A 113716-nucleotide genomic window follows, 5' to 3' on the forward strand; every position below is an offset into this window, starting at 1 on the left:
GCGCTACGTCGCGGACTGCGTCGAACAGCCGGCGGTGCTCCTGCGCACCCTGTGAGGAGGGCCTGCGCGTCCTGTGAGCACGAGCCCGCGCACCCTGTGACCACGAACGGCCCGCCCCGCCCACCCCGATGTGACGTAAATCCTCGCGGGTGCGGGCCGTTTCCGGGGGTGGCAATGATCCTTCGTGCGCCCATACTCGGGGGATGAACGCTGCTCCCGTGCCGAGCCGCCCCGCCCACGACGCCGTCGTGCTCGCCGGCGGCGCCGCCAGACGGCTCGGCGGCGCGGACAAGCCCGCGGTCCGCGTCGGAGCCAGGCCGCTGCTCGACCGGGTACTGGCCGCCTGCGCCACAGCCGGCACCACGGTCGTCGTCGCCGAACCCCGACCCACCGCGCACCCCGTGCGCTGGACCCGCGAGGACCCGCCGGGCGGCGGACCGCTGGCCGCACTCGACGCCGGCCTGCGCGCCACCACGGGCGACCAGGTCCTCGTCCTCTCCGCCGACCTGCCCTTCCTGAGCGAGCAGACGGTACGGGGCCTCCTCGACGCCCTCTACGCGGGAACGGCGGACGGGGTCATGCTCACCGACGCCGACGGCCGGGACCAGCCGCTCGTCGCGGCCTACCGCAGCGCACCCCTGCGCCACCACCTCGCCGAACTCGCGGCCGCGCACGACGACGGCCTCTGGGGGCTCCCCCTGCGGATGCTCGTCGGCCGACTCGAACTCACCCGCATCACCGACCCCGTCGCGTCCTTCGACTGCGACACCTGGGACGACATCGCCGCCGCCCGGTCACGTATCAGGGAGCATGGGCACGTGTTGGATGAATGGATCTCCGCAGCCAAGGAAGAACTGGGCATCGAGCTCGACGTCGACACCGGCGTCCTGCTCGACCTCGCCCGCGACGCCGCGCACGGTGTGGCCAGGCCGGCCGCTCCCCTGACGACATTCCTCGTCGGGTACGCGGCCGCGAACGCCGGAGGAGGCCGCGAGGCCGTCGCCGAGGCCTGTGCGAAGGCCGCCGCGCTCGCTGACCGCTGGGCGAAGGAGGCCGCGGACGAGGAAAAGCCGGCGCCCGGGACGACGGGTGCCGGCCCGGCTGCCTCGTCCGACAGCCCCGCATCCGACAGCCCCGCATCCGACAGCCCCGCATCCGGCGGCGACTCACCCGGTGGCTCTGCGGGCGCGCGGCCGGACGCGTGATGAGCGGTCAGAGCGCGGAGTCGCTCGCCGCGCAGGCGCGCGCGGCCGAGGACGGCGCCGTCGACGAGGCGCTCGCCCTGGTCAACGAGGCCCGGGCGGCGGACGGCCGCGGCGCGGGCGGTGCGGGACGCTCCGGCGGGGCAGGTTCCGGTACGGGACGCCAAGGACGCGCTTCGGCAGAGGGCGCCCGGCGCACCGGACCCGCCACCCCCACCGACCACCCGGACCGCAAGGACCCCGCGCGCAACAGCACTTCCTCCAGCCACCGAACCGACTCCCGGCACCAGGCCGCCCCCTGGTCCGCTGCGCGGGCCGTCGCCGGGCGGGCCGGACGAGCGGCTGCCGCGCTCCGGGGAGGTGCGGCGGAGCGCCGCGTGCCGCTCGATCGGGCCCTGGGCCTGACGCTGGCCGAGCCCCTCGCCGCGCTCTCCGACCTCCCGTCCTTCGACACGTCCGCCATGGACGGCTGGGTCGTTGCCGGGCCGGGCCCCTGGGACGTACGGGCCGAGGGGATCCTCGCCGGGCAGGACCGGCCCGAGCCGCTGTCCGACGGTGAGGCCGTCCAGATCGCGACCGGAGCCCGGATCCCGAGCGACGCGACCGCCGTCATCCGCAGCGAACACGGCCGCACCGACGACAAGGGACGGCTGTTCGCCCTGCGCGACGTCGGCCACGGCCAGGACATCCGCCCCCGCGGCCAGGAGTGCCGCTCGGGCGACCAACTCCTGCCCACCGGAGCCCTCGTGACGCCCGCCGTGCTCGGGCTGGCCGCGGCCGCCGGATACGACGAACTGCTGACGGTGGCGCGGCCGAAGGCCGACGTGTTCATCCTGGGCGACGAGTTGCTGTCCGAGGGCCTCCCCCGCGAGGGCCTCATCCGGGACGCGCTCGGCCCCATGCTGCCGCCGTGGCTGAGGGCGCTCGGCGCGGAGGTCACCTCCGTACGGCGTCTCGGCGACGATCCGAAGTCGCTGCTCAAGGCCGTACGAGCGTCGAACGCCGACCTCATCGTGACGACCGGCGGCACCGCCTCGGGCCCGGTCGACCAAGTGCACCCGACGCTGAGCCGGGTCGATGCCGAGCTGCTCGTCGACGGTGTCGCGGTGCGGCCGGGGCACCCGATGCTGCTCGCCCGCACCAAGGAACGACAGCACCTCGTCGGCCTGCCGGGCAACCCTCTCGCGGCCGTCTCCGGGCTCCTCACGCTCGCCGAGCCCCTGTTGGGGATCCTCGCGGGACGGCCGGAGCAGGAGCCGTACACCGTGCCGCTCCAGGGGGCTGTGCACGGGCATCCACATGACACGCGGCTCGTCCCTGTCGTCGTGCGGGGGGATGTGGCCGTGCCGCTGCGCTACAACGGTCCCGCCATGCTGCGCGGGATCGCGGCGGCCGACGGGCTCGCCGTCGTCCCGCCCGGCGGCGCGAAGGCCGGGCGGGAAGTGGAGATCCTCGACCTGCCGTGGTCGTGGAGCCCGACAGGTGGCGACGGAGGCTACGGCGCTGCGGAGAGGTGTTCCACGTGAAACTTCCCGGCCATGAGGCGATGGCCCGCCTTGACGACGAGAAGGTCGTCGCCCGCCAGGTGAAGCTGCCCAAGCGGGTTGTCGAGCGGCCCCTGCGGCAGGTCGCCCGGCGACTGATCATGGCGCTCGCCGTGCTGGTCGCGACGGCGTTCATCGTCTGGATCGACCGCTCCGGCTACAGCGACAACTCCGACAGCAGCGTCGACCTGCTGGACGCGTTCTACTACGCGACCGTCACCCTCTCCACGACCGGGTACGGGGACATCACACCCGTCAGTGACGGTGCCCGGATCGTCAACATCCTCGTCATCACGCCGCTGCGTGTGCTGTTCCTGATCATCCTGGTCGGCACCACTCTCGAAGTGCTCACCGAGCGCACGCGGGAGGAGTGGCGACTGAACCGCTGGAGTCAATGCTTTGCCGGATGTACCACTGCTACCGATGGGTGTTTTGCCTGATCAGCGGATAGGGGCTGCCCGAATGACCGTAATTACGCGGTCTGTGAGCTGGAGATTTGCGGCCTGCGGGTCGGCGTAGTCCAACACCTTCTTCCCGCGCAAGACGGCCACGACAAGGTCGGAGCACTCGCGCGGGGACTGGCCCACCTCGTCCTTGGTCACCAGACGCTCGACGAGATCCAAGCCGCTGCCGTAAGTCATCAGGTCTTCGAGAGTGTCCGCGACATGAGGGCTCGCCGTGGATACGCCGAGCAGGCGACCGGCGGAACTGGAACTGGTGACCACAGTGTCCGCGCCGCTCTGTTTGAGCAGTGGCACGTTCTCGTCCTCTCGAACTGCGGCGACGATGGTCGCGCGCTTGTTGAGCTGGCGTGCTGTGAGGGTGACCAGCGTCGCGGTGTCGTCCCGCTGCGGCGCGATGATGACGTGCGCTGCCCGCGGCAACTCGGCCTTGAGGAGCGTCTCAGAGCGGGTGGCGTCTCCGAGGACTGACACCAGCCCGTCACCGTTAGCGACGTCCAACACCTTGCGTTGTGGATCGACGACCACGATCTCGTCTTTGGTGATGCCCTGGCCAAGAAGCGTTTGGATGGCGTGTCGCCCCTTGGTGCCGTAGCCGACAACGACCACGTGGTTCCGCATGCGTGAGCGCCAACGGTGGACGCGCACCTGTTGGCGTGTGCGCTCGGTGAGCACTTCGAGAGTCGTCCCGACCAGGATGATCAGGAAGAGCACGCGCAGAGGCGTGATGACGAGGATGTTGATGAGCCGGGCGGTGTCGCTGACCGGCGTGATGTCGCCGTACCCGGTCGTGGAGAGGGTGACGGTCGCGTAGTAGGCGGCGTCCAGGAAGTCGACGCTGCCGTCAGAGTTGTCGTTGTAGCCGGCGCGGTCGAGGTAGACGATCAGCGTGGTCACGATCAGTACCAACAGAGCCATGGCTAGACGTCGTAGAACCTGCTGGAGGGGCGGCACGGCCCCTTGTGCCGGCATGGTGATGGAGCGTCCGGCCTCCGCGTCGTCCAGCGCTTCGGTGCGGGAGCGGTACCAGAGGGACCGGTAGATCGAGAACCGCTCCGTCTTGGACGGTGGTTGCTTCTCGGCCCTCATCCTTTGCCCCCTACGGCGGTGATCCTGACAGTCAGCACGGTGACCATGTTCCCGGACGCAGTCGCACAGGTGTTGAAGCCGCAGAGTCCGGCACGCCGCCGTGTGAGCGCCACGGGGATGTGCTGGGGCAGGTTCTGCTCGATGAAGATTAGCCAATCCATCACAAGGCAGTTCGGTGGTACAGCGGCTGCGGGGGCGTCGGCCGAAGAGGTCGCTGAGGGGATGCTCCAGAAGTCGAAGGAGTTCGCGGCGAGCGGGAACCGGGTGTACCTGCCGATGGCGGACTGGTGCGGATGCAGGCGCTGTCCCGGTGGGGGCAGTGCTGTGCACTCGCTGTCTGGATCCGTGCCGACGCACTCACTTTGAGAGCATGCGGATGATCAGGAGCGGGCCGTAGACAGCCACGAGGGCGCAGAGGAGTCTTCTCCACTCGAAGGTCACGTCGAGCCGAACCGGGCCGTTGCCCTTGCCGCGGCGTGCCCGGAGCGCGGCGCGGTGGGCCTCCCTCAGAAGCCGAAAGGCTCTTTGGTGGGTTCGGTACCCCGTGTAGGTGCCCAGCAGAGAACTACCGAAGGCGATCGAGCCGATCGTGCGCCCGTCTCGCAAAGTGACGATCAGGCCATCCTCGACCGTCACCTGCGCGACATCTATCCAGGCGACGGTCGAGGTCACAAGGAAGTTGGTCATGGTCACGTGGTCGTCAGTGCTGCGGATCGCGGAGTCCCACCCAAGTGCCCAGAAGAAGATCGCCACCCCACCGAGGAGGAACGCTGCTTGCGGCTCCACATCCAGTGGCCCTATGAGCAGGGCGGCAAAGGCGTAGGTCACGATCGCGCCAGTCACCGGTAGCCACACATACACGGGCCGTCTGAGCACCCTCATCCGCATCTCGGATCACCCCCAAGTAAGGATGCTCTACACGTGACAAAGGCCGGTCAAGATCACGCAGGTGCAAGAGGGGGCCATCGGGACTCGGGACAACACCTGGGCAGCGTGGGGAGTGCACGTGGCCATCTGGGGTGTTGTTGTTCGGTGGTACGGCGGCTGCGGGGGCGTCGGCCGAGGAGGTCGCTGAGGGGATGCTCCAGAAGTCGAAGGAGCTCGCGGCGAGCGGGAACCGGGTGTACCCGCCGATGGCGGACCGAGCCGCTCGCTCAGGCGCGGTTCGAGGCCTCAAGTTATGGGGATCTCGGGCCGCGCCCGCTTCCCGGGTGGACAAGCCCCGCGTCGCGATCGGTACCGTCGTGTTCGTGTCCGGCGGCGTCGGGTTGGTCACCCGCAGACGTGCGCCGGTTGATCGCGTGCGACTAGGGGAGCTGGTTCGGGCATGGCGGTTGACGCTGCTCGGGGTTCGGGACAGGGGTTCACGTCGGCGAGTGCCACGCAGGTGATGGTTACCGCGTGCCGGGCTGCGGGGCTCGATGACAGAGGCGCAGAGTTGATCCGCCTTGGGGAGAACGCGTTGTTCCGGCTGGCTTCGACGCCGGTGATCATACGTGTGGCTCGTGGCGAAGAGTGGTTGCCGAAAGCGTGCGTCGAAGTGGCTGTCTCGCGCTGGCTGACAGATGAGGGGTTCCCTGCTGTTCGTGCCGTGGAGGACCTGGAGCAGCCGCTATTGATCGATGGTCACCCTGTGACCTTCTGGCATCTGATCGTTGAAGGGGACCGTAAGGCGACGTACAGCGAGCTCGGGGGTGTCCTGCGGGATCTGCACACCCTGTCGGTGCCGGAAGGACTCCAACTGCCCTCCTTCGAGCCCTTTGACAAGCAGGAGTTGCGGCTCAAGCGGGCCGTGATCCCGGAGGATGACAAGGTCTTCCTTCGGAAGCGGTGGCGGGAACTACGGGAGAAGTACACAGAGTTGAGGTTCGAGACCCAGAAGGGGCCCGTGCACGGCGATGCTCACGTGCAGAACCTCATGGTGGACGATCAAGGACAAGTGATCCTGATCGACTTCGAAGCCTTCTGCTTCGATCACCCGGAGTGGGACCTGATGGTCACCGCTGTCGAGCATCACAGCCTCGGGTGGCAGACCGACGAGCAGTACGCCGACTTCGTCGGCGCGTATGGGCGGGACCTGTACGACTGGGAGGGGTACGAGACGCTGCGTGGCCTTCAAGAGTTCGGCATGACGACGTGGCTCATGCAGAACGTGCAGGAGGACAAGAAGACCGCGGCCGAGTACCGCCGGCGCATCGCCGGGTTGCGGAACGAACACGGGCCGCGGGACTGGCGTCCCTGGTAATGGCCGTGGGCCGTGTTCTTTGTCGGCGAAGTCTGAATGCGTGTCATCCAGGGTGAGTAGCTGTACTCAAGACCGGTAGGGCCCCTCGCTGCACAATGAGTTCATGCACTCGTGGGTCATTGACGCTTTCGTGGCGGTCTGGATCACAACGCTCGATTTGCTCTTACTTGTTGGGTACTCGATCTATGAGGGCGTCAGGAAGTGGCCGTCCCAAAGGCATGCTCGTGCTCTGATGACCCGCCTGTGCCTGGTCCTGACGATCGGAGCTGCTGGCTTCGCCGTGGTTGGCTTCGGGTTCTACCAGGTGGATCTGGTAGGGGCAGCCGTTTCTCAACTGGTGCTGGCCGCGATGGTCCTCGTTTTTCTGCTGCTGGGGTTCGGCATTGAGTGCGCTCGCTGGGTCGGCCGACGCTCCAATCGTCATCGTCTTGTGCGTGAACGGCGCCTGATGCGGGTTGCTGAGACTGCTGCCACGCATCTCAGTTCCTGATGAGAGGTCCGTAGGGGTAACCCTCCGGCGTGAAGATGAGGACGAAGGTCTCTCCCACTCCGACGGCCACCTCCCCCAAGCGGACCAGGACATCTGCCTGGTCCGGAAGGTCGAGGCCAAGGGCTGCGGCGGCACGGTCTCGTCGCGCCACGAAGTCGGGCATGTCTTCCAGGTACTCAGCCGCGAGCTCGCTGCTCTCCTCGCCGGTGAACGCTTGGCAGTCGCGCCACCATGGGGCGACCAGCAGCAGCCGCAGGAGCTCGGGCAGGCCGATCGCAACCAGCGCCGCACCTCCTTCGGAGTCGGCGTAGAGGATTGGACGTTCTTCTCCGCCTTCACCGCAGAAGAAGTACGTGCCCCCGGCGCCATCGCCGGCGAAACCCTCGAGCACGGCGCCCGAGGCAAGGTGGACTTCTTCGACATGGTCGCCTCGGTCCAGGTCGAGGTCACCCGGCCAAGCGAGGAAACGGGCGGCTTCGTCCTGTTCGCGTATGGCAGCGATCAACGATTCCATGGGCCGCACCTAATGGCTCACCGCTTGACAAGGACGATGGGGAATCGGTCACACCCAGTGTGACTGAGCACCCCAGTTGGCACCGTTCGCCATGTGAAGTGCTCAGAGTGGGTGAGATGGACGTGCCCGTGACGGTACGCGACAGACCGGTCTTAACGCGGCCTTGACGCGTTCGGCCCAGCTATCCGTGGGCCCGGGGATCACTCTCTGCATACGCTGGCCCTGCCGTGTCCTCGATGGCCGGAAACTTTCGAAGAGCCGTACGTCAGGAGCACGCCGATGGCCGCCACGGACCACGACGCCCGCACGAGTCGCCTGCGTGGGTGGATGCTGGAAGGTCTGTCCGACATGGCCAAACAGGGGCAGCGGGCCGTCGAGCCGGAGCCCGTACACAAGGGGCAGCGCTGGTGGCGGGTAATGTGCCTGACCGGCGTCGACTACTTCTCCACTCTCGGCTACCAGCCAGGCATCGCGGCCCTCGCGGCCGGGCTGCTGTCCCCCGTGGCCACGATCGTGCTCGTCATAGTCACCCTGGCGGGCGCACTGCCCGTCTACCGGCGAGTTGCCGAGGAGAGCCCGCACGGCGAGGGCTCCATCGCGATGCTGGAGCGGCTGCTGTCCTTCTGGAAGGGCAAGCTGTTCGTCCTCACCCTGCTCGGCTTCGCCGCCACCGATTTCCTGATCACCATCACTCTGTCGGCGGCGGATGCCTCCACCCACCTCGTGGAGAACCCCCATCTGACCGCCACGCTTCACGACAAGCAGATGCTGATCACGCTGATCCTGGTCGCGCTGCTGGGCGCGGTGTTCCTCAAGGGGTTCCTGGAGGCGATCGGCGTCGCCGTCGTCCTGGTGGCGGTCTATCTCGGACTCAACACCGTGGTCGTGATCACGGGGTTGTGGCACGTGATGTCCGCAGGACATGTGGTCACCGACTGGTCCAACGCCCTGACCGCCGAGCACGGAAACATCTTCGCGATGATCGGTGTGTCCCTATTGGTCTTCCCCAAGCTGGCCCTCGGCCTCTCCGGCTTCGAGACCGGCGTGGCGGTCATGCCGCACGTCGAGGGCGATGCCACCGACACCGAGGAGAAGCCGACGGGCCGTATCCGCGGCACGAAGAAGCTGCTGACCACGGCCGCCGTGATCATGAGCGTGTTCCTCGTCTGCACCAGCTTCATCACCACACTGCTCATCCCGGAGAAGGAGTTCAAGCCCGGCGGCCAGGCCAACGGCCGCGCCCTCGCCTATCTGGCCCACGAGTACCTGGGCAGCGCCTTCGGCACGGTCTACGACATCTCCACCATCGCGATCCTGTGGTTCGCGGGTGCCTCCGCCATGGCCGGCCTCCTCAACCTGATGCCCCGCTACCTGCCGCGGTACGGCATGGCCCCGCACTGGGCCCGCGCCGTACGCCCCATGGTCATCGTCTTCACCCTGGTGGCGTTCCTGGTTACCTGGATCTTCGACGCCGACGTCGACGCCCAGGGCGGCGCCTACGCCACCGGTGTCCTGGTCCTGATGTCCTCCGCGGCGATCGCGGTGACCATCGCCGCGCGCAAGGCCCGCCAGCGCAACTGGACGATCGGCTTCGCCGTCGTCTCGGCGGTCCTCCTCTACGTCACCGTCGTGAACGTCATCGAGCGCCCCGACGGCGTGAAGATCGGCGCCTGCTTCATCGCCGGCATCATCCTCGTCTCGTTCCTCTCACGGCTCGCCCGCGCCTTCGAGCTGCGCGTCACCAGCGTGACCCTGGACGACATGGCGCAGCGGTTCGTACGCGACATCGCCAGCCGCCGGATCCGGTTCATCGCCAACGAGCCCGACAACCGCGACAAGGCCGAGTACCGCGACAAGATCGAGCAGATCCGCCACGACAACGACGTCCCGTCCCCGGAGGACTTCGTCTTCGTCGAAGTCACCGTCCTCGACGCCTCGGAGTTCGAGTCGGGCCTGACCGTCCGCGGCGAAGTCCTCCACAACCGATACCGGGTCCTGACTCTGGAGAGCTCCTCCATCCCCAACGCCCTGGCCGCCCTCCTCCTGCACGTCCGCGACACCACCGGCTGCACCCCGCACATCTACTTCGAGTGGACCGAGGGCAACCCCTTCACCAACTTCCTCCGCTTCTTCCTCTTCGGCCAGGGCGAGGTCGCGCCCGTCACCCGCGAGGTCCTGCGCGAGGCCGAACCCGACAGGGCCCGCCGCCCCCGGATCCACGTCGGCTGAGCCGACGAGGGCATCAAGGACGCGTCAGGAACGGGCGACACGGCATCAGAGTGCCATCAGCGCCGGATCCGCCGAGGCCAGAGCCGCCTAGCGTCTGTCATATGAAGCGAAGCGGCCCCCGGGACACAGCCGACGACCGCCACTGGCGCGGCAACGCCCGGTTCGCGCTCGGCTGCGCCCTCGCGGTCTGCGGCATGGCCACGCTGGTCGACTGGGACGGTGGCACCCTCACCACGCTCCGCGCGGCTATCTGGTTCACCCTGGCCGCCGCGGTGTTCACCGTGCTGCTCCCGCCACGTGTCACGGCAGGCGACGGCTGGCTGGCGGTACACGGGCTTGTCCGCCTGCGTCGGGTACGCACCGACGCGCTGGTGAGCGTACGTCAGTACGGCGGTGTCACCGCGCACCTCGTCCTGAGGGACGCGTACGGCCAGTGGCTGGAGCTTGACCCCCGCGTACTCGTCGCCAATCCGCTGCTCTGGCATGAACTGGACACCGGCGCCCACCGCTCCCGCGAGCGGGGCACGCTGCGCCACGGAACCGACGTGCTGCGCCAGCTGGGCGAACTGATCGACGACCGAACGGCACGAGAGGTCCTCTCCGCCTCTGGCCTGAAGCCCTGACTGACGCCACGAAGGCCCTTCTGTGCCTTGTGAGACAGGGCCATTCTTCGAACACTCCCATGCGCCGAACCTTGAGCGCGTGCCATCGAAGTTTGAGTGGTGCAGGAGGGGGCCGGGTGATCAGGCCCGGGGCGTGGCGGTGCGCTTTATGACGATCATGGCGGCGTCGTCGTTCAGGTGTCCGCCGACGTGGTGCATCAGGTCACGCCGCAAGCGGCCGAGGAAGGCGGCGGGGTCGTTCTCGGTCCAGCCGGTGATGCGCTCGGCGAGCGGGTAGAAGGTGCCGGTGGAGTCGCGGGCCTCGGTGACGCCGTCGGTGTACAGCAGCAGAAGGTCTCCCGCCTCGAACTGGAAGCTGTCGACGTGGTAGCGCGGATGCGCCAGTTCGCCCAGGCCCAGCGGGGGTGCGGGATGAAGAGTGTCCATCGTCGTCGGTCGGCCGTTGCGTTGGACGACCGGCGGCGGGTGTCCGCAGGCGACCAGCTGGACCCGGCCGCCGTGGTCGGGGATGTCCAGGATGGTGGCGGTGATGAACGTTTCTCCGTAGCGGCCCGTCTCGCCCGGCTCCATCAGGTCCCAGCACACGCTTTGGTCGAGGTAGGTCACCAGCTCGCCCAGGCTCGCCTGGCGGTGGGCAGCGATGCGGAACGCTCCGAGCAGCAGGGCGGCGTCGTTGACCGCGGTCATCCCCTTGCCTTGCACATCGCCGACGATCAGCCGGGTGCCGGAGGTGGTGCGCGTCGCCGCGTACAGATCCCCGCCGATCTGGGCCTCGGCCTCTGCTGCAAGGTAGAGGGAGGCGACGCGCAGCGGCCCGATCTTCTTGGGCAGCGGCGGCAGTACCACGCGCTGGGCGGCCTCGGACACGTACCGTACTTGCGCCATCACTTTTGCGCGGCGCTCCCGCACTACACAGAAGATCACCAGGCTCGTGCCGACCAGCACCAGGGCGATGATCTGTGCCTGGTGGTTGGACGAGAGCATCTCGTCAGGATCGCGCACCAGTCCGATGATCGTCTGCGCGATCACCGCCAGTGCAGAGACCAGGCCCACCGACCAGGGCCCTGCGAACAACGGCGTGATCGCCGGGGCCGCGACGAGCAGCGGACCCAGATGAATGTTGGGCGGGGCAAGAAGGTCGATCACGGACACCGCAACAATCCACGCGATCGGGATGGCGAGCAACGCCCGACCCTCTCGCACCGGCCGTCGAAGTCCTTCGCGGCGCTGCGGCATGACTCCTGTCTACACCGCCCTTGCTCGGCTCGCACCGGCGGAATCGGGCTGTGCGGTCGGCTGCCCCCGGCCCTGACGACCAGGAACTCTTGCCACTCAAACTTCAATGGCACGATTCCGACGACCGTCAAACTTCGGTGGCAAGGATCAATGTTCGGTGGCACAGGACACCCAGGACGTTTTCCGGCGTGTCTCGACGTGCGCAGAAAATCGAACACATGATCTACTGGACTCATGGTGCACAACGAACATCCCCCCGATATCGTGCAGGCCCAGCGCGACTGGAACCGCACCTACAGCGCCCTCGCAGAGGCCCCTGCTGGCAGCAACACGCGGCTGCGGCGGCGTCTGATTGATCTGTCCCGCCGTCTCGTCCAAGACGTCCCCCGGGAGCGGCTGGCCGACCTGCGTCAGAGGGCCGGGGAGGAATCGTGACTCGCGACCGGCGGTCTTGGGACGTGACTGAGAGGCAGCGGTCGGTGCTCGCCGTGATATGCGCCCACATCGCCGCTCACGGTGAGGCCCCCACCGTCCGGGAGATCGCTGCGGCCGTTGGCCTGGCTAGCCCTTCGTCGGCGTTGTATCAGCTGCGTCGCCTGGAGCAGGCAGGTGTCATACGGCGCGCTCGCGGTGCTGGCTCGCGGGACTATCGACTCAGGTGACGCCTGACGTGATGCGGGACGGCGCGCCTACTCGTCCTCCAGCCGGGCGAGCGCGTCATGCACCTGGTCGTTGAAGGCGGCCACGGTCGGGTTCGCCGAGCGGGTACTGACCTCGGTCTGGAAGTCGTTGACGTAGCGCTGGAAGCGGGCGGACTGGAGTGTTTCTCCGCCGTCCACAGCCAGACTCGCCGTCGTGACGGCGGCTTCCAACTCGCCGTTCAGTAGCTGGCTTTGGGCGAGCACCATGCGGCAGAAGCCGAGCTGCGGGCGTACTGGGGGTCGGTGCTGTCGACGGCCCGTTGTGCGTGCTCGACGGCCTCGCGGCGCTGCTTGAGGTCGCGGAAGCAGTGGCAGAACTCGCCCATCTGCTCGGCGGAGTCGAAGTAGCCCAGCCATTCGGGATCTTCGGCTGTATCGGCGCGTTCGAAGTGGCGCTCCGCCTCGTTCATCGCCCGGCCGGCGCCGATGGGGTCTCCCGCGTTGGAGAGGGCGCGGGCCTCCATCGCTGAGAACAACGACATGGCGCGGGGCGTGGCCCGGCCGTGGGCGCCTTCGACTCCTGCGCGCGCGAGCTGGATGGCCTGCGCGTGGTTGCCGAGGTAGTTCGCTTGGTGGCTGAGGTTCGAGAGGATGCGGGCGCCGAACATGCGGTCGTCGATGACCTTCGTCAGGCGGAGCGTGGACGTCAGGTAGCGGTGGGAGAGCCGGTGATTGCCACTGTCGTACGCCGTCCACGCGAGGAGCTGCGAGATCTCCGCGGCGGCGCCGAAGAGGGACGTGCCTACCTTTTCGCTGTAGCTGGCGCTGAGGAGTGGCAGAACCTCGTGGCGGAAGTAGTGCCGCAATGCCTTGTGGCCATGGCCGCCGCCGTACAGGAAGTCGAGGCGCATGAACATGTCGGCGGCGGTTCGTACGGCTCGTACGTCACGCATGCCGACCCGCTGGGAGGCCGGCCTGTCTGCCTGGATGCAGTCGGGGCGGCTCACCATCCATGAGAGGACGGTGACGCTGAGGTCTCCGTCGGCAATGATCAAGCTGCTGTTGCTCGTTGCCTCGGCTCGCTCCTGGGCCAGGGTGTCGAGCATCGACAGGGCGCCGGATAAGAGATCATCTCAATTGGTGAGTCTGCGGTAGCAGATGAGGGTGCAGGCGATGCTGGTGAAGGCCAGGAAGTGGATGGCCTGACGCTCGTAGCGACGGTGGAGACGTCGGCAGCCGGCGAGCCAGGCCATGGTGCGTTCGATGGTCCACCGGTGGCGCCCCAGCTTCTGTGACGTCTCAACTCCCTTGCGGGCGATGCGCGGTGTTATGTGGCGTAGGCGGAGCCATTGCCGCAGGTGACGGTTGTCGTAGGCTTTGTCGGCGTGAAGCTTGGCGGGGCGCCGACGGCGTGGACCGCGCCGGGATCTGATCGGTGGGATGCCGCGCACGAGCGGTTCGAGGGCCTGGCTGTCATGAAGGTTGGCGCCGGAGATGCCGACGGAAAGCGGCAGTCCGGTCCGCTCGGTGATCAAGTGGATCTTCGAGCCGTACTTGCCCCGATCTACAGGATTCGGACCCGTCAGGTCCCCTTTTTCAGGGCCCGCATGTTCACCGAGTCGATTGCGCATCGTGACCAGTCCAGCTCGCCTCGAGCCCCCAGCTCGTCCAGGACCAGACGATGCAGTTTCGCCCAGACCCGTTGTCGGCTCCACTCCATGAACCGGCGGTGAGCCGTGGCCCCCGATGGCCCGAACACGGGCGGGACCTGCGACCACGTGCACCCGGTCGTGGCCACGAAGACAATCGCCGCCAACACCTCACGGTCCCCATGACGGCGCCGGCCACCACCCTGCGGCCGAGTCGGCGCCTCCGGCACCACCCGCTGGAACAACTCCCACAGCCCATCTGGAACCAGACGCTCAGTCAGCAACACAGCACCAGACTACCGGCATCACCAATTGAGATGATCTCTAAGTACGTCACCAAGGGGGCGAGCGAGACAGGCGCCGGTGTCGACCACAGGCTCTCGGCCTGCGAGGACATCGACGCGTTCCCGTTAACCGAGCACGTCCGGACGCTGATGCTCACGTGCTGGCGCCTGGGTGGCCTGCCCGAATACGAGCCGCTGCGCTTGCGTGCCTGGGCTCACACCCTCGGGTACCGCGGGCACATCCTGACCAAATCCCGCGCCTACTCGACGACGTACGCGGCCCTGCGCGCCGACCGGGCCGAACACCACAGGAACGAAGACGTGCCCGGCGCAGTCTCAGACGCGCAGTGGCGCTACGTCGGCTCTGGGCATACCCCTGGTGCGGCGCTCATCGCGGCAGGCATCGCGGACGACCTAGTCCGTAATCGGGAGCACCTCCACGAGGAGCTGTCAGCGGTTGAGGGGCGACGGGCTTGAGGCTTCCCCTGGAGGGCGACGACGACTGGGCATGGGCGCGGGAACAGGCCCGAATGGCTCCCGCGTGGTCCGAAAGCGACTGGCGACGGGCCAACACGCTGCTGGGCCTGCCCGTCGCCTCTCCGCTGCCGGAGGTCACGCTTCGCCCGAAGAGTTACCTTGTCGATGGCCATGCAACCACTCGGGTGCGGCTCTTCCAGAGTGACCAAGGCGATCAAGTGTATCCGTCCAGCCCGCACGCATCGGCCTGACTTGTGACGGGCGCGGCCAAGTCGATCGACTGGTCTCGCAGCACGATCAAGACGTGCGCGGCCCCCCGGTCCTCACCGGCTGGATCGTCCTTGGCCATCCATTGGAGTGGCCTGGGCCACTCACCCCGCCAGCTCCGCCAGCCACGGATGTCCGGGGTGCACGAGCTCAAGCCAGTCACTAAGGGCATCCCGTCGCGCCCTGTCCAGCAGCGGCAGCACCCCGTCGAAGTCCGCCTGATCCTTGGGCCGTGCCGCCTTCGCTTTAAACAGCAGCACCAACTCCGGCATCAGGTAAGGGACCCCGTCCGCCGTTCGCTCAATGATCGCGTGGTACGGCAGCCGCAGCCTCTCGTTCCGCCGGCAGATCCAAGTCCCGCCTTCGTGCGGTTCACGGAAGACGTCAAACAGGAACTGACCGCACACCGGATCCCGCAGCCAGGTCTGGTGCGTGGCCGCCAGAGCCTCAGCTCCCGCCTCCGTCCAGACCCGCCCTGAACCCACCGCGTCAAACACGCACTCGGGGAAGCGGTGCCGAATCTCAGGGAACCCCGCTGCGGGCACAGCGATCTCCAGATCGCCGTGCGGTCGCGACTGTTCCCCGCGGAACAGATCCAGCGCCCACCCCGCAGCGATGCACCAGGGCGAACTGACGCCATCCAACCGCTCCGCGACTTGTTCCGGACGCCAGGCGTCAGCCCAGCGGGCCTCCAGTTCGTCCGCATCGAGCACAGCGCCGCCTGGCGGTAGGGATTCGGTCATCGGTACAAATTACTGCCCCAATCCGACCCGGGTACGGCTGCTTGCTCCGAAGCCGGATCGCCCTTCGGTCGCCACACCGGAGCCAAGCGATCCCGGACCGGCCTCCCGCGTCCGACTGCGGGCGAGACGAGTACGGCAATCAGCAGGTCCTCGACGTAGGCGCGCTGCTCGGTGAGCGTCAGGTCGTCCCACTCCTGCGCAAGGTCAATGGGCGCGCGCTTGGCTGCTGCCCGGTGACGCAGGACCTTGTTTCGCTCTGCCGTGAGCCGACGCTTCTCCGCCTCGTAGCCGGCAAGTTCGGTGAAGTACGTCTCTGCCGTGATGGTCCGGGACCTGCGCGCGCTCTTCAGGTCGTCGATGTCCTCAAGGACCCGGGTCAATTCCTCTTCCTTGTCCCAGGCGACCGGCTCCGGGGTCTCCTTGCGCTTGGCGGCCTCCTCCTGGTGCTTTGCGATCACCATCATGGAGACGGCCTTGTCGGTCTCCGGTCCGCCGATTTTCGAGCCTCCGCACCCGGCCGGAACGCTGCCGCTGCTCGGGCACACGTAGTAGAAGTACCCCTCCGGCTTGTTCCGGCTCTTCTCCGCCTTCATGACCCGGAGCGGTGCACTGCATCCATCGCGGTCGCATCGCAGAGTCCCGCGCAATAGGTACTTGCGGGCGTTGTGGCCTGGCCCGGGAGCGGGGTTGGAGCCCAGTAGTTCAGTGACGGCTTCCCACTTCTCCACGGAGATCATGCGAGTCCACTGACCCTTGACGGGCTTGCCTTCCTCGTCGAGGACGATCTCAAGCCGCGTGTTCTGCATGCCGGTGACTGGGTCGACGTCGATGACCTGGCGCGAGCGGTAGCCGCACATACGAGGGTTACGCATCACGACCTTGATCGCTTCGCGCGTCCACTCGTGCCCTGAAGCGGTACGGACTTCGCTGCGCTTCAGATCATTGATGATCGCCGAGATCGGGCGCCCGGCGAGCAGCCAATCAACCATCTTCCGGAGCCACTTGGACTCGTATGCGTCGAGGGTGCGCTTGTCGTCCTGCCAGCCGAAGGGGCGCCTACCGCCCGTCGGGATCCCGGCCTGCTGCAACGCGCGGTGCTTGCGGGCGACCCGGCGTGCGGTGTCGGCCGACTGCTTGTTGTTGGTCGCTGTCACGATGCGCGCGACGGTGCGGCCGTTGTCGGTGAGTAGATCCAGCGTGCCCGTGATGTCAATGATCGGGCGCCCGAAGTTCTGGACTACCTCGATCGCGTCTTCAAGGTGCCGGTTGTCGCGGGTGAGGCGGTCGATGTCGTAGACGATCAAGCCGTCGATGTGCTCGCCGTTCGGGGCGGTGCCTCGCTTCAGGTCCTCAAGCGCGCCTTCGAAAACGGGACGGATGACCCGGTATCCGATCTCCCCGTTGGGTAACCGCACCCGCTTGCGCTTCCACGCGCTCGTGTCCGGCTCCTCGTACGTGAAGACGTAGCGTCCTCCGCGCGACTCGACGAACGACCGGTTGTCCTTCTCCTGCTCGTCGCGGCTTCTGATGTCCCGCCCGGTCATGGGCCGGAACGCGGGCTTGGCCTCGGTGTTGCCGGTAGCGTCGTTCCCAGTGGTAGCGGGACCCTCGTCGACCTCGAAGGACAGTCGGACCAGACCGGCCCAGTTCTGGCCTTTGAGATCTCCCCAACGAGCGTGCTGCACAAGGTCGTTGTCCATGAACCTAGGTTACTTTCGCAAAAGCGCTGGAGGTCCAACTTGCGTGACCACACCGTAGTCGTCGGATTCGGCACGAAGGGCCGGTCGGCGATCCAGACCGTCTGCGCGACGGGCCTGAAGGCGGATCAGGTCGTGGTCGTCGACCCCAGTAGCAAGGTCATCGAGGCGGCCACGGCGCACGGGTTCGCCGGGGTCGTCGGCGATGCCACCCGCAGTGATGTGCTGTTGCGGGCCGAGGTGCAGCGGGCGCGGCAGATCATCATCGCCACCCAGCGGGACGACACCGCGGTCCTGGTGACCCTCACCGCCCGCCAGCTCAACCGCGCGGCGAAGATCGTGGCGGCTGTCCGCGAGGAGGAGAACGCCCCGCTGCTGCGGCAGTCGGGCGCCGACGCCGTCATCACCAGCGCCAGCGCGGCGGGCCGGCTGCTCGGACTCTCCGTGCTCAGCCCGAGCGCGGGCATGGTCATGGAGGACCTCATCCAGCAGGGCAGCGGCCTCGACATCGTGGAACGGCCGGTCATAAAGGCCGAGGTGGGGCTGAAGGTCCGCGAGACCGAGGACCTGGTGGTGAGCGTGGTGCGCGGGCACCGGGTGCTGGGTTACGACGACCGGGCCATCGGCACGCTCCAGTTGACGGACCGCCTGATCACGATCGTCCGTGCCACCCCCGGCACCCAGGCCGTCCCGGACACGCGACGGCTGCCGCGGGACTGACAGTTGGGGCTCGCGGGGACGGCCGGTTGGGGGCCCGGGAGGATGGGCAGTTGGGGCACGCGCCGACCCGTCTCCTCGATTGCTCCGAGGAGTAGCCTCGCCGGCATGTATGCGATCACGATTCCGCAACCCGGTGGACCTGAGGCGCTCGTCTGGGCGGAGGTCCCCGATCCCGTACCCGGTGACGGCGAAGTGCTGGTCGAGGTGGCGGCCGGGGCCGTCAACCGCGCCGATCTGCTTCAGCGTCAGGGCTTCTACAACCCGCCGCCCGGCGCGAGCGACATCCCCGGTCTGGAGTGCTCGGGACGCATCGTCGCCCTCGGCGCCGGCGTGTCCGGCTGGTCCGTCGGCGACGAGGTGTGCGCGCTTCTCTCGGGCGGCGGTTACGCCCAGAAGGTCGCCGTCCCGGCCGGCCAGCTCCTGCCGGTACCCGAGAACACCGACCTCGTCACGGCGGCCGCGCTGCCCGAGGTGACCTCGACCGTCTGGTCGAACGTCTTCATGATCGCCCACCTGCGCCCCGGCGAGACCTTCCTGGTCCACGGCGGCTCCAGCGGCATCGGCACGATGGCCATCCAGCTGGCCAAGGCCATCGGGGCAAAGGTGGCGGTGACGGCGGGCAGCAAGGAGAAGCTCGACTACTGCGCCGAGCTCGGCGCCGACATCCTGATCAACTACCGCGAGCAGGACTTCGTGGAGGAGATCAAGCGGGCCACCGACGGCGCGGGCGCGGACGTCATCCTCGACAACATGGGCGCCAAGTACCTGGACCGCAACGTCCACGCGCTGGCCACCAACGGCCGCCTCGCGATCATCGGCATGCAGGGCGGCATCCAGGGCGAGCTGAACATCGCCGTGCTCCTCAACAAGCGCGGCGCCATCACCGCGACCTCGCTGCGCGCGCGCCCGCTGGCCGAGAAGGCCGCGATCGTCGCTGCGGTACGGGAACACATCTGGCCGCTGATCGACTCGGGCCGTGTCCGGCCGATCGTCGACCGGAAGCTGCCGATGAGCGACGCGGCGCAGGCGCACCGGGTCCTGGAGGAGAGCGGGCACATCGGGAAGGTGCTGCTCACCGTCGAGTAGATCCATCGGCGGGCGGGGGCGTGGCCCAGGCGAGTTGATGGCCCCCCAGGCCCCCAGGCCCCCAGGCGGCCGGGCGGCGTGGCCGGAGTGAGTGGAGTGACACCAAGGTGCCGGAATTGTTGCGTCATGTGACGCTGATTCCGGGATTCCTCCGATCTTGGTGACTCGATTCCGGGAGGGGCGCGCGGAATGACTCCACGCCTCCGCACCACCGGCCGCCCGCTGCCGCTGCCGCTGCCGCTGCCGCTGCCGCCGCTGCTGCGGCCCCTGCTGTTCCTGGCCCTCCTCCTGGGACCGGCCACCTCAGGCACTTACGCGTACGCCGCCGAACCCGCGCCCACGCGCGCCCCCACCTCTGCCCCCGCCCCCGCCTCCACCTCTGCCTCCACCTCTGCCTCGGACGGCGAGGCACAGGACGGCAGCCACCCCAGCAAGGGCCGTACGCCGCCGGGGCGGGCCGAGTCCGAGCCGTCGGCCCACGACCGCCCCGAACAGAAGCCGCCCAAGGGCCGGCCCAGCGACGGGCACTCCGCGGCCAAACCCTCCGCGCCCGACACCGAGAAGCCCTCGGCGAGTGCCTCCCCCAGAAGGCCCAGCGCTTCCCACGCCAATCCGAAGGCCTCCCCCGCGAAGTCCTCCCCCGCGGACCCTTCCCGCAAGGGCCACTCCGCCGGAAAGAGCCACTCCGCCTCGGCGTCCGCCGCCGCGTCGCCGAAACGGTCAAGCCCTCCGCCGCCGGACCCGCCCCGCACCCGCCCGGCCCACGCCTCCATACCCGTGCACCCGGAAGAGCCGCAGGCCCGCGAGGACGGCTCCGACGAGCGGCAGGTCCAGCCGTCGGCCCGGCCCACCGGCGTCCCCGTGGACACCGCCGGCCGCACCCCGCGGCCGACGGTCGCCGAACCCGTGATCCCCGGCGTGGGCGTCCTGCCGCTGGGCTCCGGCCTGGTGCTCGTAGGCCTCGGCGTCGGATTCCTGGCACTGCGCCTGCGCCGCACGTGAGATCTGCGCCGCACGTGAAATCTGCCCCGCACGTGAGAGCTGCCCAGCACGTCACGTGAATTCTGCCCCGCACGTGAAATCGCCGCCGCACCTGAAATCCCGCCGCCCATGAAATCTGCCCCGAACGAGAAATGTCCGCCGCCCATGACATACGCCCCGCCCATGGCCCACGCGCTCCCCATGCCCCAGCCGCGACCACGCGCGCGACCCACGGCCTACGCACCCCCCACGCCCGACACCTCCCGCTCCGCCCAGTCCCGAGACCTCCCGTCCCGACCGGCCCGTGGCCCCCGTTCGACGCCCCGCCCGCCCCGCAAGCCGCCGCCCGCGTCGCGCAGACCCGTACGCGTCGGGAACACCGTCGCTCACGGTGGGAGCACGCCCGAACACGGTGGATCACCCTCGTATGGGGGCACTACCCAGGTGTGATGGTGCGGTGCGAGAGAATGGCGGCATGGAGATGCCGAGGAACGAAAGCTCGCCGCAGAGCCCCCAGGTCCTGGTCGTGGGCCAGGACGGAATGGCGCTCGGCGGCGGTGGAGACGACGACTCCCGCGAGGTTCCGGTGACGGAGATGGTGGAACAGCCCGCCAAGGTGATGCGCATCGGCAGCATGATCAAGCAGCTGCTCGAGGAGGTGCGGGCAGCTCCTCTGGACGAGGCGAGCCGGGTGCGGCTCAAGGAGATCCACGCCAGCTCCGTGAAGGAGCTCGAGGACGGTCTCGCGCCGGAGCTCGTCGAGGAGCTGGAGCGCCTCTCCCTGCCGTTCACCGACGAGGTGACCCCGAGCGACGCCGAACTGCGGATCGCTCAGGCCCAGTTGGTGGGCTGGCTGGAGGGGCTCTTCCACGGGATCCAGACGACGCTGTTCGCCCAGCAGATGGCCGCGCGGGCCCAGTTGGAGCAGATGCGCCGCGCGCTGCCGCCCGGCGTGGGCGGCGGTGAGGAGGGCGACGACCCGCGGATCGCCGGCCGTTCCGGAGGCCCGTACCTGTAAAGACACAGGCGCCCCCACCCGGTACCTGTCGCAATCCGAATCGAACCCAGAACGCGAAGGCGCCCGGCCGGTCACCATGACCGGCCGGGCGCCTTCGTATGTCGTCTGCCGGGAGGGCGGCAGCTCAGGCCCCGCCGTCGGTGCCGCCCGGGTCGTTCCCGCCCGGGTCCCCGGCGGTGCCACCCGTGGGCGGCTCCTCCGTGGGCAGGCTGGGGTCGCCCGTGGGCGGCTCCTCGGAGGTCGGCTGGGTCTTGGACGGTGTCGGGTCCGACGGCTCACCGGTCGGCTCTGACGCGCTGCCGGACGGCGTGACGTCACCCGTGCTGGGCTCCTGCGACGGCGTGTAGTCGGTCTCCCCGCCGGTCCCGGCGCCCGGGTCCGTCGTGTCGTCCTCGGTGGCGGTGTCGTCGGAGCTCTCGGTGGGCTCCTTCTCCTTCTGGGAGTGCGACTGCGTGGGCGACTGGGTGGTGCCGGGGCCGCCCTCGTGATCGCCGCCCTTGGTCATCGCCCAGGCCGCGCCGCCCGCGATGGCGATCACGGCGAGGACCGCGAGGAGCCACATCTTGCCGCGGCCGCTGCCGCGGCCTCCGCGGTGTCCGCCGTCGAAGCCGCCGTCGTCGCTGCCCGGGGGCCGCAGCATCGGCTGGGCCGCGGTACCGCCGTCGGACGGGTGCGGCAGCGCCGTCGTGCCCGCGACGCCCATGGCCGGGGTGTTGCCGCCGCTGTGCATGTCGGCGGCGACCGGACCGGTGTTCCACGTGTTGGTGTGGCCGCCCTGGTCGTACAGCATCTGCAGCCCGTACTGGACGAGGCCGCGCATCTCCTCGGCGGTCTGGAACCGGTCGTCCGGGTCCTTGGCCAGCGAGCGCATGACGAGCCCGTCGAGCTCCGGCGGCACCACGTCCGAGACCTCGGAGGGCGGCACCGGGGTGTCCTGGACATGCTGGTAGACGACGGACAGCGGGGTCTCGCCGGTGAACGGGGGCCGCAGCGCGAGGAGTTCGTAGAGCAGGCAGCCGGTCGCGTACAGGTCGGAGCGGTGGTCGACGGCCTTGCCGAGGGCCTGCTCGGGCGACAGGTACTGGGGCGTGCCCATGACCATGCCGGTCTGCGTCATGGTCGACTGCGCGCCGTGCAGGGCGCGCGCGATGCCGAAGTCCATCACCTTGACCGCACCGGTGTTGGTGATGATCACGTTCGCCGGCTTGATGTCGCGGTGCACGATGCCGTGCTGGTGCGAGTAGGCGAGGGCCTCCAGGACACCGGAGACGATGATCAGTGCCTGCTCGGGTCCGGGCGCCTCGGCGTTCAGGAGGAGGTCGCGGATCGTGTGGCCCTCGACGATCTCCATCACGATGTAGGGGACGACCGAGCGGCCGACGGTGTCCTCGCCGGAGTCGTACACGGCGACGACCGCGTGGTGGTTGAGGCCCGCGACCGACTGGGCCTCGCGCGTGAAGCGGGCCTTGGAGACCGGGTCCTCGGCGAGGTCGGAGCGCAGGAGCTTGACCGCGACGGTGCGTCCGAGCCGGACGTCCTCCGCGGCGAAAACCTCCGCCATGCCGCCCCGGCCGAGTCTGTGGGTCAGCCGGTACCGGCCGTCGCCGACCAGCCCGCCGTTCCCCCACAACTCCGGCGCATCTGACATACCGCCGCCAGCCGCCTCGGGGTCGGACGGGCCCTGAGCGCGCTGCGTCTGTGCCATCAGTCCTCGCCGTCGTTTCTGTCCGCGTTCGTGTCCGCACTGTCGGATGTACGCGCGGTGGTCGTTACGGTCTCCGTCGGGCCACGCTACAGGCTTCGCCCGGCGCGCCGTCCCGAGATGGACCGGCCATCAAACCTTCTGCGGGCAATGCGATGCAAATCGTCTGGGCGGTTCCTGTAACGCTTCCGCGACGCTTCTTGCCCGTACGGTCACGGAACGGGCACCGAGCTTGACGTGTCAGTGCCACGGGGCAGACTTGGCCGGGAATAGTGGCAATCGATCACCGGTCGCGCCGATGGGGGACGTAGAAAACATGAGCCAGGACGGCGCACAGGGCCGGTACGCAGGGCGTGCTGTCGCCGGCGGTCGCTACCAGCTGCGTGATCTGCTCGGCGAGGGCGGCATGGCCTCGGTCCACCTCGCGTACGACTCGGTGCTCGACCGCCAGGTGGCGATCAAGACGCTGCACACCGAGCTCGGGCGCGAGCAGGCGTTCCGTGAGCGCTTCCGCCGCGAGGCCCAGTCCGTGGCGAAGCTCACGCACACGAACATCGTCTCGGTCTTCGACACCGGCGAGGACGACCTCGACGGGATGACCACTCCGTACATCGTCATGGAGTACGTGGAGGGCCAGCCGCTGGGCTCCGTGCTCGACGCGGATGTCGCGCACTATGGCGCGATGCCGACCGACAAGGCCCTGAAGATCACGGCCGATGTGCTCGCGGCGCTCGAGATCAGCCACGAGATGGGTCTGGTCCACCGCGACATCAAGCCGGGCAACGTCATGATGACGAAGCGGAACGTCGTCAAGGTCATGGACTTCGGCATCGCCCGCGCCATGCAGTCCGGTGTCACGTCGATGACGCAGACCGGCATGGTCGTCGGCACCCCGCAGTACCTCTCGCCCGAGCAGGCCCTCGGCCGTGGCGTGGACGCCCGCTCCGACCTGTACTCGGTCGGCATCATGCTGTTCCAACTGGTCACCGGGCGGCTGCCGTTCGAGGCGGACTCGCCGCTGGCCATAGCGTATGCGCACGTCCAGGAGGAGCCGGTGGCTCCTTCGTCGATCAACCGGTCGGTGCCCCCGGCCGTGGACGCGCTGGTCGCCCGCGCGCTGAAGAAGAACCCGAACGAGCGCTTCCCGAGCGCCGAGGCGATGCGGGACGAGTGCCTGCGGGTCGCCCAGTCCTTGCAGGCCGCGGCGCCCAGCATCGTGCCGGGCGCGCAGACGTCCAGCGGTGCGGGTGTCGGTTCCGCGGTGTTCCCGCCGGTCGACCAGTCGACGCCGGCGCCGACCGGACCGGTGCAGACGCCGTACCAGCCGGGCCCCTACGGGACGCCGGCGCCGGCCACTCCGGGCTACGGATATCCGCAGCAGGGCTATCAGACCCCGCCGCCCACCTCTCCGTACGCGCCTCAGCAGCACCAGCAGCACCAGCCGCTGCACCAGCAGACGCCTCCGCCGTACACCATCTCGCCCCAGACGACGCCGAGTTCGGCGGTCTCCGGTGGCGGTGGCGGCAAGCGGAACACCGGGGTGATCGTCGGTTCGATCGTCGTCGCGCTGATCGCGGTCGGCGGTCTGATCACGGCCCTGACGCTGAACGGCAATGACGAGAAGGGCGGCGGCGACGCGAAGAAGTCGCCGTCGGTCGTCGCCGGTCACAAGGGTCCTGATCTGACGAAGACGATGGAAGAGGACGAGTGCACGGAGCCTGACACGGGTTACAACGACCCGGACAAGGTCATGCTCCCGGACTTCACGTACAAGAACATCAAGTCGGTCAAGGCCTGTATGCAGGCCGCCGGCTGGAAGTTCGATGTCCGGGACGTCGATGAGAACACCTTCGGTGAGGGCACGGTCATCGTGCAGTACCCCAAGGCGCGCACGGAGATCGACCCGAAGAACCCCGAGTCGATCCAGCTCCAGGTCTCCACGGGCGACCCGGCGACGGGCTGACCCGGCCGGTCCGGCTCACTGACGGCCGCTCACTGGGCGAACGCGTCGCGCACCGCCCCGTACTCGTTCGTCCACCACACGGCGAGCGCCGACGCCGCGGGGAACTGGGGATCGGCGCGGGTGTCGCCGCGTTCGTAGCGCCAGCGCAGTATCCAGAAGTCGTTGAGCCGCTCCCACCACACACGGTGGACGGCGGCCGCGAGTTCGTCCGCGCCGGCGCCCGAGGCGCGGCGGTACGCGCGCGCGTAGGCCCGCACCTTCGGCAGGTCCAGGGTGCCGACGGGACGCACGAAGAAGATCACGGCGGCGCGTACGGCCTCTTCGGCGCGCGGCTGCACCCCGAGCCGGTCCCAGTCGACGATCGCGGCCGGTACGCCGCCTTGGTAGAGCAGGTTGAACGGGTGGAAGTCCCCGTGCACCCAGCCGGTCGCCGAGGCCTGCTCAGGCCGCCGCCCCGCGCAGGACTCCAGGAGTGCGCGGCGCTCCACGAGCCGGTGCCGCGCGAGCTCGTCGAACGCGTCGTGCGGGCGACGGCGGCGCACCCGCTCCAGCAGGGTGTCGATGAGCGCGAGGGTGTCCGCGGGATCGGCACTGGCCCGCCCACGCGCGGGCGCGGCCCCCATGACCTTCTCCAGACAGGCGTGTACGAGTCCCAGGAGCGCCCCGAGCGTGCGGCACTGGGCCGCCGTGAGCTGAGCGCCGCCCCGGTGGCGGCCCTCGACCCAGGGGTGCAGGGCGTAGCTGGCGCCGCCGATGACGGTGACGGTGCGGCCGTCGGCGGCGGGCAGGGGCGGGGCGACGGGGACGCCGAGTGCGGCCAGGCGTTCGGTGGCGTGGTGCTGGCGGGCGATGGCGGCCGGGTCGGCGGTCTCGGGGTCGAAGTGGTGCTTGAGGAAGTAGCGGCCGCGCGTGGTGGCGAGCCGGTAGCCGCGGTTGAGCAGGCCCTGGTCGACGGGTTCGCAGGCCAGCGGTGAGCCGGCGTCGTACTGCCGCAGCAGGGCGCGGAGCGGTGGGGCGGAGTGAGCAGATGAGCGCGGCACGCGCCAGATGTTAGGGCACCCTGGGTAGCTGGTGGCTACAGAACGTGGCGAAAGACCCGCTTCGGATGACGGGCGCCGCCCGTCAGCTCGTGCACGGTGACGAACTGGGGCTCGATCCGCAGATAGACGGGGTCGAACGGCTCCCCGTCGGCGAAGCGGGGAGCGGGGCCGAAGAGGCCGAGTTCGCCGGGGGTCGGTTCGACGGCCACGCAGGTGCCGACGAACTGGACTGACCACTGGCCGTCGGCGGGGTCGCCGTTGTTCAGGTTGTCGGCGCCGTATGCGACGACGCTGCCGGCGCAGGCCTGGTGGTAGCCGTAGCCCTTGTGCATACGCAGGATGACCCGGCCGTCCACCACGATGTGGCGGGCCGAGGCGAGGAAGGGGAGCGCGCGCATGCTGGTCGCCACCCGGCCGTAGTCCACGCTGCCGATGAGCTCGATGGCGCGCTGTTCCCGGGCGCGGTCTTCCTGGAGTTCGGAGGGCATGTTTCCACAGTGCGCCACCGGAAGCGGGCAGCAAAAGGGGCCGCGGCCCCCTGCGAAAGGGACGTAGGTCCCGAATTCAGTGGCGCTTCTCGGCCTGCAGCCGCGCGACATATGCGGCGGCCTGCGAGCGGCGTTCCATGCCCAGTTTCGACAGCAGGCCGGACACGTAATTCTTGATCGTTTTCTCGGCGAGATGCAGGCGTTCCCCGATGACGCGGTTGGTCAGGCCTTCGCCGATCAGGTCGAGGATCTTGCGCTCCTGCTCGGTCAGGTTCGCGAGCCGGTCGTCCTGCGCTCCGCCGCCGCGGAGTCTTTCGAGGACGCGGGCGGTGGCGACGGGGTCGAGCAGGGACTTCCCGGCGGCGACGTCACGGACCGCGTTCAGGAGCTCGTTGCCTCTGATGGCCTTCAGTACGTAGCCGGAGGCGCCCGCCATGATCGCGTCGAAGAGTGCCTCGTCGTCGGCGAACGAGGTCAGCATCAGGCACTTGACCGAGTCGTCCTGGGAGCGGATCTCGCGGCACACCTCGACGCCGCTGCCGTCCGGGAGCCGCACGTCCAGGACCGCGACATCGGGGCGCGTGGCGGGGATGCGGACGACGGCGTCGGCAGCCGTACCCGCCTCGCCGACGACTTCGATGTCCTCTTCCACGGAGAGCATCTCGTGCACTCCGCGGCGTACGACTTCATGGTCGTCGAGTAGAAATACACGAATTTTTCCGTCTTCGGGCACACGGTCAGTCTCACATACTGGCTCTTCCCGTGCCTGAGGTGACCGGGATAACGTGCCGGTGTTCCGGCTGCCTGCCAGGCTTGTGACCGGTGCTCCGAATGGTGCTTTGACCGCGTCTGACCAGCGAGTGTTCCGCAGTTGCTCGATTTACTTGGATATCCAAGCAAAATCGCAGGTCAGAGGGGTTTCGCAGATATGTGGGGCACTGGGTAACGTGCATCGTGCAGGGCGCTCGCCGGGGCACCTGTCACGCCTGTACCCGGCCGAGTCGCACCCACCCCGTGCGCGGGACGGACCAGGCGAGCCTCCCCAAGGCCCTTTATCAAAAGGGCTGGGGGGACCCCCAGGCCTCCCGGCGAACCCGGGGGCCGGACCGACGGAGGAGCACACGTGACCGTGGACAGCACTGCCGCCGCGCGTACGCCGCGCAAGCGCACCGCTGCGAAAAAGTCTGGGAAGAAGTCCCCGGGAGTGGGAGCGCCCGACCTCGTCCAGCTGCTGAGCCCCGAGGGCCGGCGCGTGGAGGACCCCGCGCACGCCGAGTACGCCGCGTTCGTCGAGGACATCACGGCCGACGAGCTGCGCGGCCTGTACCGCGACATGGTCCTCACCCGCCGCTTCGACGCGGAGGCGACGTCGCTGCAGCGCCAGGGCGAGCTGGGCCTGTGGGCCTCGCTGCTCGGCCAGGAGGCCGCGCAGATCGGCTCGGGCCGCGCCACCCGCGACGACGACTACGTCTTCCCCACCTACCGCGAGCACGGCGTCGCCTGGTGCAGGGGCGTCGACCCGACGAACCTGCTCGGCATGTTCCGCGGCGTGAACAACGGTGGCTGGGACCCGAACAGCAACAACTTCCACCTCTACACGATCGTCATCGGCTCGCAGACGCTGCACGCCACCGGCTACGCCATGGGCATCGCCAAGGACGGCGCGGACAGCGCCGTGATCGCGTACTTCGGTGACGGCGCCTCCAGCCAGGGAGATGTCGCCGAGTCGTTCACGTTCTCCGCGGTCTACAACGCGCCCGTCGTGTTCTTCTGCCAGAACAACCAGTGGGCGATCTCGGAGCCGACCGAGAGGCAGACCCGCGTGCCGCTCTACCAGCGCGCGCAGGGCTACGGCTTCCCCGGCGTCCGCGTCGACGGCAACGACGTGCTCGCCTGCCTGGCCGTCACCAAGTGGGCCCTCGAGCGGGCGCGCAGGGGCGAGGGGCCGACGCTGGTCGAGGCGTTCACGTACCGCATGGGCGCGCACACCACCTCCGACGACCCGTCGAAGTACCGGGCCGACGAGGAGCGTGAGGCGTGGGAGGCGAAGGACCCGATCCTGCGCCTGCGCACCTATCTCGAGTCCGAAACTGACACGGACGAGGGATTTTTCGCGGAACTCGAGGCCGAGAGCGAAGCGTTGGGTCTTCGAGTACGCGAGGTCGTGCGGGCCATGCCGGACCCGGACCGGATGGCCATCTTCGAGAACGCGTACGCGGACGGGCACTCGCTCGTCGACGAGGAGCGTGCCCAGTTCGCCGCCTACCAGGCGTCGTTCTCCGATGCCGAGGGAGGCAACTGATCATGGCGGTACAGAAGCTTCCGCTCGCGAAAGCGATCAACGAGTCGCTGCGCGTGGCGCTCGACACCGACCCCAAGGTCCTGATCATGGGCGAGGACGTCGGCAAGCTCGGCGGCGTCTTCCGCGTCACGGACGGGCTGCAGAAGGACTTCGGCGAGGACCGGGTCATCGACACCCCGCTCGCCGAGTCCGGCATCGTCGGCACGGCCATCGGCCTCGCGCTGCGCGGGTACCGGCCGGTCGTCGAGATCCAGTTCGACGGTTTCGTCTTCCCCGCGTACGACCAGATCGTCACGCAGCTCGCGAAGATGCACGCCCGCGCGCTCGGCAAGATCAAGCTGCCGGTCGTCGTGCGGATCCCCTACGGGGGCGGCATCGGTGCGGTCGAGCACCACTCGGAGTCGCCGGAGGCGCTGTTCGCGCACGTGGCGGGCCTGAAGGTGGTCTCCCCGTCGAACTCGTCGGACGCGTACTGGATGATGCAGCAGGCCATTCAGAGCGACGACCCGGTGATCTTCTTCGAGCCGAAGCGGCGCTACTGGGACAAGGGCGAGCTCGACACCGAGGCGATCCCCGGACCGCTGCACGGCGCGCGCACGGTGCGCGAGGGCACGGATCTGACGCTCGTCGCGTACGGGCCGATGGTGAAGGTCTGCCTGGAGGTGGCCGCGGCCGCCCAGGAGGAGGGCAAGTCCCTGGAGGTCCTCGACCTGCGCTCCATGTCGCCGATCGACTTCGACGCGGTGCAGAAGTCCGTCGAGAAGACCCGCCGGCTCGTCGTGGTGCACGAGGCCCCGGTCTTCCTCGGTACGGGCGCGGAGATCGCCGCGCGGATCAGCGAGCGCTGCTTCTACCATCTGGAGGCGCCCGTGCTGCGGGTCGGCGGCTATCACGTGCCGTACCCGCCGGCGCGCCTCGAGGATGAGTATCTGCCGGGCCTCGACCGGGTGCTCGATGCCGTCGACCGCTCGCTGGCGTACTGAGGAGAGGGCCGTGACGACGATGACAGACGCTGCGCTGGCCGAGTTCAAGATGCCCGACGTGGGCGAGGGGCTCACCGAGGCCGAGATCCTCAAGTGGTACGTCCAGCCGGGTGACGCGGTCACCGACGGGCAGGTCGTGTGCGAGGTGGAGACGGCGAAGGCGGCTGTCGAGCTGCCCATCCCGTTCAACGGGGTGGTGCGCGAGCTGCGCTTCCCCGAGGGGACGACGGTGGATGTGGGGCAGGTGATCATCGCGGTGGACATCGCGGGCGGATCCGGCGCTACGGCCACTGCTCCCGGGTCCGTGTCCGTGCCGGAGCCCGCGTCGCCCGAACCCGAGGCCGAGCCTCAGGGGCGGCAGCCGGTTCTCGTGGGGTACGGGGTGTCCGAGGCGTCGACCAAGCGCAGGCCGCGCAAGGGAGACGTGGCGGCGGCCCCCGCGGCGGTCACGCAGCCGGCGCCCGCTCCCGCTCCCGCTACCGCGCCGGAAGCTCCGGCGAAGGAGAACGGACGGCCGCTGGCCAAGCCCCCCGTGCGCAAGCTGGCCAAGGATCTGGGTGTCGACCTCGCGCAGGTCTCCCCCTCCGGTCCTGACGGCATCATCACCCGCGAGGACGTGCACGCGGCCGTCGCCCCGGCTCCCGAGCCGGTCGTGACGCAGGCGCAGGTACTGGCACAGCCGCAGGAGCCGGTCGCCGCCGCGCCGGCCGTAGTCCCGGACGGCGTCCGCGAGACCCGTATCCCCGTCAAGGGCGTACGCAAGGCGACCGCGGCCGCGATGGTCGGCTCCGCGTTCACCGCGCCGCACGTCACGGAGTTCGTGACGGTCGACGTGACGCGGACGATGAAGCTCGTCGAGGAGCTGAAGGCCGACAAGGAGATGCAGGGGCTGCGGGTCAATCCGCTGCTGCTCATCGCCAAGGCGCTGCTCGTCGCGATCAAGCGGAACCCCGAGATCAGCGCGTCCTGGGACGAGGCCGCCCAGGAGATCGTCCGCAAGCACTACGTGAATCTGGGCATCGCCGCCGCCACGCCGCGCGGTCTGATCGTGCCGAACATCAAGGACGCGCACGCCAAGACCCTGCCCGAACTGGCGGCGGCACTGGGCGAGTTGGTGTCGACGGCCCGCGAGGGCAAGACGTCGCCGGGCGCCATGCAGGGCGGCACGGTGACGATCACGAACGTCGGCGTCTTCGGCGTCGACACGGGCACCCCGATCCTGAACCCGGGCGAGCCCGCGATCCTCGCCGTGGGCGCGATCAAGCTCCAGCCCTGGGTCCACAAGGGCAAGGTGAAGCCCCGCCAGGTCACCACCCTGGCCCTCTCCTTCGACCACCGCCTGGTGGACGGAGAGCTGGGCTCGAAGGTACTGGCCGACGTGGCGGCGATTCTTGAACAGCCGAAGCGCCTGATCACCTGGGCGTGAGCGAACGACACGGGGCCGTCCCTGAGGGGCGGCCCCGTGTGGCGTACGTGTCACAGGGGATGACTTCGGTGATGGCTCCCGCTTCGGTTGTGAAGACGGCTTCAGCGTCCCCGAGGCCCGCGCAGGTGACGGCCAGCCGGTAGTGCTGCCCATGGTCCGCGGTCGGTCGCGAGTGCACCCCGTCCGCGATGCTCTCGATGCCGCCTTTCAGTAAGCTCCGGCAGGGCCGTCGCCGAGCGTTCCCAGTTGTCGATCCTGTCGCCGGCGGGGGCGCGCTCCGCGACGGAGGCCGGCGGGAAAGAAGGGCCCGTCGCAGCACGCGGCAGGCCCCTCCCATGCGGTGCGGGTTACTTCTTGAACCCGTAGTCCATAAGCTTCTTCGCGTCCGCCGTGCGGTTGGTCACGGAGGACGAGGCGAGGACGGTGCCGATGACCGTTTTGCCGTTGCGGGTCGCGGCGAAGACCAGGCAGTACTTGGCCTCGGGGCCTGAGCCGGTCTTCACGCCGATGGTGCCGGAGTAGCTGCCGAGCAGGTTGTTCGTGTTGGACCACGACATGTAGCGGTAGCCGCCGCTCTTCGTGGTGACCTTCTGCTTCGTCGACGTCGTCTTCACGACCGCGCGGAACGTGGAGTTCTTCATCGCGGACGAGGCGATCTTCGTCAGGTCGCGCGGCGTCGAGTAGTTCGCCCCGCTGCCGATGCCGTCGAACGAGTCGAAGTGCGTGTTCTTCAGGCCCAGGTCCGTGGCGGCCTTGTTCATCTTGCCGATGAAGGACTTCACGCGGGCGGCGCGCGTGCTGCCGGAGCCGAACTTGTCGGCCAGGGCGTACGCGGCGTCGCAGCCCGACGGGAGCATGAGCCCGTACAGGAGCTGGCGGACGGTGACCTTGTCGCCGACGATCAGACGGGCCGACGACGCGTTCTTCGCGACGATGTAGTCGCTGTACGCCTTCTGGATCGTGACCTTGGAGTCCAGGTTCAGGTTCGACTGAGCCAGGACGACCTTCGCGGTCATGATCTTGGTGGTGGAGCCGGTGGAACGGCGGGTGTCGGCGGCCTTGGTGAACAGGCTCGTACCGGTCCCGTTGTTCATCACGTAGCCGCCCTTGGCGACGATCGTGGGGGTGGGCAGCGTGGCCGCCTGCGCGGAGGTGGCGAAGACCCCGCTGGTCAGGACCGCAGCGGCGGTCACGGTGGCAGCGGCGGTTACGCGGCGAATGCCCTTAATGCGGGTTTTCAAGTTGAACGCTCCAAAAGCCCCTGGAATGCGGCCACATGAGGTGCCGCTCGCTGAAGAGACTCATGAGCACGGCGGATGGATGTGCCGGATTGCGGAGTATTTATGGCGAGGGGGCGGCCCCAGCCGTTCAGGGGTGCCGCGTCCGCATCCTGGACGGCCGCCGACGATGCGTACGTGTTGTATCTATGATGTGCGCATGCCTCCCGCGCCCCCGCCCCCCGCTGCCGTCAAGCGACCGCCGGCGGCCGACCGCGTCTACGACCACGTCAAGCGCAGCGTCCTCGAACGCCGTTACGAGGGCGGGACGTTGCTCACCGAGGGCGAGCTCGCCGAGGCCGTCGGAGTCTCCCGCACCCCGGTGCGCGAGGCGCTGCTCAAGCTGGAGGTCGAGGGGCTGATCAAGCTCTACCCGAAGAAGGGTGCCCTGGTCCTCGCCGTCTCCGCACAGGAGATCGCGGACGTCGTCGAGACCCGCCTCCTCGTCGAGGAGCACTCCGTACGCAAGGCGGTCCCCGCGCCCGCGAGCCTGATCGCCCGCCTGGAGGAACTGCTCTCGCTCCAGCGGACCCAGGCCGCCGCGGGCGAGTTCACCGACGCGGCCAGCACCGACCGCTGCTTCCACGCCGAGATCGTCCGCAGCGGAGGCAACGCGATCCTCTCCCGCCTCTACGACCAGCTGCGCGACCGCCAGCTGAGAATGGGCGTCGCCGTGATGCACTCGCACCCGGACCGGATCGCCAAGACACTCACCGAGCACGCGGAGATCCTCGACGCGCTGCGCGCCGGCGACGCCGAGGCAGCCGTCACCGTCGTCCGCCGCCACGTCGGCTGGTTCTCGAACCTGGCGCGGGGCGAGGTCCGATGAGCTCCGCAGGCACCGCGACGCTGCCCGGAGACCCGCCCGGCGGCCGCAAAGCCATCGCCGTCTGGTCCATAGGCGTCGCCGTCTACTTCGTCGCCGTCATCTTCCGCACCTCACTGGGCGTCGCGGGCCTCGACGCCGTCGAACGCTTCCACATCAACGCCTCGGCGCTGTCCACCTTCTCGATCCTCCAGCTGCTCGTGTACGCGGGCATGCAGATACCCGTCGGCCTGATGGTCGACCGGCTCGGCACCAAGCGCGTCCTGACGATCGGCGTCGTCCTCTTCACCATCGGCCAGCTCGGCTTCGCGTTCTCGCCCTCGTACGGGACGGCCCTCGTCTCGCGCGCGCTGCTCGGCTGCGGCGACGCGATGACGTTCATCAGCGTGCTGCGGCTCGGCACCCGCTGGTTCCCCGCCCGGCGCGGGCCGCTGGTCGCGCAGCTCGCCGGCCTCGTCGGCATGGCCGGCAACCTGGTGTCGACCCTCGTGATCGCACGGCTGCTGCACGGCGTCGGCTGGGAGGCCGCGTTCGCCGGCAGCGCGCTCGCCGGAGTCGTCGTCCTCGTCCTGATGCTGCTCTTCCTCAAGGACCATCCGGAAGGCTTCGAACCGGAGCCCGTGCGGCACACCGGCGGGGCCTTCGTCCGCGGACAGATCCTCGCGTCCTGGCGCGAGCCGGGGACACGGCTCGGCCTGTGGGTGCACTTCACGACGCAGTTCCCGGCGATGGTGTTCCTGCTGCTGTGGGGCCTGCCGTTCCTGGTCGAGGCGCAGGGCCTCTCGCGCGGGACCGCCGGTGAACTGCTCACCCTCGTCGTGCTGTCCAACATGCTGATCGGGCTCGTCTACGGGCAGATCGTGGCCCGGCACCACATGGCCAGGCTGCCGCTCGCCCTCGGCACGGTCGCCGGTACGGCCGTGATGTGGGCCGTGACGATCGCCTACCCGGGGGACCACGCGCCGATGTGGCTGCTGGTGGTGCTGTGCGTCGTGCTCGGAGCGTGCGGTCCCGCGTCCATGCTCGGATTCGACTTCGCGCGCCCGGCGAACCCGCCGGAGCGGCAGGGAACCGCGTCCGGGATCGTCAACATGGGCGGGTTCGTCGCGTCGATGACGACGCTGTTCGCGATCGGGGTCCTGCTGGACGCGACCGGCGACAACTACCGGATCGCGTTCTGCGCGGTGTTCGTGCTCGAGGCGCTCGGGGTGAGCCAGATCCTGCGACTGCGCCGACGCGCGGACCGGCGCGAGCGGGAGCGCCTTGTGGCCAGCCGGGTGGAGACGGTGCACGTACCGGCGTAGGCGGTCCTGGCGTTAGGCATACGCGGCTGAGGCGGTCCCGGCATGAGGCATACGCGGCTGAGGCGTACCCGTGCAATACATCCCCGCCCAAGATCTCCTCGCGTAAGACCTCCCCGCGTAAGCGACGGGCCCCGGTTGCCGTTTCCGGCACCGGGGCCTTGCCCGTCGCTCCGCCGCCCTGGCCCCCGTAAGGGCTACGGCGTCGTGGACAGCGAGTTCAGGATCGCCTGGGCGAGGTCCAGGTCGCCCTCCGTCTTGACCCGGTCGGACACCGCGTCGGGCGTCACACGGCCGCAGGCCAGCTTGACGAAGGTCTCCCAGTCGAGGGAGAGCGTGGCGGCCGGGCCCAGCGACGGGGCGCCGTCGACCGTGCCGCGCCCGTCCGCGTCGACGCGGACCGTGCGCAGGAACTCGACCGGCCCGTGCACATCGAAGACCACCGCCGAGTTCGCGGGCGCCGACGCGTCCTTCGCGACGACCTTCGGCAGGACGGCGAGCAGCATGTCGCGCGTGACGTACGCGCCCGGCGAGTCGAGGTTGCCGGGCCGGCCGATGGCCGCGCGCAGGTCCTGCTCGTGCACCCACACGTCGAACGCCCGCTTGCGCATGGCGAATTCGAGGGTCTCTTCCGTGCCGAGCGGCCCGCGCACCAGCGCGCCCGGCTCGCGCGACTCGTTGCGCAGCTGCCGGGAGCGCCGGATGATCGTGTACTCCAGCTCGGAGGTCATCTCGGGCGCCGTGTGGTGGCGCCGCACGTCGACCTGCATTTCCATGTACCGCTGGTGCTCGTTCTGCACGTGGTACAGGTCGCGCGGCAGCGTGTGGATGGGCCGCGGGTCACCGAGCATCTCGCAGTCGAGGCCGATGACGTGGGACACGATGTCCCGCACCGACCAGCCGGGGCATGGCGTGGCCCGGCTCCATTCGCCCTCCACCAGGGGCGTCACCAGCTCGGATATCGCTTCGATGGAATGCGTCCAGGCATCGGCGTAGGACTGAAGACTGGGGTGGAGACTCACGGAACGGGACCCCTCGGGCGGTTGTGGCGCGGGCAGTGGGTGTCTTGGAACGCGTCTGCGGGGGTCCGGGGGGAACCCCCGGAAATGCACAGTACGCTGCTGGCAGGCACCCCGGCAGTGCTTTCGTGTGACGATCGTAGGCCCGTGTAGACGGCTCGAATGCCAGGACGGTGGTAGTGTGCGCGCCTCGCTCATCCAGATCCGCGTAGATGATGACGAATCGCCCAATTCTCGTCGGCTGCGCGCCGCTTCGATGGTGCGGGATCAAGCCGGGTCCGCCGACCTCGTCGTCCTCCCCGAACTGTGGACCACCGGCGCCTTCGCCTACGAGGCCTTCGCGGCCGAGGCGGAGCCCCTGGAAGGCCCGACGTACGAGGTGATGGCGAAGGCCGCGAGCGACGCCGGTGTCTGGCTCCACGCGGGCACGATCCCTGAGCGCACCGTGTCCGACAGCGGCTCCGCCGCGGGCGACGGGCCGCTCTACAACACCGCGCTCGTCTTCTCCCCGGACGGCGAACTCGCTGCCGCCTACCGCAAGATCCACCGCTTCGGCTTCGACAAGGGCGAGGCCGTGCTGATGGGCGCGGGCGAAGAACTCGTCACCGTACGCCTGCCGGAGACCGTCCTCGGCGTCACCACGTGCTACGACCTGCGCTTCCCCGAGCTGTACCGGGGCCTCGTCGACCGGGGCGCGGAAACGCTTCTCATCTCCGCCGGCTGGCCCGAGCGGCGCCGCGCGCACTGGACGCTGCTCGCCCAGGCCCGCGCCGTCGAGAACCAGGCGTACGTACTGGCCTGCGGCACCGCCGGTACGCACGCGGGGGTGCCGCAGGCCGGGCACAGCGTCGTCGTGGACCCCTGGGGCCAGATCATCGGGGAGGCGGGCGCCGGCGAGGAGATCCTCACGGTCGAGTTCGACGGGGCCGCCGTCGCCGGGACCCGCGAGCGCTTCCCGGCCCTCAAGGACCGGCGGCTGGGGCTTGAGGCGCCGCGGCTGTGAGGAGGGCGGAGCCGTCAGCCCTCCCCCCGCTCCTTCTCCGCCAGGTGAATCACGCACACCGCGACGGCGATGATCAGCGCCGGGTCCGCGTCCTCGCGGATGACGTCGACGCCGTAGGTGTCGCGGACCCGTAGCCAGCGGCGGGAGATGTGGGCGAGCATCTCGCCGTCGTACTCTACGACGAACTCGCGGTCCAGGATCTTTCCGCTGACGTCGAGTTCGGTGCCGTCGATCAGTTCGACCCGGTAGTGGTTCCGTAGCAGCGACAGGCGCTTGCGCCTGATCTTGGCGAGGGCTTCGCCGCCGCGCGCGATGACCATCGTGTCGCGCAGGGCGAACATCTTCTCGTGGATGTCGATGAGCACCCGCCCGTCGGACCCCTTCAGCTCGAAGGTGTCCCGCAGACGCATCGCCTTGCCGTCGACGAGGAAGGCCTTGCGGCCCTGCTCGTCCTCGATCCAGTAGTCCTCGCCCACCGCGAAGAGCCGCTCTCGAACTTCGTATCTCATACGTCGAAGGGTGCCCGGCCCGCGCGAGAGGACTCTCCCCGCTCACCCGGGCGGCGGTGTTCCGAGGCGGCGGGCGAGGGGCCGTTCATGGGCGAGGACGTATCCGGTGGCGATCCCCACGCAGACGACCGTGAACAGCACGATGAGCCACGACAGCACGGTGAACACCATGCCGAGGGGGCCGAAGGCGGCCAGGGAACGGTTCAGCGTGCGCGGCATGTAGAAGCGCGACGCCCAGGCCAGGACGACCGCGCCGATGCCGGTCAGGACGGCGCCCGGCAGCAGGGGGAGCCACGCCACCCGGCTGCCGAGCAGCAGATGCTGCGTCCACCACCACAGCAGAATGCTCGACGCGCACGACAGGGGCAGGCCGAGCCAGGCACCCGCTCCGAACCCGTCGCGCACCAGCCCCTGGACCACGAGGGCGGCCAGCCACACCAGGAGCCACACCACCCACCGCCACGCGATGAGGCGCAGGCCCGCCGGGGGTAGGTGCCAGGAGCGCTCGCACACGCGTTGCAGGGCGCGGCTGCACGCGGTCGCCGACACCAGCGTGACGAGGACGCCGATGGTCCCGGAGGTCTCGCGAGTGGGGTCGTCGGTCGTCCCGAACGCCAGCTGGACCTGGTCGAGGGACGCCCCGGAGAGCCCGAGCGCGTAGGTGGCCGAGTCGATGAGCTGGTCGCGTACGGACGGCGGGGCGAACGCGGCGACGGCGATGAACACCGGGATCGCCGTCAGAAAGGCCTGTGCGGCGAGCCGGGTCGAGGAGTCCAGGAGGCTCACGTCGACCATCTGCCGGGTCAGGCTGGTGATGAACGGCAGCCGTTCGCGCAGTTCGGCCGCCCGCCCGGCGCCCCACCGCACGACCCTGGTCAGCTTGCCGGTGGGGCCGCCTCGTGAACTGTCGTCCGTCATAGCTGCCAAGCGTCGGCCACGCGCCACCCGCTCCGCCCGCAGACGCGCCGCCGGGGCCCGTGGCGCCTACAGGGATGCGGTCCCGGGGTGCGGCAGCGCGGGCTCCGCGGGCCCCCGGCCGAACCGCCTCCGGTACGACGACGGGCTCAGGCCCGTTTCCCGGCGGAGGCGGGCGCGCAGGTTTGCGGCGGTGCCCAGGCCGCTGCGCGCGGCGACCACGTCGAGGCGTTCCTCGCCGCGTTCGATGAGTCGGCAGGCGAGGGCGACCCGTTCGCCGGTGAGCCAGGCCAGTGGGGTGGTGCCGAGTTCGGCGCGGAAGCGGCGGTGCAGGGTGGCGGGGCTGACGGCGGCGTGTGCGGCGAGGTCCGCCACGCTCAGCGGTTCACCGATGCGTTCCTGTGCCCATGCGAGCAGCGGCGCGAGAGACTCGTCCGGTACCGCGGGCACGGGCCGTTCCACGAACTGCCGCTGACCGCCGTCCCGGTGGGCGGCGAACACGAGCCGCCGCGACACCGCGTTGGCGATCTCGGCGCCGTGGTCACGCCGTACGACGTGCAGCCCGAGGTCGAGCGCGGACGCGCTGCCGGACGCGGTGAGGATGTCGCCGTCGTCGACGAACAGCACGTCGGGTTCGAGGCGCACCGCGGGGAAGCGGGCGCGGAAGGAGTCCGCCCACATCCAGTGGCAGGCGGCCCGCCGCCCGTCGAGGAGCCCGGCCTCGGCGATGGTGAACGCGCCGGAGCAGAACCCGATGAGCCGTGCGCCCCGCGCGTGCGCCCGGCGCACGGCGTCGAGGACGGCGGGCCGCCGCGGCACGTCGGTGTCGGGCCGGTTGGGCACGATCAGCGTGTCCGCGGACTCGGCCGCGTCCAGGCCGGCCACGTCGGTCAGCGTGAAGAACCCGTCCCGCATCACCGTCCGCGTCTGCGGCGAGCACAGCCGGAAGTCGTACAGCTCACGGCCGAGTTCGGGCCGGCGCAGGCCGAAGACCTCGATGGCGCAGGACAGCTCGAAGGGGTTGGAGTTCTCGTCGACGATCACCACGACTCGGTGCGGCGGGCGGTGCGGCGCGTCCTGCGACGAGGGGCGCTGCGAGGATTCTTTCGCCATATGCGATTTCTAGCACTCGCCGCGGATCGGCGCCGGGCGCAGGATCGGCGTATGACCACTCGCGAGAACACGCCGATCGCCCTCGACGAGGCCCTGGCCTCCTTCGACGCCCTGTGGAGCCCCCGCATCGTCACCCGCGTCAATGACTACGACGTCCGCGTCGCGAAGGTCGAGGGGGACCACGTCTGGCACGTGCACGACGACACGGACGAGTTCTTCCTGGTCGTGGACGGTGAGCTGATCATCGCCCTGCGTGAGCCGGAGGGTGAGCGCGATGTCGTTCTGCCCCGGGGCTCGGTCTTCACGGTCCCGCGCGGTACGTGGCACAAGCCGCGCTCCCCGAAGGGCGCCTCGATCCTTCTCCTGGAGCCCACCGGCACCCCCACGGTCGGGGACCACCACGACGAGGTCCCCGATCACGTGGATGCCACTACGGGGCATGCGCTCGCTTAGTGGCACCCTTGACCCATGAACGATGTCGACCCCGCACCCCGTCGCGCCCGTGTCCGTGCCCCCGAACTCATCGGCAAGGGCGGCTGGCTCAATACAGGCGGCAAGCAATACACCCTGGCCGATTTGCGGGGACGCATCGTCATTCTGGATTTCTGGACATTTTGCTGCGTGAATTGTCTGCATGTCCTCGACGAGCTGCGTGAGCTCGAGGAGAAGCACCGGGACACCGTCGTGATCGTCGGGGTGCACTCCCCGAAGTTCGTGCACGAGGCCGAGCACTCCGCCGTGGTCGACGCCGTCGAGCGGTACAACGTCGAGCACCCCGTCCTCGACGACCCCGAGCTGGCGACCTGGAAGCAGTACGCCGTGCGGGCCTGGCCCACGCTCGCGGTGATCGACCCCGAGGGGTACGTCGTCGCGCAGCACGCCGGTGAGGGGCACGCCCACGCCATCGAGAAGCTGGTCGAGCAGCTGGAGGCGGAACACGGCGCGAAGGGGACGCTGCGCCGCGGCGACGGTCCGTACGTCGCGCCCGAGCCGGTCGCGACGGATCTGCGGTTCCCCGGCAAGGCGCTCGTGCTGCCGTCCGGGAACTTCCTGGTCTCCGACACGACCCGGCACCAGCTCGTCGAGCTGGCCGCGGACGGCGAGAGCGTCGTACGGCGGATCGGCTCGCCCGGCGAGTTCAACGAGCCGCAGGGCCTCGCGCTGCTCGACGACGCGACCGTCGTCGTGGCCGACACGGTGCATCACTCGCTGAAGGCCGTGGACCTCGCGAGCGGGGACGTCACGACGCTCGCGGGCACCGGCCGGCAGTGGTGGCAGGGCGCGCCGACCAGCGGTCCGGCCCTGGAGGTGTCGCTCTCCTCGCCGTGGGACGTCGCCGTCTTCGGCGGCAAGGTGTGGATCGCCATGGCGGGCGTGCACCAGCTGTGGACGTACGACCCGGAGACGAAGAGTGTCGCCGTGGCGGCGGGTACGACCAATGAGGGGCTCGTCGACGGGCCGGGCGCCGAGGCGTGGTTCGCGCAGCCGTCCGGGCTCGCGGCGACCGGGGAGCGGCTGTGGGTGGCCGACTCGGAGACCTCCGCGCTGCGGTACGTCGACCTGGACGGCGCCGTGCACACGGCGGTCGGTACGGGCCTCTTCGACTTCGGGCACCGGGACGGCGCCGCCGAACAGGCGCTGTTCCAGCACCCGTTGGGTGTGACCGCCCTGCCGGACGGTTCGGTCGCCGTCTCGGACACGTACAACCACGCCCTGCGCCGCTACGACCCGGCGAGCGGTGAGGTCACCACGCTGGCGACGGATCTGCGGGAGCCCAGCGACGCGGTACTCGTGGGTGGGGACTCCCCGGATATCGTCGTCGTCGAGTCGGCGCGGCACCGGCTGACGCGGCTGCGGCTTCCCGAGGAGGCCGTGCGGGTCGAGTCGGTCGCGCACCGGACGCAGCGCGCGGCGACCGAAGTCGCGGCGGGGAAGCTCCAGTTGGACGTGATCTTCCAGGCGCCGGCGGGTCAGAAGCTCGACACGCGGTACGGGCCCTCGACCCGGCTCCTGGTCTCCTCCACCCCGCCCGAGCTGCTGGTCGCGGGCGACGGTGCGGACGCGGATCTGGCGCGCGAGCTGGTGCTGAACCCGGAGGTCGCGCAGGGCGTCCTGCATGTTTCGGCGATGGCCGCCTCGTGCGACGACGACCCGGCCAACGAGTACCCGGCCTGCCACGTCCACCAGCAGGACTGGGGCGTGCCGGTCCGGCTCACCGAGGGTGGCGCGGACCGGCTGCCGCTGGTGCTCGCGGGCATGGACGACCGGGGCTGATCCGGGGCTGATCCGGGGCCGGCCGGTCGGGACAGGGGCGGCCGGTCAGCCGGCGTACGGGCGCCTGGTGTTCCAGGAGAGCACCTCGATGCCGTCGGCGCGCTTGCCGGCGTACTCCGCCTCGCCCGGCGTGGCCAGCCTGACGGACTCGGCCGAGTCGTCGGAGTTGTTCCTGACCAGGGACAGGCGGATCGGCTTGAAGTAGTCGCCCTCGGCTTCGCCCGGTGTCCTCCCTTGGCCCCCCGCACGGCAAAGGTCGAGTTTACCGCCGGGGGTCCCCGGGCGCCGCGGTACCGCCATGTGGGGAGGTCAGCCCTCCAGGAATGCGACGAGCGCGTTGGCGAGGAGGAACGGGTCGTCGGCGGCGCACAGTTCGCGGACGCTGTGCATGGAGAGGATGGCCACGCCGATGTCGACGGTCTTGATGCCGTGGCGGGCCGCCGTGATCGGGCCGATCGTGGTGCCGCAGGGCATGGCGTTGTTGGAGACGAACGACTGGAAGGGCACGCCGGCCTTCTCGCACGCGGCGGCGAACACAGCGCGGCCCGAACCGTCGGTGGCGTAGCGGTTGTTGACGTTGACCTTGAGGATGGGGCCGCCGCCGGCGCGCGGGTGGTGGGTGGGGTCGTGGCGTTCGGCGTAGTTGGGGTGCACGGCGTGCCCGGTGTCGGACGACAGGCACACCGTCCCGGCGAAGGCGCGGGCCTTGTCCTCGTACGATCCTCCGCGCGCGAACACCGAACGCTCCAGGACGCCGCCGAGCAGCGGGCCGTCGGCGCCGGTGTCGGACTGCGACCCGTTCTCCTCGTGGTCGAACGCGGCGAGGACCGGGATGCAGGGGAGGTCGTCCGAGGCCGATGCGGCGGCGAGTGCGGCCGTTCCGGCGTGCACGGACAGGAGGTTGTCCATGCGGGGTCCGGCGACGAGCTCCTTGTCGCGGCCGAGGTAGGAGGGCGCCTCGATGGGGTGCGTCATCAGGTCCCAGCCGGTGACGTCGCCCTCGGCGATCCCGTGCTCCTCCTCCAGGAACCGGATCAGGTCGCCCTCGTGGACGTCGTTGCCGAGGCCCCAGATGGGCTGCATGTGCTTCTGCTTGTCGAGCTTGAGGCCGTCGGTGTGGACGGAGCGGTCCATGTGGATGGCGAGCTGCGGCACGCGCAGCAGCGCGCGGTCGATGTTCACGAGCCGCGTCGAGCCGTCGCGCAGGGTGAGCCTGCCCGCGAGTCCCAGGTCCCGGTCGAGCCAGGAGTTGAGGAGCGGTCCGCCGTAGATCTCGACGGCGACCTGCCGCCAGCCCTGCGAGCCCATGTCGGGCAGCGGCTTGACGCGCAGGTTCGGCGAGTCGGTGTGCGCGCCGACGATGCGGAAGGGGGTGTGCGGCGCGGCGCCCTCGGGCACGTACCAGGCCACGATCGCGCCGCCGCGCGTGACGTACTTGCCGCCCGTCGTCCCGTCCCACGCGTCGGTCTCCGAGACCTTGCGGAATCCGGCCTTCTCCAGGCGCGCGGCGGCGTTCGCGACGGCGTGGTACGGCGAGGGGCTGGCCGCGAGGAAGGACATGAGGTCGTCGGTGTGACCGCGGTCGAAGCGGGAGGGGTTGCTCATGCGGGCCAGCCTAACGAGCCCCCGTCCCGGCGCGCGGGGAGTCCGCACGGGTGCGGTGGGGCGCCAGGCCGATCTCGATACGACAGCGCCGCCACCCGAAAGTGTCCGGGTGGCGGCGCCGATGACTACTGGCAGGCCGGAGGCTAGAACGCCGCCTCGTCCAGCTCCATCAGGTCCAGGTCGACCTTCTCGGCCAGGCGGCGCTCCAGGCCGACACCCGGCAGGACGTTCGCGGCGAAGAACTTCGCGGCGGCGATCTTGCCCTGGTAGAAGGCATGGTCCTTGGCGGAGGCGGTCTCCAGCTTCTCGGCGGCGACGGCCGCGCCGCGCAGCAGCAGGAAGCCGACGACCACGTCGCCGGAGGCGAGCAGCAGGCGGGTGGTGTTGAGGCCCACCTTGTAGATGTTCTTGGTGTCCTGCTCGGTGGCCGCGAGGTCGGTCAGCATGACGCCGACGATGGCCTCCAGCTCGACGGCCGCCTTGGCGAGCGCCTCGCGGGCCGCAGCGAGCTCCTCGCCGCCCGTGCCGACCGCGAGGAACTTCTTGATCTCCTCGGCGAGGCCGTTGAGCGCGGCGCCCTGGTTGCGGACGATCTTCCGGAAGAAGAAGTCCTGGCCCTGGATCGCGGTGGTGCCCTCGTAGAGAGTGTCGATCTTGGCATCGCGGATGTACTGCTCTATCGGGTACTCCTGGAGGTAACCCGAGCCGCCGAACGTCTGGAGCGACTGCGCCAGCTGCTCGTAGGCCTTCTCCGAGCCGTAGCCCTTCACGATCGGCAGGAGGAGGTCGTTGAGGGCGTTCAGCTGCGACGCGTCCTCGCCCGCTGCCTCCTTGACCGCGATGTCGTCCTGGACGGCGGCGGTGTGCAGCACGAGCGCGCGCATGCCCTCCGCGTACGCCTTCTGCGTCATGAGCGAGCGGCGCACGTCCGGGTGGTGCGTGATGGTGACCTTGGGGGCCGTCTTGTCCATGAACTGGGCCAGGTCGGGGCCCTGGACGCGCTCCTTGGCGTACTCGAGCGCGTTCAGGTAGCCCGTCGACAGCGTGGAGATCGCCTTCGTGCCGACCATCATGCGGGCGAACTCGATGATGCGGAACATCTGGCGGATGCCGTCGTGCTTGTCGCCGATGAGCCAGCCCTTGGCGGGGTGCTGGTCGCCGAACGTCATCTCGCACGTGTTGGACGCCTTGAGGCCCATCTTGTGCTCGACGTTCGTCGCGTAGACGCCGTTGCGCTCGCCCAGCTCGCCGGTCTCCCAGTCGAAGTGGAACTTCGGGACCAGGAAGAGGGACAGGCCCTTGGTGCCGGGGCCGTGGCCCTCGGGGCGCGCGAGCACGTAGTGGAGGATGTTCTCCGACATGTCGTGCTCGCCGGACGTGATGAAGCGCTTCACGCCCTCGATGTGCCAGGAGCCGTCCTCCTGCTGGACGGCCTTGGTGCGGCCGGCGCCCACGTCCGAACCGGCGTCCGGCTCGGTCAGGACCATCGTCGAGCCCCACTGCTTCTCGACGGCGATCTCGGCGACCTTCTTCTGCGCCTCGTTGCCCTCCTCGAAGAGGATGCCGGCGAACGCCGGGCCGGAGGAGTACATCCAGATCGCGGGGTTGGAGCCGAGCAGCAGCTCCGCGTAGGCCCAGATCAGGGAGCGCGGCGAGGTGGTGCCGCCGATCTCCTCGGGCAGGCCGAGGCGCCAGTACTCGGAGTCCATGAAGGCCTGGTACGACTTCTTGAAGCTCGCCGGTACCGGAGCGGTGTTGGTCTCCGGGTCGAAGACCGGCGGGTTGCGGTCGGCGTCCGTGAAGGACTCGGCCAGCTCGTTCTCGGCGAGGCGGGAGACCTCGTCGAGGATGCTCTTGGCGGTGTCGACGTCCATCTCCGCGAACGGGCCGCTGCCGTACAGCTTGTCGCGCCCGAGCACCTCGAAGAGGTTGAACTCGATGTCGCGGAGATTCGACTTGTAGTGCCCCATGGCGACGGCTCCGTTTGGCTGGTAAGCGGGATCTTCGTAAACACGCACTACTCGCAAGTAGTAAGTGCCTAAGATGATGCTACCCGTCGGTAATAAGACGCAACCCCTGATCCGCCAATGTGAGCAGGGTCTAACGGCGCCCGCGCTCCGGCCCCGCCTCGGTAGTCTGGCCCCCATGTACGGCTACGACCAGACCGCGGGACCCGGGCAGCAGTACGCGCCGCCGCAGCAGGGCATGCAGGGCGGGTACGGCCAGCAGGCGCCGCCGCTGTATCCGGAGCCGTCACCTCCGTCGTTGGCGGACGCGGTCCGCGCCTTCACCACGGGCTCGATGTCCGCCGAGGACTTCCAGCAGATCTTCGCGACGTCGAAGGTCTACTGCCCGCGCGGCGACAACCCCGGCTTCCTCGCGCTGCACAACACCCAGCAGCCGGTCATCCCGATGTTCACCTCCCTCAAGGAGCTGCGCAGGTACGCGGGCAAGGAGTCCAAGTACTTCGTGATCACCGGCGCCGAGGTGATCGACCTGCTCCCGACCGGGTACGGCTTCGTCCTCGACATGGAGGGCGAACACCGGATGGTCTTCGACGCCAAGGCGGTCGAGCAGATGGTCGACTTCGCGATGCGCCGTATGTACGGCTAGACGCCGCCACAAGCAGGCACCCGGGACGCCCGGAGGGAATTCCCTCCGGGCGTTTTGTTGTTCCAGGTGGCAGAAAGTTCTACGTTCAACTAAACTCGGAGCACAAGGAGGTCCCGACATGCCTGCAGTGACCGTCGAAAACCCGCTGACCCTGCCCCGTGTGGCCGCGCCCGCCGACGCCGTGGCCCGCCCCGTGGTGGCCGTGACGACCGCGCCCACCGGATTCGAGGGCGAGGGGTTCCCGGTGCGCCGAGCGTTCGCCGGGATCAACTACAAGTACCTCGACCCGTTCATCATGATGGACCAGATGGGTGAGGTGGAGTACGCGCCAGGAGAGCCCAAGGGCACGCCCTGGCACCCGCACCGCGGCTTCGAGACCGTCACCTACATCATCGACGGCACCTTCGTTCACCAGGACTCCAACGGCGGTGGCGGCACCATCACCAATGGCGACACCCAGTGGATGACGGCCGGCTCGGGCCTCCTGCACATCGAGGCGCCGCCGGAGGCGCTCGTCATGTCCGGCGGGCTCTTCCACGGCCTCCAGCTGTGGGTGAACCTCCCGGCCGCCGACAAGATGAAGGACCCCCGCTACCAGGACATCCGCGGTGGCCAGGTCAAGCTCCTCACCACCGCCGACGGCGGCGCCCTGCTGCGCGTCATCGCGGGTGAGCTCGACGGTCACGACGGCCCCGGCGTCACACACACGCCGATCACGATGGTCCACGCGACCGTCCGCCCCGGCGCCGAGCTGACGCTGCCGTGGCGCGAGGAGTTCAACGGCCTCGCGTACGTCCTCGCCGGCCGCGGCACCGTCGGCGCCGACCGCAGGCCGGTCCACATGGGCCAGACCGCCGTCTTCGGCGCGGGTTCCTCGCTGACCGTCCGCGCGGACGAGACGCAGGACTCCCACACCCCGGACCTCGAGGTCGTCCTCCTGGGCGGCCGCCCGATCCGGGAGCCGATGGCGCACTACGGTCCGTTCGTCATGAACACCCGCGACGAACTCCAGCAGGCGTTCGAGGACTTCCAGGCGGGCCGGCTCGGGGTCATCCCGGGAGAGCGGATCCCGCACACGTAAGCGGTATCTGATAGTCCGTCACTCGCGTGGCCCCGCCCGGAAGGTCGGGGCCACGCGCGCGTGATGCCCTGTGAGGGTGCACACAGGTACAGGTAAGCCGCTTCTTCCCGAACCAGCCCGCCGCACCGCCGCCTGGTGCGTTCTCGCCCTGCTCGTCACCGGGGTCGCGGCCGTTGGCATCTGGCTGTGCATCGTCTTCAAGACGGCCGTCACACCCCTGCTGCTCGCCCTGCTCGGCACGGCCCTGCTCGGGCCGGTGCACGGCTGGCTGATGCGCAGGAGGGTCAACCGGGCGCTCGCCGCCGCCCTCACCTGCGTCGCCCTCGTCGCCGTCGTCGGCGGCGCCGGCTACATCGTCGTCAAGACCCTCATCGACACCGGCGACCAGATCGTCGACTCGGTGCGGGAGGCCGGCGACTGGATCAAGAGCCACTTCGGGATCACCGCGGCCGACGACCTCGGATCCGCAGCCGGCAGCCTCAAGAACCTGCTGTCCAAGTGGGGCGCCAGCGCCGCGAGCGGGGTGATCGCCGGGCTCACCGTCCTCGGCTCGCTCCTCACGACCAGTGTTCTCGCCCTCCTGCTCACGTTCTTCTTCCTCAAGGACTCCGACCGGGCCGCGGGCCTCGCGCACAGCCTCGCGCCCGGCCGTGCCGGGGAAACCCTGGAGGCCATGGGGCGGCGTGCCTTCCAGGCAGTCGAGGGCTTCATGCGCGGGACCACGCTGATCGCGCTCATCGACTCGATCTGCATCACCGTCGGCCTGCTCATCCTGCGGGTGCCCGGCGCGGTCGGGCTCGGCTCCCTGGTCTTCGTCACCTCGTACATCCCTTACCTCGGGGCGACGATCTCCGGTGCGGTGGCCGTCCTGGTGGCACTCGCCGACCGGGGCTGGGTGACCGCTCTGTGGGCGCTCGGCGTCATCCTGGCCGTGCAGCAGCTGGAGGGCCACATCCTTCAGCCGATGATCCAGTCCCGCACCGTGCAGATGCATCCCGCGATGGTGATGCTGGCGATCACGGCGGGCGCCTCCGTCGCGGGCATTCTCGGGATGCTGCTCGCGGTGCCGGTGACGGCGGCCGCGTTCGGGGTGATCGGGGAGCTGCGCGAGCGCTACTCCGCAGGCGAGGGGTCGTCGGCGCCGTCGGGGGGTTCACGTGAAACCCCGGACGCGGGCTCGTAGAGCTCGAACCAGATGCTCTTGCCCTCGCCCTTCGGGTCCACGCCCCAGCGGTCGGCGAGCAGCTCCATCAGGACGAGGCCGCGCCCGGACGAGGCGAGCTCGCCGGGGTGGCGCTTGTGCGGCAGGTCGTCGCTGGCGTCGGCGACCTCGGCGCGCAGCCGCCGCGCGGGCCGGCCGTTGACCTCGGCGACCAGCAGCGCGTCGCCGTCCGTGTGGACGAGGACGTTGGTGAGCATCTCCGAGATCATCAGGACCGCCGAGTCGACCTGGTCCTCGTCGCTCCAGTCGTGCAGCAGCTCACGCAGTTGCTGGCGGGCGGCGGCGACCCGCTCCGGCTCGGCCTGGGCGACGGTCATCGCGGTGCGGCGCGCGGGCATGGGCGCCTCGGGCAGGCCCGTCCTGGCGAGGAGCAGCACCGCTATGTCGTCCTCGCGCCGGTCGGCGAGCGGGCCCCTCGTGTAGTGCGAGGAGGGGCCGTGCACGGCCCGTACGAGCGCGTCGGCAAGGTCCTCCAGGCGGTCGGGGTCGCTGGGCTGCTCCCCGTGCTCCCCGTGCTCCTCGAGGATGCCGCGGATGCGCGCCCAGCCGGTGTCGAGGTCGTGGCCGCCCGTTTCGATGAGGCCGTCGGTGCAGATCAGCAGGGTGTCGCCGGGTTCGAGGGTGAGCCGGGTCGTGGGGTAGTCGGCGTCGGGGTCGACGCCGAGGGGCAGCCCGCCCGCGGTGGGCCGCACCAGGACCGTCCCGTCGGTCATGCGTATCGCGGGGTCGGGATGGCCCGCGCGGGCGATCTCCAGGATTCCCGTTTTCGGGTCGGCCTCCACGTACAGACAGGTCGCGAAGCGCGGGTCGCCCGCCTCCGGGCCCTTCTCGATGTCCTTGCCGGGGCCGCCCGTGGAGCCGTTCGTGATGGAGTCGGTGACCCCGTACAGGAAGCGCGAGGCGCGGGAGAGGACGGCGTCCGGGCGGTGCCCCTCGGACGCGTACGCCCGCAGCGCGATCCGCAGCTGTCCCATCAGGCCCGCGGCCCGCACGTCGTGCCCCTGCACATCGCCGATGACGAGCGCGATGCGCCCGGTCGGCAGCGGGATCATGTCGTACCAGTCGCCGCCGACCTGGAGGCCGCCGCCGGTCGGGACATAGCGGGCGGCGACGCTCATCCCCGGGATGTCGGGGCCGAGCGCCGGCAGCATCGAGCGCTGGAGCCCGTCCGTCAGCTCCCGCTCCGACTCGGTGGTCCCGGCGCGCGACAGGGCCTGTGCCAGCATCCGCGCCACCGTCGTCAGGACGGAGCGCTCGTCGGGCGTGAAGGACACCGGGTAGGTGAACGCCGCCATCCAGGTGCCGATGGTGCGGCCGGCGACGATGAGCGGCAGGAACGCCCAGGACTGCCGCTGGAAGCGCTGGGCCAGCGGCCAGGCGGCCCGGTAGCGCAGGCGGTACTGCTCGGGCGACGACAGATAGACGGCGCGGCCGGTGCGCACCACCTCGGCGGCCGGATAGTCGGTGTCCAGGGGCATGTCCGTGAAGGGCGCCTCCTCGCCCGGCTCCTGCCCGTGGTGCCCGATGACCGTGAGCCGGTCGCCGCCGCCGCCGACGCCGACGCCGAAGACGGCGAGGCCGTCCGGCGAGAACCCCGGCATGGAGAGCCCGGCCGCGACCCGCAGGACCTCCTCGGTGGACCCCGCCTCGGCGAGCGCCCGCCCGGCGTCCAGCAGGAACGCCTCACGGGAGCGCCGCCAGTCGCCGGTCACGGGGGTGCGCGCGGCGGACCCGGGCGTGGGCTCGCTGACCTCCTGGAGCGTGCCGATCAGCTCGTACGCGTGCGAGTCGCCGTGCATGATCGGCTTGGAACGGCTGCGTACGGTCCGGATGACCCTGCCCTGATCGTCCATGATCCTCAGCCGGGCCTCGGCGAGGGTGCCCTCGGCGACGGCGAGCTGGACGACGCCGTCGATCTCGTTCCAGTCGACGGGGTGGAAGCGGGACCGTACGGCGGCCTCCGTCAGCGTCACCGGGCATTCGGGCAGGCCGAGCAGCCGGGCCGCCTCCGCGTCGAAGGTGACCAGCCCGGCCCGGTTGTCCCACCGCCACACACCGGTGTCGAGGGCGGCGAGAACGTCCCCCACGGGCGGCAGGGGGTCACCAGTGCGCATGGCCCCACTCTAAGAAGAGGTGATCGTGGACGGCCACCGAGACTATTCGCAGAGCGATCACGGGGCGGCCGGTACCCTGGGGCTTCGGGCATGCCCGGCCAATCCCCAATCGCAAAGACTGGATGAACGACGATGCATCGGTACAGGTCCCACACCTGCGGCGAGCTCCGCGCCTCTGACGTCGGATCCGACGTCCGGCTGAGCGGCTGGCTGCACAATCGGCGCGACCTGGGCGGCATCCTCTTCATCGATCTGCGCGACCACTACGGGATCACGCAGCTCGTCGCCCGCCCCGGCACCGCCGCCGCCGAGGTCCTCGACAAGCTGACCAAGGAGACGGTCGTCCGCGTCGACGGCAAGGTCGTCTCGCGCGGCGCCGACAACGTCAACTCCGAGCTGCCCACGGGCGAGATCGAGATCGAGGCCGCCGAGGTCGAGGTGCTCGGCGCGGCCCAGCAGATCCCGTTCACGATCAACGCGGACGACGGGGTGAACGAGGAGCGGCGCCTGGAGTACCGCTTCCTCGACCTGCGCCGTGAGCGCATGCACCGCAACATCATGCTGCGCTCGTCCGTCATCGCCTCCATCCGCTCCAAGATGGTGGCCCTCGGCTTCAACGAGATGGCGACGCCGATCCTCAGCGCCACCTCCCCGGAGGGCGCCCGCGACTTCGTCGTCCCCTCGCGCCTGAACCCGGGCAAGTTCTACGCGCTGCCGCAGGCCCCGCAGCAGTTCAAGCAGCTGCTGATGATCTCGGGCTTCGACCGCTACTTCCAGATCGCGCCCTGCTTCCGCGACGAGGACGCCCGCGCGGACCGTTCGCCGGGCGAGTTCTACCAGCTCGACGTGGAGATGTCCTTCGTCGAGCAGGAGGACGTCTTCCAGCCGATCGAGAAGCTCATGACCGAGCTCTTCGAGGAGTTCGGCGGCGGCCGCCACGTCACGTCCCCGTTCCCGCGGATCCCGTTCCGCGAGTCGATGCTCAAGTACGGCTCGGACAAGCCGGACCTGCGCGCCCAGCTCGAACTGGTCGACATCTCGGACGTGTTCGAGGGCTCCGAGTTCAAGGCGTTCGCCGGGAAGCACGTGCGCGCGCTGCCCGTCCCGGACACCGCGTCGCAGTCCCGCAAGTTCTTCGACGGCCTCGGTGACTACGCGGTCGAGCAGGGCGCGAAGGGCCTCGCCTGGGTCCGCGTCGCCGAGGACGGATCCCTCACGGGCCCGATCGCGAAGTTCCTCACGGACGAGAACGTCAAGGTCCTCACCGAGCGCCTCGGCCTGAAGGCCGGCCACGCCGTCTTCTTCGGCGCGGGCGAGTTCGACGAGGTCTCCAAGATCATGGGCGCCGTCCGTGTCGAGGCCGCCAAGCGCGCCGGGCACTTCGAGGAGGGTGTCTTCCGCTTCTGCTGGATCGTCGACTTCCCGATGTACGAGAAGGACGAGGACACCGGGAAGATCGACTTCTCGCACAACCCGTTCTCCATGCCGCAGGGCGGCCTCGAGGCCCTGGAGACCAAGGACCCGCTGGACATCCTGGGCTGGCAGTACGACATCGTCTGCAACGGCGTGGAGCTGTCCTCCGGCGCGATCCGGAACCACGAGCCCGAGATCATGCTCAAGGCCTTCGAGATCGCGGGCTACGACCGTGACACCGTCGAGGAGCAGTTCGCGGGCATGCTCCGCGCGTTCCGCTTCGGCGCCCCGCCGCACGGCGGGATCGCCCCCGGCGTCGACCGCATCGTCATGCTCCTCGCCGACGAGCCGAACATCCGCGAGACCATCGCGTTCCCGCTCAACGGCAACGCGCAGGACCTGATGATGGGCGCGCCCACGGAGCTCGACGAGACGCGCCTGCGCGAGCTGAACATCCAGCTCCGCAAGCCGGTGGCCGACAAGAAGTAGCGTCCGCCAGTCGTCCGAAGGGGCCGGAACCGTTGATCGGTTCCGGCCCCTTTGCTGTGCCGCTCGTTACGTTGCGTATCCGCCGGGCAACGCCAACCCGGGACCCGTACCGTGGTGAACGTGACCCGACCTTGTGAGGAGGCCGTCGTGAGCGTCGTAGAGGAGCAGTCCGCTGTGGTGCTGTCCCAGGAGGACTTCGAGGAGCTGGCCCGCCACGCCATACGGACGAACGAGGCGCTGCGGCTGGAGTTCGTCAAGGGGAATCTGGGGGTCAAGGCAGTGCCGGACGGCAATCACGGGCGGATCATTCAGTGGCTGAGCCGCTTGTGCATGCAGGCGGACGCCGGGTGGTGGCTGCACTCGGAGCAGGGTCTGCGGGTCGAGACGTACCGGAGGGGCAACGCCCGTCCCGACGGGTGCCTCGCACCGAGTGAGACCTTCGTCGGGCAGGGTGAGTGGGCCAGCGCCGACGGCGTCCTGATGGTCGTGGAGGTCACGTCCCGGGACCGGGGCACCAATCAGCGGGACCGGATCGACAAACCGCGTGCGTACGCGGAAACCGATATCCCGGTGTATCTGCTGATCGACCGGGACACCTGTGAGGTGAGGGTTCACTCGCGGCCCGACGGGACGCGGTATGAGCGGGTGGAGACCATTCCGTTCGGGAAGAGGGTGGAGCTGCCTGCTCCGGTAGGCATCGACCTGGACACCGAGCCGCTCAAGGACTGGGTGGGCTGACGGCGGGGCGATGGCCTCGCGTGTGCAGGGGCCCGGACCCGGTGATCGGTTGCGGGCCCTCTCGCAAGTCCGGACGCATACGCGTACGCCTACGTGTCGTAACGCCCGTCCCACGGTTCGCCGAAGCCGAGGCGGTCCGGGTAGAGCTCGGCCCAGCCGCCCTCGTCGTCGTCCTCGGCGATCAGGGCGAACAGGACGCGGTCCACGGCGAGCCGGAACGGGCGGACGGCGATGTCGCCGTAGGTGCGGCCGGGCAGGGCTGCCAGGAGTTTGTCCAGGTGGGCGTGGGCCTGGGCGAGTTCGGCCCCCTCGGCCCAGGTTCCCGCGCACCAGATCTCCGAGTCGCGGTACCCGCCCGAGGCGTCGAACGTGTGGAGCACCGCGTAGAGCCGCTTGTGCTCTTCCCAGCCGTCGTCGGGGCGGTAGCCCTCGGGGAAGGCGTAGGTCACCGTGGCCAGGAACTGGCCGTCCGCGTACCGGCCGATGGTGGCGGTGCGGTGGTCCGGCTCGTGGGCGATCGGGATGGTTGCGGGAACTGGCATGGCGAAACCCTAATCGCGGTCGTGAACATGCCAGTAACGGGGTACGGCAAAGGGGTGCGAGGGCCGGCCCTCGCACCCCTTTCCCGCGGAATGTCTTACTCCGGAGCGCCGCCGAAGCGCTCGCGGTAGGACTCCAGGTCCTCCTCGGTGATCTTCGCGAAGAGCACCGGCGGGACCGTGAAGGCCGTGCCCGCGGGGACGGTGTCCAGGGCCGCGGCCTGCTCGGCGGTGACCCACGTGGCCGTGTCGTCGGCCAGCGCGAACGCGCCGCGCATCGCCTTCGACGAGGCCGGGATGAAGGGCTCGGACACGACCGCGTACAGGTGAATGAGGTTCATCGCCGTACGCAGCGTGAGGGCCGCGGCCTCCGGGTCGGTCTTGATCTCCAGCCAGGGGGCCTTCTCCTCCAGGTAGGAGTTGCCCGCGGACCACAGGGCGCGCAGCGCGGACGCAGCCTTGCGGAACTGGAGAGCCTCCATCTGGGCCTCGTACTCGGCGAGCAGCGCGGCGATCTCCGTGCCGAGCTTCGCCTCTGCCTCGCCAGCCGCCTTGCCTGCGGGCACGTCGTCACCGAAGCGCTTGCGGGAGAAGGACAGGACGCGGTTCACGAAGTTGCCGAGGGTGTCGGCGAGATCCTTGTTCACCGTGGCCGTGAAGTGCTCCCACGTGAAGGAGGAGTCGTCGGACTCCGGCGCGTTGGCGATGAGGAAGTAGCGCCAGTAGTCGGCCGGCAGGATCTCCAGGGCGGCGTCCGTGAAGATGCCGCGCTTCTGCGACGTCGAGAACTTGCCGCCGTAGTACGTCAGCCAGTTGAAGGACTTGAGGTAGTCGACCTTCTTCCACGGCTCGCGCACGCCCATCTCCGTGGCGGGGAACATGACGCTGTGGAACGGGACGTTGTCCTTGGCCATGAACTGCGTGTACCGGACGTCGTCGGCCTCGTACCACCACGACTTCCAGTCGCGCTCCGCCGGGTTCTGGTCCGCCCACTCCTTCGTCGACCCGATGTACTCGATCGGGGCGTCGAACCAGACGTAGAAGACCTTGCCCTCTGCGGCCAGCTCCGGCCACGTGTCGGCCGGGACGGGGACGCCCCAGTCCAGGTCACGGGTGATCGCGCGGTCGTGCAGGCCCTCGGTCAGCCACTTGCGGGCGATGGAGGAGGCCAGCTGCGGCCACTCAGCCGCAGTCTGCGCGATCCACTCCTCGACCTCGACCTGCAGCTTCGACTGGAGAAGGAAGAGGTGCTTCGTCTCGCGGACCTCCAGCTCCGTGGAGCCGGAGATCGCCGAGCGCGGGTTGATCAGGTCGGTCGGGTCGAGGACGCGCGTGCAGTTCTCGCACTGGTCGCCGCGCGCCTTGTCGTAGCCGCAGTGCGGACACGTGCCCTCGACGTAGCGGTCCGGCAGGAAGCGGCCGTCGGCAGGCGAGTACACCTGGCGGATCGCGCGCTCCTCGATGAACCCGTTCTCGTTCAGCTTGCGCGCGAAGTGCTGCGTGAGCTCCGCGTTCTCCGGGGACGAGCTGCGGCCGAAGTGGTCGAAGGCCAGCTCGAAGCCCTCGTACACGGCCTTCTGCGCGTCGTGCGCCTGTCCGCAGAACTCGGCGACCGGCAGGCCCTGCTCCTTCGCGGCCAGCTCGGCGGGCGTGCCGTGCTCGTCGGTGGCGCAGATGTACAGGACGTCGTGGCCGCGCTGGCGGAGGTACCGGGAGTACACGTCCGCCGGGAGCATGGACCCCACCATGTTGCCCAGGTGCTTGATTCCGTTGATGTACGGAAGGGCGCTGGTGATGAGGTGTCGAGCCATCGGGGGCTGCTCCCAAGTCGCTGCGTGCGGTGAGGTGACGGTGTACGTCAGTCGAATCAAAGAATCCTAGCCGACACGGCGGGGCCGCCCCTCCCGGTATTTACGGGGTGGACGGCCCTGGGAGTGCGGCGCGTGTGCGAGCGCGGCGCGTGTGCGAGCGCGGCGCGTGTGCGGTGTCTAGCGGAAGTCGAAGACCAGCCGGGCCGTGACCCGGCCCGCCAGGATGTCCTCGATCGCCTCGTTGACCTCCTTGAGCCTGCGCTGCTCGCGGATGACACGGGTACGGCCGAGGCGGTGCAGCTGGAAGACCTCGGCGAGGTCCTGCCGGGTGCCGACGATCGAACCGATCACGCTCTTGCCGTCGAGCACGTGCTCGAAGACGGGCAGCTCCAGCTTGCCGCCGGCCGGCAGCGCGACCAGGACGAGCGTGCCGTGCCTGCGCAGCGAGCCGTACGCCGCCCGGAGCGACGAGTTCGAGACGGCGAGCCCGATCGCGACGTCGGCGCCGCCCAGCTGGCGCACCGCCTCGGCGACGTCCTGGCTGCGGGCGTCGATGACATGGTCGGCGCCCAGCTCGTGCGCGAGGCGCAGCTTGTCGTCAGTGACGTCCACGGCGACGGTCTCCGCGCCCGCGATCCGCGCGTACTGGAGCGCGAGGTGGCCGAGGCCGCCGATCCCGGAGATCAGCACGCGCTTGCCGGGCCCCGCGCCCGACACCTTCACGGCCTTGTACGTCGTCACCCCCGCGCAGGTCAGCGGGGCGGCGTCCAGGGGGTCGAGGCCGTCGGGGACCTTCACGACGTAGTCGCCGTGCGCGACCGCGTACTCCGAGAAGGAGCCGTCGACCGAGTAGCCGCTGTTGCGCTGCTTCAGGCAGAGCGTCTCCCAGCCGGACACGCAGTGGTCGCAGTAGCCGCACGCCTCGCCCAGCCAGGCGATGGCGACCCGGTCGCCGACGTTGATGTGGCCGACCCGCTCGCCCAGGTCCTCCACGATCCCGATGCCCTCGTGGCCCGGGACGAACGGCGGGTTCGGCTTGACCGGCCAGTCACCGGCGGCGGCGTGGATGTCCGTGTGGCACAGCCCGCTCGCCTCCATACGGACGAGGACCTGGTGCGCCGCCGGCCGCGGAATCACGCGGTGCTGGATCTCCAGGGGCCGGGTGAAGCCGGTGACTACGGCGGCCTTCATGGTGCGCGGTCCTTCCCTAGGTGCCGGAATTCAACCAGCTTCTCCCGATTCTGGGCGGACGGCGCGTGGGAACGACCGCGCCCCCTGTCCCGCCGGGGCGGTTCAGGGGGCGCGGTGTGGTGCGGGTCAGGCCTGCTGCGACTCCAGCCACCGCGGCAGGTCCGCGAGCAGCCCCTCGTACAGCTCGGTGTCCGTGAGCTCGCGGGGGGTGGGGCCCGCGTGGAAGAACGCGGCGTTGGGGGCCTTCAGCTTGCGCAGGTAGTCGAAGCCCTTGGCGTCGTGCTCGCCGAACGCGACGAACGAGAAGAACAGCGGGTGCCGGGCCGCGTCCGCGAGGGCCTGGTTGGCCGGGCCCTTCGCGTCCGGAGCGCCGTCCGTCTGGAAGACGACCAGGGCGGGCGTCTGCGACTGCGACTTCGCGTGGTGCGCCACGACCTCTTCGATCGCGCGGTGGTAACTGGTACGGCCCATGTGGCCGAGCGACGCGTGCAGCTCGTCCACGCGGCCCTCGTGCGCGTCGAGGGTGAGCTCGCCGGTGCCGTCGATGTCGGTGGAGAAGAAGACGACGTGCACGGTCGCCTCGGGGTCGGTGTGCGCGGCCAGCGCGAGCACCTGTTCGCCGAGTGCCTGCGCGGAGCCGTCCTTGTAGTACGACCGCATCGACCCGGACCGGTCGAGCACGAGATAGACGGTGGCTCGGACCCCCGCGAGGTCCTGCTTCTTGAGTGCACTCCCGGCGGCCTTGTAGGCAGTGGCGAGCCCGGGGGCCCGCGACTTGACCCGGGTGAGGGGGAGGGCGGGGGCCTCCGGCTCGGGGTCGGCGACGGTCTCCGGCGCGGCTGCGGCGACCGGCTCGACGACGGCCTCGGCCTCGGCCTGCGGCTCCGGCTCGGCGACAGCCTCCGGCTCGGCCTCGGCCTCGGCCTCGGCCTCGGCTTCCGGCTTGGTCTCGGCGACGGCCTCGGGGGCCGCGTCGGCCTTGGCCCTCGCCTTCGGTTCGGCGGCAGGCTCTGCGACAGACTTCGCCGCTGCCTCGACCACGGGCTCCGCGTCGGCCTCGATCTCGGTGACGGTCTCGGCTTCCGGCTCCGCCTGGGCGGCGGCCCCGGCTTCCGGCTTGGTCTCGGCGACGGGCTCGGGGGCCGCGTCGGCCTCGGCCCTCGCCTTCGGTTCGGCGGCAGGCTCTGCGACAGACTTCGCCGCTGCCTCTGCGACGGGCTCCGAGACAGCCTCGGCCTCCGCCTCGACCACGGGCTCCGCGCTCTCGGCGGCCGGTTCCGCCTCGGTCTCGACGACGGCCTCGGGCTCCGTCTCGGCGGCGGGCTCGGCGACAGCCTCCGGCGCGGCCTCGGCTTCCGGCTCCGTCTCGGCGACGGCCTCGGGGGCCGCGTCCGCCTCAGCCTTCACCTCTGTCTCGGCGACGGGCTCCGCGGCAGCCTCCGCTTCCGGCTCCGCCTCGGCGGCGGGCGCAGCGGAAGGCTCCGTCTCCGCCGCCGGCTCTGCGCGCACCGCGACCGGATCCGCTTCCGCCTCCACCTTCGCAACATCCTCCGGAGCCGCCTCGGCGACAGCCTCCGCCTCCGCGACACCCTCCGGAGCCGCCTCGGCGACAGCCTCCGCCTCCGCGACACCCTCCGGAGCCGCCTCGGCGGCAGCCTCCGCTTCCGTCTCAGTGACCGGCTCGGCGGCAGCCGAAGCTTCCTCCTCGTCCACCGGCGAAGACGGCTTGGGGACCTTTACGTTGTCGAAGGCCGCCGCCACCAGGTCGTCCGCCTCGCGCGCCGAGGGCGCGGTCGTCGGCTCGGTCGACTGTGCGGGCACTTTCGCCTTTGCCTCGGCGGGCGGCGCGGTCTCGCCGGCCGGTGCCGGGACCGTCGCCTCGGGTGCGGCGGTCGCCGCCTCGTCACCCCGCGAGGACTTCCGCGGCCTTCCGAACGCGTTCCGCAGGAGATTCCGAATGCCCATGTGCGCAACCCTTCGCATGAGTTGGTTTCCGTAACCCCTGGCCAGGGCGGACACGTAAGGTTAGCCGCCACGTTCCGTGATCTTGGGCAGGGTCGCCCACCCGGGCGAAGGGCGACCAACTGCCGCACGCCCGGCACAGGTTCACGCCTCGTTCACCCACCGTCCCCCTTCTCGCTCGACCACGCCCCCAGCGTCACGCCGGAGTGACCGTAAAGGGGAGGAAAAGAGTGCGTAAAACGCTGCCGCTTCTCGGCTCACACAACGGGGGCCGTGCCGCGCTGACCTGCCGGTTCCGTTGTGGGGACGCCTGATTTCAGGAGGTGCCCAACACAAGTTCCAACGAGTACGCCGGTGACGTCATCGCCGGTGCGCTGAGCCGCCGTTCCATGGTGCGCACGGCCGCGGTCGTGACCGTGGCCGCCGCGACGGCCGGCACGGTCGTGGGATCGGGCGCCCCGTAGCCGCCGCCGCCACGCCGTCGGGGGCGGCAACAGGCGTAGCGCACAAGGGTGAGACGGGGGCGCGTGGACTGCGGTTCACGCCGGTCGCGCCGAACACGGCGGACCGGGTCTCCGTCCCCGAGGGTCACGCCCAGAACGTCGTCATCAGCTGGAGCCAGCACATCCTGCGCGGAGGGCCCGCCTTCGATCCGGACAAGCAGTCCGCAAAGTCCCAGGCAGGACAGTTCGGTTACAACAATGACTTTCTGAGCCTCCTCCCCTTGCGCGGTGAGCACGGCCGTCAGGTCCTGGTCGCGAACCACGAGTACACGGACGAGATCCTGATGTTCAAGGGGTACGACCCCGAGAACCCGACGCGCGAACAGGTGGAGACCGCCTGGGCGGCGCACGGCCTGACGGTCGTCGTCGTGGAGGAGTCCCGGCGCAGCGGCGGGCGAGGACGGCTGCGACATCGGCGTCCGAACCGGCTCAGGCTGCTTCAGGTCGCCTCAGGCCGTCGCCGCGTCCGGCAGGCGCTCGCGATAGGCGGGTGCCTGCCGGGCCGCTTCCCAGTAAGCGTCCGCCAAGTCCCCGTAGACCGCGTCGAGTTCGGCCTCCGTGCGGGCGGCGAGGACGAGGCGTACGCCGATCGGGTCGCCGTCGAGGGGTCTTACGGCCATGTCGGGGCGGGCCCGTGAGGTCGGCTGGCACAGGGTGACGACCTCGCCCGTGGCGACCAGGGACGCCGCCGTGAGGTAGTCGCCGTGCAGGATCGGGGGGTTGAGCCCGGCGGCACGAAGCACCCGCAGGAGCCCGTGCCATTCGCCGTCCACGGTGGGGTCGACCATCCACCGGTCGTTCGCGAGGTCGGCGAGGCGCACGACGGGGCGGCGCGCGGCCGGGTGGTCGGCGGCCAGGGACACGTACTGCGGCTCGCGTTCGACCAGGACGCGGCAGCGCAGACCCGGCGGGACGCGCAGCGGGCTGCCCTCGACCTCGTGCACGAACGCCACGTCGAGCCGGCCGTCACTGACGAGCCGGAGCAGGGTGTTCGCCGAGACGTCCATACGGAGCGCGGGCTCGCCGCCGGAGGGGTGCTCGCGCTGCCGCAGCCGCCGCAGCCAGCCCGGTATGGCCCGGCTCGCCGTGGAGCCGATCCGCAGATGGGGGCCGCCGGCGGCGAGCGCGCCGGCCGCCCTGGTCTCCGTGACGAGAGCGCGCATGCCGTCGACGAGGGGCCGGGCGCGGTTCAGGACGACGCGGCCCAGGGGGGTCGCGCGGCACCCGGTGCGCTCCCGGGCGAAGAGCGCGCCGCCGAGCGTGTCCTCGATGCGCCTGAGCTGGGTGGACAGCGACGGCTGGGTCATGCCGAGCAGACGGGCCGCCTTGTGCAGGCTCCCGGTGTCGTCGATGGCACACAGCGCGCGCAGGTGCCTCACCTCGAGCTCCATGAACATCGAGCGTAAGGCGGTCACAGACGTCGCACCAGACGTCCAAATGCGAACCGAAACGGGCGAGTTGGGCGGGTGATAGCTCCGTCCTATCGCCAGTTGCCATCATCCCCAGGGGTCCCGGGCGCCTCCACACTCTCCCTCGTACCGAACCGTTCACGTAACCCCCACTCACGGAACGAGGAGGAGCCCCCCACATGAAGCTCTCCCTGCGCTACGCCTCGGTGGCGGCCGGCATGGCCCTGGCCGCCGGCGCGCTCGCCACCGCGGCCCCCGCGTCCGCCGCCCCGGCCCCGGTCGGCGCCGGCTACACCCACTACGCGGGTTCGGCCGAGGAGGCCGCCGCCAACAAGGCGTTCTTCCAGGCCGTCCTGAAGTCGGTCGCGCAAAAGCGCGCCGCGCACCCGGGCGCCGCGTCGGTCACCGTCACGTACGACGCGTCGGGCGCCCCGACCTTCGCGCAGCAGATAGCCAACAGCACGTCGATATGGAACTCCTCCGTGTCGAACGTGAAGCTCCAGGCGTCCTCGGGCGGCGGCGACTTCTCCTACCGCGAGGGCAACGACCCGCGCGGCTCGTACGCGTCGACGGACGGGCACGGCAGCGGCTACGTCTTCCTGGACTACGCGCAGAACCAGGAGTACGACTCCACCCGTGTCACCGCGCACGAGACCGGTCACGTCCTCGGGCTCCCCGACCACTACGAGGGGCCGTGCAGCGAGCTGATGTCGGGCGGCGGCCCGGGCCCGTCCTGCACGAACCCGAACCCGGACGCGAACGAGAGGTCCCGCGTCGACCAGCTGTGGGCCAACGGCTTCGCCAAGGCCATGAAGTCGCTGAAGCAGTCCGCCAAGACCGGCTGACCCTCACTGACTGACCGTCACTGACGTACTGGAGCCACCGGAACCACCCCCCACACCGATGCGGGCCGTCCCCTCCCCGGGGCGGCCCGCATCCGCGTCTCGTACCGGCGTCAGTGCGGTGAGGCGATGGCGCGGGCGGCCGCGACCTCCTGGCGTACGGGTTCCAGCACCCCGTCGCGGTCCGCCTCGCTGAAGTCGGCGCGCACCCCCTCAAGGACGTCGGAAGCGCGCAGCCCCTGTGCCAGCTCCCGCAGTTGCCCCGCGGCCTGCGCCACCTCGGCGGCCCCCGGCACCGGTGCCCCCTGCTTGACCCGGATCCGCGCCGCGGTCGTGGCATCCACGATGCGTTCCACGGCGACGACGAGCGGCCACCAGGCGGCGGCGCGGCGGCCGGTGGGCGGCGGTTCGGTCAGGGCGCGCTGGAACTCGCAGCGGATGACGGACAGGTCGCGGTAGAGCCGGCGGCGCATCCGCGCGCGGGCGGCCGGGACGTCCGGGTCCGCGGACGCCCCGAACGCGTGCTCCACGTACGTCGCGGTGTCCGCGACGGCGTCGGCGAGCCGGTCGCCGACGCGGGTGTGCCAGCTCTCGGGCCACAGCAGATATCCGGCGACCAGCGCGATGGCGCAGCCCATGAGGCTGTCCAGGAGCCGCGGCAGGACGAGCCCGATGCCCTGGTGGTTGAGGGTGTCGGACAGCAGCAGGATGGCCGGCGTGATGGCGGCGGTCTGATAGCCGTAGCCGCGCGGGGTGAGCGCCGGAATGAAGGCGGCGAGGGCCATCAGCACGGGCACGTCCCACCATCCGCGGGGCACCACGCCGAGGACCACCGTGGCGAGTACGAGACCGACCACCGTGCCGAGCGCGCGCAGGACGGCCCGCGAGAACACCGAGCCGAAGTCGGGCTTGAGGACGAACGTGATGGTCAGCGCCACCCAGTAGGAGCGCGGGACCGGCACCGTCGAGACGAGGACCTGGGCGATGCCGATGCACACGGCCAGGCGCAGCCCGTAGCGCCAGGAGGCGCCGGACAGCACGACGCTGCGCGCGGCGCGGACGGCGCGCACGCGCAGGGTGGCGGGACGGCCGAGGCGGTCGGCGTCGAGGGCGCGGTGGGGATCCGTGTTCTTGCTGGTGACGAGGTCGGCGGCGTGCCGCACCGCGTGGTCGACGGCGCGGGCGGCGGGTCCTTCGGGTGCGGGCAGGTCGAGGGGCCCCGCGTCGGTGCTGCCGGTGTCGACCGCGTCGGCGAGGCGTCGTACGGCGTCGGGGACGGCGGCGGGCAGCGGCACCCCGTGCTGGTGGGCGGCGGGCGCGGACTCGGCGATCGGGGTGAGCGCGTTCAACAGGGCGAGCAGGCGCACCAGTTCGGGGTTGCGGCCGTGGGCGAGGGCGCGCCGGGCGAGGACGAGGTCGTAGGCCTGGTTGAGGGACTGGGTGACGGCGTAGCGGGTCTCGACGTAGTTCTCGGGGTCGGCCGCCGATGCGAGCAGGTTCGCGACGGAGCGGTACGTGGCGGCGACGGCCGCGCGTTCCGGCACCCCGGACCGCAGCGGCCAGGCGAGCAGCGCGAGCGCGAGGACGAGGAGTCCGCCGCCCGTCATCAGGAGCGGCGCGAGCCACCACTGGCCCGGCAGGGGCAGCCCGGCGCCGATCACGCAGTTGAGCAGGAGCAGCAGCCCGGACACCGAAGCGACCGCGCCGATCGTCGAGATCATCCCGGAGACCAGCGCCACGCCCGTGACGGTGGCGACGGCAATCCAGCCGTGCCCGTACACGAGCGCACCGACCGTCACGCCGACCGCGCCGAAGAGCTGCGGCACGGCGATGTTGAGGATCCGCATCCGGTAGGCGTCGGCGGTGTCGCCGATGACGCCGGACAGGGCGCCCATGGAGGCGAGCGCCCCGTACGCGGGCTGCCCGGCGGCGAGCCCGATCGCGAGCGGCAGCGACAGCGCGAGGCCGGCGCGCGCGACGGCCGCCCAGGGGATCGGCGCGGGGTGCGGACGCAGGGTCCTGACCAGCCAGTCGGGCGGTGCGAGATGGCGGTCCGGGGACTCTGGGCGCATGCCGTCCATTGAACGCTACGGGCCCCGGTGCTCAGGACGTTGCCGGTCGGTGCATCGTCAGGTCGACCAGGAGGGCGCGGTGGTCGGTGTCGGCCAGCTCGACGAAGCGGGCGGAGTGCGCGGAGAAGTCCTCGCTCACGAGGACGTGGTCGATCTGGGTGCCGAGCGGCGGGCGGACGCGCGACGGCCAGCTCGGGGCGCGGGACTTCCCGGCGAGGCGGGCGCTGTCGTGCAGGCCCGCGTCGAGGATGTGCCGGAACGCGGCGTGGTCCTGCGTGGCGTTGAAGTCCCCGGCCAGGATGGTCGGCTGCGAGCGGCCCGCGGCGGCGAAGTCGCGCAGCTCGCCCAGCTCGGAGCGCCACAGGCCGACCTGCCGGGGCAACGGCGGCATCGGGTGCGCGAGCTGGAGCCGCACGTCGTGGCCCTTCACATCGGCGACGGCGCCTGGCATGCCCATGGTCCCCGGGATGCCCGCGGCGGCCTTGAGCGGATACCGGCTCAGAATGACCGACCCCTGTGAGCCTGACGCCTCCACGGCCTGCCGGTACGGGAAGTCGGCGCGCGGCAGCTCACGGCGCAGGCTGTCCTGGCACCCGTTATCGCACTCCTCGACGAACACCAGGCCGGGCCGCTCGCGGCGCACCGCGCCCACCAGCGACTCGGTGCCGCGCCCGAACTGGACGTTCGAGGAGAGGACCCGCACATCGGCGACCGGAGGCCCGCTCGCGTCGACGTCCTTGCCGTACGGCTCGATGTACCAGGCGAGGGCGCCGAGCGCCGCGACGCCCCACACCATGCCGATACGCCAGCGCGCGAGCGCCGTGAGCAGCAGCGCGGCGCCCGTCGGCGCGAGGAGCCAGGGCAGGAACGCCAGGAGCTGCGGGACGGGGGTGACCCCGTCCACGTCCGCGATCCGGCAGCCCACGACCGCGCTGACGCCGGCGAGGAGCAGGCCCGCGGTCCAGGCGGCCAGAGTGCGGCCCGGCCTGCGGTCCCGGTCGTCGTGGGGGAGGACCGGCGGTGGGCCGGGCTCTTGCGTCACTTGCTCCAAGGCCCGGGCCCGCCTTCCGCTCGCTCCGACACCCTCCGGCGCCGGATGCCGGAATCCTCCCTCAAATCCTCCCCCTCAAAGAAGGGGAGGCGCGGGGAACGGTTGCCCGCTTCAGGCGTGGGCGGAGCGCCTCGGCTCCTCGGAGGCCAGCGCCCAGATGACGAAGACGCCGATGGCGATCGCGATGAGCGACCAGAGGGGTTCGTAGGGCAGGAACATGAAGTACGCGATGACGTACAGCGAGGCGATGGCGATGCCGACGCCGCGCGCCCAGCCTTGGTCCTTGAGGATGCCGAAGCCGGTGACCGCGACGATGACGCCGATGATCAGGTGGATCCAGCCCCACGTGGTGAGGTTGAAGGCGTACGTGTAGGTGCCGAGGTGGGCGTACACGTCGTCCTTGGCGATGCCCGCGATGCCGTTCAGGATGCCCAGGATGCCGCTGACGATCATCAGGACACCGGCGAACACCGCGCCGCTCGTCGCCCAGCCGCTGCCCGCGCCGTCACCCCTGGTGGGGTCGGGCTCGGGGGAGCGGTGCTTGTCCGACCAGAGGCCGTGGCCGGCGTCGGGTCCGGGGGGCGGTGTCGGGGTGGTGGGGGTCTCGCTCATTCAGTCCTCCTCGGTGTCACTGGCATGCTCACCCCGGAAGCGGCAGGCCGCATTTCGGGAGGAACCGCAGGGGCCGCAGGGCGCGGCGGTGTCCTGCGGCGCAGGCGCTCCGACAGCCAGGCGCAGACGGTCACCGCGAGGGCCACGCTCGCGGTCCACCAGGACGCGGTGCGCAACGACGAGCCGAGGGCGTCGTAGGCCGCGCCCGCCGCGGAGCGGTCCACGTCCGAGGACAGGTTGTCGAGGGTGAGGGAGCGGCCCGTCGCGAGCGCGACGAGGAGCGCCCCCGCGGCCACCGCGACACCGAGCGCGGTCGCGGTCAGGGCCCGGCGCCGGCTCCGGGCGAGCGCGAGGCCCGCGGCGGCGAAGGCGACCGCGGCGAACGGGAGCCACAGGCCCGCCCGTTGGAGCAGGTGCAGCGACTGGCGCAGCCGGTCGAGGTCGCGCGCACTGATCACGGTGATGATGGTGTGCGTGACGGGGATGCGGTCGGCGAAGGGCACGCCGTCGTCGCTGAGCTGCTGCTTGACCTGCCCCGTGACGGGCGCGAGGTCGAGGGTGACCGGGCCGTCGGTGCCGTCGTCGATGGCCTGCTGCACGGCGTCGTGCGCGGCCCGGTTCGCCGTGTTCCACGCCTTCTGGAAGGCGTCGGTGCCGGTGAAGGACTCCACGGCGTCATGCACGAACGCGTCCACGGCCGACTGGATCGGCCCGGCGTCGAGTTGCGTCACGATGACGTTCGTGACGGCGCCGGCGACCGCGCCCCGCACGGCCGGTTCCGAGGCGAGCGGAGCCATCGTCGCGACGTACCGGTCACTGTCCCCGACCTCGTACTTCGCCCAGACGGAGAGCGTGCCGAGCGGCACGAGGAGGCAGGCCAGGGCCAGCAGGACGACGGACAGGGCTCTTCGCATCCTCCCAGGCAACGGGCGGACGGCGCAGGGCGCCAGCGGGGGCGGGGCAGATGGCGGCTTCTGCGGTGGAGGGCTCGGCCGAACGGGTGTTTACTGGCCGGTCAGTTCTCGCGGGTGTAGTAGCGGTAGAACATGGTCGCGAACACACCGGCGGCGACCGTCAGGGCCATGATCGTGGACCGCAGGACCGAGGCGTCGGTCAGGCTGTAGAGATAGCCGAACGCGATACCGGCCCACGCGGCCCAGGCGACGGCGCGCAGTTCGCGCGGCAGCCGGAACGAGGCCCGGTGCATCCCGAAGGTGACCACGGCGACGATGACACCCGTGAGGAGGCCGAACAGGACGTTGCCCGTGGTGATCGGGCTCGGACCGGCGTCGCGGCGGATGCCCGAGGCCCAGATGCCGTAGACGATGCCGAGCAGGAGAGAGAGCCTCATCGAGAGCCTGGAGCCGGCCGCCATGGAGCGCAGGCCGGAGGTTCCTGAGGCGGGTGCCGCGTGAGCCATGACGGCTCCTTTCTGCCTTTCCCCCCGCCTTCCATTGACCTCCGTCGCCTTCCGATCCGCAACATTGCGGCCGGTTCTGTGCCGCTCTGCGCCGCTCTATGCCGCTCTATGCCGCGGGGATACGGGCGAACCGCCCGGCGACGTGCAGATCGGCCTCGATGCGCGAGGCCGTGGCGAGCAGCGCGGGCAGGACCTCGTCCGTGACCTGGGCCAGGTCACGGCGGCTGCTGTGCGTGGCGACGTTCACCGCGGCGACGACCTGCCCGGCGAGGTCGCGCACCGGTACGGCGACGGAGCGCAGCCCTTCCTCCAGCTCCCCGTCCACGAGCGCGTGACCCCGTCGCTGTACGTCGTCCAGGAGCGCGCCGAGCCGGTCGGCGCCGGTGACGGTGCGCGGGGTGAGGGGAGTCAGGTCGGCGCGGGCGAGGAACGCGGCCCGCGCGTCCGGGGCCAGACCCGCGAGCAGGACCCGGCCCATGGACGTGGCGAAGGCGGGGAAGCGGGTCCCGACCGAGATGTTCACGCTCATCACCCGGCTCGTCGCGACGCGCGCCGTGTACCGGATGTCGTCGCCGTCGAGCACGGTCAGGGACACCGAGTCGTGCAGCTCGGCGGAGAGCGCCCGCATGTGGGGCGTGGCGATCTCGGCCAGCGTGAGGTGGGACAGGGGCGGGAAGCCGAGGGCGAGGACGCGGGGCGTGAGCCGAAAGCCCCGGCCGCGCGAGGCCACGTATCCGAGGTGCTCCAGCGTGATCAGGGCGCGGCGTGCGGTGGCCCGCGCCAGGCCCGTCGCCGCGGCGATCTCGGTGAGGTTCAGCTCGGCCCGCCCGGCCCCGAAGACGGTCAGCACGGCGAGCCCGCGCGCCAGCGACTCGACGAAGTCCCGCCCGAGCCGCTGTTTGACCTCGGCGGCCCAGGCGGCGTCCGGTCCCTTCGCCCGCGCTCCCGCCGGCGCGGGAGCGTCCGGCCCCGGACCGGGCGCAGGGCCGTCCGGCGCCGGTTCGCGCAGCGCCTCCTCCATCTCCGTGACAGCGGCCCGCAGCCGCCCCAGCATCGCCTCGCGCAGTGACGCGGCGGTGTGGCGGCTGGTGTGGCTGACGACGCTGACCACGCACGCGACGGCGCCCCCGGGACCCCGTACGGGCACGGCGAGCGCGACGAGGCCGGGCTCGATGAGCTGGTCGTCAAGGGCCCAGCCGGCGGCCCCGGCGCGCGCCACGCGCTCCTCGAACCGCTCCTTCTCCGGCGCCTGACGGGGCGGCACCGCGGGGAAGGCGCGGTCCTCGGGATCCGCGGCCCGCCGGGCCCGCCACCGCGCCCACATCTCCTCGTCCCACGCGCCCGCGAACAGCGGTCCCGGCGCGGTGCGTTCGGCGGGCAGCAGGTCGCCGATGCGGAAGCTCAGCGACATGGCGCGACGCCGCGTCGCCTGGTGGATGAAGCGGATCCCGTCCCCGTCCGGAACCGCCAGGGACACCGACTCGTCCAGCTCGTCCGCGAGCCGCTCGGCGCGCGGCCCGAGCAGCGCGGGCACCCGCAGAGCGCCCAGATAGGCGTTGCCCACGGCCATCAGCGGCGGCGCCAGCGTGGCGGCACGCCGGTCGAGGCGCAGGCAGCCCATGTGCGCGAGGGTCGCGCAGATCCGGTCGACCGTGGACCGGGCGAGGCCGGTCGCCCGCGCGAGCTCGCTGAGGCTCAGCGTGCCGCCGGCGTCGGTGAGCCGCCGCAGCACGTCGATGCCGCGCATCAGCGGCGCGACGGCCTCCGCGGGCGCCGCGACGCCGGGGTCGAGGGTGGGAACCGGTCCAGTGGACATGTGCGATGACTGCTCTCCGTGACGCATGCTCCGGCAACGGTAGAGGAATCCCCCGCCGGCCGGTTCCCCGCCCAGGCGCGAGCGCCCGTCGCGGGTGCGCTCAGCGGGCGAGGAGTTCCAGGATCCGGTCGAGCGCCGCGGGGGCGAGATGGCGGCGGAGGGACTCGACGACGTCTTCCGGGGTGCCTCGGCTGTCGATTTTGATTACGCCGTAATCGCGCCGGGCCTTCGGGACGGTCGGCGGGGGTGCGCCGGTGTCGCCGGGGAGCGCCTGCTCCTCCTGGGGGAGGCGGGCGATGCGGCGGGCGTCCTCGACCGAGACGCGTCCGTCGGCCAGCGCCTCCTGGAGGTCCTCGCGCAGCTTCATCAGGGACAGGCGCTGCGAGACGAAGCCCTGCGTCTTGCCGATGCGGGCGGCTACCTGGCGCTGCGAGTAGCCGTAGCTCTTGATGAGGCCCTGGATGGCCTGGGCCTGCTCCAGCTCGGTGAGGTCGTCGCGCTGGACGTTCTCGATCAGGGCGTCCTCGTCGGTGCGGGACGCGTCCTCACGCACCAGTACGGGCACCTCGTCCAGGCCCGCCATCCGGGCCGCGGCGAGCCGCCGGTGGCCGTGCAGGACGACGTACGGGGCCCGGCCCACGGCCGCCTCGTGGTGCGGGTGCGCCGCGACGAACACGGCACGGGGGACCACCCCGAGCGCCTGGAGCACCCCGCGCTCGCGCACCGTCTCGGCGAGCCCGTCCAGGTCGCGCAGCTCGTGGCGCGGATTGTCGGGGTTCTCGGCGAGGTCAGTGAGCGCGACGGTGACGGGGTGCGCGGCGTCGCGGGCAACGGGCTCGGCGCCTCCCCCCGACGGCGGCTCCGCGGCGGGGGCGGCGGCGCCGGAGGAGGACAGCAGGGAGGACAGATCGGTACGGCGCCCCATCAGACGTTCACCTTCCTGGCGCTCTTGGCGTTCTTGTCGGTCTTGTCGGTCTTGGTGTTCCCGGCGCTCTTGGCCTTCGTGCCCTTGGCCGCCGCAGGCTGCGCGCTCTTCTTCTTACTCGTACGGGTGCTGCTCGCGGAGCGCTTGGCGGGGGCCGGGATCGCGGCGAGGCCCACCTCCAGGGCGAGGCGGAAGAAGTCCTCGCGGGCCTGGAGCGCGACGCGGTTCGCGCCGTACTGGGTGACGACGAGGCCGTCCGCGGAGGCGCGCGTGTGCAGCTTGTAGTGCCGTACGACCGTACGGGCCAGCGGCCAGTCCTGGGCCTCGACGAAGGCGCGCGTCTGCTCCAGGTCGGCCTTGCCGTCGCGCGGGTCCCAGTTGTTGATGACCACGCGGTAGGGCAGGCCGCGCGGCTTCACGACGCGCTCGATGGTGCGCTGCGTGGGCTGGAAGCCGAGCGGTTCGGGCTCGATCGGCACGATCACGTCGTGGGCGTTGGACAGGACGGCGCGCAGCGCGTCCGCGGCGGCGCCCTTGCCGAGCGGGTCCTCGCCGGCGGACTCGGCGAGGTCGAGCCAGCCCGGGGTGTCGACGAACACGTGCTGGGCGGAGGGGATGCGGGAGAGCGCGGCGAGCCCGGCCAGGTCGTCGTGGGCCTGCACGAAGTCGAAGGGGAGGCCGCCGCCGACGCGCTCCGACCACCACACGGCGGAGCCCTGCGGGTCGATGGAGACGGCGACGACGGGCGGCCGGCCGCCCTCCGTCCCCGCGCCGAGCACGTCCGCGGTCACGGCGGCGAGGTTGACGGCGAGCGTGGACTTACCCACGCCGCCCTTCTGATTGAGGATCACGTGCACGTGGGCCATGCTCACCACACTCCCTGAGAGACCGGCGTAACGAACGAATCTGATGAAACGCGCGAAACGGGTGATTCTGTACCTGGTCACTGTGGCAGTGCGGGCAGGGGCGCGTGGAGCGAACACGCCGTGGACGGCGGGTGGTTACGCCCGGACATCCACTTGCGCGTACCCCACGGCCCGCCCCTCTGCGTCCGGGAGCCGCCCCATCACTTCACGGCGTGCAGGGCGACGGCCGGAGAACAGCCGTTCGAAACGTTGAGTGATGCGGTGCCTGCCCTGCGCACCGGCGCCGACAACTTCGCCGCCGCCGAGGGCCCGGTCACCGCGAACGTCCTGCTCGTGGCGAAGGACGGCGTTCCCTACAAGGACACGGATACAAGGACGCGGACGGCCTCGCAGCCTGAACCTCACCTGTCACACGAATGGACGCGGCCCACGGGCCGCGTCCATTCGCGCGCTATATCCACGAAGGAGCACATCACCGCATCTGTGGGGGGCTCGACCGCCCGGCGCGGCAGCGCGTCCGGGCCCCAGCGAGTGGAGGACCACTCATGCCCAAGCTCATCGACACCACCCCACTCGCCGTGGACTTCACGGGGGGCCTCAACGACGCCTGGTCGAAGGTGGCCCAGTTCGTGCCGAAGCTCGTGGGCTTCGTGGTCGTTCTGGCCATCGGCTGGTTCATCTCGAAGATGATCGCCCGCGTGCTCGACCGGGTCCTGCGCAAGGTCGGCTCGGAGAAACTCGCCGAGCGCTCCGGCTCGGCCCGCATGCTCGAGGGCTCCAAGTACGACATGACGGCGATCGTCTGCAAGGTCGTGTACTACGCGCTGCTGCTGATCACCCTGCAGATCGCACTCGGCGTCTTCGGCCCGAACCCCGTCAGCAACATGATCAACGGCATCGTGGCCTGGCTGCCGCGCGCCATCGTCGCGATCGTCCTGGTCGTCATCGCCATGGCCATCGCCAACGTCGTGCGCGACATCGTCACCAACTCCCTGTCGGCGGTCTCGTACGGCAGGACCATCGGCACGATCGTCTGGGCCTGCATCGTCGCGCTCGGCGTGATCGCGGCGCTCGGCCAGGCGGGCATCGCCACGGCGGTCACCCAGCCGGTCCTGATCGCGGCGCTCGCCGCCGCCGTCGGCATCGTCGTCGTCGGGGTGGGCGGCGGTCTCATCGTCCCGATGCGGCAGCGCTGGGAGCGCATGCTGAACACCGCCGAGCAGGAGACGGCCAAGGCCCGCGGCATCTCCCCCTACCAGGCGGGCCGCGAGGACGCGCTGACGAACCAGCCCGTCCAGGAGCGCGAGCGCACCGACGACATGTAATCGGTCCTACGCGAGATCGTGCCGTTTCACCAGCCAGCTGATGGCGGTGAGGCGGCACACCGCGTAGTCGTGTCCGACAGGCTCGCGCCAGCCGTTCTCCGCGAGGGCGTCGAGGAAGCCGAGCGCGTAGTCCGAGAGGACCTCACGGTCGGGGGCCTGCGGCAGCAGCGCGCCCCCGCCCGCCTCCAGCTTGTCCCGCAGTTCCGCGACATGCTGGTCGACGGCGGCCGTGAAGCCGGGCTCGAACGCGAACTCCGCGAAGCGCGGGGTGTACGAGGTGCTGATGCGGGCCAGGGGAGACATGCGCTCCACCGTAAAGGGGGCATAGTGTCCCGGAACAGGCCTTTTGTCATGTCATTGGTCACAGGCCCCGGGCGCGCCCGGAGGTGATCAGAAGCCGGGCAGCGAAGCCTGTACGGCGGCGGGGCCGTCCGCGCCGTAGCGGGAGATGTTGGCCGCGCCGGAGACGAGACCGAGCACCAGGAAGGCTCCGACCAGCACCTTCGCCCCCGCCCCCAGGAACAGGGGCCGCGTCGCGGACGGGCCCGCGAGGGTGCCGACGACGGCGTCCGGTGCCGACTGGTCGCCGAAGAGCCGCTTCGGGTAGGCGGGGGTCAGCAGCAGCAGGTACGCGCCGAGCCGCATCCGGTAGCGCAGGACCGCGGCCGTCGCCTCGAACAGCGGCAGCGGCATCCGGCCGAGGAGCAGCACGACGAGCCACGACAGCACGGAGACGGCCCACCAGCCTGCGGTGGCGATCGCCCCGACGAGCGCCGCGGGGATCACCAGGAGCAGCCGCAGGAGCACGGCCAGCCGGTTGAGGTGCACGGACTGGAGTACGCGCACCCGCACCGGGCAGCCCATCGGCTCACCGAACTCGAAGGGCGGATAGCGGCCGGTGAGGAGCATCGCGGAGGCGTTCACGCGGGTGTCGTAGCCGAGGAACCCCGCGAGATACCGCTCGAGCGCATCGGGCAGCCGCCCGATGAGCAGCGCCGCGAACCAGCCGGCGACCACCGCGAAGAACGCCACCACCGACCGCAGGGCGAGCACGACGAGATGCGGCAGGAGCAGCAGCAGCCGCACCAGCACGAAGAGCCGGTTCTGCCGCCCCGGCTGCGGGATGTCCAACTCGGGCAGGGCCTCGGCCCCCGGAACCAGCGGGACCGTGCCGTAGTGGGGTTCCATGCCGGTAACTCTGCCGAGGGGAAGGGGCACGGGCACCCCGGGTCGTCCGCCCGGGTGGACGGCGGCGGCCGGCACGCACGCTCGCGGCGTTGCCGGGATGCCCCGGCAGCTCCGGTGCAGCTCCGGTACGAGGGACATCCCGGCGCCTCGCGATCGCACGCACCGGCCGCCGCCGGGTGTGCGGATGACGGGACTTCACGAGGGGCCGGGGCCGGCCCGCCGCGGCGCCGGGGTGCGGCTCAGTTCACCCCCCGGTCCCGGCCCTCCCAATACGGCGCCCGCAGCTTGTACTTCTGGAGTTTGCCGGTCGCCGTGCGGGCCAGTTCCTCGCGGAATTCCACCGATGTGGGGGCCTTGAAGCCGGCCAGGCGTTCCTTGCAGTGGCGGATCAGTTCGTCCTCCGTGACCGTCGCGTCGGGGGACCGGACGACCAGTGCCTTGATCGTCTCGCCCCACTTCTCGTCCGGGACGCCGATGACGGCGACCTCCGCGACGCCGGAGTGGCTGAAGAGGGCGTCCTCCACCTCGATCGACGAGACGTTCTCGCCGCCCGTGATGATCACGTCCTTCTTGCGGTCGCTGATCGTCAGATAGCCGTCCTCGCCGACCGTGCCGCCGTCGCCCGTGTGGAACCAGCCGCCCGCGAGGGCCTTCGCGCTCTCCTCGGGCTGCTCCCAGTAGCCCTCCAGGATCACGTTCGAGCGGGCGAGCACCTCGCCCTCCTCGTCGGTGCGCAGTGTCACGCCGAGCGCGGGTGCCCCGGCCCGTACGAGCTTCCCGGCGCGCTCGGAGACGTCAAGATCGTCCCACTCCGCGCGCCCGCGATTCACCGTGAGCAGCGGTGACGTCTCCGTGAGGCCGTAGATCTGGATGAACTCCCAGCCGAGTTCGGACTCGACGCGGGCCACCGTGCGCGTGGGCGGCGGCGCCCCGGCGACGATGATGCGGACCCGGTCGCGCCCCGGGACCGCGCCCTTCCAGGAGCGCGCGGCGTCCAGGACGGCGTTGACGACGGCGGGCGCGGCACACATCACGGTCACGCCGTGCTCGGCGACGCGGCGCAGGATCTCGGCGCCGTCGACCTTGCGCAGCGCGATCTGGCGCACGCCGAGCGCGGACATGGCGAACGGCATGCCCCAGCCGTTGGCGTGGAACATGGGCAGCGTGTGCAGATAGACATCCCGGTCGGTGACGCCCGCGTGCAGGGCGAAGGTGACGGCGTTGACCCAGATGTTGCGGTGGGTGATCTGGACGCCCTTGGGCCGGGCGGTCGTGCCGCTCGTGTAGTTGATCGTGGCGGTGGCGTTCTCGTCGGGCGTCCAGTCGCTGGGGTCCGCGCCGAAGCGGTAGAGCTCGGAGTCGGCGGCTGCTCCGATGGTGAAGCGGTGCTTGGCGGGGACGTCGGCCAGGCGGTCGGTCAGTTCGGGGTCCACGAGGAGAACGTCGGCGCCCGAGTGGGAGACGACGTAGCTCACCTCCTCCGCGGTGAGGCGGAAGTTGACCGGCACGAGGACGCGGCCGTAGCCGCTCACCCCGAAGAACGACGTCAGCAGCCGCGCGCTGTTCGGCGACACGACCGCGACGCGCGCGCCGAGCGGCACCCCGAGGGCGTCGAGCCCTGCGGCCTGGGCCCGTGCCAGCTCGGCCACCCGGCGGTAGGTGAGGTCCTCCCAGGGTTCGGCCGGCTGGACCGGCTCGTCGACCACACCGATCCGGTCCCCGTAGACGGTGGCGGCACGTTCCAGAAAATCAAGGGCCCCGAACGGGACGAACATCCTGGCCTCCCGAGCACTGACGATGAACAACACATCTGGTTCTGTCCGACCACAGCATGGGTGAACCGGGCCGCTCCCGGCATTACCTCCGGCGTAATCGACCCCGGTCCGCCCGCCCGGCAGGCTGAAGGCATCCGGAACCCGGGCGGCGCACTCCTCCCGGGCTCCGGACCCTCATCCGACCTGGCTGGAGGCCGATTCGTATGTCCGTCATCTCTGTTCACGAAGCCGCAGTCGCCCGCTACTTCGAGGCGTGGAACGCCGAGGGCGCCGACGCCCGCGCCGAGGCCGTCGCCGCCGCGTGGAGCGAGGACGGCAGCTACACCGACCCCCTGGCCGACGTGTCGGGCCACGAGGGCATCGCCGCCGTGATCTCCGCGGCCCGCGAACAGTTCCCCGGATTCGCGTTCAGGCAGACCGGCGCCGTCGACGGGCACCACGACATCGCCCGGTTCACCTGGGAGCTGGTGTCCACGGCTGACGGCTCCGCGCCCGTCGCGGGGTCCGACGTGATCTCGCTGGCCAAGGACGGCCGGATCCGTACGGTGCAGGGGTTCCTGGACCGGATCCCGGCAGCGTGACAACTCCCTCTAGCGCAGCGTCACCGTGAAGCTCCGCCCGTATGCGTGGCGGGTGTCCACGTCCAGGCGGGTGCCGTCCGGGACGCGGGTCACCCGCACCTGCGGGTCCGCGGTGACCCTGCTCAGGGGGCGCCCGTGGAGCAGGACGCTCACGGTGTCGCGCTGGGTCGTCGGGTCCGCGACCGCGACGGTGGTCGGGTCGCCGTCGCGCCGCCCGCGCCGGACGAGCACCGACGCCGGGCCCTCGACGCGCAGGCCGGCGGTCTCGTGCCGGCCGGGCGTGAAGGTGTTGGCGGCGGTCAGACCGAGGCCCTTGTGGGTGACGGCCTGGAGGCGCGGTGTGTTCGCGTGGACGGTCAGGGGCCCGTCGGGGCGAGTGTACGAGCGCAGGGCGGCCGCCGCCGCGTTGGGTACCAACGCGTAGGCCAGGCAAGCGGGTTCGGCCCCCGCCGCTTGGTCGACCGTCACGCCGAGGACCTCGCGGGTCACCGCCGTGTCCGGGTTCGCCGTGCGGACCACGCGGCGGCTGCGGGTGACCTCGTCGAGGGAGACCCGCACGCGCGGAGTGTCGAGGAAGACATAGCCGAGCGATGTGCCGCGGGTCGTGTTGGAGTAGCGCAGCCAGTGCAGGTCGCCGGTGCCCGGGCCGGACCACGGACGGCCGTCACGCAGCGCTCCGGTGACCGCGGTCAGGTCGTCCGGCGCGGCCGTGCGGGAGTCGACGGTCGTCGTCACGGCACGCCCCGCCGCGTCGCCGACACCGGCCGCGAGGACCACGATCTCGTCGTCGAACAGGAACCACGACTTCGTCGCCGTCGCGTTGCGGTAGACCACGAAGTCGTCGGGCAGGATGCCCTTCTGCTTGTCCCGGTAGGCGACGTCGTCCGACTGCACCATGGCGGCCGCGCCGTACGCGCCGAGCACCGCGCCGCCCGAGTGCGGGCCGGTGCCGCACGGGAAGTAGACGTACGTGTTCTGCGACTCGGACGACGACGTGAAGTTCAGCGGGTGGCCCGGGTTGTCGTAGTACGGCTTCCCGTAGAGCTCGGGGACCGTGCGGCGCTCCTCGACCGGCGCGGTGACGCCGGCCAGCGCGTACGGCGGGACCGCCGTGAAGTAGTCGACGCCGTACGCCTGCGTCTGGTCCTGGCCGGACAGGTACAGGTAGTACGCGCCGTCGCCCTGGAACCACGGCATGAGGTTCTCGCCGCTCATGTACTCGTACTTGCTGATGCGGGACGAGCTGCGTGCGAGGGCGAAGGCGTAGCCCGGCCTGCGGTGCACGGTGCGGTCCATGGAGTTGAACGCGACCGTGCGCGACGCCGGGTTGAGATCCTCGGCGGGGACGGACACGTCGCCGGTGATGTCGGCGTAGCGCGCGATGCTCACCGGGGAGACGAACGAGGACGGGTCGAGGGCGGCGCGCGCGGTGGCCCGGATGTGTTTGACGTAGCTCTTGAGGGCCATGGCGCCGGCGCCTGCGGTGCCGTCGGCGAGTGACGCCAGATCCACGACCGCCTCGACGACGATCGCGACGTCGGTGTAGCCGGTGTCCGGGCGGGACACCGCCCGGCCCTTGACGATCTCCATCATCCAGCCCTCGAAGATGAGCGGCGCGAAGCCGTTGCGCACCCAGCCCACCACGGTCGGCACCAGCTCCCCGCCGTGCGCGAAGCCCGTGCCGTCGAGGATCTTGAGGGTCTGCACGACCCGCGTGAGCAGGCCCTTCCCGTACGACCCGGTGTAGGCGACGGAGGCGTGCTGGATGAACGAGCCGTCGGCGTAATACCCGTCCGTGACACCGTGGTTGAGGGCGTACGGGTCGATTGTCGCGAAGACCGTGAGCTGGTCGGTGAGGGCCTTGCGGATACGGGCCTCGCCGTCGGGGGTGCCGCCGCCGTCCGCGATGAGGAGGGCGCCCTGGAGGAGGCGGTTCGTGGTGATGTCGGCGAGGTTGGCGCCCGTGTGGAAGCGCGAGTCCAGGTTCACGTCGCCGTCGGTGCCGTTGCGCAGGTACGCGTCCATCGAGGCGACGTAGGTGCGCAGGAGGTCCGGACGGTAGGCCTTCACCTCGTCGGCGAGGAGGACGAGGGTCTTGCTGATGAACTGGGAGAGGCCGATCTCCCAGTAGAACCAGTTGCCGTAATAGCCCTTGGACTGGTCGCCGTAGTAACGCTCGTGCAGCCACACGAGACCGTCGATGACGCGGCGCTGCACCGCCTCGTTGCCGTACAGGTCCGGGGCCGCGCCCGGCGCGCGCGTCGCGAGGGCGATCTCGTACAACTGCTTGTACGCCGTGTTGAGTCTGCCCTCGTCGGTGCCGAGCACGAGCCCGGCGAAGAGTTCACCGGGGCCCGCCGCGTCCATCGACTTCAGGCTCGCGCGGGCGGCCTTGTCGATCGCGGCGCGCTTCGCGGCCGTCTCCGGCCGGGCGTTGGACTCGGCGCTCCCGGCGAAGACCTCCACGGTGTTGGCCAGGAGCCGCGCGCTGTCCGCGGCCGCGTCGGCGGCGCTCGCCCAACCGGTGGGGACCACCGTCATGAGACCGGCGGCTGACAGGACGGACAGCAGGCGTCTGCGGGTGATCTCCATGGCTTCCTCCGCCGCTGAGTTGGCGTGCTGGCGCGCGGAGTCAAGCAGATGGGCCCGAGGGCGACAAGAGGTTCACGGGCCCGGAGGGAAAGCGCGTACTGCCCCTGTCCTGTACGGGTCCTGTCCTTTACGGGTCCCTGTCACGTACGGGTCCCTGTCCTGTACGGGTCCGGGCGCGGCGTCACACGGGAAGCCAGTCGGCGCCCTCCCCCGTCCCGTCCGGGACGGCCTGGCCGAAGACGACGTCCGCGAAGTGGATGCCGAAGCCGAGGGTGCCCGGCTGCCGCAGTTCGCTGATCAGCCGGCGCCGGTGGCGCTCCGACTGGACCGGGTCGCCCTCCGACACCGTGAACCACTCGGGGTGGCGCACCTGGAGCGGCGAGTGCAGCGCGTCCCCGAACGCGAGCAGGCGGCGGCCCTGCGAGGTGATGGTGAAGCCGGTGTGGCCCACGGTGTGGCCGGGCAGCGCCAGCGCCCGCACGCCCGGGAAGATCTCCTCACCAGGGACGACAAGCCGCAGCCGCCGCTCCAGCGCGGCCAGGGCCCCGGCGGTCGGCCCCGTCACCTGATGCCGGTTCTCCCACTCGCTCTTCGGCACCGCGAACGCGGCAGCGGTGAAGACCGGCGGATCCGTGCACGCCCAGCCGATGTGGTCCCGGTGCAGATGAGTGAAGGCCACGACCTCTATCTCGTCGGGCCGTGCCCCGAGCCGCGCCAGATTGTCGGGCAGCGAACCGCCGTGCACTGCGCCGATGTACGGGTGCCCGGGGTCCTCCGGCACGGAGTGCGGACCGAACCCCGCGTCGATGAGCAGCGCCCGCCCGCCGAACTGGACAAGCAGCCCGCCGGTGTTGGCGACGAGATGGGCAGTGTCATTGAGATAGGCGCCACCGCCCCCTGCCCGAGGCAGCTCAGGGGGCTTGAACAGCATGGCGCCATCAGGCACGTAACTGACCTTCAGCTCACCCACCTGCACAGAACACACGGCCGAAGGCCGCCGCAATCGCCGGTCGTTCACGGTAGGTCTCCCAGGTGATGTTCAGAAGGGGCGCCGCTGAAAGCAGAACGGCTAGGCGCGCCTGCGCAGCACAGCCGCCGCGAGGCCCCCGCCCACCAGGGCGATGACACCCGCGGTGACCATTCCGGCGTGCAACCCCCCGAGCGTGGCGCCCGCATCAGAACCGGCCCCGCCCGAGAGGGCATTCGTGCGGGCAGCGGCAATCGAGCTGAGCCCGGCCACGCCGATCGCGGCGACGTACTGCGGGAGCTGCGAGAGGCCGCCGACAACGCCCTGGTCCTCCTCGCTGACGCCCGTGGTCATGACGGTGATGAAGGAGACGACGCCGAAGACGTGGCCGATGCCCATGATCGAGGACGTGATGACGAGCGGCGCGATGCTGCCGCTCTGCGGCAGGGTGAACATGGCGACGGTGCCGGCGCCCTGGATCAGCAGACCGGCCGCGAGGACCCGCTCGCCGCCGAACCGGCCGAGCAGCTTCGCGACGTACATGCCGCCGAGCATCGCGGCCGCGCCCTCACCGAGGTAGCTCAGACCGGTCTGGAGCGGGGTGAAGCCGAGGACGTCCTGCATGTAGAGGCTGAGCAGCACGGTCGTGCCGGCGCACATGCCGAACGTGACGACACCGAACAGGCCGGACCACTTGATGGTGGGGCGGCCCAGGACGCCGAGCGGGACCAGCGGCTCGGGGTGGCGCCGCTCGACCACGAGGAACGCGCCGAGCAGGACGAGGCCGCCGACGACGGAGCCGAGCGAGTCGGCACGGACCCAGCCCTTGTCGCCGCCGTTGGAGATGCCGAAGACGAGACCGAACAGGCCGAGCGTGGCGAGGACCGCGCCGGGGATATCCATGCGCTTGGCGGCGGCGGACTCCCGCATCGCGGGCAGCGCGAGTGCGCCGGTCAGGGCGACGGCGCCCATGACGCACAGCACGACCATCGTCCAGCGCCAGCTGAAGCCGCTGGTGATGACGCCGCCGCCGAGCGCGCCGAGCACGAAGCCGAGCGACATGACAGCGCCGTTGAGGCCCAGGGCGCGGGCGCGCTGCGGGCCCTCGGGGAAGTAGCCCGTCATCAGGGAGATGGCGGCGGGGGCGATCATCGCGGCGGCCGTGCCCTGGCCGGCGCGGGTGGCGATCAGGACGCCGGGGCCGCCCGCGAGGGCCGCGCCCAGCGAGAACAGGGTGAACAGGGCGACGCCGAAGGTGAAGAGCTTCTTGCGGCCCACCAGGTCGGCGACGCGGGCGAACAGCGGCAGCAGGCTCGCGGAGGGCAGCAGGCTCGCGGTGGCGACCCACTGGAGCGTGCCGGGCGAGGAGAAGCCGAGGCTGCCGCCGATGTCGGGCAGCGCCACGGTGACGATGGAGAAGTCCAGGCCGCACATGAACGTCGCGCAGCACAGCGTGATCAGGACCAGCAGCCCCCGCGTGCTGAACGAGCGGTCGGCGGGGCCGGCATCGGCGACCGGTGGTGGCGGGGCGAGGACGTCGGTCCCGGTCGGCGCAGAGGACTCGGTGACAGCCATCAAGGGGGCCTTTCGTAAGCGATCGGGCCTGACCAGCATCGAATCGGGGCACCTGCGCAACAAGAACGATCTGTGCAACGATCGATTCGCCGGGCTCATAGTTCGAGGTGAGCGGGTTGGCGAGGGGCACGAGGCCGGGGACGGGGACGACATGGAACGCCAGGAGATCGAGATCTTTCTGACGCTGGCGGAGGAACTGCACTTCGGCCGGACCGCCGAACGTGTGGGTGTCTCGCAGAGCCGTGTCAGCCAGTCCATCGCCCGGGTCGAGCGCCGCATCGGCGCGAAGCTGTTCGAGCGCAGCAGCCGGCGCGTGACGATGACGGCCATCGGGGAGCAGCTGAGGGACGGGATCGGCCCGGCCCAGCGCCGTATCGAGGAGGAGATCGCCAAGGCCACAGCGGCCGGCCGGGGGATCACCGGCACGCTGCGGATCGGCTTCTCGGGGGCGTTCACCGGCCATCTGCTGCACAGCGTCGCCGCGGTGTTCGCGCGCCGTCATCCGGGCGTGGACGTGCAGATACGCCAGGTGCAGATATCCGACCCGTACGGGCCGCTGCGCGCCGGGGACATCGACCTCCAGGTGACCGAACTCCCGGTGGCGGAGGCCGACTTGACGACGGGGCCGGTGCTGCTGTCGCAGCCGCGGGTGCTGCTCATGCCGTCCACGCATCCGTTCGCGCGGCGCGAGACGCTGAGCGTGGAGGATCTGGCGGAGTCGACGCTGCTGACGGTGACGAGGCCGGTGCCGGCCCACTGGCTGGACCATCACTTCCCGCGGCAGACGCCGTCGGGGCGGCCCATTCCGCACGGCCAGGCGATCACGCACTGGGAGGACGCGCTGTCGCTGGTCCTCGCGGGCAAGGGGGTGACGCCGGTCGCTGCGGCGGGCGTGCGGTACTACGCACGCCCCGGCCTGGCGTTCCGGCCGTTCAGTGATGCCCCCCGCATCGAGTACGCGTTCATCTGGCCCACCGACCACGAGACGGGCCGGCTGCGGGCGTTCGTGGGCGGCGCGCTGGACCATGTGCGTTCGCTGGGCGGGCCCACCAGGGCGCTGGAGACCCTGTGGGAGTCCGAGGGCGGCGGGTGAGGAGTTGTTTACGCCGGTACGCGCGAAGGCCCGGCCCGGGGGTCAGAACCCCGGGCCGGGCCTCGTTCGTTGCGGCGACGCTCAGCTGATGCAGAGAAGGCCGAGCACGCAGACGGGCTCGGGTGACGCCGTGGAGGGGGCGGGCGCGGGCGTCGTCGCCTGGTCCCCGCCGGACGACCCCGAACCCTTACCCGTACCCGAGCCGGAACCCGTACTCGTACCGCCGCCGGACTGGTCGGCCGGTGCGGGTGAGGAGGTCTGCGGGGCGGGGGCCGCGGGGGCGGCGGTGTGCGCGGCGGCCGGCGCGGAGGTGGTGTGCGGCGCGGCGCTACGGGCCGGGGCCGCGTGGCGCGGGGCTCCGGTCGGCGCGGCGGTCGCGGCCGGCGTAGGCGTGCCCGCCGGGCGGGCGTGGCGCGGGCCGGTGGCCTTGTGCGCGCGGTCGCTGCCGCTCCGCGAGGCACGGTCGTCCGGCGTGTCCGTCGCGGAGTCCGTGTTGGCCAGGGCCGGCGAGGTGGTCACCGGGTCCGGGGCCGCGGAGGCGTGGGTGCGGTCGGGGGAGGCGTCGTTCGGCAGCGCGGCGATGGTGAGCCCGCCACCGACGATGGCGACGGCGGTCGCGGCGACGACGCGGCGCTTGTTCTTCTTCCACTGCGCCAGCTTCCGCCGCCGGGCGGCGCGACCACCCTGCGAAGCGGCCACGGGCGCGGAGACGTCGGCCGCGGCGGTGGCGGCCTCACCGCCCGCGTCGTCCAGGTCGAAGGCCTTGGCGGCGGAGAAGGCGTCGAAATCGTCGAACGAGTCGGCGGGACCGGCGGAGCCGCCCCCGTGGCCCTGGTCGTCAGAGGGGGACACTCCGAAGAACGACGAGGAGGCAGAGGAAGCCGGATGCGGCGAGGCCGACGCATGCGGCGCGACCGACGAGAACGACGTCGTCGCGGGCGGGGCTATGTCGGGGGCGTACGCGCCGCAACCCGGGCACACCAGCGCTCCGTTGAGGGTCCGACGGCACGAGGAGCAGTAGTCCATCTTCGGTCTTTCTGTGGCTGACTGCGCCGCCGGGACGCCGGGCATTTGGTCACGTTCGTACGCGAGATCGAGCGGCCTGCAACGCTATCGACGCTTTCCGAAGGCAATGCGGGCACGATGTGATGCTCTTGCGAAGATGTGTGACGCCTGTGACGGAAGGGGTCCGGACCGTGGATGCGGCCCGGACCCGTCAGCTCAAAAGCTCGCTGTCCCTCCCCCCCTCAGACCAGCGCGTTCTTGTAGAAGATGCTGGAGCGCCGGTCGCCTTCCAGGCCGGAGGCGAAGCCGAGGAAGAGACGAGACTCACCCGCGTCGGTGCGGTAGATCGCGAGCCCCTCGGGCTCCCGGTACTCCAGGGTGGAACCCGCCTGGGTGAGGGTCGGGCCCTGGGCGATGGCACCGGTGTTGATGTTGATGCTGGTGAGGTACGTGTTGCCCGGGTCGGGGTTGGAGTCCGAGTAGGCGTCACCCGTGACGAAGTACATGTACGAGCCGTAGAGCGTGTATCCCTGCGGCGTGCCGGAGATGGCCGGCGGGGTGAACATGGCGACGGGCGAGCTGAAGTCGCCCTGGTCGGTGTCCGCGATGTCGTAGACGGCGATGTGCTTGGCGCCGTCCTTGTGGTAGCGGACGATCATGCGGTTGTAGACCGGGTCGATGGAGCAGGTGTACTCGGTGGCGCCGGAGACCGGCTGGAACTTGCCGAACCCCTGCGACGCGGCATCGACGGTGGTCCCGGGGTTGTACCCGATGAAGGCGAGCTTGGTGCCGTAACCGTTGCCGTTCGCGTCTGTCTCGATCCACAGATTGCTGGTGCTGCCGACGGGCCGCACGCCGAAGGCGACGCCGTGCCCGAAGCCGTTGAGGTGCATGTACGACACGTAGTTGCCGGCGAAGTCGAGCTGGCTGATGCACAGGTCACCGGCCGTCTCCGGGCTGTCCAGTCTCTTGGCGGCGACGAAGAGGCGCTTGTTGACCGAGTCGAACGCGAAGCTCTGCTGGACGCGGTTGCTGTGCAGGTTCTTGTCGCGGAACAGGTCGTACGACGGCTGCGACAGATCGAACCGCGAGGTCGTGCCCACCGAGGCGGCAGCACTCGCGGCCCCGTACCCGAGCCCGAGAGCGGCAAGCCCGATCCCGGTTCCGCCGCGCAGCAGCCCTCGACGGCTGAGGGACGTAGGGAAGTTGTGTTCCATGCAGGACTCCAGAAATGAGTGACCGACAAAGTCCCGGAGACCTTATGCAGCGATCCGGCACCCGGAACCAGGGGTACCGCCCGCAACCCATGAGGGGCCAAGGGCTGTCAGGGCGCGGGCGGGACGAAACGGTCCACCGGTTCCACCAGGCAGACCGTCACGAACGATCGACGCTAGAGGGACGCTAGAGGGCACTGTGTGGGGCCGTAGGTACGAGACCACCTGTTCGAGGCGGTCTCGTACCCCTCGCGGACAGGACCCGGAATACAAAGAACCCCCTTCGAACTACGTTTCCGCAGTTCGAAGGGGGTTCTCCACCATGTTGTCGCGGCGTCAGCTCGCCCCCGTTCCGTTGGAAACGCGGGGCGGGCCGGTCGCGTCAGCCGGCGCGAAGGGCTCTGACGCCGTTGGCCTCGAAGTCGTAGATGGTGTTATTGATCCGGAGGCCGTCGACAGCGCCGGCCCAGAGGTGGTCTCGGCCCTTGCCTACGGCGACCGTGAGGATTTTGGGTGCGTCGCCGCCGTCGTTGAGGGCGTCTTTCACGTCGGCGAAGTTGCACGACGCGGAAGCGGCGGTGCAGCGGGTGGCGGTGCCCTCGGCGCCGGTGAGGAACCAGTAGCCGGACTTGGTGGCGTCGATGTAGCCGCTCCACTGGTTGGTCACCGGAACCGCGTCCGGCACCCACACCAAGCTGGTGTAGTCGTCCGTCGACGGGTCTTTCAGGTTGGCGTCGATCTCCAACCTGATGTTCGGCAGGTTCCTCTCGCCCCCGTAGTCGACGTTCCCGCGGGTCTGGAACACGTGGAAGCCGAGCTTGTTCAAGCCCAGCACCGGCTTGTTGTAGAAGTCGACCTCATTGCCGAAGTCGATCCTCTCGGCGGGAACTGCCTGCGAGGTGGAATTGTCCGCCACCTCGATTCCGAGGCTGCCCACTCCGTAGGGCGGCCTGGCCTTGGCGGCCGGAGCGTTGTACGTGCCGAACGGGCCGTTCCGCAGCGCGGCGACGGGAGATCCGATCGTGTTGCGGGCGATCACGCCCCAGTGATCCGAGTTTTCGGTTCCGCCTGTGTTGGCGGACGCCGATCCTGGGAGGGTCGAGGCGACGATCGCGGCCAGTGCGGTGACCACGAGCTTCGTTCCCCGGCTCACGCCAAAGCGAGCGTTCAGACTCACTCCTTCTTGGTGGTTGAAGGGCCAGACATGCGCCTGGCTGAAGGGCCAGACATGCGCCGGCGCTCGGCCGACGCGACATGCGTCAACGTATATGACTCTCTGTAGTGAAAGGGGTCACGACGCACTCGTTATTTGCACCTATTCACGCGATAAGTCCTTTGGATAGTCCGGCTGGTGTTGCTCTCTGTGTCCGACGTGCGGACGTGCCGTCGACTGTCGGGCCGGGGGACGGTGTGCCATGCTTTCTCGCGGGCGACGGACACGGCTGTCTGTCCCGCGTCGCGGACAACATCGAGACCGTCCAACTCGGCATGGGCGCGGACCTTATGGACCACGTGGCCGACATCCGGCGGTTGGGCAGGAGGTGGCCGCGGAGGCCGCTGGGCGGTCCGGGGCCGGCGAGAAATGAGCCGTTCTGTGCGCCGCACCACCGCCGACGAGGTGACCGCCCCGTGACCGCGTTCGAAGTGCTCTCCGTCAGCACCGGCAACCTGCACCGCTCGCCGGTCGCGGAACGGCTGCTGGCCGCCGCGCTGCCGGAGCCGGACTTCCGGGTCCGCAGCGCGGGCACCGGTGCCCGGCCGGCGCCGATGGACCCCCTGACGAGCGCGATCCTCACCGAACTCGATGGCGACACACGGGAGTTCACTGCTCGGCTGCTGGAGGCCGGCCAGATCGAGCAGGCGGACCTGGTGCTCGGCCTGGAGCGGTGCCACTGGGAGGCGGTGGTGCGTCTTCGCCCCCTGGCGATGCGCCGCAGCTTCACCCTGCGGGAGTTCGCCCGGCTCACGGACGGGACGAGGTCCGGCACCCCGCACGAGGCGGTCCGGCTGGCCGCGTCTCGGCGCGGCACGGTAGTTCCCCGGCCGGACGAGTCGGACGATATCGCCGACCCGGTCGGCGAGCGCCCCGACGTGCACAAGGCGCGGGCCCTGGAGGTCCGCGACGCGGTCCGGTCGCTGGCCGGGATCCTGGCCACCTCGCCCTGACGTCCCGTCGCCGCTTCAACAAGTCGCTGCCGCGGCACCCGGTTCTCGGGCGCCGCGGCAGCGGCTGTTTTCGGTGGTGCTCAGGGACGGCACGGCTCCCCGTGCTTCACCGTGGTCCGCAGCGGAGTCACGAGCGCCTGTCGAAGAATCGTCGGCGGGCCGTCGGCCTCGGGCTCGCTGAGGTGAAGCACCAGCTTGCGGCTGGACTGCCGGGGAAGCTCCAGGTAGAGGGTGTACACCGGGTGGCCGCGTTCGGCACCCGGAATCAGCTTGACCGGGCGGCCGTCCAGAGTGGCCCGCGTCAGTACGGCCCCCTCACCGGCGTAGTAGGACACCAGCAGACGGTTGTCGCCGGGGCGGGTTCGGTAGGGCGGGGCGTCGGGTCGCTGGGTGACGTAGTGCGGGAGGCCCGAGGCCGGGGCCCGGTTGGTGAGCGTCACGGTTGCGGTGACCGACCGGCCGTTGTCCGTGCAGGCACCCGGCGCCCATACGAGGCTGCGGTCGAGGTAGTAGTCCAGTTTGGTACCGGCCGCGTTGTTCACCACGAGCCCGGCGAAGGGGCCGGGCTGCTGGGGGAGGACCCCTCCGAACGGCCGTGACGCCAGCTCCTGTTCTTCCGCCGAGTGCGCGCTCCACACTTGCATGCGGCCTTCTCGCTGGACCTCGTGCAGGGCACTCATAAGCGCTGGCAGCATCCGCGGGTCGTTGGTGGCGTTCATCAGTCGTCCGGCCACGGTGCGGGCGGCGTCGACGAAGAATGCCTTGCGCTTCCGGACATCGGCGTATTTGGCGTAGCTCACCCGCTCGGTGAGGTCCGTGGCGTTGTCGGCGGTGATGGCGGTGCCGTCGGCCATGCGGGCCGGTCCGGTGGCGCGCAGGAGAAGGCCGAGCGACCCGGGGTCGGTGGCGATCGCACCGTCCAGGCTCTGACCGGTCTTCGTGCGCCAGTACGAGGTCCACAGGCGTGCCGCGTTGGGGAAGTGCGGGCTCATGTTGGAGTTCACCCAGTTGCGCTCGGGCCCGTTGTTCCCGTACTGGGCCGCGAACTCGGCTCCCAGGTTCACTTTCGCGCGGGCGCCGTCCATGTCGTTGTCGTTGCCGAAACGCTCGAAGGACAGGCGGCCTCGGTCGGCCCGCAGCACGGCGAAGGCTCCTGGGAGGCCGCCGGTGCCCCGCGCCTCGGCCGTGTTCTGGAAGGAGAGGATGTAGCGCCGCGGCCCGTGCGCCCCCAGCATGGCGGGTCCCACACGGGCAGCCACGGCCAGGTCGTGGGCCTGCGGGACGAGACGGTCGAGCTGGTCCGACAACTGCGCACGGGCGCGGTCGACCGTCGGCAGCCAGGTGGAGCGGGGCAGGCGATGGGTGTCGTCCCGCACCTCGGCCGCGGCACTTCCCGCGCGGGTGAACGTGGGCGCCTGGCTCTCCAGTTCCGTGAGAGCACGCGGGATGCCGCCCGCGTGAGCGCCCGCCGAGAGTCGGGGGACGGCTCGCACCAGCGGCGGCAGCACCTCGCCGGCCAGTCCGTCCGAGGCCTGCGCGATACCGCGTACGGACTGCAGGGGGTCGCCGACGAAGGGGAGTTGGGCGGCGGTGAACCAGGCCGGTCCGGTGGTGAGGTGATGCGCGTGGGCGGCGTGCGCGGCCGCGGAACGCAGCAGCCGCTCCTGGTCGGACTCTGCCGGGGCCCCGGCGGCGGCCGCCGGGGCGGCGTCCCCCCCGACCGCGGTCGCGAGGGACTCCCGGAGTGCGTTCAGGTCGTGCTGGGCGGCGAGGAGCTCGGAGCGGGCGAGCCAGCCGGTGACTCCGATCCAGGCGGCCGCCGCCGCCGGAACGGCGGCGGCCAGCAGCACGGTCCTGGCCCGAGGGCCGAGGGCGCGTCGGCGGACCCGGCGGGTGTCCCGGGCACGCCCGGGACGCCTGGGGAACGCCATGCGCATTGCGGACAACCTCATGAGTTGTGGCGGCGGCGCACCACCATCAAGGTGCCTGCGCCTGCTGCGATCAGACCTGCCGCTGCACTTCCGAGGATCAGATTCTTCGTGTTGTCGTCACCGGTGTTCGCGAGGCGCGGCGGGCGGTGCCCGCCGTTGCGCCCGTCCCCATATCCCGGCCCGCCGCCGTTGTGCCCGTCCCCGTATCCCGGCCCGTGCGGCTTGTGCGGCTTGTGCGGCTTCGGCGGGTACTCGTGGTCCGGGTCGTGCGGCTTCGGCGGGTACGGGTGTGACGTCGAGTGCGGGGGATGCGGGTCCTGTGCGTAAGCGGCCCCAGCGGTTGCCAGTGGCGCTGCGACCAGCACGGTAGCCGTGGCGGCTGAGGCCAGAACAGAACCCCATCGCGGCGATTTCGTCATCTTCTCCACTCTCCTGGACTTGGGTAGGGGCCTGGCGTTAGCCCGGGCCGATCAAGGTCTACACAGAGGGATAGATAGGCAATTTGCAAGACAATTAACGCTTGTGCCGATATATGGCATCGGATGGGGTAGCGCAGATGCCGGTTGGCCGACGTTCGACGCTGAAGCCGGCGGTGCCCCCTGCCTTGACTCGGCGCGGGGGCGTCGGCGGTATCGAGCGCGGCCATCTTCAGTGCGGCGACGTTCTCCATGCCGGGCCCGGAGGCCAGCGGCCCTCTTGCAGGACCGCCGAAAACATAACTGTGAGAGTTCTTCTGCGGCACGGGATGGGTTGCTGCCAGGCTCGGCGCCGATGATCCGGCATGACTCGAAACATAACTGGCGCCCCGTCAGGGGCTGCCGTTCCCCCGAGATGTCTGCCGGACACGGGCGTCGGCCTGGCCCACCCGTTGGCTTGATCAGCAGCTTGTCCGCCTTGCGGCGTGACTCATCACAGTTCCGCCACGCGGTGACTCCATCCAGGCCGACGCCGACCACAGCCGTCCGCCCATCAAGGAGAACAACCGAGTTCGTCCGCGGTCGTCGGCCGCGAGTCGGACTCTGTGATTTGCAGGGGCCGAGAAGGACCTCGGTGAGTCGGTCGGCCGAGATCCCTCGTCGGTGGGGGCGGAGCCTGTCGCCTGCCGAACTGCGGTGACTCCGTCGTCTTGGTTCTGCTGCTCCTCCTCGCCTTGATGGAGCCGGGGCCTCGCGCATCGTTCGGACAGCCCGGCGCCAGCAGCCAGTGCAGGACGAAGCGAGGTTCCTCAACCATGGCGGGGCCGCAGGCCGTTGTGTGTCTGCGGCCCCGCTCGGGTGCCTGGGTCAGGACGGGTTGCCGTACTGCAGGCCGCGTCCGTTGGTGCCGACGTAGACACGGCCGTAGGTGTCGGGGTCACCGGTGATGACGCCGACGCCGCCGATGCTGCCCCACTGGTGGGCGTCGTCGTTGACGCGGAGCCAGGTGGCGCCCTTGTCGGTGGAGCGGAAGACGCCGGTGACGTCCTTGACGGTACCGATCAGGTACAGGGCCTGGTAGGAGGCGCCGGGCGCGGCCTTGCCGAAGCCGAGGGCGGAGGCGGACTGCACCGCTTTGAGCGTGGTGAAGGTGCGGCCGCCGTCGGTGGAGTGCAGCAGCCCCTTGGGGCTGCCGGCGATCCACAGATCCCCGGCGATGCCGGGGACGGCCGTGAGCCGGCCGTCGGGCAGGTTGCCGGCGCGGGCGGTGAAGGTCGCGCCGCCGTCGGTGCTGGCGTAGAGCGTGCCGCCGGCCAGTGAGTAGAAGGTTCTGGCCGAGGAGCGGTCGGCGACGACCACGGCGTCGGTGCCCAGGCCGCTGACCCTCGACCAGCTCGCCCCCTTGTCGGTCGAGCGGTACGGGGCCTGGCCGGCCTCGGTCCAGACGATGGTGGAGCCGTCCGCCGCGAGCGCGACATGGCCCATATCGGCGCCGCCCACCGGCTCTGCCTTGAAGCCGTTCCAGCTGCTGCCGCCGTCGGTGGAGTAGGCGCCGTTCTGCGTGCCGCCACGGCCGACGCGGACCATCATCGAGGGGTTGGACTGGGCGAAATCGATATCGGTGCTGCTGCTCATCAGCGGGTTCTTCAGCCGTCCGGCGGGCACCTCGGTCAGGGAGCCGTGGCGGAAACCGCCTTGGTCGCCCATGGCGGTGATGACGGTGGCGCCGCCGGGAGGGGCGATCGCGTCCGCCAGAGCGGTCTCCTCCAGCCCCCGGGCCCCCGCCGTCCAGTGGCTGGTGCCGCCGCTGTCGTTGGCGGTGACGTCCTTGCTGCGCCAGATGCCGTTGCCGGTGCCGTACAGCACGTGCCCGGAGTTGAAGGGATCGATGGCCAGGGCGGTCATCCAGTGCCCGATGCCGGTACCGACGTAAGGAGCGGCGGAGGCGTTCCGCACCGACTTCGCGGCCAGTGCCTTCCACGTCGTACCGCCGTCGGTGGTCCGATAGACCTCGTCCTCGGGATACCAGCGGTCGAGGGTGGTGACCATCACCGTGGACGGCTTGCGCGGGTCGACGGCCAGACCGGAGAACCCGTAACTGCCCTGGGACGGGGAGACGTTCTTCCACGCCCCGCGGGCCGGCGTGTACTTCCACACCGAGCCCGCCGTCACGCCGTTGGGTCCGAGGGTGTTGGTGTACGTCAGGTACAGCGAGCCGTCACCGGAGACCACGCCGTGCTGCGGCATCTGGCCGGTGGGCTGCCCGGAGACGGCCTGCCAGGTGCTGCCGCCGTCGGTGGAGCGGTACAGGGAAGTGGACTTGTCGCCGACGCCGACGTAGACCGTCTTGCTGCCGGCCGGGCCGTACGTCACGAAGGAGATGCCCCCGCCGCTGCTCGCCCCGTCCTTGACGGGGAACGAGGAGACCTGGCTCCATGTCACGCCGTAGTCGGTGCTGCGCCACAGGCCGTTCTTGCGGGTGCCAAGGAGCAGGGTGCCGTGGTGCGCGGGATCGATGACGAGCCGTTCGCCCGCCCCGCGGCCGTCCTCGTTGCCGCCCAGCTTGAAGGGCAGACTGGTGCGCTTGAAGGTGCGGCCCCGGTCGGTGGAGCGCAGGATCGCGCCGTTGCCGGCCCACTGGTTGGTGTAGGTGCCCGTCCCGAGGTAGAGCCGCTTGGGGTCGACGGGGTCGGTGGCCAGCGAGTCGATGCCCAGCAGGTTCCAGTCCTTCTCGCCGATCCAGTCGGTCAGCGGGATCCACTGCTCGGCCGCGGTGTCCCAGCGGTAGGCGCCGCCCATGTCGGTACGCGCGTACAGCAGGCCCTTCTCGCGCGGGTTGAACACCAGCCCGGTGACGTAACCGCCACCCGCCACCTGGGCGTTCTTCCACGCGTACGGTCCGGCCGCGGCCGTGGCCAGCGCTCCGCCGGCCCCGGCCGCCTGGGTCGCGGTCGTCTTCACCAGCTTCCACTGCTGATTGGTGCTGCCCCTGCCGGGATACTGGACGATTGCCGCGCCCTCGGCCGTGGAACCCCCGGAGACGTCCAGGACCAGGCCGCTCCTGCGGGAGGTGAAGGTGACGGCGTCGGAACCGCCCACATCCTTGATCTTCCACTCCTGGGAGGTGGAGGAGCTGTCGGTCTGCTGCTCGGCGACGGCCGCCTGTGCGGTCGAATTGCCCGCTATGCCCAGCACTTTGCCGCTGTTCCGGTTCACCAGCTCGTAGTAGCCGTCCCCGGTGGATTTCAGCTTCCACTGCTGGTTGGCGGTGTGCTGGTCGGTCCACTGCTGGATACGGGTGCCGCCGGCGGTGGAGAAGGCGTTGACGTCCAGCACCTTGCCACTGCGCACGGAGACCAGCTGGTAGTAGGCCGCGCCGTCGACCGTCGCGGCCTGCGATTCCTCCTGCGCGAACAGGAAATACGGCACGACGATGGCGGGCGCGCCGATCAGCAGACCGGTGGCGGTCCAGCGGCGGCGGTGACGCCCGCGGCGCCCGCCGTTCGTGGGGTTCTTCATAGGGAGGTGCTCTCCTTGCATATCACCGTGGATCGGGCAGGTCAGCGCTGCAGGGTGAGGACACCCGGCCGCCACGGCAGTTGGTCGTAGGGGCCTCCCGCGGTGGGGGACTTGCCCTGGTAGAGGAACTGCAGGTTGCAGGGGTCGATGGTCATGGTCTGGTCGGGGTTGTTGCGGACCAGGTCACCGTGGCTGATGTCGTTGGTCCAGCTGGCACCGCTGTTGGCCTTGCCCGCGAAGGGGCTGCTCTCGCTGGCGGCCTGCGGGGTCCACGAACCGCTCAGGCTGGAGGCCGTGAACGAGCGGAAGTAGCGCTGCTCATTCGCACCCCGAGCCTCGACGATCATGAGGTACTGGTTCTGGCCCTGGACCTTGTAGACCTGCGGCGCCTCGAACAGGTTTTTCGTCGTGTCGCTCATGACCGTCGTGTACGACGAGCCGAAGCTGCCCGGGAAGTTCCCGATCGGCATGCTGGTCTTGTAGATCTTGCCGTTGTCACCGGCGAAGAACAGGTACATGTTCTGGTCGTCGGCGATCAGGGTCTGGTCGATCGGGGCGGCGCCCGGAACGCTGCCGGTGAACAGCGGTTGCGGCGCGGACCAGCCGTTGGGGTTGGTGGGGTCGCTCGACGTGCGGTAGATGAAGGGCCACGGACCCCACTGGTACGCCAGCACCCAGATGTTCTTGGGTGCGAAGTAGAACAGCGTGGGCGCCACCGCGGACTGGCTCATCCCGGTCTGGCCGGCCGACGCCATGTCCGACCAGTTCGTGAAGGGCTTGAACATCATCGAGCCGTACGACGATCCCGACACGCTCGACGCGTAGACCAGGTGCTTGCCGTTGTACGTCACGCCGGTGAAGTCCTTCACCGCGGCCCACCCGTTCGCCGGCTGCGCCAGCGCACCCGTCGACGTCCATCGGTACGTCGACGGAAGAGCACACGTGCCGCCCGTCGGCGCGGGCGTTGTCGGGGTCGACGTCCCGGACAGGCCGGTCCACTTCTGGTTGCCGCCGGACCAGCAGGAGTGCAGCTGGATCTTGGTGCGGTTGGCGGTGGCCGCGCCGACGGCATCGAGGCACAGCCCGGACTGGACGCCGGCGATGGTGCCGTTGGTGTTGATGTTCCACTGCTGGCCGGCGCCGCCGTTGCAGTCCCCGATGACCACCGCGGTGCCGTTGCTGGTGCCCTTGGCTCTAGCGCCCAGGCACTTGCTGCCGTAGATCATCAGCTGCTTGCTGGAGGTGTAGGTCCAGCGCTGGTTGCTCTTCCCGTTGCAGTCCCACAGCTGCGCCTGCGTGCCGTTGGCGGTGGTGGAGCCGTTGATGTCGATACAACGACCGGAGGCGACGCCCTTGATTGCCCCGGTACCGGTCCCGCCGGTCGTCCCGCCCGTGGGGGTGGCGGGGGCGGCATTGAAGGCGTTCATGACGGCGGTGTAGGCGGCCTTGGGCTTGCCGTCGTTGTCGAACAGCAGGGGGCTCTCGCCGCCGCGCCAGGAGTCGCTGTCACGGATGCCCCATACCGTGATGCCGGTGCACCGGGCCACGGACAGACAGGCCTTGACGGTGTTGGCGTAGCCGGTGGAGGGCGCCTGGGCGATGTCGAGTTCGGTGATCTGGACGTCGACGCCCAGGGCGGCGAAGTTGGACAGCGTGGTCTGGAAGCTCGCCGGCGGCCCGCCGTTGCCGAAGTGGCTCTGGAATCCGACGCAGTCGATGGGCACACCGCGGGACTTGAAGTCCTTGACCATCTTGTAGACGCCCTGGGTCTTGGCGTCGGTCCAGTTCTCGATGTTGTAGTCGTTGTAGCAGAGCTTGGCCGCCGGGTCGGTGGCTCGGGCGGTGCGGAACGCCTCCTCGATGAAGCCGTTGCCGAGCACGTTCTGGAACACCGAGCTGCGGTGCCGGCCGCTGCCGCCGTCGGCGAAGGCCTCGTTGACCACGTCCCAGGCGTAGATCTTGCCCTTGAAGTGGTTCATCTCCGTGGTGATGTGGTTCTTCATCACGCTGCGCAGGGTGTGGGCGTCGCTGATGGAGCCGACCCAGCCGGGGAGCTGGGAGTGCCAGACCAGGGTGTGGCCGCGCATCCGCTGCCCATGCGCCGAGGCGTGGTTGACGATCTGGTCGGCGGGGGCGAAGTTGAAGTTGCCGCGAGACGGCTCGGTGGCGTCCCACTTCATCTCGTTCTCCGGGGTGATCATGTTGAACTCCCGGTCGAGAATGCCCGCGTAGGTGGAGTCGCCGAGCTTGCCGGCGGCCACAGCGGTGCCGAAGTACCTGCCCGACGGGGCCGCCTGCGTGCCCAGGGTTGCGGCTCCGGCGGAGCTGGGGAGGAGCGTCACGACACCAGCCACCACCGCCGCGGCCGACAGCCCTATCGTCAATGTCCGGCGACGCCGGCCGAGCCGGTGCAGGCCCTTCATGATTCTCCTCGGGGGGCGCGGGTCACTCTGGGTGCCGTGATCGTGCGCGCATCGGCCAGTGCGGCCTGATCTGCCGCGGTGTGGGTGCGGTGCAGGACGTGGAGCCGTTCCTGCGTACCGGTCGCCCGGGGTTCGTGGGTGTGTCGCGTCATCATTGGAGGGGCTTTCTTCAGGGGATACGTCAACGGGGGAAGCCGGGAAACCTGCCACGCCGGCACGTCATGGTGAGCGGCGGGAAGGGCACCCCCCGAAGTGGAGGCTTCCGAACTCGCGGCCTCGTAACAGAAAAGTCGTTCCGCCCGGACGATTGCTCAGTGATGCATCTCGCAGGCAAAAAGCGTTATGCCAAGCCCCGCGGTCTGGTCGTCCCTGTGGAAAGGGCGCGCCGCACTGATCAACAGTGAGGGTTTTTGGAGTGGTATCGGTGGCGGTTGCGGTGATCAGCCTTCAGGCCGGTCACGGCGAGGCAGCCCTCGATGAATGCGGATCGAAGCTGGATTCGGCGCAGCACTCGGCACGCTGCCAGGTTGAGAACGGCGTGGTGCAGGATCGTGGTGCGGGATCGTGCTGCAGGATCACCAGCTGTCACTGCGCGACTCGGTCCAAAATGCTCAAGGAGCGATTCTCAAGCCCAGGCCCTGCGCATGATGAAAGAAGCCTGGCCGGCGAAGGCCCGAGTGCCGTCGGAGCCATCGAGCCAGATGCCACCGTCGCGGTGGCGGAGGACCGATCCGGGATAGTTGTGCGCGTGCAGGGTCACCGACCCGGCGACCGCCCCGGGGCGCGGACAGAAGGTGGCGTCTTCACGGAACAGTGCGCTGCCGTCGTTGGTGCTCAGCCGTAGCCGCAGGTCACGATGGCGCAGATAGCGGCCGTCGGCGCCACGGAAGGTGACGCACCGTGTGTCGGCCAGACCCCGGACAACCGTGAAGGTGACCCGCTTGCGTGTCAGCGCGCTGTTGGAGGCGGAGACCCGGCCGAGCGTCGCGAAATCGCCGGCATACGTGACGAACAAGGCGGGCTCGTCCACGGACTCCAGTGACTGTGCGCCCAGCGGAACAGGGCCCGCGACGGCGGACGGACTCACCGGTGACGGTCCGGCCGACGGGGTGCGCGACGGGGTGTGCGACGGGATCGGCGTGGGATCGCCGTCCGTGGGAGCGGCGATGACGCCGGGCTCCCGATGCGCCGGTTCGGGCCAGGCCGCGTAGGTGGCGGTCCCGGCGATGAGCACCGCGCCGGTGGCGAGGCTCACCAGCGGATGAGCGGTCACCGCGTGGAGTTTGCCGATCAGTGCGCTGTGCAGACCGCCTCCCCCCGTCGCCGTGCCGACGGCGACGTGCGCCGTGGCCAGCCCGGCGGTGCTCACGGCCGTACCCGAGAGCAGGCCCTTGGCGGCCAGCGCGGCGATGAGTCCGGCCGGGACGGCCAGCGGCGCGAGGCTGAGGAGCAGCAGTTCGGCGGGAACCCGTTCTGTTGTCGTCGCCATGCAGACCGGGCAGCCACGGGTGTGCCGCGCGATCCGCTTGCGCCACACCGATGCACGGAGACCGTCCCAGCCGACGAGGGTCTCGTCCAACTGCGGACAGCGCGGGTCGGCCTCCAGCGCGGCGACGATCGTCCGGCTCAGTTCAAGCTGCTCGCGCATGCGTTGCAGGCGCACTCCGACGTGGGCGACCGTGAGCCCTGTCGCGGCGGCGATGTCGTCGCGGCTCAGCAAGCCGGCGCATTCCTGCCACCACAGCGACAGCAGCACCCGATGGTCCGGGTCAAGCCACCGGCCGGCTTCGACAACCCGACGGCGCTCGTCCGACACATGCAGCCGCAGGATCGTCACGTCCACAGGTTCGGCGCCGGCGTCCGGTATCTGGCGTGCCTCGTCGATGACCGTGGTCCGGCCGGCGAAGGCGCGTTGCCGGTGCCAGTGGGTATTGATCTGGCGGAGCGTGATCGACACCAGCCAGGACCGGAAGCTCTCCGGGGCACGCAGGGAAGGCAGGTCGCGCACCACGCGCAGCAGGGTTTCCTGGACGACGTCGTCGACGTCGGCATGTCCGCTCAGCGCTCGCCCGACGATGTTGTAGAGCAATGGCAGGTACGCGGCGATCAGCTCCTCGCGCGCCCGATCGTCACCGGCCTGAGCCGCGACAACCAGCCCTGCGTGGTCCGCATCCATGAGCCCCATTCCCACTTTCCTCAGGGAAGCGATCCGCCGAGTGCGGCGCCACACCTTAGCGTCGACAAAGGTATGCGGCCAAAGTCTCTGCCTTGGGTCAACGGACCGGCCCGTGCCGACTTGGAGGGCCCGGTACCGCGGGTGCGTTCGGGTAGCCGGCGGCCAACTCGTGGACGGCCCATTCAAGACGGATGATCTCGGAGGGAGACAACTCCGGACTCGGAGACGGCGTGCCGTGCAAAGGCCGTGGCCACGTCCACGGCGCGCAAACGCGTGGGACGCGGGTCGCAACGGTCGGGGCGTACGCCGTCGTCATCGTCTGGCTGCTCCACCTGCTCGACGACGCCACCCCGGCGATCGCCGAAGCCGCCCGGGTGCTGCGGCCCGGCTGGTGCTCGTCACGACCGTCGACAAGGAAGAGGCCGTCTTCCGAGCCGCGGGCGACGTCGCCGCGGTGACGGAGCCGCTGCGGCGGAGGTGTACCCGCGAGCGCGGCACTGTGGAGCAGGGCGGAGCACGGTCCGTGCTCACCGCCGCGCTCCGGGTTCGAAGCGCCGCGAAGATCCCGGTGAGGATCGACGGGGCGGGTGCCGCCCACGACCTGCTGGAACACCGGGAGGCGCCGAACACGGCCCGGCGCACCGTGCGTTACCTGGTCGGCTGGACGATCACCGAGGACGACGAGACGGCGATCGCGAAGCTGCCGGCCAAGGTGTGGGAGAGAGTTGACCGCCCTGAACACCCGGCCCGGCTGGCCGGTCGGCATGCGGCTGATCGTGCGCCGGGTCCGGCCTGCCGGGCGGCACCTGAAGAAGCTGACCGCGTTCGAGAAGCGGACCGGCCGGAAGTACTCGGTCATCGTCACGAACGTGCGGCACATGTGGGGGATCGCCGGCTCACATCAGCCGCAGTGGCTGGGCGCGCTCGCCCGCGCCCACGCCGTCGTGGAGGACTGGGTGAGGGTCGACAAGGCGATGGGGCTGCGGAACCTCCCAGCAAGTCGTGGGAGGTCAACCGCGGCTGGATGCTCGCCACGAACTTCGGCCAGGACCTGGACTGCTGGGTCCGCCTCCTCGCCCTGCACGACCGGGACGACATGGTGCGGGCCGAGCCCGACACCATGAGCTACCGGCTTTACCACCTTCCCGCCCGCCTCGCCTCGCCGCCCACGCCCGCCGCCGCTGGCTGAGGTCTTCGCCCTGGCCTGGCGCAGGCTCACCACGCTCCCGGCCGCCACCCGACGGTCGGCCGCCACCCCCTACGATCAGGACAGAGAGGAGTCCCGGGCGCATGGAACGAGTAATTGTCAAGAGTTGTGGGTCAGCAGCGGCTTACCATGATTCGCGGCGCAGGTGCACGAGACCTTGGATGGTGTCCAGGAGGGTGTGCAGGGTGGGCTCTGGGGCCGGGGTGTTGGTGAGCAGGAAGACCTGGGCCGCCGGGTGTTCCGGGGTGTAGAGGTCGTCCTGGCCGTCATTGCCGGGGATGGCGTTCGGATGGATCTCGATACGTCCGTAAGTGCCCTGGGCGAGGTGGTAGACGCCCCGGTAGTTGCTTTCGCGCTCGGTGAAGCCCACATTGAGGTGGCTGGTGACGAGGCGGACCAGTTCACTCGCAGTGTGAGTGCTGGTGCCGTAGGTGTCGTAGTCGGTCATGGTGGCCTGACCTTATGCCGCGAACGTCTCGGGGCGTTCGAGGAGCTCGCCGCGTTCGAAGCGGGCTCCGGCCCTCACCAGAGCGACGAGGTGGGGTGCGTTGACGGCCCGCCATCGTGCCTGGGCGGACTCGACGAGCTTGAACACCATCGCCAGGGCGGCCGCGCGGGAGCCGGCACCCTTGGTGACCTTCGTCCGCAGCCGCACGGTCGCGAAGGTCGACTCGATCGGGTCGTGGTCCGCCGGATCCACTTCCGTGCGGCGGCGAGCTCGGCTTCCACCGGGCCCGGGACCTGGGCCGGGGTGGCAGCCCGAGTCGGGGAGTGGGCGCCGGGACGCCGTCCGTCGTCGGCCCGGATCCAGTTGCGCAGCGTCTCGGTGTTGACCCCGAGGTCCTCGGCGACCGACTTGATCGTCGCTCCCGGCCTTGAGCGGTACAACGCGACCGCATCCGCCTTGAACTCGGCGGGGTAGTGCTTCATAGCCATCTGTACGGGACTCCATATCCACCCGGACCATCAAGATCCAAGTGTCTCTGGTGTCCAAAACCCGGGGTCAAGGTCCGGCCGCCTGGAGGGGCCAACCACATGTCCCGAGTCCCGCCGCCTTTCGGCCGCCGGCATCTGCTTCTTGGGCTTCCTGTCCCGCCGAGGGGTTCCGCCCCTCTTACGATCGGCCCACCGAGCCCAAGGCCCGGACCCGACGGGGGTTTCCACGTTCCGCGCACACGAGATACGGCCGGGGTGGGCGCCTCCTACACCCCGGGGCCAGCGGTGTTCCCACAACCGGTAGATCGTCACCGGTCGTCGCTCGCCGCCTCCTCCAGCGGCTAGGCCCTGCACTCTGGTCCTCGTCCCGTCTCCCAAGGCTTGGGCTCACGAGGCATCATCGGAGGTTCACTTGCGTTCGCCCGTCCGGCCTTCCCCTCGGCCGGTTGCTCCCCCGGACGGAGCGGGTGCCCTTGGGCTTCTTCCCTGGGCTTCCCACCCTCACAAGCGGGACCTGTGAACGCGCGCCAGGGCGGGGACTGATCTCGAACACTGATCAGGAACTACGCCACCGGTCTATAACCGGCCTCCAATCTGCGAGTTCACTCGAAATGCGCGACTTCGCGTCGCACCGATCAACGCCCACTGCTCGTCCGCTAAATCGCTCGGATACGGCTCTCGCTCCCTGCCCGCATCTCAACATGGACATGCCCAACAGGGGGCCCCTGCGCGACGATCAGTACCACGATCGAGCGATCACGAACCGAAGAAGATCGGACTTAACGTCGACTTAACGTCCACTGAGGCCCTCCTCAACGACCGTCACGCCAGCCACACACGGTGTAGTGGCCTGCTGCCTTGCACAGTTCGGCGTCGAGGCCGCCGCCGCACCTGTCCCCTCGGCGGACTGTCCTCGCCGAGGGGGCTGGCTACTGCCTCAACATCGGATGAGGGCGGGAACGCTCACTGGACATTACAAGCACGTTCCCGCCGGGCTACAACACAGGAAGGCCGTAGAGGGACAGCTTTCGGCCTCCGGCCGGGCCAGAGGCGAAGCCCATGCACAGGCGCGGCTCCCGAGACGCGGGCCCGTGCCACACGGCAAGTCCCTCGGGCTCGCGGTGCGTCAGCTCCTGCCCGACCTGGGTCCGCTGCTTTTGCACCACCTTGCCCGTGCGCAGGTCGATGCAGTGGAGGAGCACCGTGTTGTCCTGGTCCGTGGAATTCTCGGAGCCACGGCCGAAGCCCATCACCTGGTAGGCGTAGTCGCCGTACAGGGTCATGCCTTGAAAGGGCAGGCCAAGGTTCGTATCCGGCTGCGCGAAGTCGGCCTGCGGCTCGAACTCCCCGGCAGCGAACCTGTCCAGGTCGTAGAGCGCATAACGGCGGCGACTGGAGAGCGCGTAGCGCAGAAGCAGGCGACGGTTGGTCGGGTCGAGAGCGGCGGAGTTTGCGGTTGAGTCGGGGCGTGGGCGGTAGACGGTGACTCGGCGGTCGGTGCTGCGCAGCACGGTGTTCTCGGTGTACGGGAATCGGCCGATCGCTCGCCCGTAGCCGGAGGCCGAATTGACGTCGCACTCGACCCACAAGGTCACGTTCGAGGCGCCGCTGTGTTGGGCGGCCATCGCTGTGCCGTGGCCAAAGCCCTTGAGGTACATCCGGCCCAGCAGTTCACCGCTCATGGACAGTCGGTTCAGACACAGGTCCCCGGAGAGCTGCCGTTCGTCGTGACTGTAGGTGCGTGACTCACCGGGAAGCTGAACGCCGCCGGACACGACCTGGAGCGCGTAGATGTGCCCGCCAGTCTCGTCGAAGGCGAACGACTGCATAACCGTCGTGTGCTGCAGCGTTCGCTCGTGGATCAAGCGCGTGCCAGAGGCAGCCAGGTCGAAGCGAACGTTCGGAGCGGGAGCGCCCTGCGCACCGCTGCGACTGGCGGCCACGGCTTCCTTGGAGGCGCTGAACCCCGCTGCGAGCATCGCACCGCCGAGTCCCAACACAGCCCTGCGGCTCCGCGGCGCCAAGCTGTGTGACACCGTCGCTGAATCCTTTTCATGTCTCAGACGCATCTGGGCACTATCAACGAGCGACCTACCTGACTGTTCGGCAGGCTCGCCGTCATAGTGTGTAGTTCAGCCGAACGGCAGCGTCACCGGACCTTGACCCCGGGTTTTGGACACCAGAGACACTTGGATCTTGATGGTCCGGGTCGATATTGGAGTGAGCAATTGTCAAGACCTGTGGATGGGAGCCGCACCGACCCAGCGGTGATAGGCGGCTACGTCGACGTTGCTGCCGCACACGATGGTGACTACGTGTCGGCCGGCGAAGCGGTCACGGTCTTCGAGGATCGCCGCGATGCCGAGCGCGGCCGAAGGTTCGACGACGAGGCCGGCGTAGTTGAGGAGCATCCGCATACCGGCGATGATCGACGCCTCCTGGACCAGGACGGCGTCGTCAGCGACCAGGAGGAGGTCGTCCAGCACGGCCGGGATGGGATGCCGGCCGGCGACGCCGTCAGCGATGGTGTTGGTCGAGTCGGTGGTGATGACGCGCCGCTGGCGCCACGATTGTGTCATCGCCGGTGCGCCCAGCGGCTGGATGCAGATCACCTCGGCTTTGGGCGCCATGGCCTTCACCACATGACCCACGCCGGTGGCCAGCGCCCCGCCGCCGAGGGCAATCAGGACGGCGTCGAACGACGGGGAGGTGTCTACCAGTTCCAGGCCGATGGTCGCCGCGCCCTCGCAGGTCTCGACGTCCAGGCTGTCTTCGACCAGCCGGATGCCGTCGTACCGCGCGATGGCCGCCGCTCGCTCGCGAGCCATCTCATGGTCGCCGTCCACCAGTTCCAACCTGGCGTCCAGTGCGCGGATGCGATCAAGCTTGGCTGCAGTCGCGAAGCGGGATGCCACGACGGTGACGTCGAGCCCCCGGCCGCGACCGGACCAAGCGAGGGCTTGGCCGAGGTTGCCCGCACTGGCGCACACCGCGGCTCGCGAGCCATTGTCGGCGAGCAGGCTTGCGACTACCTCGGTGCCGCGGGCCTTGAAGCTGCGGACCGGGTTCGCCGTTTCGAGCTTGATACTCACCGTGCACCCGAGGTCGGGCTCCAGCGCCTCGCAGCGGTACAGCGGAGTGTCGAGAAACGTCGGGTCGATTACCCGGCGAGCCGCCCGGATCCGAGCACTGTCGAGGCGCGTCTCCTGCATGACACAGCAGCGTAGTGCCGCCGGCGCCGTTCCATTTGGGCGAATACCCGGCGGACCGGGGGTAATAGAGCAAGACCTGTGGGTCGGTTGAGGTTGTTCATGCCGCAGCGGGCTCGGGACGCTCGACGAGGTGACCGCGTTCGAAGAGGGCTCCGGCGCGGACGAGGGCGACGAGATGGGGTGAGTTCACGGCCCGCCAGCGAGCCTGGGCGGACTCGACGAGTTTGAAGACCATCGCGAGGGCGGCCACGCGGGAGCCGGCGCCGCGGGTGACCTTGGTCCGCAGGCGGACGGTGGCGAAGGTCGACTCGATGGGGTTGGTGGTCCGCAGGTGGATCCAGTGCTCGGCGGGGAAGTCGTAGAACGCCAGCAGCTCGTCCTCGTCATCGACAATCTTCTTGACGGCCTTGGGGAACTTCGCGCCGTACTGCTTGGCGAACACCTTCACGGCCCGGGCCGCGTGCTCGCGGTCTTCCGCGTTGTAGATGTCCTGGATCGCTTTCTTCGCCGCCGGCTGGGCCGACTTCGGGGAGGCTGTCGAGGACATTTGCGGTTTTGTGAAGCCGTAAAGAATCAAGGTGCTGCTTTACAGGTGCGGGCTCGTTGTCAGGGTATGGCCGTTCCGAAGGAGATCTGTTCCCAACTCCACTGCAGGTTCTCGGTGTTGTTGCCGCATTTGAACGAGCGGCAGCGGCGGCTGGCCCTGGCCACCGAGGCCCGGCTGATCGGGCACGGCGGTGTACGGGCGGTGGCGAGGATCGCGCAGGTCAGCGAGACCACCGTGCGCCGCGGAGTGTCGGAGCTGGAGGCTGGGGCCGGGCCGCTGCCGGACGGACAGGTACGTGCACCAGGCGGAGGCCGCAAGCGGGCCGAGGCCAACAATCCCGCCCTGCTCAAGGCGTTGTTGGGGCTGGTCGAGCCGGATGAGCGGGGTGATCCGGAGTCGCCGTTGCGGTGGACGACGAAGTCGCTGCGGAACCTGGCCGAGGAGCTGACCCGGCAGGGTCACCCGGTGTCTGCGCCGACGGTGGGCCGGCTGCTCAAGCAGGAGGGCTTCAGTCTGCAGGCGAACGTCAAGACCCTTGAGGGGTCCCAGCATCCCGACCGGGATGCCCAGTTCCGCTACATCAACGAGCAGGTCAAACAGCACCAGGGCGACGGCGAGCCGGTAATCAGCGTGGACACGAAGAAGCGGGAACAGATCGGACGGCTGCCGATGGCCGGCCGCGAGTGGCGGCCCAGGGGCGAGCCGGTCGAGGTGGAGGACCATCACTTCTTCTTCAGCGGCCCGGACGTTCAGCAGGCGATCCCGTACGGGATCTACGACATCGCCCGCAACACCGGCTGGGTCAACGTCGGTATCGACCACGACACGTCGGTCTTCGCGGTCGAGTCCATCCGACGCTGGTGGCGCTGTCGCGGCAGCCTCGACTACCCGAAGGCGTCACGGCTGCTGATCACCTCGGACGCGGGCGGCTCCAATGGCTACCGCTACCGGGTCTGGAAGAGCGAACTGGCCGCCCTGGCCGCCGAGACGGGCCTGACGATCACGGTGTGTCACTTTCCTCCGGGCACACAATGCCGTTGTTTGAAGGTTCATTGAGTTGGTAGTGACGGACTGAGCGTCGCGCCGTTATGCGGGGTGTGCATCCGTGGAGCGGGGTATCTGAGCGAGTGCGGCTGGGCTTGATCACACAGTGGGTGACGCCCGAGTTGGTGGACGAGGTCCTGTCGGAGTGTCGCAAACGGGACCGTCGGCCGGGAGCGTTGCCGGCGGGGTTCATGGTCTACTTCACACTCGCGCTTGCGCTCTTCCACCAGGACTCCTACGACGATGTCGCAGAACAACTGGTAGGTGGAATACAGGAGTTGAGCGAGCACATCCCGCACAAGGCGTCTTTCACCCGGGCTCGGGAGCGCCTGGGACCGGAGGTTGTCGAGCGGATCTTCCACCGTCTGGCCGGTCCGCGGGCCCCTGCGGGGCTGGCCGGGTCCTTCTACCGGGGGATGCGTCTCGCTGCGGTCGACGGGTTCCTGCTGGACGTGCCGGACAACGAGGCCAACCGACTCGCCTTCGGCGGCCCGAAAGACTCCAGCGGGAAACCGGGCGGGTTTCCGCAGGTGAGAGTCGTGACGCTGACCGAGACCGGCACACACTCTTCCATCGACGCCCGGGTGGGCGGCTACAACAGCGGTGAACGCGACCCAGCCGTGGCAATGGCTGCCTCGGCCTCCGGGATGCTCGTGATCATGGACCGGGGGTTCCCCGGGGTGGAGTTGTGGAAGGCCTACACCGGCGCCGGTGCCCACCTCCTGCTGCGGGCCCGCTCGTGTGTGGCACGCAGCCCAGTACGACACCTGCCCGACGGCACCTACCTGGCACGCATGAACCTCGCGGGGCAGAAGGGCGCCCATCCGGGCGGTGTGCTGGTGCGCGTGATCGAGTACCGCGTCGACGGGGGCGAAGTGATCCGCCTACTGACCGACCTCTTCGACCACGACGCCTACCCAGCAAGGGAGTTGGCGGTCTTGTATCACGAAAGATGGGAGGTGGAATCGGCCTATCGGCAGATCAAGACCTTCCAGCGGGGCCGGCAGGAAGTTCTGCGATCCACCGACCCACAGCTGGTGAGCCAGGAAGTGTGGGCGCACCTGGTCGTGCACCACTGCCTGACCGGCATCATCATGCAACTCGCCGACAACAACGGCATCGACCCGGACCGCATCTCGTTCGTCAAGGTCCTCAAGCACACCCGACGCAGCGTGGTCCGCCAGCTCGCCGACACCCCGCCGAAGATCCGCAGGTTCCTGACCGCGCTGGCGGCGAAGGTCCGCCGGAAACTCGACAGCGGCACCCGCCGACTGCGAGAGGCAGACCGCTTCCTGAAACGGCCCAACTCGCTGTACTCCTACCGGCCGAAGAACAAACCGAAAGCCCCACCACGCCACGTACCCGCCAGGACCATCACACTGCAGGCGACGATAGTTCAGTAGTCAAACAACGGCATTGGCCGGGCACATCGAAGTGGAACAAAATCGAGCACCGGCTGTTCTCCCACATCACCCACAACTGGCGTGGCAGGCCGCTGACCAGCCACGAAGTCGTCATTGAGACGATCGCCGCCACCCGCACCCGGGCTGGTCTGCGCGTCGAGGCCCACCTTGATCCCGGTGACTACCCCACCGGCATCGCGATCAGCAAGGACCGCTTCGCCGCGCTGCCGCTGGTCCGGCATGAGGTTCACGGCCAGTGGAACTACACCCTGCTGCCCGAACCCTCCGCGCCACAGGTGTCGCCCGCCGGCGAGGCACACGGCGTCGCCGACCGCCGCCGCGAGCTTCTCACCCGTCTCGCGGACCCGCGCCTGACCGGGCTGAGTGGCACGGAACTCGCAGATCTATGCGCTGAGTTGGCTCCGCTGCAGGCCGCCCGGGCCCAGGAACGCTACAGCGAGCAGCGCGGCGGACGCGCCCGGCGCGCAACCGGAAATCAGCGGGCCAAGCCGCTGTTCGACGACGCCACCCGGGTGATGCTCACCCTCCTCTACCAGCGCCAGGTCTGCTCGATGAAGCTGCTGGGCGACATGCTGGAGGTGACCCCCAACTGCATCGGCCACCTCGTCGCCGAGACCCGCCGAGTCCTGGAGGATCACGGCCACCAGCCCGGTTACGCCCCCAGCCGGTTCACCACGGCGGACGCGCTGATGGCCTTCCTCGACACCGCCGAGACCCCGACGCGCACCCGGATCATGGAGAGCCTGTCCCATCCGCGGCTTACCGGCATGTCCCGCGCGGAGCTGGATGCGCTCGCTCGCCGCCTCGCCCCACGCCAGGTTGCCCAGGTCGAACGTGCCTCCTACCAGCGCCGGGGCGCCGATCGCCAGCCGGGCAGCCGCGGCGGCGTCTTCCCGCAGAAGCTCGGTGACAGAGAACGCGTCGTCGTCGCCATCCTCTACCTGCGGAAACTGTGCACCCTGGACGTCCTCGCCGACGTGCTGGGGGACGTGAGCAGGTCCTCGATCGGGAACGTCGTCCGCGAAATCCGGCCCCTGCTTGCCGAAGGCGGACTCCTCCCACCTCCGGCCACCACCCGCTACCACACCGCCACCGAACTCCTCGCCGCCGCGGATGAAGAAACCGACACACCGACAAGTTGATTCCTTACGGCTTCAATGCGTGCGGCATCGCTGCCATGAAGCTCCGGGCAGAACGGCGCCGATCGCGGCGACGAGGCCGGTGTGGGCGTCGGAGACGACCAGCTGGACACCGGACAGACCGCGGGCGGTCAGCGAGCGGAGGAAGGCGAGCCAGCCCGCACCGTCCTCGGCCGTGGCGACGTCGATGCCGAGGATCTCCCGGTGTCCGTCCGCATTGACGCCGACCGCGATCAGCGCGTGGACGTTGATGATGCGGCCGCCCTCGCGGACCTTCTGCGTCAGCGCGTCGACCCAGACGAACGCATAAGGCCCGGCGTCCAGTGGCCGGTTGCGGAACGCGGCGACCTGTTCGTCCAGGTGCTTGGCCATCGCACTGACCTGGGACTTCGACAGCTGGGTGACACCGAGGGAGGCGGCGAGTTTCTCGACTCGGCGGGTGGAGACGCCCAGGAGGTAGGCGGTGGCCACCACCGAGATGAGGGCCTGTTCGGCCCGCCGGCGTCGCTCCAGGAGCCAGTGCGGGAAGTAACTGCCCCGGCGCAGTTTGGGAACGGCCAGTTCGACGGTGCCAGCGCGGGTGTCCCACTCGCGTGGGCGATAGCCGTTGCGGTGGTTGACGCGTTCGTCGCTGACCTGCCCGTATTCGGCGTTGCAGAGGGCATCCGCCTCGACAGACATGAGCGCGTCGGCGAACGTTTTGACCATCGCGCGCAGCAGATCGGGACTCGCCGCGGCGAGGTTGTCTTCCGCGAGGGCGTGCAGGGGCAGACTGTCTGGTGCGGTCATCGTGCTGATCTCCTTCGAGGCTTCGACACTTCGAAGATCAGCCGGTGGCCGTTCATCTATGCGGGCACCATCCCGATGCCGGAGCAAACCCCCGGATCAGGTCGAACCCGTACACCACTTCCCTGGACGTAACCCAACTACACCAATCCAACCAACGTCGACCCACGCGTGTACGACCCCGAGGTGCACCCGGGCGCTGTGGCCTGGTTCAAGTCGTCTGCCGAGGAACTGATCAGGCGCGTCGAGGGATACCTAGACCTGCTCGCTGCCCATGGTGTCGAGTGCCGCCGACTGGAGTCCCCGAACCCAGGCCGGGTCATCTACGAGGATGAGAATCAGATCGTTGTCATCCCGGCTGGGGGATCGAGCGTTTCTTGATCCCCCACAGGTGATTGCCCCCCTGCCCAACCCACCACTCTCCCCATCCAGCGCCTGTTCGTCGCCCTGGTCGTGCGCCCCGTGCACGACGCCGCCCACCGGCTCGGCTGGTCCGACTGGCGGCGACGTCAGCAGGCCCGGTCCCGAGCCGGCCACTACCACCGGCAAGCCGCGAACCAGACATGATGTGCCGAGCGCGCTGGTTGGCAGCTGAGCACCGCAGTTGGCCACTTCGGTGCTCAGCGGGCGAAGGGCATCTGTTCAGTCGAGGACCGCGGTGGCTTCGATCTCGACCAGATGGTCGGGAACGTCCAGTGCCGCAACGCCCAGCAGCGTGGCCGGCGGGACCGGGGTGGTGCCCAGCTTTGCGGCCGCCCGGGAGATCCCCTCGAGCAGCGGCGGCATCTTGTCGGGGGTCCAGTCGACGACGTAGAAGGTCAGTTTCGCCACGTCGTCGAAGGAGCCGCCAGCCTCGGCCAAAGCGGTGCCGATGTTGAGGTAGCACTGCTCGACCTGTGCGGCGAGGTCGCCTTCGCCGACCGTGATCCCCTCGGCATCCCAGGCGACCTGCCCGGCGATGAAGACCAGCTTCGACCCTGTTGCGATCGACACCTGCCGGTAGACATCGATCTTGGGCAATCCATTCGGGTTTACCAGGTTGACGGCCATGCTGCCTGCCTCCTTGTCCTGAGCGCCTGTGGGCTCGTGTCTGCCCGACGAGGGCGCCTTCGGTCTCTTGTGGTTACTCAGGAACCGTAGGAGAGTGGACGCTGACATGGAAGAACGCACTTTCCAGTGACTGGGGAACCCGATGGTGACCAAACAGATCAAGGGCCCATCCGAGGAAGCAGACCTCAGGCGCGCGGACTCATTGGCGCGAGAGATCTTCTCCGACGTTGCCAACAAGTGGGCATTCCTGATCATCGAGACTCTCGGTGAACGCACCCTGCGCTTCAGCGAGCTGCGGAACGAGATCGAGGGCATCAGCCACAAGATGCTCACCCAGAACCTGCGCATGCTGGAGCGCAACGGCCTGGTCGAGAGAAACGTGCACCCCACCGTCCCGCCGCGTGTCGAATACACCCTCACCGAGCCGGGCCAGGGCCTACGCGCAACCGTCGACGGAATGTGCGACTGGACGCACCGCTACTTCGGGCACATCGAGGCCGCCCGCCACCGCTTTGACGCCTGACAGCTGATCACGATCTACAGCTGGAGTATTAGTACTCCAGCCGTACTTCTCCATTACTGCTGGTCAACGGCCTGGGTCTGGGGAGTGTAGCGGGGTGGGTTTGGGTGCGGGGCGGTCCTGGCGGACCGTCCCGCGAACGTGTGACCGCGCCGCATGTAGTGACAGCAGACCGAGCAGTCCGTAGACGTGATCAATGATGTGCCCACGAGTGTCTGGGGCCGTGAACTTGAGAATCTGTTCCTGCGGGTCGGAGCCTGTTTCGTCCGGGTAGAGCCACGACGCCGGATGCGGGATTACGTGCGTGGGCTGCTGGGCCCGGTGGGGCGCAAGAACGGTTGGCAGCTCGCCGAGTACGCCGGCCATGCCACCCCGGACGGACTTCAGCACTTGCTGGCCCGCAGCCGTTGGGACGCCGACCATCTCCGCGATGACCTGCAGTCCTATGCAGCAGAGCAACTCGGAGCATCAGACGGTGTATTGATCATCGATGACACCGGCTTCGTCAAGAAGGGCACCACCTCGGCCGGGGTGCAACGACAATATTCGGGAACGGCGGGCCGGACCGAAAACTGCCAGATCGGTGTCTTCGCCGCCTATGCCACCACACGCGGCCACGGCCTGGTCGACCGAGAGCTCTACCTGCCCAAGTCCTGGACGAACGACCCAGATCGCTGCCGAGCGGCCCGGATCCCCGACGAGCGTGACTTCACCACCAAAAACGATCTCGCCCGGGCCATGGTCTGGCGGGCCCTGGAGTCTCCGCTCGTCTTCTCCTGGGTCACCGCGGATTCCGCCTACGGGCAGGATTCCCGCTTCCGCCGCTTCCTGGAAGACGCCGGCCTGTCCTACGTCGTCGCGGTGCCCAAGTCACAGCAGGTTCACGGCCCGCGCATCGACTACCTCATCGGCCAGGCGCCACCCGAGGCATGGCAACGCCTGTCCTGCGGCGACGGCGCCAAGGGGCCGCGCCTCTACGACTGGGCCGCCGCCCGGCTGCCCGCCGTCTGGGAGTTCGACGGCGACGAACCCACCCGGCAACGCTGGATGCTCGCCCGCCGCAGCATCACCAGGCCCGACGAGATCGCCTACTACCTGGCCAGTGCGCCGCTGGATGCCACCGTTGCCGACCTGGCCCGCATCGCGGGCTGCCGCTGGAAGATCGAGGAGTGCTTCCAGAGCGCGAAGAACGAGTGCGGCCTGGACCAGTACGAGGTCCGCCGATACGTCGGTTGGTACCGGCACATCACACTCGTCATGCTCGCGCACATTTTCCTCGCCGCGATGGCCGTCCAGGAGCGCGAAAAAGGGGTGACGCGGCCGACACACCCGACCTCGTGGATCTCACCCCGGCAGAAATCCGCCGTCTGCTGGCAGTTGAACCCCACCGCCGCGCTCCACGGCGCGAGCACGCAGTGAGCTGGTCGCACTGGAGACGCCGCCACCAAGCACGCGCCCGGCACTGTCACTACATGCGGCGCGGTCACACGTTCGCGGGACGGTCCGCCAGGACCGCCCCGCACCCAAACCCACCCCGCTACACTCCCCAGACCCAGGCCGTTGACCAGCAGTAATGGAGAAGTACGGCTGGAGTATTAGGGACACCCTTACGGGCTGGGCCGCGGGATTTGAACCTGCGGACTCATCCTTATCAGGTCGATCACGGGGAGACATCGCTCCCGGCCAACTGGCTTTGTGCCTCCACTGTCTGTCTATTGAGGTCCAGCGTCGGCTGCCGCTGTTCGCGCCTGTTGGTGTCAGGTGCTGATGTCAGGGACCGGGGTGCTCGGCGAGTTCGGGGTACTTGCACGCCGGATCATCTCTACAACGTGCACCGCCTGCTTCGGGTGGGCCCATAGCCGTACAGGCCCCACAGACGATTCGCACTCGATCACCAGCGCTCTGGTCGGGAGCTGCAACCTTTCGCGGAAGGTTGTTCGGCGTGCACGGATGTAGCGCAGATCTGTCGGGAGTTCACGCAGTCGCGTCCACGACCAGCGAGACTTCCATTGGAACTTGCCCCCAGCCCGCACCTGGCCAAGGCTGTATCGGCGCCCCTCATCCGGCAGGTTGGCCCCGACCTGGAAGAAGACTGCTTCCCCTGCTTCGGTCTGAACGGCTGTTCTCCGCGCTCGCCGTGCCACGAGAACCGTTCCGATCACCCCGCCGACGAAGGCAGAGAGCGCTGCCGTAATCATGCGCGAAGTAAAACAGGCGGCCAACTCATCGCCAAGAGTTCGGCGCACCTCGGGCCTCACATCACCCACCACCCGGAGCGGAGCGCAGCCGGGTGCTCGATCGCAGCGTGCGGAAAGCTCGCCGCTCCGTGTCACGGAAGCCGGATGATCAAGCATCTGGCACGGATGTGGCACGCGACGACTGAGCGAAACCGCACAGCAAAAAGGCCCGGGTCTCTGACCTGGGCCTTCTTCGTGGAGCGGGTGACGAGAATCGAACTCGCACTCTCAGCTTGGGAAGCTGATGTTCTACCACTAAACTACACCCGCGTAAGACGCCGGTTGAGCCGGAGTCGTAACGTCGCACACTCTACCCCACCTCGGGCCCCCGGTGCTTTCGCCGTGGGGTCCGGATGCGTTGTGCGTGCTGGAAGTGACTGCGGGTGAAGGGAGTTGGGGCGTACGGTGGGGCCGGCTTCGAGGGTCCTTCCGTGTGCGGAGTGCCGCCTGGAGTGGCGTCCCTTTCATCCCGTAATGTGACCCATCGTTGTCAGCCAGAAATGGCGTAGTGGCTCGTGGGGAAGGGACTCTGGGACTCGATGGAGCGCACATTCGTCCGTTGTGCCGAGGGGCACGTTTTCAGCACCGCTTCGTTCCCGATGCAGCAGGCCGACCGGCTCGGACCCGGCCGGCTGATCCGATGTCCGCGGTGTGCGCGGCTGAGGAACGCGGTTCCTGTGGAGTTCGAGAAGCGGTAGCCGGCGCATAGCCGGAAGGCGGGCGCGCGGGTGCGCCACAGTCGCGGTGCAATGGCCGGATTGTGGCGGGCCCGCGCGCTCTGCGTATCCTCGCTACGTGCTTCTCTCAGACAAGGACATCCGGGCCGAGATCGACGCCGGGCGGGTCCGCATCGATCCGTACGACGAATCCATGGTGCAGCCCTCGAGCATCGACGTGCGGCTCGACCGCTACTTCCGGGTGTTCGAGAACCACCGCTACCCGCACATCGACCCCGCGGTGGAGCAGGCCGACCTGACGCGGCTCGTGGAGCCGGAGGGCGACGAGCCCTTCATCCTCCACCCCGGCGAGTTCGTGCTCGCCTCCACGTACGAGGTCATCTCGCTGCCGGACGATCTCGCCTCGCGCCTCGAGGGCAAGAGCTCCCTCGGCCGGCTCGGGCTCGTCACGCACTCCACCGCCGGCTTCATCGACCCCGGGTTCTCCGGGCACGTCACGCTGGAGCTGTCGAACCTCGCGACGCTGCCGATCAAGCTGTGGCCGGGCATGAAGATCGGGCAGCTGTGCATGTTCCGGCTGAGTTCGCCCGCCGAGTTCCCCTACGGCAACGAGCGCTACGGGTCCCGCTACCAGGGCCAGCGCGGCCCCACGGCCTCCCGTTCCTTCCTCAATTTCCATCGAACGCAGGTGTGATCAGCAGCATGAGTGACGTACGCGAGAACCTTACGTACGAGAAGTTCGGCATAGCCGTGCGCGAGCTGGCGCAGACGATCGCCGACGACGGGTACGAGCCGGACATCGTGCTGTCCATCGCGCGCGGTGGCGTCTTCGTGGCCGGCGGGCTCGCGTACGCCCTCGACTGCAAGAACATCCACCTCGTGAACGTCGAGTTCTACACGGGTGTGGGAACGACGCTCGAGATGCCCGTCATGCTGGCGCCCGTGCCCAACGCGATCGACTTCTCGGACAAGAAGGTGCTCATCACCGATGACGTCGCCGACACCGGGAAGACCCTGAAGCTGGTCCACGACTTCTGCCTCGACACCGTGGCCGAGGTGCGCTCCGCCGTGATCTACGAGAAGTCGCACTCGCTCGTGAAGTGCGAGTACGTGTGGAAGCGCACGGATGAGTGGATCAACTTCCCGTGGAGTGTCCTGCCTCCGGTACATAAGTCGGGAGAGGCGCCCAAGGAGAACAAGGAAGCGCTCTGATCTGCGCTTGAGGTCTTCGCGCGCTGTCGACGAAAAGGGGCCCCCTCGATGCCGAGAGGCATCGAGGGGGCCCCTACGTCATCTCGGGGGCCGGTTCACCGCTCCGGTCGATCGGGGCTGTCGGCTCCCGTTGCTGTGACCAGTGATGTCAGCTGATCTTGCGGTCGCCTGGGCTCAGCTCTTGGAGAGCGTGACCTCTGACTCCTGCTGTCCGGTGTCGACAGTCACCGGGTAGTCCCGGTCATCTGCTCGGGCCCTGCTGCGAATCGTCGCGGTGCCGGGCTGGAACGAGGTGCCAGGTTCCTGGCTGGTCAGCTCGACGGACCAAGGGACGGGCGCGCCCGGCGTGCAGGAGACGGTTGTCTCATAGGAAGCGCCCGGCGTCCCCTTCTTCTGGATCTGGAAGACCTGGCCGACGAGCGAGACATTCGCAGGCTTGTTGCACGTCACGGTGCCGCCGACGGTGATCTGACCGTCTGGGACGGCCACCGTGCCCGCGGAGTCGGTGTTCATCCCCATGGCGAGTTCAACCGGAGGTTCGGGCATGACCGCGTGAACCGCACCGTGCAGAGGCACTGTCGATCCGTTGCAGTACTGCTCGAACGTGGCATCGAGTGCGCGGACGTAGCCGTAGGGGCCGAAAGCGATGTGCTCGATGGTGAAGGAGCCGGAGTTGGTGTTACACCCTCTTTCGGTCCCGTTGTCGGTCCCGCTGAACACCAGTTCCGGATCCCCTTGCTGGGCGTAGGGCCATTGCTTCGCCCCGGTGTACGTGGTGCCCTCAGTCAGCTTCTGACCGTCGGGGGCGGCGACGATGAGACGCCAGAGCGTACCTTCGTCCGCATCTATCGCGACGGTGAGGCCGTTCTCGTCCCTGCTGCCCTGGACGTCGAACATCTGGACCGCTCCAGCCGTGTACTCGTACGACTGACCGCCTGAAATGTGCTCACCCGGATCGCCGCTGAAGCTCAGCGTTCCCGACGTCGCGCTGTAGGCCTGCGCAGTGCCCACCAAGGGCGCAGCCGTGAGCGCAACTGTCACTGCCGCGACAACGCCCACGGTGCGGGCCAGTATGCGTCTCGGCATGGTGCTTCTCGTCAAGGTTCCCCCCAAGGGAGTGTTTCGGGCTGGGCCAATCAGGTGCATGACATACGCACCATCAAGGGCCGAGTCGGATGAAACGCAACTTTTGTGGGGGCATCAAACCCCCCGCTATAGAAGCGCAAGATCTTTAGCTGGCGTCACAGCGGCCTCCGAAGTCCCGTTGGCCACAAGCCCCCAACGCACCCGGGCCGGGCAGGTTCTGGACGCCTGAGCAGGCCCCACGCGCTTTTCCGGCGGGCTAGGGCGTCGCCGAGCGGGGCTGGGTCGTCGGGATCCGTGAGGTGAAGAACATGGCGAGCAGCGAGGTGAGGGCGAGGACGGCGAGTGCGGCGCGGAGGCCGTCGAGCCGTGCTTCGTCGTTCGCGTCGAGCGCCGCCTGCGAGACCTCCGTGCTCGTGCCGGCTTCGTCGAGCGCGGTCCTGAGCTGAGCGTCCGACAGGAAGGGCGCGCCGCTCTGGAGCTCGACGGAGGTCCGGCTCTTGACGTCGGCCGGGACCGCCGGATTCTGCTCGATGCCGGTGACGAACGAGGTCGTGAGCGCGGCGATGAGGATCGACCCGGCGAGTGCCGTACCGAGCGAGGCGCCCAGGTTGGTGACGGCGTTCTGGACTCCGCCGACCTCCGCGCTCTGTGCCTGCGGTACCGCGGACACGGTGACCGACCCGAGCTGGGACGCCAGTGCGCCCATGCCGAGCCCGATCAGCAGGAGGGGGAGGGTGACGATCTCCGCACCGGCTCCCACGTCGAGTGCGGCCATCAGGGCCACCGCCCCGGCGAGCAGCGCGAGGATCCCGAGCCGCACCACCCGGCGCGGTGAGACATCCGGGAGGAAGCGCGGGATCAGGATCGCGGCCGCCAGCAGCGTCAGCGAGAGGGGCAGGATGCGGGCACCGGTCTTGAGCGCGGACAGGCCCAGGGCGACCGACAGATACAGCGGGACGACGAAGAACACACCCATCTGCACGAGGTACTGGAAGAAGAACATCGTCAGGCCGCCGGTGAGCTGCTTGTTCTGAAGCAGGGCCGGGTCGATGAGCGGCTCCT

General features: G+C 69.7%; 92 protein-coding genes, 1 tRNA gene and 11 pseudogenes (2 of these 104 cut by a window edge). 45 read left to right on the forward strand and 59 right to left on the reverse strand.

Annotated features, from left to right (window positions below):
• The 4 genes and pseudogenes from ACY0PA_RS22300 to ACY0PA_RS22315 form a co-directional block, all read left to right on the forward strand.
• Positions 1-55, forward strand: the final stretch of a protein-coding gene (locus tag ACY0PA_RS22300) for a dihydrolipoamide acetyltransferase family protein (protein ID WP_473079490.1). Its footprint begins 1274 nt before the window's first position; only the last 55 of its 1329 coding nucleotides appear in the window; the start codon falls outside the window, past its left edge; the stop codon is at positions 53-55.
• Between the two features lie 148 nt (positions 56-203).
• On the forward strand, positions 204-1205 hold the full coding sequence (locus tag ACY0PA_RS22305; protein WP_473079491.1) for an NTP transferase domain-containing protein: 1002 nt from the start codon (positions 204-206) through the stop codon (positions 1203-1205).
• Positions 1205-2728, forward strand: a complete 1524-nt coding sequence (locus ACY0PA_RS22310; protein ID WP_473079492.1) for a molybdopterin molybdotransferase MoeA — start codon at positions 1205-1207, stop codon at positions 2726-2728. The genes ACY0PA_RS22305 and ACY0PA_RS22310 overlap by 1 nt, the downstream gene beginning before the upstream one ends.
• Positions 2716-3135, forward strand: a pseudogene (locus ACY0PA_RS22315) (potassium channel family protein); the annotation flags it as partial. The gene ACY0PA_RS22310 and the pseudogene ACY0PA_RS22315, both read left to right, overlap by 13 nt.
• A gap of 51 nt (positions 3136-3186) precedes the next feature.
• On the opposite strand, the gene ACY0PA_RS22320 reads toward ACY0PA_RS22315, so the two are convergent.
• Together ACY0PA_RS22320 and ACY0PA_RS22325 are read right to left on the reverse strand one after the other, a co-directional pair.
• Positions 3187-4179, reverse strand: coding sequence for a potassium channel family protein (locus ACY0PA_RS22320; protein ID WP_473086396.1), 993 nt, complete (start codon positions 4177-4179; stop codon positions 3187-3189).
• Between the two features lie 474 nt (positions 4180-4653).
• Positions 4654-5139 carry a hypothetical protein gene (locus ACY0PA_RS22325; protein WP_473079493.1) on the reverse strand — a complete coding sequence of 162 codons (486 nt, stop codon included), beginning with the start codon at positions 5137-5139 and terminating at the stop codon, positions 4654-4656.
• A 484-nt stretch (positions 5140-5623) separates the two neighbouring features.
• Between ACY0PA_RS22325 and ACY0PA_RS22330 the strand changes: the two genes are divergently transcribed.
• Positions 5624-6541, forward strand: a complete 918-nt coding sequence (locus ACY0PA_RS22330) for a phosphotransferase enzyme family protein (RefSeq protein WP_473079494.1) — start codon at positions 5624-5626, stop codon at positions 6539-6541.
• Between the two features lie 103 nt (positions 6542-6644).
• Entirely contained in the window at positions 6645-7031 is a 387-nt protein-coding gene (locus tag ACY0PA_RS22335) for a hypothetical protein (RefSeq protein ID WP_473079495.1), read from the forward strand.
• Here ACY0PA_RS22335 and ACY0PA_RS22340 read toward each other — a convergent pair.
• Positions 7021-7545, reverse strand: coding sequence for a hypothetical protein (locus ACY0PA_RS22340; RefSeq protein WP_473079496.1), 525 nt, complete (start codon positions 7543-7545; stop codon positions 7021-7023). The two genes, ACY0PA_RS22335 and ACY0PA_RS22340, sit on opposite strands and share 11 nt — an antisense overlap.
• A 279-nt stretch (positions 7546-7824) precedes the next feature.
• Here ACY0PA_RS22340 and ACY0PA_RS22345 point away from each other — a divergent pair, with 279 nt between their 5' ends.
• A complete protein-coding gene (locus ACY0PA_RS22345; protein WP_473079497.1) occupies positions 7825-9774 on the forward strand; it encodes an APC family permease in 1950 nt (649 codons plus the stop codon).
• A gap of 101 nt (positions 9775-9875) precedes the next feature.
• Positions 9876-10397 carry a hypothetical protein gene (locus ACY0PA_RS22350; RefSeq protein WP_473079498.1) on the forward strand — a complete coding sequence of 174 codons (522 nt, stop codon included), beginning with the start codon at positions 9876-9878 and terminating at the stop codon, positions 10395-10397.
• Between the two features lie 120 nt (positions 10398-10517).
• Here ACY0PA_RS22350 and ACY0PA_RS22355 read toward each other — a convergent pair whose 3' ends face one another.
• Positions 10518-11633: a PP2C family protein-serine/threonine phosphatase gene (locus ACY0PA_RS22355; RefSeq protein ID WP_473079499.1), complete on the reverse strand. Its 1116-nt coding sequence runs from the start codon at positions 11631-11633 to the stop codon at positions 10518-10520.
• Positions 11634-11867: 234 nt separating this feature from the next.
• Between ACY0PA_RS22355 and ACY0PA_RS22360 the strand changes: the two genes are divergently transcribed.
• Entirely contained in the window at positions 11868-12068 is a 201-nt protein-coding gene (locus ACY0PA_RS22360) for a hypothetical protein (RefSeq protein ID WP_473079500.1), read from the forward strand.
• A gap of 23 nt (positions 12069-12091) precedes the next feature.
• Positions 12092-12295: a LexA family protein gene (locus ACY0PA_RS22365; RefSeq protein ID WP_473086397.1), complete on the forward strand. Its 204-nt coding sequence runs from the start codon at positions 12092-12094 to the stop codon at positions 12293-12295.
• A gap of 27 nt (positions 12296-12322) precedes the next feature.
• Here ACY0PA_RS22365 and ACY0PA_RS22370 read toward each other — a convergent pair.
• A pseudogene (locus ACY0PA_RS22370) lies at positions 12323-13386 on the reverse strand (sporulation protein); the annotation flags it as partial.
• Positions 13387-13407: 21 nt separating this feature from the next.
• Positions 13408-14204, reverse strand: a protein-coding gene (locus tag ACY0PA_RS22375) for an IS5 family transposase (RefSeq protein WP_376692667.1) whose coding sequence is annotated in 2 segments (ribosomal slippage) — positions 13408-13869 and positions 13872-14204 — 795 coding nt in all. Because the reading frame shifts where the segments join, the coding sequence is not laid out codon by codon here.
• Positions 14205-14240: 36 nt separating this feature from the next.
• Between ACY0PA_RS22375 and ACY0PA_RS22380 the strand changes: the two genes are divergently transcribed.
• Positions 14241-14684 (forward strand): replication initiator, encoded by a 444-nt coding sequence (locus ACY0PA_RS22380; protein ID WP_473079501.1) that lies wholly within the window; start codon positions 14241-14243, stop codon positions 14682-14684.
• A gap of 371 nt (positions 14685-15055) precedes the next feature.
• Here ACY0PA_RS22380 and ACY0PA_RS22385 read toward each other — a convergent pair whose 3' ends face one another.
• Positions 15056-15694, reverse strand: coding sequence for a nucleotidyltransferase domain-containing protein (locus ACY0PA_RS22385; RefSeq protein ID WP_473079502.1), 639 nt, complete (start codon positions 15692-15694; stop codon positions 15056-15058).
• Complete coding sequence (locus ACY0PA_RS22390; RefSeq protein ID WP_473079503.1) at positions 15691-17394, reverse strand: recombinase family protein; 1704 nt, start codon at positions 17392-17394, stop codon at positions 15691-15693. The genes ACY0PA_RS22385 and ACY0PA_RS22390 overlap by 4 nt, the downstream gene beginning before the upstream one ends.
• 24 nt (positions 17395-17418) lie before the next feature.
• On the opposite strand from ACY0PA_RS22390, the pseudogene ACY0PA_RS22395 reads away from it, so the two are divergent.
• The 4 genes and pseudogenes from ACY0PA_RS22395 to ACY0PA_RS22410 all read left to right on the forward strand — a co-directional run.
• Positions 17419-18111: pseudogene (locus ACY0PA_RS22395) on the forward strand (potassium channel family protein); the annotation flags it as partial.
• 105 nt (positions 18112-18216) lie between these two features.
• Complete coding sequence (locus ACY0PA_RS22400; protein WP_473079504.1) at positions 18217-19197, forward strand: NAD(P)H-quinone oxidoreductase; 981 nt, start codon at positions 18217-18219, stop codon at positions 19195-19197.
• Positions 19198-19386: 189 nt separating this feature from the next.
• The gene (locus tag ACY0PA_RS22405) at positions 19387-20199 is read left to right on the forward strand and encodes a hypothetical protein (protein WP_473079505.1); all 813 of its coding nucleotides are present in this window, start codon (positions 19387-19389) and stop codon (positions 20197-20199) included.
• 454 nt (positions 20200-20653) lie between these two features.
• Positions 20654-21196, forward strand: coding sequence for a bacterial proteasome activator family protein (locus ACY0PA_RS22410; RefSeq protein ID WP_473079506.1), 543 nt, complete (start codon positions 20654-20656; stop codon positions 21194-21196).
• A 124-nt stretch (positions 21197-21320) separates the two neighbouring features.
• On the opposite strand, the gene ACY0PA_RS22415 is transcribed toward ACY0PA_RS22410, so the two are convergent.
• The gene (locus ACY0PA_RS22415; protein WP_473079507.1) at positions 21321-22901 is read right to left on the reverse strand and encodes a protein kinase domain-containing protein; all 1581 of its coding nucleotides are present in this window, start codon (positions 22899-22901) and stop codon (positions 21321-21323) included.
• Between the two features lie 313 nt (positions 22902-23214).
• Here ACY0PA_RS22415 and ACY0PA_RS22420 point away from each other — a divergent pair, with 313 nt between their 5' ends.
• Positions 23215-24861, forward strand: coding sequence for a protein kinase domain-containing protein (locus ACY0PA_RS22420; RefSeq protein WP_473079508.1), 1647 nt, complete (start codon positions 23215-23217; stop codon positions 24859-24861).
• Between the two features lie 29 nt (positions 24862-24890).
• On the opposite strand, the gene ACY0PA_RS22425 is transcribed toward ACY0PA_RS22420, so the two are convergent.
• From ACY0PA_RS22425 to ACY0PA_RS22435, 3 genes are all read right to left on the reverse strand, one after another.
• On the reverse strand, positions 24891-25901 hold the full coding sequence (locus ACY0PA_RS22425; RefSeq protein ID WP_473079509.1) for a phosphotransferase: 1011 nt from the start codon (positions 25899-25901) through the stop codon (positions 24891-24893).
• A gap of 35 nt (positions 25902-25936) precedes the next feature.
• Positions 25937-26389, reverse strand: a complete 453-nt coding sequence (locus tag ACY0PA_RS22430; RefSeq protein WP_473079510.1) for a pyridoxamine 5'-phosphate oxidase family protein — start codon at positions 26387-26389, stop codon at positions 25937-25939.
• A gap of 76 nt (positions 26390-26465) precedes the next feature.
• Positions 26466-27122: a response regulator gene (locus ACY0PA_RS22435; RefSeq protein ID WP_473079511.1), complete on the reverse strand. Its 657-nt coding sequence runs from the start codon at positions 27120-27122 to the stop codon at positions 26466-26468.
• A 390-nt stretch (positions 27123-27512) separates the two neighbouring features.
• Here ACY0PA_RS22435 and pdhA point away from each other — a divergent pair, with 390 nt between their 5' ends.
• The 3 genes from pdhA to ACY0PA_RS22450 are packed head-to-tail and all read left to right on the forward strand — an operon-like array spanning position 27513 to position 31100.
• Positions 27513-28691 carry a pyruvate dehydrogenase (acetyl-transferring) E1 component subunit alpha gene (gene pdhA, locus ACY0PA_RS22440; RefSeq protein ID WP_473079512.1) on the forward strand — a complete coding sequence of 393 codons (1179 nt, stop codon included), beginning with the start codon at positions 27513-27515 and terminating at the stop codon, positions 28689-28691.
• 2 nt (positions 28692-28693) lie between these two features.
• On the forward strand, positions 28694-29674 hold the full coding sequence (locus ACY0PA_RS22445) for an alpha-ketoacid dehydrogenase subunit beta (RefSeq protein ID WP_469982748.1): 981 nt from the start codon (positions 28694-28696) through the stop codon (positions 29672-29674).
• A gap of 10 nt (positions 29675-29684) precedes the next feature.
• Complete coding sequence (locus tag ACY0PA_RS22450; RefSeq protein ID WP_473079513.1) at positions 29685-31100, forward strand: dihydrolipoamide acetyltransferase family protein; 1416 nt, start codon at positions 29685-29687, stop codon at positions 31098-31100.
• Between the two features lie 347 nt (positions 31101-31447).
• Here the strand turns inward: ACY0PA_RS22450 and ACY0PA_RS22455 are convergent, their stop codons facing one another.
• Positions 31448-32341: a D-alanyl-D-alanine carboxypeptidase family protein gene (locus tag ACY0PA_RS22455; RefSeq protein ID WP_473079514.1), complete on the reverse strand. Its 894-nt coding sequence runs from the start codon at positions 32339-32341 to the stop codon at positions 31448-31450.
• 196 nt (positions 32342-32537) lie between these two features.
• Here ACY0PA_RS22455 and ACY0PA_RS22460 point away from each other — a divergent pair, with 196 nt between their 5' ends.
• Together ACY0PA_RS22460 and ACY0PA_RS22465 are read left to right on the forward strand one after the other, a co-directional pair.
• On the forward strand, positions 32538-33206 hold the full coding sequence (locus ACY0PA_RS22460) for a GntR family transcriptional regulator (protein ID WP_473079515.1): 669 nt from the start codon (positions 32538-32540) through the stop codon (positions 33204-33206).
• On the forward strand, positions 33203-34507 hold the full coding sequence (locus ACY0PA_RS22465; RefSeq protein WP_473079516.1) for an MFS transporter: 1305 nt from the start codon (positions 33203-33205) through the stop codon (positions 34505-34507). Before ACY0PA_RS22460 ends, ACY0PA_RS22465 begins: the two co-directional genes overlap by 4 nt.
• Before the next feature lie 194 nt (positions 34508-34701).
• On the opposite strand, the gene ACY0PA_RS22470 is transcribed toward ACY0PA_RS22465, so the two are convergent.
• Positions 34702-35526 (reverse strand): maleylpyruvate isomerase family mycothiol-dependent enzyme, encoded by an 825-nt coding sequence (locus ACY0PA_RS22470; protein WP_473079517.1) that lies wholly within the window; start codon positions 35524-35526, stop codon positions 34702-34704.
• 178 nt (positions 35527-35704) lie between these two features.
• On the opposite strand from ACY0PA_RS22470, the gene ACY0PA_RS22475 reads away from it, so the two are divergent.
• On the forward strand, positions 35705-36526 hold the full coding sequence (locus tag ACY0PA_RS22475; RefSeq protein WP_473079518.1) for a carbon-nitrogen family hydrolase: 822 nt from the start codon (positions 35705-35707) through the stop codon (positions 36524-36526).
• Positions 36527-36540: 14 nt separating this feature from the next.
• Here the strand turns inward: ACY0PA_RS22475 and ACY0PA_RS22480 are convergent, their stop codons facing one another.
• The 3 genes from ACY0PA_RS22480 to ACY0PA_RS22490 form a co-directional block, all read right to left on the reverse strand.
• A complete protein-coding gene (locus ACY0PA_RS22480) occupies positions 36541-37035 on the reverse strand; it encodes an LURP-one-related/scramblase family protein (RefSeq protein WP_473079519.1) in 495 nt (164 codons plus the stop codon).
• Between the two features lie 42 nt (positions 37036-37077).
• The gene (locus ACY0PA_RS22485) at positions 37078-37953 is read right to left on the reverse strand and encodes a YhjD/YihY/BrkB family envelope integrity protein (protein ID WP_473079520.1); all 876 of its coding nucleotides are present in this window, start codon (positions 37951-37953) and stop codon (positions 37078-37080) included.
• A gap of 66 nt (positions 37954-38019) precedes the next feature.
• Positions 38020-39063 (reverse strand): GlxA family transcriptional regulator, encoded by a 1044-nt coding sequence (locus ACY0PA_RS22490; RefSeq protein ID WP_473079521.1) that lies wholly within the window; start codon positions 39061-39063, stop codon positions 38020-38022.
• Between the two features lie 51 nt (positions 39064-39114).
• On the opposite strand from ACY0PA_RS22490, the gene ACY0PA_RS22495 reads away from it, so the two are divergent.
• Entirely contained in the window at positions 39115-39516 is a 402-nt protein-coding gene (locus ACY0PA_RS22495) for a cupin domain-containing protein (RefSeq protein ID WP_356277807.1), read from the forward strand.
• A 15-nt stretch (positions 39517-39531) separates the two neighbouring features.
• Entirely contained in the window at positions 39532-41337 is a 1806-nt protein-coding gene (locus ACY0PA_RS22500) for a thioredoxin-like domain-containing protein (protein WP_473079522.1), read from the forward strand.
• Positions 41338-41382: 45 nt separating this feature from the next.
• Here ACY0PA_RS22500 and ACY0PA_RS22505 read toward each other — a convergent pair whose 3' ends face one another.
• The 3 genes from ACY0PA_RS22505 to ACY0PA_RS22515 all read right to left on the reverse strand — a co-directional run bounded on the left by ACY0PA_RS22505 (position 41383) and on the right by ACY0PA_RS22515 (position 44912).
• On the reverse strand, positions 41383-41637 hold the full coding sequence (locus ACY0PA_RS22505) for a hypothetical protein (protein WP_473079523.1): 255 nt from the start codon (positions 41635-41637) through the stop codon (positions 41383-41385).
• Positions 41638-41646: 9 nt separating this feature from the next.
• Positions 41647-42942, reverse strand: a complete 1296-nt coding sequence (locus ACY0PA_RS22510) for a M18 family aminopeptidase (protein ID WP_473079524.1) — start codon at positions 42940-42942, stop codon at positions 41647-41649.
• 143 nt (positions 42943-43085) lie between these two features.
• Positions 43086-44912 (reverse strand): acyl-CoA dehydrogenase, encoded by a 1827-nt coding sequence (locus ACY0PA_RS22515; protein WP_473079525.1) that lies wholly within the window; start codon positions 44910-44912, stop codon positions 43086-43088.
• 175 nt (positions 44913-45087) lie between these two features.
• On the opposite strand from ACY0PA_RS22515, the gene ACY0PA_RS22520 reads away from it, so the two are divergent.
• The 3 genes from ACY0PA_RS22520 (at position 45088) to ACY0PA_RS22530 (ending at position 47819) form a co-directional block, all read left to right on the forward strand.
• Entirely contained in the window at positions 45088-45555 is a 468-nt protein-coding gene (locus ACY0PA_RS22520) for an SseB family protein (RefSeq protein WP_100596474.1), read from the forward strand.
• A gap of 118 nt (positions 45556-45673) precedes the next feature.
• A complete protein-coding gene (locus ACY0PA_RS22525) occupies positions 45674-46636 on the forward strand; it encodes a pirin family protein (protein ID WP_473079526.1) in 963 nt (320 codons plus the stop codon).
• Positions 46637-46712: 76 nt separating this feature from the next.
• The gene (locus ACY0PA_RS22530; RefSeq protein ID WP_473079527.1) at positions 46713-47819 is read left to right on the forward strand and encodes an AI-2E family transporter; all 1107 of its coding nucleotides are present in this window, start codon (positions 46713-46715) and stop codon (positions 47817-47819) included.
• On the opposite strand, the gene ACY0PA_RS22535 is transcribed toward ACY0PA_RS22530, so the two are convergent.
• On the reverse strand, positions 47750-49972 hold the full coding sequence (locus ACY0PA_RS22535) for a SpoIIE family protein phosphatase (protein ID WP_473079528.1): 2223 nt from the start codon (positions 49970-49972) through the stop codon (positions 47750-47752). The two genes, ACY0PA_RS22530 and ACY0PA_RS22535, sit on opposite strands and share 70 nt — an antisense overlap.
• A 132-nt stretch (positions 49973-50104) precedes the next feature.
• On the opposite strand from ACY0PA_RS22535, the gene aspS reads away from it, so the two are divergent.
• Positions 50105-51874 carry an aspartate--tRNA ligase gene (aspS, locus tag ACY0PA_RS22540; RefSeq protein ID WP_473079529.1) on the forward strand — a complete coding sequence of 590 codons (1770 nt, stop codon included), beginning with the start codon at positions 50105-50107 and terminating at the stop codon, positions 51872-51874.
• Between the two features lie 147 nt (positions 51875-52021).
• On the forward strand, positions 52022-52612 hold the full coding sequence (locus ACY0PA_RS22545; protein ID WP_473079530.1) for a Uma2 family endonuclease: 591 nt from the start codon (positions 52022-52024) through the stop codon (positions 52610-52612).
• An 89-nt stretch (positions 52613-52701) separates the two neighbouring features.
• Here ACY0PA_RS22545 and ACY0PA_RS22550 read toward each other — a convergent pair whose 3' ends face one another.
• The 4 genes from ACY0PA_RS22550 to ACY0PA_RS22565 all read right to left on the reverse strand — a co-directional run bounded on the left by ACY0PA_RS22550 (position 52702) and on the right by ACY0PA_RS22565 (position 58118).
• Positions 52702-53154, reverse strand: a complete 453-nt coding sequence (locus tag ACY0PA_RS22550; RefSeq protein WP_454399222.1) for a hypothetical protein — start codon at positions 53152-53154, stop codon at positions 52702-52704.
• 95 nt (positions 53155-53249) lie between these two features.
• Positions 53250-54962 (reverse strand): methionine--tRNA ligase, encoded by a 1713-nt coding sequence (metG, locus tag ACY0PA_RS22555; protein ID WP_473079531.1) that lies wholly within the window; start codon positions 54960-54962, stop codon positions 53250-53252.
• A gap of 177 nt (positions 54963-55139) precedes the next feature.
• On the reverse strand, positions 55140-56153 hold the full coding sequence (adhP, locus tag ACY0PA_RS22560; protein ID WP_473079532.1) for an alcohol dehydrogenase AdhP: 1014 nt from the start codon (positions 56151-56153) through the stop codon (positions 55140-55142).
• A gap of 126 nt (positions 56154-56279) precedes the next feature.
• Positions 56280-58118: a VWA domain-containing protein gene (locus ACY0PA_RS22565; RefSeq protein WP_473079533.1), complete on the reverse strand. Its 1839-nt coding sequence runs from the start codon at positions 58116-58118 to the stop codon at positions 56280-56282.
• Positions 58119-58345: 227 nt separating this feature from the next.
• Here ACY0PA_RS22565 and ACY0PA_RS22570 point away from each other — a divergent pair.
• A pseudogene (locus tag ACY0PA_RS22570) lies at positions 58346-59046 on the forward strand (alkaline phosphatase PhoX); the annotation flags it as partial.
• A 21-nt stretch (positions 59047-59067) separates the two neighbouring features.
• Here the strand turns inward: ACY0PA_RS22570 and ACY0PA_RS22575 are convergent.
• Positions 59068-60009: a LysR family transcriptional regulator gene (locus tag ACY0PA_RS22575; RefSeq protein ID WP_473079534.1), complete on the reverse strand. Its 942-nt coding sequence runs from the start codon at positions 60007-60009 to the stop codon at positions 59068-59070.
• Positions 60010-60206: 197 nt separating this feature from the next.
• On the opposite strand from ACY0PA_RS22575, the gene snpA reads away from it, so the two are divergent.
• Positions 60207-60872 (forward strand): snapalysin, encoded by a 666-nt coding sequence (gene snpA / locus ACY0PA_RS22580; RefSeq protein ID WP_473079535.1) that lies wholly within the window; start codon positions 60207-60209, stop codon positions 60870-60872.
• Positions 60873-60982: 110 nt separating this feature from the next.
• On the opposite strand, the gene ACY0PA_RS22585 is transcribed toward snpA, so the two are convergent.
• From ACY0PA_RS22585 to ACY0PA_RS22620, 8 genes are all read right to left on the reverse strand, one after another.
• Positions 60983-62941 (reverse strand): FUSC family protein, encoded by a 1959-nt coding sequence (locus ACY0PA_RS22585; RefSeq protein WP_473079536.1) that lies wholly within the window; start codon positions 62939-62941, stop codon positions 60983-60985.
• A 31-nt stretch (positions 62942-62972) separates the two neighbouring features.
• The gene (locus ACY0PA_RS22590) at positions 62973-63983 is read right to left on the reverse strand and encodes an endonuclease/exonuclease/phosphatase family protein (RefSeq protein WP_473079537.1); all 1011 of its coding nucleotides are present in this window, start codon (positions 63981-63983) and stop codon (positions 62973-62975) included.
• Between the two features lie 120 nt (positions 63984-64103).
• Positions 64104-64604, reverse strand: coding sequence for a DUF7144 family membrane protein (locus ACY0PA_RS22595; protein WP_473079538.1), 501 nt, complete (start codon positions 64602-64604; stop codon positions 64104-64106).
• A complete protein-coding gene (locus ACY0PA_RS22600) occupies positions 64601-65518 on the reverse strand; it encodes a hypothetical protein (RefSeq protein WP_473079539.1) in 918 nt (305 codons plus the stop codon). Before ACY0PA_RS22600 ends, ACY0PA_RS22595 begins: the two co-directional genes overlap by 4 nt.
• A gap of 101 nt (positions 65519-65619) precedes the next feature.
• Entirely contained in the window at positions 65620-66024 is a 405-nt protein-coding gene (locus tag ACY0PA_RS22605; RefSeq protein ID WP_473079540.1) for a hypothetical protein, read from the reverse strand.
• 106 nt (positions 66025-66130) lie between these two features.
• Positions 66131-67840 carry an IclR family transcriptional regulator domain-containing protein gene (locus ACY0PA_RS22610; RefSeq protein ID WP_473079541.1) on the reverse strand — a complete coding sequence of 570 codons (1710 nt, stop codon included), beginning with the start codon at positions 67838-67840 and terminating at the stop codon, positions 66131-66133.
• A 100-nt stretch (positions 67841-67940) separates the two neighbouring features.
• On the reverse strand, positions 67941-68765 hold the full coding sequence (locus tag ACY0PA_RS22615) for a ParB/RepB/Spo0J family partition protein (protein WP_473079542.1): 825 nt from the start codon (positions 68763-68765) through the stop codon (positions 67941-67943).
• The gene (locus tag ACY0PA_RS22620) at positions 68765-69631 is read right to left on the reverse strand and encodes a nucleotide-binding protein (protein ID WP_473079543.1); all 867 of its coding nucleotides are present in this window, start codon (positions 69629-69631) and stop codon (positions 68765-68767) included. Before ACY0PA_RS22620 ends, ACY0PA_RS22615 begins: the two co-directional genes overlap by 1 nt.
• A gap of 545 nt (positions 69632-70176) precedes the next feature.
• On the opposite strand from ACY0PA_RS22620, the gene ACY0PA_RS22625 reads away from it, so the two are divergent.
• Positions 70177-70956, forward strand: a complete 780-nt coding sequence (locus ACY0PA_RS22625) for a mechanosensitive ion channel family protein (protein WP_473079544.1) — start codon at positions 70177-70179, stop codon at positions 70954-70956.
• Positions 70957-70962: 6 nt separating this feature from the next.
• Here ACY0PA_RS22625 and ACY0PA_RS22630 read toward each other — a convergent pair whose 3' ends face one another.
• The 3 genes from ACY0PA_RS22630 to ACY0PA_RS22640 all read right to left on the reverse strand — a co-directional run bounded on the left by ACY0PA_RS22630 (position 70963) and on the right by ACY0PA_RS22640 (position 73919).
• Complete coding sequence (locus ACY0PA_RS22630) at positions 70963-71259, reverse strand: DUF6401 family natural product biosynthesis protein (protein ID WP_473079545.1); 297 nt, start codon at positions 71257-71259, stop codon at positions 70963-70965.
• Positions 71260-71346: 87 nt separating this feature from the next.
• Complete coding sequence (locus ACY0PA_RS22635; protein ID WP_473079546.1) at positions 71347-72144, reverse strand: DUF4389 domain-containing protein; 798 nt, start codon at positions 72142-72144, stop codon at positions 71347-71349.
• 239 nt (positions 72145-72383) lie between these two features.
• The gene (locus ACY0PA_RS22640) at positions 72384-73919 is read right to left on the reverse strand and encodes an AMP-binding protein (protein ID WP_473079547.1); all 1536 of its coding nucleotides are present in this window, start codon (positions 73917-73919) and stop codon (positions 72384-72386) included.
• 203 nt (positions 73920-74122) lie between these two features.
• Here ACY0PA_RS22640 and ACY0PA_RS22645 point away from each other — a divergent pair, with 203 nt between their 5' ends.
• Positions 74123-74500: a nuclear transport factor 2 family protein gene (locus ACY0PA_RS22645; RefSeq protein ID WP_473079548.1), complete on the forward strand. Its 378-nt coding sequence runs from the start codon at positions 74123-74125 to the stop codon at positions 74498-74500.
• 9 nt (positions 74501-74509) lie between these two features.
• Here the strand turns inward: ACY0PA_RS22645 and ACY0PA_RS22650 are convergent, their stop codons facing one another.
• From ACY0PA_RS22650 to ACY0PA_RS22660, 3 genes are all read right to left on the reverse strand, one after another.
• A complete protein-coding gene (locus tag ACY0PA_RS22650; protein WP_473079549.1) occupies positions 74510-77092 on the reverse strand; it encodes a polysaccharide lyase family 8 super-sandwich domain-containing protein in 2583 nt (860 codons plus the stop codon).
• Between the two features lie 181 nt (positions 77093-77273).
• Entirely contained in the window at positions 77274-78062 is a 789-nt protein-coding gene (locus ACY0PA_RS22655; protein WP_473079550.1) for an MBL fold metallo-hydrolase, read from the reverse strand.
• 99 nt (positions 78063-78161) lie between these two features.
• A complete protein-coding gene (locus ACY0PA_RS22660) occupies positions 78162-79634 on the reverse strand; it encodes an MFS transporter (RefSeq protein ID WP_473079551.1) in 1473 nt (490 codons plus the stop codon).
• On the opposite strand from ACY0PA_RS22660, the gene ACY0PA_RS22665 reads away from it, so the two are divergent.
• Entirely contained in the window at positions 79624-80727 is a 1104-nt protein-coding gene (locus tag ACY0PA_RS22665; protein ID WP_473079552.1) for a LysR family transcriptional regulator, read from the forward strand. The two genes, ACY0PA_RS22660 and ACY0PA_RS22665, sit on opposite strands and share 11 nt — an antisense overlap.
• An 81-nt stretch (positions 80728-80808) precedes the next feature.
• On the opposite strand, the gene ACY0PA_RS22670 is transcribed toward ACY0PA_RS22665, so the two are convergent.
• From ACY0PA_RS22670 to ACY0PA_RS22680, 3 genes are all read right to left on the reverse strand, one after another.
• Positions 80809-81798, reverse strand: a complete 990-nt coding sequence (locus ACY0PA_RS22670) for an SCO2400 family protein (protein ID WP_473079553.1) — start codon at positions 81796-81798, stop codon at positions 80809-80811.
• Between the two features lie 176 nt (positions 81799-81974).
• Complete coding sequence (locus ACY0PA_RS22675) at positions 81975-82949, reverse strand: phage baseplate protein (RefSeq protein ID WP_473079554.1); 975 nt, start codon at positions 82947-82949, stop codon at positions 81975-81977.
• Between the two features lie 379 nt (positions 82950-83328).
• Positions 83329-84099, reverse strand: coding sequence for a hypothetical protein (locus ACY0PA_RS22680; protein WP_473079555.1), 771 nt, complete (start codon positions 84097-84099; stop codon positions 83329-83331).
• Positions 84100-84575: 476 nt separating this feature from the next.
• Here ACY0PA_RS22680 and ACY0PA_RS22685 point away from each other — a divergent pair, with 476 nt between their 5' ends.
• Entirely contained in the window at positions 84576-85112 is a 537-nt protein-coding gene (locus tag ACY0PA_RS22685; RefSeq protein ID WP_473079556.1) for an arsenate reductase/protein-tyrosine-phosphatase family protein, read from the forward strand.
• Between the two features lie 80 nt (positions 85113-85192).
• Here ACY0PA_RS22685 and ACY0PA_RS22690 read toward each other — a convergent pair whose 3' ends face one another.
• From ACY0PA_RS22690 to ACY0PA_RS22710, 5 genes are all read right to left on the reverse strand, one after another.
• Positions 85193-87043, reverse strand: coding sequence for a DUF4012 domain-containing protein (locus ACY0PA_RS22690; RefSeq protein WP_473079557.1), 1851 nt, complete (start codon positions 87041-87043; stop codon positions 85193-85195).
• A 17-nt stretch (positions 87044-87060) separates the two neighbouring features.
• Positions 87061-87462, reverse strand: coding sequence for an LPXTG cell wall anchor domain-containing protein (locus tag ACY0PA_RS22695; RefSeq protein WP_473079558.1), 402 nt, complete (start codon positions 87460-87462; stop codon positions 87061-87063).
• 864 nt (positions 87463-88326) lie between these two features.
• The gene (locus ACY0PA_RS22700; protein WP_473079559.1) at positions 88327-90978 is read right to left on the reverse strand and encodes an RICIN domain-containing protein; all 2652 of its coding nucleotides are present in this window, start codon (positions 90976-90978) and stop codon (positions 88327-88329) included.
• Positions 90979-91019: 41 nt separating this feature from the next.
• On the reverse strand, positions 91020-93401 hold the full coding sequence (locus ACY0PA_RS22705) for a non-reducing end alpha-L-arabinofuranosidase family hydrolase (protein WP_473079560.1): 2382 nt from the start codon (positions 93399-93401) through the stop codon (positions 91020-91022).
• Between the two features lie 625 nt (positions 93402-94026).
• A complete protein-coding gene (locus ACY0PA_RS22710; RefSeq protein ID WP_473079561.1) occupies positions 94027-95586 on the reverse strand; it encodes a sigma-70 family RNA polymerase sigma factor in 1560 nt (519 codons plus the stop codon).
• A 382-nt stretch (positions 95587-95968) separates the two neighbouring features.
• On the opposite strand from ACY0PA_RS22710, the gene ACY0PA_RS22715 reads away from it, so the two are divergent.
• Positions 95969-96766 (forward strand): hypothetical protein, encoded by a 798-nt coding sequence (locus ACY0PA_RS22715; protein WP_473079562.1) that lies wholly within the window; start codon positions 95969-95971, stop codon positions 96764-96766.
• Between the two features lie 142 nt (positions 96767-96908).
• On the opposite strand, the gene ACY0PA_RS22720 is transcribed toward ACY0PA_RS22715, so the two are convergent.
• The 6 genes and pseudogenes from ACY0PA_RS22720 to ACY0PA_RS22745 all read right to left on the reverse strand — a co-directional run.
• Positions 96909-97232, reverse strand: a complete 324-nt coding sequence (locus ACY0PA_RS22720) for a hypothetical protein (protein WP_473079563.1) — start codon at positions 97230-97232, stop codon at positions 96909-96911.
• Between the two features lie 12 nt (positions 97233-97244).
• Positions 97245-97466, reverse strand: a pseudogene (locus ACY0PA_RS22725) (IS256 family transposase); the annotation flags it as partial.
• Between the two features lie 113 nt (positions 97467-97579).
• Positions 97580-97720, reverse strand: a pseudogene (locus ACY0PA_RS22730) (transposase); the annotation flags it as partial.
• A gap of 995 nt (positions 97721-98715) precedes the next feature.
• A complete protein-coding gene (locus ACY0PA_RS22735) occupies positions 98716-99549 on the reverse strand; it encodes a phage baseplate protein (RefSeq protein WP_473079564.1) in 834 nt (277 codons plus the stop codon).
• Between the two features lie 402 nt (positions 99550-99951).
• The gene (locus ACY0PA_RS22740) at positions 99952-100932 is read right to left on the reverse strand and encodes a threonine ammonia-lyase (protein ID WP_473079565.1); all 981 of its coding nucleotides are present in this window, start codon (positions 100930-100932) and stop codon (positions 99952-99954) included.
• Between the two features lie 97 nt (positions 100933-101029).
• Positions 101030-101492 (reverse strand): annotated as a pseudogene (locus ACY0PA_RS22745) (transposase); the annotation flags it as partial.
• Between the two features lie 53 nt (positions 101493-101545).
• Here ACY0PA_RS22745 and ACY0PA_RS22750 point away from each other — a divergent pair.
• From ACY0PA_RS22750 to ACY0PA_RS22765, 4 genes and pseudogenes are all read left to right on the forward strand, one after another.
• Positions 101546-102508 (forward strand): annotated as a pseudogene (locus ACY0PA_RS22750) (ISAzo13 family transposase); the annotation flags it as partial.
• A 59-nt stretch (positions 102509-102567) separates the two neighbouring features.
• The gene (locus ACY0PA_RS22755) at positions 102568-103926 is read left to right on the forward strand and encodes an IS4 family transposase (protein ID WP_473079566.1); all 1359 of its coding nucleotides are present in this window, start codon (positions 102568-102570) and stop codon (positions 103924-103926) included.
• A gap of 17 nt (positions 103927-103943) precedes the next feature.
• Positions 103944-104204: pseudogene (locus tag ACY0PA_RS22760) on the forward strand (ISAzo13-like element transposase-related protein); the annotation flags it as partial.
• 18 nt (positions 104205-104222) lie between these two features.
• Positions 104223-105089, forward strand: coding sequence for a helix-turn-helix domain-containing protein (locus ACY0PA_RS22765; RefSeq protein ID WP_473086617.1), 867 nt, complete (start codon positions 104223-104225; stop codon positions 105087-105089).
• A gap of 15 nt (positions 105090-105104) precedes the next feature.
• Here the strand turns inward: ACY0PA_RS22765 and ACY0PA_RS22770 are convergent.
• Positions 105105-105875: pseudogene (locus ACY0PA_RS22770) on the reverse strand (IS256 family transposase); the annotation flags it as partial.
• 423 nt (positions 105876-106298) lie between these two features.
• Here ACY0PA_RS22770 and ACY0PA_RS22775 point away from each other — a divergent pair.
• Positions 106299-106439, forward strand: a pseudogene (locus ACY0PA_RS22775) (IS701 family transposase); the annotation flags it as partial.
• 75 nt (positions 106440-106514) lie between these two features.
• Here ACY0PA_RS22775 and ACY0PA_RS22780 read toward each other — a convergent pair.
• Complete coding sequence (locus ACY0PA_RS22780) at positions 106515-106922, reverse strand: RidA family protein (protein WP_473079567.1); 408 nt, start codon at positions 106920-106922, stop codon at positions 106515-106517.
• 142 nt (positions 106923-107064) lie between these two features.
• On the opposite strand from ACY0PA_RS22780, the gene ACY0PA_RS22785 reads away from it, so the two are divergent.
• Together ACY0PA_RS22785 and ACY0PA_RS22790 are read left to right on the forward strand one after the other, a co-directional pair.
• Positions 107065-107445, forward strand: coding sequence for a winged helix-turn-helix transcriptional regulator (locus ACY0PA_RS22785; protein WP_099498680.1), 381 nt, complete (start codon positions 107065-107067; stop codon positions 107443-107445).
• Positions 107446-107643: 198 nt separating this feature from the next.
• The gene (locus ACY0PA_RS22790) at positions 107644-108861 is read left to right on the forward strand and encodes an IS701 family transposase (protein ID WP_473086201.1); all 1218 of its coding nucleotides are present in this window, start codon (positions 107644-107646) and stop codon (positions 108859-108861) included.
• Between the two features lie 1014 nt (positions 108862-109875).
• Here the strand turns inward: ACY0PA_RS22790 and ACY0PA_RS22795 are convergent.
• A tRNA-Gly gene (locus tag ACY0PA_RS22795) sits at positions 109876-109949 on the reverse strand.
• Between the two features lie 525 nt (positions 109950-110474).
• Between ACY0PA_RS22795 and dcd the strand changes: the two genes are divergently transcribed.
• Both dcd and ACY0PA_RS22805 read left to right on the forward strand, forming a co-directional pair.
• Positions 110475-111050 carry a dCTP deaminase gene (gene dcd, locus ACY0PA_RS22800; protein WP_100596440.1) on the forward strand — a complete coding sequence of 192 codons (576 nt, stop codon included), beginning with the start codon at positions 110475-110477 and terminating at the stop codon, positions 111048-111050.
• Positions 111051-111058: 8 nt separating this feature from the next.
• Positions 111059-111568 carry a phosphoribosyltransferase gene (locus tag ACY0PA_RS22805; RefSeq protein ID WP_473079568.1) on the forward strand — a complete coding sequence of 170 codons (510 nt, stop codon included), beginning with the start codon at positions 111059-111061 and terminating at the stop codon, positions 111566-111568.
• Positions 111569-111742: 174 nt separating this feature from the next.
• Here ACY0PA_RS22805 and ACY0PA_RS22810 read toward each other — a convergent pair whose 3' ends face one another.
• Entirely contained in the window at positions 111743-112654 is a 912-nt protein-coding gene (locus ACY0PA_RS22810) for a hypothetical protein (RefSeq protein ID WP_473079569.1), read from the reverse strand.
• A gap of 256 nt (positions 112655-112910) precedes the next feature.
• A protein-coding gene (locus ACY0PA_RS22815) for an MFS transporter (protein ID WP_473079570.1) crosses the window boundary here: on the reverse strand, positions 112911-113716 show its 3' end. The gene runs 811 nt beyond the window's last position; only the last 806 of its 1617 coding nucleotides appear in the window; the start codon falls outside the window, past its right edge — the gene reads right to left on this strand; its stop codon occupies positions 112911-112913.

The organism is Streptomyces sp. DS1-CR2 (genome assembly GCF_055760475.1).

Bases quoted from the DNA above. Each gene is read 5' to 3' on its own strand.
- ACY0PA_RS22635 (WP_473079546.1), bottom strand. From the start codon at position 72,144: ATGGAACCCCACTACGGCACGGTCCCGCTGGTTCCGGGGGCCGAGGCC.
- ACY0PA_RS22675 (WP_473079554.1), bottom strand. From the start codon at position 82,949: ATGGAACACAACTTCCCTACGTCCCTCAGCCGTCGAGGGCTGCTGCGC.
- ACY0PA_RS22650 (WP_473079549.1), bottom strand. From the start codon at position 77,092: ATGGAGATCACCCGCAGACGCCTGCTGTCCGTCCTGTCAGCCGCCGGT.
- ACY0PA_RS22670 (WP_473079553.1), bottom strand. From the start codon at position 81,798: ATGCCCGGCGTCCCGGCGGCGCAGTCAGCCACAGAAAGACCGAAGATG.
- ACY0PA_RS22535 (WP_473079528.1), bottom strand. From the start codon at position 49,972: ATGCGCACTGGTGACCCCCTGCCGCCCGTGGGGGACGTTCTCGCCGCC.
- ACY0PA_RS22410 (WP_473079506.1), top strand. From the start codon at position 20,654: ATGGAGATGCCGAGGAACGAAAGCTCGCCGCAGAGCCCCCAGGTCCTG.
- ACY0PA_RS22710 (WP_473079561.1), bottom strand. From the start codon at position 95,586: ATGGGGCTCATGGATGCGGACCACGCAGGGCTGGTTGTCGCGGCTCAG.
- ACY0PA_RS22310 (WP_473079492.1), top strand. From the start codon at position 1,205: ATGAGCGGTCAGAGCGCGGAGTCGCTCGCCGCGCAGGCGCGCGCGGCC.
- ACY0PA_RS22690 (WP_473079557.1), bottom strand. From the start codon at position 87,043: ATGGCGTTCCCCAGGCGTCCCGGGCGTGCCCGGGACACCCGCCGGGTC.
- ACY0PA_RS22350 (WP_473079498.1), top strand. From the start codon at position 9,876: ATGAAGCGAAGCGGCCCCCGGGACACAGCCGACGACCGCCACTGGCGC.
- ACY0PA_RS22695 (WP_473079558.1), bottom strand. From the start codon at position 87,462: ATGACGAAATCGCCGCGATGGGGTTCTGTTCTGGCCTCAGCCGCCACG.
- ACY0PA_RS22660 (WP_473079551.1), bottom strand. From the start codon at position 79,634: ATGGCTGTCACCGAGTCCTCTGCGCCGACCGGGACCGACGTCCTCGCC.
- ACY0PA_RS22430 (WP_473079510.1), bottom strand. From the start codon at position 26,389: ATGCCCTCCGAACTCCAGGAAGACCGCGCCCGGGAACAGCGCGCCATC.
- ACY0PA_RS22630 (WP_473079545.1), bottom strand. From the start codon at position 71,259: ATGTCTCCCCTGGCCCGCATCAGCACCTCGTACACCCCGCGCTTCGCG.
- ACY0PA_RS22380 (WP_473079501.1), top strand. From the start codon at position 14,241: ATGATCTCTAAGTACGTCACCAAGGGGGCGAGCGAGACAGGCGCCGGT.
- ACY0PA_RS22625 (WP_473079544.1), top strand. From the start codon at position 70,177: ATGCCCAAGCTCATCGACACCACCCCACTCGCCGTGGACTTCACGGGG.
- ACY0PA_RS22330 (WP_473079494.1), top strand. From the start codon at position 5,624: ATGGCGGTTGACGCTGCTCGGGGTTCGGGACAGGGGTTCACGTCGGCG.
- ACY0PA_RS22605 (WP_473079540.1), bottom strand. From the start codon at position 66,024: ATGGCTCACGCGGCACCCGCCTCAGGAACCTCCGGCCTGCGCTCCATG.
- ACY0PA_RS22505 (WP_473079523.1), bottom strand. From the start codon at position 41,637: ATGGCGGTACCGCGGCGCCCGGGGACCCCCGGCGGTAAACTCGACCTT.
- ACY0PA_RS22490 (WP_473079521.1), bottom strand. From the start codon at position 39,063: ATGGCGAAAGAATCCTCGCAGCGCCCCTCGTCGCAGGACGCGCCGCAC.
- ACY0PA_RS22420 (WP_473079508.1), top strand. From the start codon at position 23,215: ATGAGCCAGGACGGCGCACAGGGCCGGTACGCAGGGCGTGCTGTCGCC.
- ACY0PA_RS22385 (WP_473079502.1), bottom strand. From the start codon at position 15,694: ATGACCGAATCCCTACCGCCAGGCGGCGCTGTGCTCGATGCGGACGAA.
- ACY0PA_RS22600 (WP_473079539.1), bottom strand. From the start codon at position 65,518: ATGCGAAGAGCCCTGTCCGTCGTCCTGCTGGCCCTGGCCTGCCTCCTC.
- ACY0PA_RS22485 (WP_473079520.1), bottom strand. From the start codon at position 37,953: ATGACGGACGACAGTTCACGAGGCGGCCCCACCGGCAAGCTGACCAGG.
- ACY0PA_RS22305 (WP_473079491.1), top strand. From the start codon at position 204: ATGAACGCTGCTCCCGTGCCGAGCCGCCCCGCCCACGACGCCGTCGTG.
- ACY0PA_RS22345 (WP_473079497.1), top strand. From the start codon at position 7,825: ATGGCCGCCACGGACCACGACGCCCGCACGAGTCGCCTGCGTGGGTGG.
- ACY0PA_RS22705 (WP_473079560.1), bottom strand. From the start codon at position 93,401: ATGAAGGGCCTGCACCGGCTCGGCCGGCGTCGCCGGACATTGACGATA.
- ACY0PA_RS22595 (WP_473079538.1), bottom strand. From the start codon at position 64,604: ATGAGCGAGACCCCCACCACCCCGACACCGCCCCCCGGACCCGACGCC.
- ACY0PA_RS22515 (WP_473079525.1), bottom strand. From the start codon at position 44,912: ATGGGGCACTACAAGTCGAATCTCCGCGACATCGAGTTCAACCTCTTC.
- ACY0PA_RS22620 (WP_473079543.1), bottom strand. From the start codon at position 69,631: ATGGCCCACGTGCACGTGATCCTCAATCAGAAGGGCGGCGTGGGTAAG.
- ACY0PA_RS22700 (WP_473079559.1), bottom strand. From the start codon at position 90,978: ATGAAGAACCCCACGAACGGCGGGCGCCGCGGGCGTCACCGCCGCCGC.
- adhP (WP_473079532.1), bottom strand. From the start codon at position 56,153: ATGAAGGCCGCCGTAGTCACCGGCTTCACCCGGCCCCTGGAGATCCAG.
- ACY0PA_RS22390 (WP_473079503.1), bottom strand. From the start codon at position 17,394: ATGGACAACGACCTTGTGCAGCACGCTCGTTGGGGAGATCTCAAAGGC.
- ACY0PA_RS22720 (WP_473079563.1), bottom strand. From the start codon at position 97,232: ATGACCGACTACGACACCTACGGCACCAGCACTCACACTGCGAGTGAA.
- ACY0PA_RS22415 (WP_473079507.1), bottom strand. From the start codon at position 22,901: ATGGCACAGACGCAGCGCGCTCAGGGCCCGTCCGACCCCGAGGCGGCT.
- ACY0PA_RS22735 (WP_473079564.1), bottom strand. From the start codon at position 99,549: ATGCAGTCGTTCGCCTTCGACGAGACTGGCGGGCACATCTACGCGCTC.
- ACY0PA_RS22355 (WP_473079499.1), bottom strand. From the start codon at position 11,633: ATGCCGCAGCGCCGCGAAGGACTTCGACGGCCGGTGCGAGAGGGTCGG.
- ACY0PA_RS22575 (WP_473079534.1), bottom strand. From the start codon at position 60,009: ATGGAGCTCGAGGTGAGGCACCTGCGCGCGCTGTGTGCCATCGACGAC.
- ACY0PA_RS22640 (WP_473079547.1), bottom strand. From the start codon at position 73,919: ATGTTCGTCCCGTTCGGGGCCCTTGATTTTCTGGAACGTGCCGCCACC.
- ACY0PA_RS22335 (WP_473079495.1), top strand. From the start codon at position 6,645: ATGCACTCGTGGGTCATTGACGCTTTCGTGGCGGTCTGGATCACAACG.
- ACY0PA_RS22585 (WP_473079536.1), bottom strand. From the start codon at position 62,941: ATGCGCCCAGAGTCCCCGGACCGCCATCTCGCACCGCCCGACTGGCTG.
- snpA (WP_473079535.1), top strand. From the start codon at position 60,207: ATGAAGCTCTCCCTGCGCTACGCCTCGGTGGCGGCCGGCATGGCCCTG.
- aspS (WP_473079529.1), top strand. From the start codon at position 50,105: ATGCATCGGTACAGGTCCCACACCTGCGGCGAGCTCCGCGCCTCTGAC.
- ACY0PA_RS22740 (WP_473079565.1), bottom strand. From the start codon at position 100,932: ATGCAGGAGACGCGCCTCGACAGTGCTCGGATCCGGGCGGCTCGCCGG.
- ACY0PA_RS22755 (WP_473079566.1), top strand. From the start codon at position 102,568: ATGCGGGGTGTGCATCCGTGGAGCGGGGTATCTGAGCGAGTGCGGCTG.
- ACY0PA_RS22360 (WP_473079500.1), top strand. From the start codon at position 11,868: ATGGTGCACAACGAACATCCCCCCGATATCGTGCAGGCCCAGCGCGAC.
- ACY0PA_RS22565 (WP_473079533.1), bottom strand. From the start codon at position 58,118: ATGGGCATTCGGAATCTCCTGCGGAACGCGTTCGGAAGGCCGCGGAAG.
- ACY0PA_RS22615 (WP_473079542.1), bottom strand. From the start codon at position 68,765: ATGGGGCGCCGTACCGATCTGTCCTCCCTGCTGTCCTCCTCCGGCGCC.
- ACY0PA_RS22510 (WP_473079524.1), bottom strand. From the start codon at position 42,942: ATGAGCAACCCCTCCCGCTTCGACCGCGGTCACACCGACGACCTCATG.
- ACY0PA_RS22340 (WP_473079496.1), bottom strand. From the start codon at position 7,545: ATGGAATCGTTGATCGCTGCCATACGCGAACAGGACGAAGCCGCCCGT.
- ACY0PA_RS22500 (WP_473079522.1), top strand. From the start codon at position 39,532: ATGAACGATGTCGACCCCGCACCCCGTCGCGCCCGTGTCCGTGCCCCC.
- ACY0PA_RS22785 (WP_099498680.1), top strand. From the start codon at position 107,065: ATGGTGACCAAACAGATCAAGGGCCCATCCGAGGAAGCAGACCTCAGG.
- ACY0PA_RS22645 (WP_473079548.1), top strand. From the start codon at position 74,123: ATGTCCGTCATCTCTGTTCACGAAGCCGCAGTCGCCCGCTACTTCGAG.
- ACY0PA_RS22480 (WP_473079519.1), bottom strand. From the start codon at position 37,035: ATGAGATACGAAGTTCGAGAGCGGCTCTTCGCGGTGGGCGAGGACTAC.
- ACY0PA_RS22465 (WP_473079516.1), top strand. From the start codon at position 33,203: ATGAGCTCCGCAGGCACCGCGACGCTGCCCGGAGACCCGCCCGGCGGC.
- ACY0PA_RS22400 (WP_473079504.1), top strand. From the start codon at position 18,217: ATGTATGCGATCACGATTCCGCAACCCGGTGGACCTGAGGCGCTCGTC.
- ACY0PA_RS22445 (WP_469982748.1), top strand. From the start codon at position 28,694: ATGGCGGTACAGAAGCTTCCGCTCGCGAAAGCGATCAACGAGTCGCTG.
- ACY0PA_RS22320 (WP_473086396.1), bottom strand. From the start codon at position 4,179: ATGCCGGCACAAGGGGCCGTGCCGCCCCTCCAGCAGGTTCTACGACGT.
- ACY0PA_RS22460 (WP_473079515.1), top strand. From the start codon at position 32,538: ATGCCTCCCGCGCCCCCGCCCCCCGCTGCCGTCAAGCGACCGCCGGCG.
- metG (WP_473079531.1), bottom strand. From the start codon at position 54,962: ATGGCTCGACACCTCATCACCAGCGCCCTTCCGTACATCAACGGAATC.
- ACY0PA_RS22495 (WP_356277807.1), top strand. From the start codon at position 39,115: ATGACCACTCGCGAGAACACGCCGATCGCCCTCGACGAGGCCCTGGCC.
- ACY0PA_RS22805 (WP_473079568.1), top strand. From the start codon at position 111,059: ATGAGTGACGTACGCGAGAACCTTACGTACGAGAAGTTCGGCATAGCC.
- ACY0PA_RS22405 (WP_473079505.1), top strand. From the start codon at position 19,387: ATGACTCCACGCCTCCGCACCACCGGCCGCCCGCTGCCGCTGCCGCTG.
- ACY0PA_RS22550 (WP_454399222.1), bottom strand. From the start codon at position 53,154: ATGCCAGTTCCCGCAACCATCCCGATCGCCCACGAGCCGGACCACCGC.
- ACY0PA_RS22525 (WP_473079526.1), top strand. From the start codon at position 45,674: ATGCCTGCAGTGACCGTCGAAAACCCGCTGACCCTGCCCCGTGTGGCC.
- ACY0PA_RS22520 (WP_100596474.1), top strand. From the start codon at position 45,088: ATGTACGGCTACGACCAGACCGCGGGACCCGGGCAGCAGTACGCGCCG.
- ACY0PA_RS22780 (WP_473079567.1), bottom strand. From the start codon at position 106,922: ATGGCCGTCAACCTGGTAAACCCGAATGGATTGCCCAAGATCGATGTC.
- ACY0PA_RS22810 (WP_473079569.1), bottom strand. From the start codon at position 112,654: ATGCCGAGACGCATACTGGCCCGCACCGTGGGCGTTGTCGCGGCAGTG.
- ACY0PA_RS22610 (WP_473079541.1), bottom strand. From the start codon at position 67,840: ATGTCCACTGGACCGGTTCCCACCCTCGACCCCGGCGTCGCGGCGCCC.